The 115,343-nt window shown below is 67.1% G+C and carries 93 protein-coding genes and 1 tRNA gene (3 of these 94 cut by a window edge); 44 read left to right on the top strand and 50 right to left on the bottom strand.

What is annotated here, in order from left to right:
- The 3 genes in view from BM009_RS02055 to BM009_RS02045 are tightly spaced (each overlapping or abutting the next) and all read right to left on the bottom strand, a layout consistent with a single transcriptional unit that may run on beyond the window.
- Positions 1-501, bottom strand: the 5' portion of a protein-coding gene (locus tag BM009_RS02055) for a response regulator (RefSeq protein ID WP_093293254.1). 150 nt of this gene lie to the left of the window's left edge; the window shows 501 of its 651 coding nt (coding positions 1-501); the start codon lies at positions 499-501; its stop codon lies beyond the left edge, outside the window.
- Positions 498-2,129 carry a sensor histidine kinase gene (locus BM009_RS02050; protein ID WP_093293252.1) on the bottom strand — a complete coding sequence of 544 codons (1,632 nt, stop codon included), beginning with the start codon at positions 2,127-2,129 and terminating at the stop codon, positions 498-500. The genes BM009_RS02055 and BM009_RS02050 overlap by 4 nt, the downstream gene beginning before the upstream one ends.
- Positions 2,120-3,223: a glycosyltransferase family 4 protein gene (locus BM009_RS02045; protein ID WP_254772109.1), complete on the bottom strand. Its 1,104-nt coding sequence runs from the start codon at positions 3,221-3,223 to the stop codon at positions 2,120-2,122. The genes BM009_RS02050 and BM009_RS02045 overlap by 10 nt, the downstream gene beginning before the upstream one ends.
- Before the next feature lie 339 nt (positions 3,224-3,562).
- On the opposite strand from BM009_RS02045, the gene rfbF reads away from it, so the two are divergent.
- The 6 genes from rfbF to BM009_RS02015 are packed head-to-tail and all read left to right on the top strand — an operon-like array spanning position 3,563 to position 9,975.
- The gene (gene rfbF / locus BM009_RS02040) at positions 3,563-4,381 is read left to right on the top strand and encodes a glucose-1-phosphate cytidylyltransferase (RefSeq protein WP_093293248.1); all 819 of its coding nucleotides are present in this window, start codon (positions 3,563-3,565) and stop codon (positions 4,379-4,381) included.
- Positions 4,374-5,534, top strand: a complete 1,161-nt coding sequence (gene rfbG, locus BM009_RS02035; RefSeq protein ID WP_093293246.1) for a CDP-glucose 4,6-dehydratase — start codon at positions 4,374-4,376, stop codon at positions 5,532-5,534. The genes rfbF and rfbG overlap by 8 nt, the downstream gene beginning before the upstream one ends.
- Complete coding sequence (locus tag BM009_RS02030) at positions 5,525-6,748, top strand: DegT/DnrJ/EryC1/StrS family aminotransferase (protein WP_093293244.1); 1,224 nt, start codon at positions 5,525-5,527, stop codon at positions 6,746-6,748. The genes rfbG and BM009_RS02030 overlap by 10 nt, the downstream gene beginning before the upstream one ends.
- A 26-nt stretch (positions 6,749-6,774) precedes the next feature.
- On the top strand, positions 6,775-7,995 hold the full coding sequence (locus tag BM009_RS02025) for a class I SAM-dependent methyltransferase (RefSeq protein ID WP_093293242.1): 1,221 nt from the start codon (positions 6,775-6,777) through the stop codon (positions 7,993-7,995).
- A 19-nt stretch (positions 7,996-8,014) separates the two neighbouring features.
- Positions 8,015-8,956 carry an NAD-dependent epimerase/dehydratase family protein gene (locus BM009_RS02020; protein ID WP_093293240.1) on the top strand — a complete coding sequence of 314 codons (942 nt, stop codon included), beginning with the start codon at positions 8,015-8,017 and terminating at the stop codon, positions 8,954-8,956.
- A complete protein-coding gene (locus BM009_RS02015) occupies positions 8,953-9,975 on the top strand; it encodes a glycosyltransferase family 2 protein (RefSeq protein WP_093293238.1) in 1,023 nt (340 codons plus the stop codon). The genes BM009_RS02020 and BM009_RS02015 overlap by 4 nt, the downstream gene beginning before the upstream one ends.
- On the opposite strand, the gene BM009_RS02010 is transcribed toward BM009_RS02015, so the two are convergent.
- Positions 9,869-11,578 (bottom strand): hypothetical protein, encoded by a 1,710-nt coding sequence (locus BM009_RS02010; RefSeq protein WP_175487861.1) that lies wholly within the window; start codon positions 11,576-11,578, stop codon positions 9,869-9,871. The genes BM009_RS02015 and BM009_RS02010 overlap by 107 nt on opposite strands.
- Before the next feature lie 162 nt (positions 11,579-11,740).
- Between BM009_RS02010 and BM009_RS02005 the strand changes: the two genes are divergently transcribed.
- Positions 11,741-12,610 carry a hypothetical protein gene (locus BM009_RS02005; RefSeq protein ID WP_093293234.1) on the top strand — a complete coding sequence of 290 codons (870 nt, stop codon included), beginning with the start codon at positions 11,741-11,743 and terminating at the stop codon, positions 12,608-12,610.
- Here BM009_RS02005 and BM009_RS02000 read toward each other — a convergent pair.
- The 7 genes from BM009_RS02000 to BM009_RS01970 all read right to left on the bottom strand — a co-directional run bounded on the left by BM009_RS02000 (position 12,587) and on the right by BM009_RS01970 (position 21,399).
- Positions 12,587-13,927 (bottom strand): pectate lyase family protein, encoded by a 1,341-nt coding sequence (locus tag BM009_RS02000; protein WP_093293232.1) that lies wholly within the window; start codon positions 13,925-13,927, stop codon positions 12,587-12,589. The two genes, BM009_RS02005 and BM009_RS02000, sit on opposite strands and share 24 nt — an antisense overlap.
- Positions 13,928-13,957: 30 nt before the next feature.
- Complete coding sequence (locus BM009_RS01995; protein WP_093293230.1) at positions 13,958-15,235, bottom strand: outer membrane beta-barrel protein; 1,278 nt, start codon at positions 15,233-15,235, stop codon at positions 13,958-13,960.
- A complete protein-coding gene (locus BM009_RS01990) occupies positions 15,232-15,765 on the bottom strand; it encodes a polysaccharide biosynthesis/export family protein (protein WP_175487860.1) in 534 nt (177 codons plus the stop codon). Before BM009_RS01990 ends, BM009_RS01995 begins: the two co-directional genes overlap by 4 nt.
- 125 nt (positions 15,766-15,890) lie before the next feature.
- Entirely contained in the window at positions 15,891-17,114 is a 1,224-nt protein-coding gene (locus BM009_RS01985) for an O-antigen ligase family protein (RefSeq protein ID WP_139216509.1), read from the bottom strand.
- A 50-nt stretch (positions 17,115-17,164) separates the two neighbouring features.
- Positions 17,165-18,007 carry a sulfotransferase gene (locus tag BM009_RS01980; protein WP_093293224.1) on the bottom strand — a complete coding sequence of 281 codons (843 nt, stop codon included), beginning with the start codon at positions 18,005-18,007 and terminating at the stop codon, positions 17,165-17,167.
- A 12-nt stretch (positions 18,008-18,019) separates the two neighbouring features.
- Positions 18,020-19,279 carry a DegT/DnrJ/EryC1/StrS family aminotransferase gene (locus BM009_RS01975; protein ID WP_093293222.1) on the bottom strand — a complete coding sequence of 420 codons (1,260 nt, stop codon included), beginning with the start codon at positions 19,277-19,279 and terminating at the stop codon, positions 18,020-18,022.
- Positions 19,280-19,293: 14 nt separating this feature from the next.
- Positions 19,294-21,399, bottom strand: a complete 2,106-nt coding sequence (locus tag BM009_RS01970; protein WP_139216508.1) for a polysaccharide biosynthesis protein — start codon at positions 21,397-21,399, stop codon at positions 19,294-19,296.
- A gap of 570 nt (positions 21,400-21,969) precedes the next feature.
- Here BM009_RS01970 and BM009_RS01965 point away from each other — a divergent pair.
- The 8 genes from BM009_RS01965 to BM009_RS01930 all read left to right on the top strand — a co-directional run bounded on the left by BM009_RS01965 (position 21,970) and on the right by BM009_RS01930 (position 30,109).
- Entirely contained in the window at positions 21,970-23,115 is a 1,146-nt protein-coding gene (locus tag BM009_RS01965; RefSeq protein ID WP_175487859.1) for a glycosyltransferase, read from the top strand.
- Complete coding sequence (locus BM009_RS01960) at positions 23,112-24,854, top strand: sugar transferase (protein ID WP_093293216.1); 1,743 nt, start codon at positions 23,112-23,114, stop codon at positions 24,852-24,854. Before BM009_RS01965 ends, BM009_RS01960 begins: the two co-directional genes overlap by 4 nt.
- Positions 24,826-25,737 carry a methionyl-tRNA formyltransferase gene (locus tag BM009_RS01955; RefSeq protein WP_093293214.1) on the top strand — a complete coding sequence of 304 codons (912 nt, stop codon included), beginning with the start codon at positions 24,826-24,828 and terminating at the stop codon, positions 25,735-25,737. The genes BM009_RS01960 and BM009_RS01955 overlap by 29 nt, the downstream gene beginning before the upstream one ends.
- Entirely contained in the window at positions 25,734-26,423 is a 690-nt protein-coding gene (locus BM009_RS01950; protein WP_093293212.1) for a PIG-L deacetylase family protein, read from the top strand. The genes BM009_RS01955 and BM009_RS01950 overlap by 4 nt, the downstream gene beginning before the upstream one ends.
- A 2-nt stretch (positions 26,424-26,425) precedes the next feature.
- On the top strand, positions 26,426-27,448 hold the full coding sequence (locus tag BM009_RS01945; RefSeq protein ID WP_254772108.1) for an ATP-grasp domain-containing protein: 1,023 nt from the start codon (positions 26,426-26,428) through the stop codon (positions 27,446-27,448).
- Positions 27,445-28,149, top strand: a complete 705-nt coding sequence (locus BM009_RS01940) for an HAD family hydrolase (RefSeq protein WP_093293210.1) — start codon at positions 27,445-27,447, stop codon at positions 28,147-28,149. Before BM009_RS01945 ends, BM009_RS01940 begins: the two co-directional genes overlap by 4 nt.
- Entirely contained in the window at positions 28,146-29,255 is a 1,110-nt protein-coding gene (locus BM009_RS01935) for a glycosyltransferase family 4 protein (protein ID WP_175487858.1), read from the top strand. Before BM009_RS01940 ends, BM009_RS01935 begins: the two co-directional genes overlap by 4 nt.
- 140 nt (positions 29,256-29,395) lie before the next feature.
- Positions 29,396-30,109, top strand: coding sequence for a LuxR C-terminal-related transcriptional regulator (locus BM009_RS01930; RefSeq protein WP_093293206.1), 714 nt, complete (start codon positions 29,396-29,398; stop codon positions 30,107-30,109).
- On the opposite strand, the gene BM009_RS01925 is transcribed toward BM009_RS01930, so the two are convergent.
- Entirely contained in the window at positions 30,027-31,403 is a 1,377-nt protein-coding gene (locus tag BM009_RS01925) for a lipopolysaccharide biosynthesis protein (RefSeq protein WP_302847344.1), read from the bottom strand. The genes BM009_RS01930 and BM009_RS01925 overlap by 83 nt on opposite strands.
- 370 nt (positions 31,404-31,773) lie before the next feature.
- Between BM009_RS01925 and BM009_RS01920 the strand changes: the two genes are divergently transcribed.
- From BM009_RS01920 to BM009_RS01910, 3 genes are all read left to right on the top strand, one after another.
- Complete coding sequence (locus BM009_RS01920) at positions 31,774-33,939, top strand: GumC family protein (RefSeq protein ID WP_175487856.1); 2,166 nt, start codon at positions 31,774-31,776, stop codon at positions 33,937-33,939.
- Positions 33,881-34,678: a response regulator transcription factor gene (locus BM009_RS01915; RefSeq protein WP_175487855.1), complete on the top strand. Its 798-nt coding sequence runs from the start codon at positions 33,881-33,883 to the stop codon at positions 34,676-34,678. Before BM009_RS01920 ends, BM009_RS01915 begins: the two co-directional genes overlap by 59 nt.
- 114 nt (positions 34,679-34,792) lie before the next feature.
- Positions 34,793-35,092: a hypothetical protein gene (locus BM009_RS01910; protein WP_093293199.1), complete on the top strand. Its 300-nt coding sequence runs from the start codon at positions 34,793-34,795 to the stop codon at positions 35,090-35,092.
- Positions 35,093-35,163: 71 nt separating this feature from the next.
- Here the strand turns inward: BM009_RS01910 and BM009_RS01905 are convergent, their stop codons facing one another.
- Both BM009_RS01905 and BM009_RS01900 read right to left on the bottom strand, forming a co-directional pair.
- Positions 35,164-36,234, bottom strand: a complete 1,071-nt coding sequence (locus BM009_RS01905) for an NAD-dependent epimerase/dehydratase family protein (protein WP_093293197.1) — start codon at positions 36,232-36,234, stop codon at positions 35,164-35,166.
- A 209-nt stretch (positions 36,235-36,443) separates the two neighbouring features.
- Positions 36,444-40,232 carry a calcium-binding protein gene (locus BM009_RS01900; protein ID WP_093293195.1) on the bottom strand — a complete coding sequence of 1,263 codons (3,789 nt, stop codon included), beginning with the start codon at positions 40,230-40,232 and terminating at the stop codon, positions 36,444-36,446.
- 285 nt (positions 40,233-40,517) lie between these two features.
- Here BM009_RS01900 and BM009_RS01895 point away from each other — a divergent pair, with 285 nt between their 5' ends.
- Together BM009_RS01895 and BM009_RS01890 are read left to right on the top strand one after the other, a co-directional pair.
- A complete protein-coding gene (locus BM009_RS01895) occupies positions 40,518-42,239 on the top strand; it encodes a type I secretion system permease/ATPase (protein ID WP_093293194.1) in 1,722 nt (573 codons plus the stop codon).
- Positions 42,236-43,591 carry an HlyD family type I secretion periplasmic adaptor subunit gene (locus tag BM009_RS01890; protein ID WP_093293192.1) on the top strand — a complete coding sequence of 452 codons (1,356 nt, stop codon included), beginning with the start codon at positions 42,236-42,238 and terminating at the stop codon, positions 43,589-43,591. The genes BM009_RS01895 and BM009_RS01890 overlap by 4 nt, the downstream gene beginning before the upstream one ends.
- A gap of 304 nt (positions 43,592-43,895) precedes the next feature.
- Here BM009_RS01890 and BM009_RS01880 read toward each other — a convergent pair.
- From BM009_RS01880 to BM009_RS01835, 10 genes are all read right to left on the bottom strand, one after another.
- Positions 43,896-43,971, bottom strand: a tRNA-Thr gene (locus tag BM009_RS01880).
- Positions 43,972-44,144: 173 nt separating this feature from the next.
- Complete coding sequence (locus BM009_RS01875) at positions 44,145-46,880, bottom strand: TonB-dependent receptor (RefSeq protein ID WP_217644151.1); 2,736 nt, start codon at positions 46,878-46,880, stop codon at positions 44,145-44,147.
- Positions 46,881-46,956: 76 nt separating this feature from the next.
- Positions 46,957-47,946 carry a glycosylasparaginase gene (locus tag BM009_RS01870; protein ID WP_093293190.1) on the bottom strand — a complete coding sequence of 330 codons (990 nt, stop codon included), beginning with the start codon at positions 47,944-47,946 and terminating at the stop codon, positions 46,957-46,959.
- Positions 47,947-48,190: 244 nt separating this feature from the next.
- Positions 48,191-50,113 (bottom strand): alpha-L-fucosidase, encoded by a 1,923-nt coding sequence (locus BM009_RS01865; protein ID WP_093293188.1) that lies wholly within the window; start codon positions 50,111-50,113, stop codon positions 48,191-48,193.
- Positions 50,110-52,317 (bottom strand): hypothetical protein, encoded by a 2,208-nt coding sequence (locus BM009_RS01860; protein ID WP_093293186.1) that lies wholly within the window; start codon positions 52,315-52,317, stop codon positions 50,110-50,112. Before BM009_RS01860 ends, BM009_RS01865 begins: the two co-directional genes overlap by 4 nt.
- Positions 52,317-54,638, bottom strand: coding sequence for a GH92 family glycosyl hydrolase (locus tag BM009_RS01855; RefSeq protein WP_093294570.1), 2,322 nt, complete (start codon positions 54,636-54,638; stop codon positions 52,317-52,319). The genes BM009_RS01860 and BM009_RS01855 overlap by 1 nt, the downstream gene beginning before the upstream one ends.
- A complete protein-coding gene (locus tag BM009_RS01850; protein WP_093293184.1) occupies positions 54,638-56,065 on the bottom strand; it encodes a glycoside hydrolase family 125 protein in 1,428 nt (475 codons plus the stop codon). The genes BM009_RS01855 and BM009_RS01850 overlap by 1 nt, the downstream gene beginning before the upstream one ends.
- Positions 56,062-58,623, bottom strand: coding sequence for a glycoside hydrolase family 3 C-terminal domain-containing protein (locus BM009_RS01845; protein ID WP_093293182.1), 2,562 nt, complete (start codon positions 58,621-58,623; stop codon positions 56,062-56,064). Before BM009_RS01845 ends, BM009_RS01850 begins: the two co-directional genes overlap by 4 nt.
- On the bottom strand, positions 58,623-61,217 hold the full coding sequence (locus BM009_RS01840; RefSeq protein WP_093293180.1) for a beta-mannosidase: 2,595 nt from the start codon (positions 61,215-61,217) through the stop codon (positions 58,623-58,625). Before BM009_RS01840 ends, BM009_RS01845 begins: the two co-directional genes overlap by 1 nt.
- 113 nt (positions 61,218-61,330) lie before the next feature.
- Positions 61,331-63,652 carry a beta-N-acetylhexosaminidase gene (locus BM009_RS01835; protein ID WP_093293178.1) on the bottom strand — a complete coding sequence of 774 codons (2,322 nt, stop codon included), beginning with the start codon at positions 63,650-63,652 and terminating at the stop codon, positions 61,331-61,333.
- Between the two features lie 254 nt (positions 63,653-63,906).
- Here BM009_RS01835 and BM009_RS01830 point away from each other — a divergent pair, with 254 nt between their 5' ends.
- The 4 genes from BM009_RS01830 (at position 63,907) to BM009_RS01815 (ending at position 69,275) form a co-directional block, all read left to right on the top strand.
- Complete coding sequence (locus BM009_RS01830) at positions 63,907-64,644, top strand: GntR family transcriptional regulator (RefSeq protein WP_093294569.1); 738 nt, start codon at positions 63,907-63,909, stop codon at positions 64,642-64,644.
- A gap of 38 nt (positions 64,645-64,682) precedes the next feature.
- Positions 64,683-67,568: a beta-galactosidase GalA gene (gene galA / locus BM009_RS01825; RefSeq protein WP_093293176.1), complete on the top strand. Its 2,886-nt coding sequence runs from the start codon at positions 64,683-64,685 to the stop codon at positions 67,566-67,568.
- 119 nt (positions 67,569-67,687) lie between these two features.
- Positions 67,688-68,458, top strand: coding sequence for a J domain-containing protein (locus tag BM009_RS01820; RefSeq protein WP_093293174.1), 771 nt, complete (start codon positions 67,688-67,690; stop codon positions 68,456-68,458).
- Between the two features lie 424 nt (positions 68,459-68,882).
- Positions 68,883-69,275 carry a hypothetical protein gene (locus BM009_RS01815; RefSeq protein ID WP_093293172.1) on the top strand — a complete coding sequence of 131 codons (393 nt, stop codon included), beginning with the start codon at positions 68,883-68,885 and terminating at the stop codon, positions 69,273-69,275.
- A gap of 16 nt (positions 69,276-69,291) precedes the next feature.
- Here BM009_RS01815 and nagE read toward each other — a convergent pair whose 3' ends face one another.
- From nagE to BM009_RS01775, 8 genes are all read right to left on the bottom strand, one after another.
- Entirely contained in the window at positions 69,292-71,058 is a 1,767-nt protein-coding gene (nagE, locus tag BM009_RS01810; RefSeq protein WP_093293170.1) for an N-acetylglucosamine-specific PTS transporter subunit IIBC, read from the bottom strand.
- Positions 71,055-73,535, bottom strand: coding sequence for a phosphoenolpyruvate--protein phosphotransferase (gene ptsP / locus BM009_RS01805; protein ID WP_093294567.1), 2,481 nt, complete (start codon positions 73,533-73,535; stop codon positions 71,055-71,057). The genes nagE and ptsP overlap by 4 nt, the downstream gene beginning before the upstream one ends.
- Positions 73,536-73,621: 86 nt before the next feature.
- Complete coding sequence (gene nagA, locus BM009_RS01800) at positions 73,622-74,755, bottom strand: N-acetylglucosamine-6-phosphate deacetylase (protein WP_093293168.1); 1,134 nt, start codon at positions 74,753-74,755, stop codon at positions 73,622-73,624.
- Positions 74,752-75,801 (bottom strand): SIS domain-containing protein, encoded by a 1,050-nt coding sequence (locus BM009_RS01795; protein WP_093293166.1) that lies wholly within the window; start codon positions 75,799-75,801, stop codon positions 74,752-74,754. The genes nagA and BM009_RS01795 overlap by 4 nt, the downstream gene beginning before the upstream one ends.
- 68 nt (positions 75,802-75,869) lie before the next feature.
- Positions 75,870-76,604 carry a copper homeostasis protein CutC gene (locus BM009_RS01790; RefSeq protein WP_093293164.1) on the bottom strand — a complete coding sequence of 245 codons (735 nt, stop codon included), beginning with the start codon at positions 76,602-76,604 and terminating at the stop codon, positions 75,870-75,872.
- A gap of 45 nt (positions 76,605-76,649) precedes the next feature.
- Positions 76,650-77,564 (bottom strand): hypothetical protein, encoded by a 915-nt coding sequence (locus BM009_RS01785; RefSeq protein ID WP_254772107.1) that lies wholly within the window; start codon positions 77,562-77,564, stop codon positions 76,650-76,652.
- Positions 77,507-77,854: an MmcQ/YjbR family DNA-binding protein gene (locus BM009_RS01780; protein ID WP_093293162.1), complete on the bottom strand. Its 348-nt coding sequence runs from the start codon at positions 77,852-77,854 to the stop codon at positions 77,507-77,509. The genes BM009_RS01785 and BM009_RS01780 overlap by 58 nt, the downstream gene beginning before the upstream one ends.
- Positions 77,847-79,166 carry a replication-associated recombination protein A gene (locus tag BM009_RS01775; protein ID WP_093293160.1) on the bottom strand — a complete coding sequence of 440 codons (1,320 nt, stop codon included), beginning with the start codon at positions 79,164-79,166 and terminating at the stop codon, positions 77,847-77,849. The genes BM009_RS01780 and BM009_RS01775 overlap by 8 nt, the downstream gene beginning before the upstream one ends.
- Positions 79,167-79,422: 256 nt before the next feature.
- On the opposite strand from BM009_RS01775, the gene ubiM reads away from it, so the two are divergent.
- The 3 genes from ubiM (at position 79,423) to BM009_RS01760 (ending at position 81,797) form a co-directional block, all read left to right on the top strand.
- Positions 79,423-80,595: a 5-demethoxyubiquinol-8 5-hydroxylase UbiM gene (ubiM, locus tag BM009_RS01770; protein WP_093293158.1), complete on the top strand. Its 1,173-nt coding sequence runs from the start codon at positions 79,423-79,425 to the stop codon at positions 80,593-80,595.
- 200 nt (positions 80,596-80,795) lie between these two features.
- Complete coding sequence (locus BM009_RS01765) at positions 80,796-81,401, top strand: PadR family transcriptional regulator (protein ID WP_093294564.1); 606 nt, start codon at positions 80,796-80,798, stop codon at positions 81,399-81,401.
- A gap of 72 nt (positions 81,402-81,473) precedes the next feature.
- The gene (locus BM009_RS01760) at positions 81,474-81,797 is read left to right on the top strand and encodes a DUF2218 domain-containing protein (RefSeq protein ID WP_093293156.1); all 324 of its coding nucleotides are present in this window, start codon (positions 81,474-81,476) and stop codon (positions 81,795-81,797) included.
- 61 nt (positions 81,798-81,858) lie between these two features.
- Here the strand turns inward: BM009_RS01760 and BM009_RS01755 are convergent, their stop codons facing one another.
- Together BM009_RS01755 and BM009_RS01750 are read right to left on the bottom strand one after the other, a co-directional pair.
- A complete protein-coding gene (locus BM009_RS01755) occupies positions 81,859-84,375 on the bottom strand; it encodes a TonB-dependent receptor domain-containing protein (RefSeq protein ID WP_093293154.1) in 2,517 nt (838 codons plus the stop codon).
- Between the two features lie 201 nt (positions 84,376-84,576).
- Positions 84,577-85,728 (bottom strand): glycosyltransferase family 4 protein, encoded by a 1,152-nt coding sequence (locus BM009_RS01750; protein WP_093293153.1) that lies wholly within the window; start codon positions 85,726-85,728, stop codon positions 84,577-84,579.
- Between the two features lie 95 nt (positions 85,729-85,823).
- Here BM009_RS01750 and BM009_RS01745 point away from each other — a divergent pair, with 95 nt between their 5' ends.
- Positions 85,824-86,042 carry a hypervirulence associated TUDOR domain-containing protein gene (locus BM009_RS01745; RefSeq protein ID WP_093293151.1) on the top strand — a complete coding sequence of 73 codons (219 nt, stop codon included), beginning with the start codon at positions 85,824-85,826 and terminating at the stop codon, positions 86,040-86,042.
- A 299-nt stretch (positions 86,043-86,341) separates the two neighbouring features.
- Here BM009_RS01745 and BM009_RS01740 read toward each other — a convergent pair whose 3' ends face one another.
- Together BM009_RS01740 and BM009_RS01735 are read right to left on the bottom strand one after the other, a co-directional pair.
- Positions 86,342-87,847 carry a S10 family peptidase gene (locus BM009_RS01740; RefSeq protein ID WP_093293149.1) on the bottom strand — a complete coding sequence of 502 codons (1,506 nt, stop codon included), beginning with the start codon at positions 87,845-87,847 and terminating at the stop codon, positions 86,342-86,344.
- A gap of 73 nt (positions 87,848-87,920) precedes the next feature.
- On the bottom strand, positions 87,921-88,421 hold the full coding sequence (locus BM009_RS01735; protein ID WP_093293148.1) for a GNAT family N-acetyltransferase: 501 nt from the start codon (positions 88,419-88,421) through the stop codon (positions 87,921-87,923).
- Between the two features lie 281 nt (positions 88,422-88,702).
- On the opposite strand from BM009_RS01735, the gene BM009_RS01730 reads away from it, so the two are divergent.
- Both BM009_RS01730 and BM009_RS01725 read left to right on the top strand, forming a co-directional pair.
- Complete coding sequence (locus BM009_RS01730; RefSeq protein WP_254772106.1) at positions 88,703-89,326, top strand: CAP domain-containing protein; 624 nt, start codon at positions 88,703-88,705, stop codon at positions 89,324-89,326.
- Positions 89,327-89,557: 231 nt separating this feature from the next.
- Positions 89,558-90,385 carry a hypothetical protein gene (locus tag BM009_RS01725; RefSeq protein WP_093293146.1) on the top strand — a complete coding sequence of 276 codons (828 nt, stop codon included), beginning with the start codon at positions 89,558-89,560 and terminating at the stop codon, positions 90,383-90,385.
- A gap of 66 nt (positions 90,386-90,451) precedes the next feature.
- Here BM009_RS01725 and BM009_RS01720 read toward each other — a convergent pair whose 3' ends face one another.
- From BM009_RS01720 to radA, 4 genes are all read right to left on the bottom strand, one after another.
- A complete protein-coding gene (locus BM009_RS01720) occupies positions 90,452-90,787 on the bottom strand; it encodes a hypothetical protein (protein ID WP_093293144.1) in 336 nt (111 codons plus the stop codon).
- Positions 90,788-91,049: 262 nt separating this feature from the next.
- The gene (locus BM009_RS01715; protein WP_093293142.1) at positions 91,050-91,673 is read right to left on the bottom strand and encodes a L,D-transpeptidase family protein; all 624 of its coding nucleotides are present in this window, start codon (positions 91,671-91,673) and stop codon (positions 91,050-91,052) included.
- A complete protein-coding gene (locus tag BM009_RS22465) occupies positions 91,673-92,215 on the bottom strand; it encodes a hypothetical protein (protein ID WP_175487837.1) in 543 nt (180 codons plus the stop codon). Before BM009_RS22465 ends, BM009_RS01715 begins: the two co-directional genes overlap by 1 nt.
- Positions 92,216-92,636: 421 nt before the next feature.
- Positions 92,637-94,016, bottom strand: coding sequence for a DNA repair protein RadA (gene radA / locus BM009_RS01705; protein WP_093293138.1), 1,380 nt, complete (start codon positions 94,014-94,016; stop codon positions 92,637-92,639).
- Between the two features lie 104 nt (positions 94,017-94,120).
- Here radA and BM009_RS01700 point away from each other — a divergent pair, with 104 nt between their 5' ends.
- The 6 genes from BM009_RS01700 to BM009_RS01675 all read left to right on the top strand — a co-directional run bounded on the left by BM009_RS01700 (position 94,121) and on the right by BM009_RS01675 (position 99,074).
- Positions 94,121-94,699 carry a CvpA family protein gene (locus BM009_RS01700; protein WP_093293136.1) on the top strand — a complete coding sequence of 193 codons (579 nt, stop codon included), beginning with the start codon at positions 94,121-94,123 and terminating at the stop codon, positions 94,697-94,699.
- A 233-nt stretch (positions 94,700-94,932) separates the two neighbouring features.
- Positions 94,933-95,367, top strand: coding sequence for an iron-sulfur cluster assembly scaffold protein (locus tag BM009_RS01695; RefSeq protein WP_093293134.1), 435 nt, complete (start codon positions 94,933-94,935; stop codon positions 95,365-95,367).
- The gene (locus BM009_RS01690) at positions 95,367-97,148 is read left to right on the top strand and encodes a cation:proton antiporter domain-containing protein (protein ID WP_093293132.1); all 1,782 of its coding nucleotides are present in this window, start codon (positions 95,367-95,369) and stop codon (positions 97,146-97,148) included. The genes BM009_RS01695 and BM009_RS01690 overlap by 1 nt, the downstream gene beginning before the upstream one ends.
- A 15-nt stretch (positions 97,149-97,163) precedes the next feature.
- Positions 97,164-97,505: a DUF423 domain-containing protein gene (locus tag BM009_RS01685; RefSeq protein ID WP_093293130.1), complete on the top strand. Its 342-nt coding sequence runs from the start codon at positions 97,164-97,166 to the stop codon at positions 97,503-97,505.
- Complete coding sequence (locus tag BM009_RS01680) at positions 97,502-97,861, top strand: hypothetical protein (protein WP_093293128.1); 360 nt, start codon at positions 97,502-97,504, stop codon at positions 97,859-97,861. Before BM009_RS01685 ends, BM009_RS01680 begins: the two co-directional genes overlap by 4 nt.
- A gap of 238 nt (positions 97,862-98,099) precedes the next feature.
- Positions 98,100-99,074 (top strand): TylF/MycF/NovP-related O-methyltransferase, encoded by a 975-nt coding sequence (locus tag BM009_RS01675; protein WP_175487854.1) that lies wholly within the window; start codon positions 98,100-98,102, stop codon positions 99,072-99,074.
- A gap of 47 nt (positions 99,075-99,121) precedes the next feature.
- On the opposite strand, the gene BM009_RS01670 is transcribed toward BM009_RS01675, so the two are convergent.
- Together BM009_RS01670 and BM009_RS01665 are read right to left on the bottom strand one after the other, a co-directional pair.
- The gene (locus tag BM009_RS01670; protein WP_093293124.1) at positions 99,122-99,280 is read right to left on the bottom strand and encodes a DUF2256 domain-containing protein; all 159 of its coding nucleotides are present in this window, start codon (positions 99,278-99,280) and stop codon (positions 99,122-99,124) included.
- A gap of 4 nt (positions 99,281-99,284) precedes the next feature.
- Positions 99,285-101,162: a M1 family metallopeptidase gene (locus tag BM009_RS01665; protein ID WP_093293122.1), complete on the bottom strand. Its 1,878-nt coding sequence runs from the start codon at positions 101,160-101,162 to the stop codon at positions 99,285-99,287.
- Between the two features lie 118 nt (positions 101,163-101,280).
- Between BM009_RS01665 and BM009_RS01660 the strand changes: the two genes are divergently transcribed.
- Positions 101,281-102,252, top strand: a complete 972-nt coding sequence (locus tag BM009_RS01660) for a methyltransferase (RefSeq protein WP_093293120.1) — start codon at positions 101,281-101,283, stop codon at positions 102,250-102,252.
- A 169-nt stretch (positions 102,253-102,421) separates the two neighbouring features.
- Here BM009_RS01660 and aroB read toward each other — a convergent pair whose 3' ends face one another.
- Together aroB and BM009_RS01650 are read right to left on the bottom strand one after the other, a co-directional pair.
- Positions 102,422-103,522, bottom strand: a complete 1,101-nt coding sequence (aroB, locus tag BM009_RS01655) for a 3-dehydroquinate synthase (protein ID WP_093293118.1) — start codon at positions 103,520-103,522, stop codon at positions 102,422-102,424.
- A complete protein-coding gene (locus BM009_RS01650) occupies positions 103,519-104,058 on the bottom strand; it encodes a shikimate kinase (RefSeq protein WP_093293116.1) in 540 nt (179 codons plus the stop codon). The genes aroB and BM009_RS01650 overlap by 4 nt, the downstream gene beginning before the upstream one ends.
- 74 nt (positions 104,059-104,132) lie before the next feature.
- Here BM009_RS01650 and BM009_RS22460 point away from each other — a divergent pair, with 74 nt between their 5' ends.
- From BM009_RS22460 to BM009_RS01635, 4 genes are all read left to right on the top strand, one after another.
- Positions 104,133-104,270: a hypothetical protein gene (locus BM009_RS22460; RefSeq protein ID WP_164521922.1), complete on the top strand. Its 138-nt coding sequence runs from the start codon at positions 104,133-104,135 to the stop codon at positions 104,268-104,270.
- Positions 104,251-106,062, top strand: a complete 1,812-nt coding sequence (locus tag BM009_RS01645) for a hypothetical protein (RefSeq protein ID WP_254772105.1) — start codon at positions 104,251-104,253, stop codon at positions 106,060-106,062. The genes BM009_RS22460 and BM009_RS01645 overlap by 20 nt, the downstream gene beginning before the upstream one ends.
- Positions 106,059-106,970 (top strand): tyrosine-type recombinase/integrase, encoded by a 912-nt coding sequence (locus BM009_RS01640; protein ID WP_093293114.1) that lies wholly within the window; start codon positions 106,059-106,061, stop codon positions 106,968-106,970. Before BM009_RS01645 ends, BM009_RS01640 begins: the two co-directional genes overlap by 4 nt.
- A gap of 75 nt (positions 106,971-107,045) precedes the next feature.
- Positions 107,046-107,993 (top strand): acetyl-CoA carboxylase carboxyltransferase subunit alpha, encoded by a 948-nt coding sequence (locus tag BM009_RS01635; RefSeq protein WP_093293112.1) that lies wholly within the window; start codon positions 107,046-107,048, stop codon positions 107,991-107,993.
- A 60-nt stretch (positions 107,994-108,053) separates the two neighbouring features.
- Here BM009_RS01635 and BM009_RS01630 read toward each other — a convergent pair whose 3' ends face one another.
- From BM009_RS01630 to BM009_RS01620, 3 genes are all read right to left on the bottom strand, one after another.
- Positions 108,054-108,221: a Flp family type IVb pilin gene (locus BM009_RS01630; protein ID WP_093293110.1), complete on the bottom strand. Its 168-nt coding sequence runs from the start codon at positions 108,219-108,221 to the stop codon at positions 108,054-108,056.
- A 79-nt stretch (positions 108,222-108,300) separates the two neighbouring features.
- Complete coding sequence (locus tag BM009_RS01625) at positions 108,301-108,465, bottom strand: Flp family type IVb pilin (RefSeq protein ID WP_093293108.1); 165 nt, start codon at positions 108,463-108,465, stop codon at positions 108,301-108,303.
- 126 nt (positions 108,466-108,591) lie between these two features.
- Positions 108,592-108,777 carry a Flp family type IVb pilin gene (locus tag BM009_RS01620; protein WP_093293106.1) on the bottom strand — a complete coding sequence of 62 codons (186 nt, stop codon included), beginning with the start codon at positions 108,775-108,777 and terminating at the stop codon, positions 108,592-108,594.
- Between the two features lie 94 nt (positions 108,778-108,871).
- On the opposite strand from BM009_RS01620, the gene BM009_RS01615 reads away from it, so the two are divergent.
- Positions 108,872-109,267: a (deoxy)nucleoside triphosphate pyrophosphohydrolase gene (locus BM009_RS01615; RefSeq protein ID WP_175487904.1), complete on the top strand. Its 396-nt coding sequence runs from the start codon at positions 108,872-108,874 to the stop codon at positions 109,265-109,267.
- A gap of 281 nt (positions 109,268-109,548) precedes the next feature.
- Here BM009_RS01615 and BM009_RS22075 read toward each other — a convergent pair whose 3' ends face one another.
- The 3 genes from BM009_RS22075 to BM009_RS01605 all read right to left on the bottom strand — a co-directional run bounded on the left by BM009_RS22075 (position 109,549) and on the right by BM009_RS01605 (position 114,524).
- Positions 109,549-110,226: a PEPxxWA-CTERM sorting domain-containing protein gene (locus BM009_RS22075; RefSeq protein WP_139216505.1), complete on the bottom strand. Its 678-nt coding sequence runs from the start codon at positions 110,224-110,226 to the stop codon at positions 109,549-109,551.
- A gap of 302 nt (positions 110,227-110,528) precedes the next feature.
- Positions 110,529-112,052: a CehA/McbA family metallohydrolase gene (locus tag BM009_RS01610; protein ID WP_093293104.1), complete on the bottom strand. Its 1,524-nt coding sequence runs from the start codon at positions 112,050-112,052 to the stop codon at positions 110,529-110,531.
- A gap of 3 nt (positions 112,053-112,055) precedes the next feature.
- Positions 112,056-114,524, bottom strand: a complete 2,469-nt coding sequence (locus tag BM009_RS01605) for a TonB-dependent receptor (protein ID WP_175487853.1) — start codon at positions 114,522-114,524, stop codon at positions 112,056-112,058.
- A gap of 268 nt (positions 114,525-114,792) precedes the next feature.
- On the opposite strand from BM009_RS01605, the gene BM009_RS01600 reads away from it, so the two are divergent.
- Positions 114,793-115,343, top strand: the 5' portion of a protein-coding gene (locus tag BM009_RS01600; protein ID WP_093293100.1) for a sigma-70 family RNA polymerase sigma factor. The gene runs 25 nt beyond the window's last position; 551 of the gene's 576 nt are visible here — the first part of the coding sequence; its start codon is at positions 114,793-114,795; the stop codon falls past the right edge of the window.
- On the top strand, positions 115,335-115,343 hold the start of the coding sequence (locus tag BM009_RS01595; RefSeq protein ID WP_093293098.1) for a FecR family protein. 951 nt of this gene lie beyond the right edge of the window; only the first 9 of its 960 coding nucleotides appear in the window; its start codon is at positions 115,335-115,337; its stop codon lies off the right edge, out of view. The genes BM009_RS01600 and BM009_RS01595 overlap by 34 nt, the downstream gene beginning before the upstream one ends.

Here is a 115,343-nt window from a genome sequence, read left to right as displayed (position 1 = left end):
GTTGGACAGTCCGGCGGCTACCCGTTCTGCCACCGAACGCTCCCGTGCGGTGAGCATGTCGAACCCGCCGCTGACTTTCGTGGCCTCCGCGGTTTCTCGGATTGCGGGCTGGACGATGGCATGCGGGAGCCAGCGGCCGCCCTTGGCAACGCGCGCCAAGCACGAGAGCAGATCCGCGGACGGTGAATCCTTGAGCACGATGCCGTGCACGCCCGCCGCGATGGCCCGGACAACCTGCTCTGCATGGATGCATCCGGACAAGAGGATCACGCGGATCGGCCAGCGGTTGCGCGCGATCCGGCTCATTACTTCGAGGCCGTCCAGATCTGGCATCGCCACGTCCAGCAATGCCAGATCGGGCTGATGCCGTGCCAAGGCATCGAGCGTATCCCGCCCGTCATAGCAGCTCGCCAGAACGCCGATATCCGTGCTTCCGGCAATGAGATCGCGGAGGCCGCGGCGGATCAGCGGGTGATCGTCTGCGATAACGATCGTCGTCATCCCACGCACTCCGCGGTGGGAATCTGAAGATGGACGCGCAGCGCACCATCGGTCGCGGTGACATCCATTCTGCCGCCCAGGTCCGTCACGCGGCTTTCCAGCGATCGCGGCCTTGGCAGCGTGTCTCGCCGGCCGCCATTGCCATTGTCCCGGATCATTACGTCGACGAGATGACCGCGTCCGGTGACCGCGATATCCACCGCAGTGGCGGCGCCGTGCCGTGCCGCGTTCGCCGTGGCTTCCGAGATCATCAGGCAGAGCTCGGCGAGAACGGGCTCCCGCACGGTCAGATCGGGAGGATCTACCTTGAGCGACAGATTGCAGTCCCACTGCGCCCTGAGCGGATGGGCGAACAGGTTCAGCTGATCCGCGAGATGGTGGTGGCAATCAGGCATCGAGGGCGTGCCGGCGACGTGACGTCGGATGCTCCGCTGGCGCTGGCGGAGCACATCCGATGTCCGGGCCAGGGTTTCACGCGGCGCCCCGTGCAGCGCACGCTCCGCGGCGTCGATCTGCAGGATTGCGGCAGTGAGGTCCTGGAGGACGCTGTCGTGGAGGTCGCGGGCGACCCGCATGCGCTCCTTGATCGCGGCGGTCGACACATGTTCTTGGATCAACGCGAATTGCTCGAGCTCCATCGCAATGCGCGACGCGACGATCCGCATCAGCAGCATTGCGTCCTGATCGGTGACGGCGGGGTCGATGACGACGATGGCGCCGCGAAAGCGGATCGATGCAAAGCCCGTGACGAAGGCGGCGGTCCATTCGGAGCCGATAAGGGCGTCGATCAGGCGCCGTCTCCTGCCCTGAACGATCTTGAGCGTTCGGCCCAGCGCATCGTTGAACAACGAATCGTCCACGATGGCGGGGGCATCCTCAAAGCGCATGCAGCCATCGGACGACATGGCCATGTGCGTTTCTGCCTGATCCTGGTCCCGCCAGATGACGACGATCTGCCGCGCGCTCAGCACGCTGGCTGCGTGCCGCAGCGATGAGGCGAACCAGGGGCGGTTTTCCTCGACAAGGATGTCGTGCGGCCAGGAAGCCAGTTCCCGCAGGCGGGCGTTGCTGCGGTCGCGGTGGGTAGCGAAATAGCCGAGCATGATCACGGTCAGCCAAACCGAGACCGAGCGCAGGATCAGGAAGTTGGTTTCGGGGTCGCCGTCGGGGGCAGTGGTCAGCGCGGCGATAATCAGGATACCCTGCAGCGCTGTCGCGACGGCAAGAATTCCGCGCCATCGCCAGCGTAGCGCCGTCGAGATCAGGGCGTATGAATAAAGCGCAAAGACAGGGCTTTCCAGTTCGCCGGTGACTTCCACCAGCAGCCCGATCATCAGCGTGTCGACCAGCGTGCACGCCAGATCGCCCATGCCCTGCAGCAGGCGGGTGCAGAGCTTCAGCAGCGCGAACAGCACGTACGCGATCAGGATCGCATAGGCCTGCTGGACGAAATTGGAGGGCTGGGTCGGGTCCAGATAGATGGCGAACAGCACGAACAACGCGGTGACAACCCTGCCAGCCTTGACCAGCATCTCCGCATCGTCGCCGTACAGCGCCAGCCATCGCGCGGCAGGATTGAGATTTCGCCGCCGCCTGGCGAAAGGAGAGCTGGGCGCGGTCACCGCCATCGGCGCTCCCCGGACCGGGTGCCGAGCACATCCTCGTACAGATCCATGATCGCAGTCGCATGGTGCTGTTCGCCGAACCGACGATGGGCGGCGATCGCCGCCGCATGCACGGCGGCGTTGCGGCGCTCGCTGTCCGCCCGAAGCGAGAGCGCGGCACGCGCCATGGCCTCCGCATCATCGGGTTCGACGAGGGTGCCGAACCGCCCTTCTTCGAGCGCCTCCGCATTGCCACCCGACCGCGTCGCGACGATCGACGTGCCCACCAGCATCGCCTCGGCCAGCGTGCGCCCGAGCGGCTCGTCCACGGCGGGCACCATGAGCAGGTCGCAACCAGCGATCCAGTCGATGCCGGGATAGCGGAAGCCCATCAGCCGGATCGCGGATTCCGCGCCGCGGGCCCTGGCATGTTCCGCCAGCGCGGACTCGTCAATTTCCAGCGGCTCGCCGAAAAGGGCGCCGACCACGGGCGTTCCCGGCTCGATCCGCTGCATCGCGGCGACCGCATCGATGAAGGCGAAGGGGCGCTTGCGTGGAATCAGGACGCCGAAGAACCCGATGATGAAAGTCTCGGGAGGGCATCCGAGCTCCGTGACCAATCGCGCCCGGGCCTCGGTACGGTTCAGGCTGAGCTGGGCACTGATCGGGCTGTAGACCACGCGCGCCCGACGAAGCTTCCTTTCGGCCGGACCGAGCGCGAAGCGGGACACGGACACCACCGCATCGGCAAGGTGCGGAGCGACGAGGCGGAGTCCGCGTGAATTTGGCGAGCCGCGGTGGTGCCAGACGAGCTTCGCGCCCGACATCTTGGTAGCGAGGCTCCATGTGGCGCAGCTCCGCCCATCGTTCAGATGGACGAGGTCGATCCCTTGCCGAGCCAGCTGCCGCGCCAATGCCCCCGAGCAGCGGCCGATGCGCGCCAGCTCCTGCAAGCCGACGCTCCTGCCATGGCGAAGCGCGGCGCCGGCGGCTGCCACTTCGACGCGGACATCAGCACCGCGCATCAGGTTCGCGATCCTGCCTTCCGCAGATTCCACGAGCACGACAGGGTCGAAGCGGCTCCGGTCCAGCCTCTTGAGAAGTCCGAGGACGGACAAGTGGCTCCCGCCGATCTCGTCCCCGCACAGCGGGAAACAAATCCTTGGTCGCTCGCGGGCAGCTCGGTTGCGCATGGAATGCATGTCGCATGGGTATCAGCACAGTCTCGGCCGAGGCAGCCGGAATAACAGTCCGACGACGCCGGTCCGTTGGAGTACCTCTTCCGGGCTATCCGGCCGGAACCCCATGAAGAGGCGGCGCGCCCGCACCAAATGGGTCTGCGCCATCATGCAAAAGGCTAGGTGCTACTCCGCTTGCGCATGCATCTCCGCGCGCTGCAGCAGCTATACTGGCCGCGTCAGGTGAGAAAAGCTCACCATAGGCCTGGGGGGCTGGCAATGAAAACGGTGTTGTTGGCAGGAGGTTTCGGGTCAAGGCTGTCCGAGGAGACGGTTTCGACTCCAAAGCCGATGGTAGAGGTGAACGGAAAGCCGATCATCTTGCATGTCATGGACATTTATAGCCACTGGGGCCATCAGGATTTCATCGTGGCTTGTGGATACAAGGCCATGATGATGAAAAAGTTCTTTCATGATCTGCCTTTCATGGCCAACGATTTCACCATCAAGGTCGGGGATGGCGCCATCGCCCTGCGACCCTCGCGCACCGTGGACTGGAACGTCTCCGTCGTGGATACCGGGCTGACGACGATGACCGGCGGACGTCTGCGGCGGCTGCGCGAATGGATCGGCGGCGAGACCTTCATGGTCACCTATTCCGACGGCGTCGGCAATATCGACATGGAGGCGCTGCTCGCCTTTCATCGTTCGCATGGCGGGCTCGCCACGGTCACGGCGGTGCAACCGCCCGCGCGCTTCGGCAATCTGGAATTGGCGGGCGACCGTGTCGCCGAGTTCACCGAGAAGGTGCGGAAGCACGAGACCTGGATCAATGGCGGCTTCTTCGTCTTCGAGCCGGAAGTCTTGGACTATCTTTCCGGCGACGAGGATGTGCTCGAGCAGGAGCCGCTGGCCGCGCTTGCGCGCAACGGCGAGCTTTTCGCCTATCGCCACACCGGCTTCTGGCACCCGATGGATACGGTGCGGGATCGGGATCACCTCAGCGCGCTTTGTGCCACCGGCGAGATTCCCTGGCTGGACCTGCGCCCCGCCATGGCGCCGGTCGGCGCGGCCCCCGTCGGCCTGACCAATGGGTAAGCTGCCGTTGGACGAGAGCCGGCTGCGACAGGCCTTCGCCGGCCGCCGCATTCTCTTGACCGGGCATAGCGGGTTCAAGGGCGGCTGGCTGGCATTGTGGCTTCGGCGACTGGGCGCCGATATAACGGCCGTCGCACTCCCCCCCATAGGCGACGGCCGACCCAGCTTTTTCGATGCTGCCGGCATCGAAACTCTCGTCGACCACCGCGTTGCCGATATCCGCGACCAGGCTGGGTTCGACGCGGCTGTGGCGGATTGCGATCCCGAACTCGTCGTCCACATGGCCGCCCAGGCGCTGGTGCGGCAATCCTATGCCGAGCCCGTCGAGACGTTCGCCACCAACGTGACCGGGACGGCGATCGTGCTCGACGCGGCGCGTCGAATGCCGAACCTGCGGGGGGCGCTGATCGTCACCAGCGACAAATGCTATGACAATCGCGAATGGGTGTGGGGCTATCGCGAGCAGGACCGGCTCGGCGGCGCCGATCCCTATAGCGCGTCGAAGGGTTGTGCGGAAATCGTGGTCGACGCCTACCGGCGCTCCTTCTTCCACGGCGCCAACAGTCCGCAGATCGCCAGCGTCCGCGCGGGCAACGTGTTCGGCGGGGGCGACTGGTCCGCCGATCGGCTGATTCCGGACCTGATCCGCGCCGCAACGAGCAACGCCCCCGTGCGTATCCGCAACCCCGCCAGCATACGCCCCTGGCAGCATGTGCTGGAGCCGTTGGCTGGCTATCTGATGCTCGGCGCTCGGATCCTCGGCGGCGATCCCGAAGCTGCGGGGGCTTGGAATTTCGGCCCCGACGCCGACGCCGTTGTGGATGTGGAGACCCTGGTGGCGACCTTCCGGCGCCATTGGGGACCGGACCTCGACATTATCTTCGATCAGAGAAACCAGCACCCGCCGGAAGCGGGCATCCTGCGTCTGGACAGCACCAAGGCCCGGGTTGCGCTTGGCTGGAGGCCCCGTCTCTCGCTGGACCTTGCCCTGGATCTGACGGCGGGTTGGTACCGGGCCTTCTACGCCGGAAGCGCCGACATGCGGGCATTCAGCGAGGCGCAGATCGCGCGCTACCTCTCGGCTGCCGGCGACACTCTCCTCTCCAAGACAGGTCTAAACAAGCAAGTGGAGACAGCTTCATCATGCGGGTGAATTATGGCCAGAGCGTCCACGGCGAAGCCGAGATCGACGCGGTCGTCGCGGTGCTTCGCGGCTCGACCCAGATGGGCGATGCCGTCCGGCGGATGCAGCAGGCGGTGGCTGCGCTCTTCTCCAAACGCCACGGGATCATGGTGAATTCAGGCTCGTCGGCCAATTATCTGGCGTTCGAGCTGCTCGACCTGCCGCTCGGCAGCGAAGTCATCACCCCCGCGCTGACCTTCGCGACCACGGTCGCGCCGATCATCCGCAAGGGGCTCGTGCCCGCCTTCGTCGACGTCCGTCCCGGAACCTATAATATCGACGAGAACGCGATCGAGGCGATGATAACGCCGCGGACGCGCGCGATGATGATCCCGTCGCTGATCGGCAACCTGCCGGACTGGGACCGCATTCGCGCGCTGGCCGATGCCCATGGCCTGATTGTCGTGGAGGACAGCGCCGATACGCTCGGTGCGACGCTGCGGGGCACGAGCACCGGCAAGCGATCGGAGATCAGCACGACAAGCTTCTACGGGTCGCATGTGATCAACGCGGCGGGTAACGGCGGCATGCTGTGCGTGAACGACGAAGCGCTGGCGCAGCGCGGGCTGTTGCTGCGTTCCTGGGGGCGCTCCTCCTCGCTGTTCGCCGACTCCGAAAGCATCGAGCGACGTTTCAACGTTCAATTGCAGGGCATTCCCTACGACGCCAAGTTCGTGTTCGAGGAACTCGGCTTCAATCTGGAGCCATCCGAGATCGGCGCTGCCTTCGGCTTGGTCCAGCTGGAGAAGCTGCGCGCCAACATCGCCGCACGCGAGCGGAATTTCGAGCGGCACTACAGCTTTTTTGCCGATTATGCCGAGTGGTTCATCCTGCCGGACCAGCTTGCCGAGGCGCGAACCGGCTGGCTGGCGTTTCCGCTCACGTTGAAGCCGGATGCGCCGTTCACCCGCCGCGATCTGCAGATCCATCTGGAGCAGTGCGATATCCAGACGCGCGTCGTCTTCACCGGCAATATCCTGCGGCAGCCGGCCATGCGCGATGTGGAGGCCCGGGTCGATCCGGCGGGCTATCCGCACGCGGACGCAGTGATGCGGGGCGGCATTCTGCTCGCCTGCCATCATGGACTGAACGACGCGCAGATCCGCCAAATTCACCAATCGTTCGCCGCATTCGCGCACCGGGTCGCATCTCCGCACGCGGGCCGCGCTCGAACCCGCGCCTGATCCATCACATTCAAAGGGGGCCAATTATGGAACAGCTTGATCATTGCCGCGCTTGTCTGGCGCCGAAGCCCTATCTTTTCCTGCCGCTGGGCGCGCATCCGCCTGCGAACATGTTCGTTCGTCCGTCCGAGCTGGAGGAAGCGCAGCCCAGCTTCGCGCTGAATACCCAGGCCTGTCTGCATTGCGGGCTGATCCAGGTCGCCGACCAGATTCCGGCCGACTTCTTCCGACAGTATCTGTACGTTCCCTCCGGGGCCACGACGATGCACCACCATTTCGACGAGCTCGCCGCGACCCTGTCCCGCGTGGCGGAGGGCGGGCTGATCGTCGATATCGGCTGCAATGACGGGTTGCTGCTGCGTGCCTGCAACGCGCTAGGCTGCCGGACGCTCGGCATCGATCCCGCGGCAAATCTCGCCGAGATCGCCAACGGGCGTGGGGTGGAGGTGCACGTCGCCTATTTCGACCCGGCGGTGGCCAAGGCGCTGCGTACGGAGCGCGGCCCGGCCAAGGTGATCGTCACGACCAACACGTTCAACCATATCGGGGATCTGCACCTGTTCATGGAAGGCATCGAGCGCCTTCTCGCCGACGACGGCGTGTTCGTGATCGAAGTGCCTTGGGCCAAGGATCTGCTCGAGAAGAACGAGTTCGATACGGTCTATCACGAGCATGTATCGGAATTCAGCCTGTTGTCGATCGCCGAACTCGGCCGCTACTTCGGGCTCGACGTCGTCGACGTCACGCGACTGCCGATCCATGGCGGGTCGATGCGCGTGTTTCTTCGTCCGGCAGGCATTGCCGAACCGACGCCGGAAGTAGGCCAGATGCTGGCCGAAGAACGTGACGGCGGCATGCTGGTCGCCGCAACCTATGATGCATTCGCCGATCGGATCGGCCGGGTGCGCACCGATCTGACCATGATGCTGGAGGACCTGAAGCGGCAAGGGCTCAAGGTCGCGGGATATGGCGCGCCCGCCAAGGGCAACACCCTGCTCAACTATTTCGGCATCGGGACCGATGCACTCAACTTTCTGGTGGATCGCAACCCCCTGAAGCAGGGCCTCTATTCGCCCGGGATGAAGATCCCGGTCTTGTCACCGGACGCGATCGCGCGCGAGCAACCGGACGTCCTGCTGGTGCTGGCGTGGAACTTCTTCGACGAGATTCGCGAGCAGCAGTCCGAATTCACCTCCCGTGGCGGCCGCTTCCTCGTGCCTTTGCCGGAGCCGGTCCTGGTGGGTTGAAGGGCGGGGGGAAGCAGGCATGGCAGAACGGGTTCTGATAACCGGCGGGGGCGGCTTCATCGGCTCGCGTCTGGCGATCGCGCATGCGCGGGAGGGCGACGATGTGCACGTGCTCGTTCGCCCGCGCGGTCTTCTGGACGAACGGCGATTGTCGCCCGGCATCGATGTGGCGCGGGTGCATCTCGACGATCTCGACGCGCTTTGCGACTGCCTGCTCAAGATTAGACCCAGCATCATCTACCATCTCGCCAGTGGAACCGGTCGCGATGCGGACCAAAGAAATATCGCACGTCCGAAGCGGCTGACCGAAGACCTGAGCAACTTCCTCAACCTGCTGACGGCTGCGAACGAGGCCCGACCCCGCGTGCTCGTGCGCACGGGGTCGCTGGCTGAATATGGCAGGGGGGCGGCACCCTCTCGCGAGTGGCAGCGGGAACAGCCGCTGGCGGATTATACCACGGCGATGGTGGCGGCCACCCACTATGCCGCCGCCCTGCAGCCCCGACTGCCGTTCCGCATCGCCACTGCCCGCCTGGGATTGACCTATGGCGTTGGCCAGGACGACAGCTTCTTCTTGCCCTGGATCCTGCAGCGCTGCCTGGACGGCAGGGAAAGCCTGGTGCGACACCCGCATTGGCGGCGCGATCTCGTTCATGTCGACGACGTTGTCGCAGGCTTGCGCGCACTCGCCCGGTGCGAGATCGAGGGCGGCGCTGTCGTGAATCTCTGTACGGGCGAGGCGCCGAGCATGCGCGAGGTTGCCGAACTCGCTGTCGAGCTGACCGGCGCGCGCGCCGACCTGATCAGCTTTGGCGATCCCGCCAAGGAAGCCTTTGGCAATCCCATTCTGTGGGGCTCGCCGGAGGTAGCCTTCGCCAAGCTCGGCTGGGCGGCGAAAATCGGCTTGCGAGAAGGGCTGGTGGGGATGATCGCGGCCATGACGCAGCGGGTGCCCGCATGATGGACCGCCGTCCGCTCGTCTCGATCCTCGTCCCGGCCTTCAACGAGGAGGCCAATGTCGACCGTGCCTATGGAGAGATCCGCCAGGTGTTCGCCGGGCTGGAAGCATATGACTATGAGATCCTCTTCACCGACAATCACTCCACGGATTCGACGTTCCAGCGGCTGCAGGCGATCGCGCGGCACGATCCCCGCGTCCGGATCATCCGCTTCTCGCGCAACGTCGGCTATCAGCGCTCGCTGCTGGTCGCCTACCAGCACGCGCGCGGGGCGTGTTCGGTTCAGATCGATTGCGATCTTCAAGACCCGCCCTGCCTGATCCCCCACATGCTGAAGCTCTGGCGTGAAGGGCACCAGGTCGTCTACGGCGTGCGTCGTTCCTTGTCCGACGGCTGGTTCACGGCGGCGCTGAGACGCCTGTTCTATCGCGGGGTCAACGCGCTCAGCGAGGACGAACTGCCGCTGAATGCCGGCGAGTTCCGCCTCGTCGATGCGCGCCTGCTCGCCGAACTTCGACAGGTGCGGGACACCAGCCCCTATCTGCGCGGGCTGATCAGTTCGATGGGCTTTTCGCAGATCGGCTTCGAATATGATCGTGCCGCCCGGCTGGCTGGGGAAAGCAAGTTTCCGCTCAGCAAGATGCTGGCGCTGGCGACCGATGGGGTGCTGAACCATTCGCTGGTGCCGTTGCGGGTCGCCTCCGGCGTTGGCCTGTTGGTCGGGCTCAGTGCAACGGTCTTGCTCGCGGTCTATCTCCTGGGGCGCCTGGTGTTCGGACAGGCTTGGCCCGCCGGCTTCGCGACCACCACGATGCTGCTGTTGTTGGGCATCACCCTCAACGCGCTGTTCCTGGGTATCATCGGCGAATATCTGGGACGCATCTTCCTGCAGGTGAAGCGGCGGCCCGCCCCGATCATCGAGGCCTATGTGGGCCCGGTAACTGCGGACCCTGGAGATCTGCGAAACCCGGCGACGCCGCCGGCGATCGTCCGGGCGATGGCGCCAAGCGAGGTCTCGTAAGCAAGAGCGGCGCTTCGAACCCGGCACCCGGCAGGTCGACGCTGTGCATCTCGAAGCCATGGCGGAGCGCATAGCGCAGCAGCGGGGCGTCGAGCGCGCCCTCCGCGCCCACGAGGACGGCGGCCGGCACCTGGTGATCCAACTGCGCCTCGATCGTGGTGGGCGAGGCGAGGAAGCGATAATGGCGCCTGTCCTCCGCAGGTATCCAGTCGGCTGCGCGGTATACGAACGGCCCCAGCGCGAGCGAGGGATCGATCGTCAGCCCGCCCTCCAGCACATGCACCGGCGACAGGGTGACCACCATGGTGCCGCGCCCGTTCGCTCGGACCAGCTGCGCGATCCGACGGCCATCAGCATGGACCCGAACGCCCGTCCAAGCCGAAATGCTGGCGGCGCGCGGGAGGGTGGAGAGCAGCGCGGGCGCGCCGAGCACCACTGCCACGCCCAGCGCTGCTATCAGCCAGGGCCGCGCCGCATCGCGCGACGGCGCATCGAGACGGCCATGGAGCAGCGCGAGCAGCAGCACCGCGAAGGGAATCGGCGCCGTGTAATATTGCGGAAACGCTGGCGTCGGGAGGAACGACGCCAGCGCAGTGACGACGACGATACCCGCCAGCATCAGCGCCGCGCCGTCCGCGAGAGTCGCGTCGCGGCGTCTGCGCGGCCAGGCGAGGGGGGACACGGCTGCCAGCGCCAGCACCAGCATCAGGTTGGTCCCGCCAAGCCAGAGCCGGGCTGCCAGCGCCAACTTGGCAGGCATGCTGAGGATTTTGGGGTCAAACGGATCCCCATGGGCGTCCCAATAGGCGATCTGCGGGCCACGGTGGAAGTGGAAGACATGGGCAAGGAAGCCCATCGGATCGGCGGCGAGGAACAACAGGGTCGGCGCGGCGCCGATCAGCGCTCCCGCCGCGAGCGGCAACGCGGTGCGGCGCAAGCGGCGGTGGAGCGGGGCGCTCCGCGGCAAGAGCAGGACAGCGGCGATCACCGGCAGGGCCAGCACCACGTAGTTGGCCTTGAACCCCATGGCGATGGCCAGCAGGAACCCGGCCAGCGCGGCCTGCCGGGCCGAGCCGCCCGGTCGCTCCAGCGCCTCCAGTAGTGCAAGCAGGCCGAACAGTGCGAAGGGCGTGGCGATGAAGTTGTTGGTCACCGCCATGCCGGTCGCGTCCGTCAGACCGGGGTTGCAGACCAGCAGTGCGACCATCAGCGCCGTCAGCAACCCGCTATTGGCGTAGCGGCGACCGGCGAGGATCAGTGCGGCAATGGTCGCGAACCAGGCGGCGATGATGACGATCCTGCCAACAAGCAGATAGGGTCCATGCGGTGCCAGCGCGAAAACGCCGTGCAGCAGGATCGGCAGGTTCGGCAAATGGCTGAACCCGATTCCGGGATAAAGATCCTGGAACCGGAACAGGATCGATGCTGGCAGATAGAATTGCTCGTCATGCTGCAGCGGATAGACCAGGATCCGCGCTGTGATGCAGGTCAACGCCGTGGCGAGAGAGATCCTCGGCAGCCACGCCCACAGCCAGCCCCATCGCGTCGATTTCGCCCGCTCCGGGGCCCTGAACTCGACGGGTCGCGTACCAGTCCATTCCATCGTATTTTCTCCCCCCTGATGCTCCGCGCAGGATAGTCGCCGCGAACGCGTCGCCAGCCCTGTGCAGGGGGAGTAGTCCGTTGTTGAACGCGCATCGCGCCGCGCGCGCCGGCTAGATGGCGGCAAGCGACATCGAACGTCGCCCGCCAGCGAGGGGACATCGTGCAGACCGCTTCCAGGTTTCTCTCCACTGATCCGGCACGTGTATCCGCGCGATCGGAAGCCGCATTCTTCGGCGCCCTGAAGACGGCAAACAACACGTTCAAGAGCACGGCGACGGGCCGGCTTGCGACAATCGACCAGGCCATCATCCGGCGGCTCGATGCTGCGGGGGCGCAGCCGCGCAGGGTGCTTGATCTCGGCATCTCGTCGGGCGTCACGACACTCGAACTGGCGCAGGCGCTATGGCGATCGGGTCGACCGGTGGCGGTGACCGGGACCGATCGGTCGATGACCGGCTATCTCGTCGATCTACCCTGGGGGTGCCGTGCCCTGGTCGAACCCGGCGGCCACATCCTGCAATATGACCTGCGTGGCGTACCGCTGCGGCCCTGGAACCGCCGGCTGGACTTTGTCACAGGCATGGCGCTGGTGCGTCGCCTCATCGACCGCCAATTGGCGCCGCGCGCACGTGCGCGGCTTGGCGTCCGCCGCGCCTGTTCGCCCGTACCGCTCGTCAGCCCGCGTCTGGCCCGGGCGGGGGGGGTGGAACTGGTGGAAGACGATATTGCCGTGGCCAATCGGCGCTTCGCCGCACGTTTCGAGCTGATCCGCGCCGCCAACATCCTCAACCGCCATTATTTCAGCGAAGCCGGCTTGGCGGCGGCGGTGTGCAACGTGCGATCCTATCTGGCGGGCGCGGGATCCTGGCTGGCCGTGGTGCGCACGCACGGCGGCGGCGATCACCGCGGCACCTTGTTCCGGATGAACGATGCCGGCGGCCTCGATCCGGTCGAGCGCTGGGGCGGGGGATCGGAGATCGAGGCGGAGTTCCTGTCGGCCCCCGTCTCAGACAGGGGCGCGACCCGCTAGCCGCTCGCGGTGCGCATAGTCGAGAAAACGCTCGAGGCAGGACCAGCCGCTCGCATCCATTTTCCAGGGGTCCGATACGCGCGGGTCGCATCCATGCGCCTGTTCCCACCGATCGGACATGCCGTCGCCGTCTCGGTCGGCATAGGGGGCGCCACCCGCGATTGCCGGCAGCACCCGATTGGGCCGACCGATCGCGCCGCCACGGTCGCGCACCTCCTGCACGATACGCGCATCGACGCCATCGCGCGGGAAGGCGCCAGCGCCGGCTAGCACCGCATCATAGGCGGCGGCCGCCGGAATGGGCTTGGTCGCCAAGCCGCACACCGGGTTGTCGACAAGCGCGTCTTGCGCAGCTGGCGCGATGACAATGCCGCTTCCATCCATGATGTTGTCGTGCTGATAGATGCGGGCCTTCCCGGTGGATCCGACCAGTACCCGGTCGATGCCGAACGCCAGTCGCGGCGTGTTGGGACCCCGGCGATAATAATTGCCGATGACGTTCACCGGGCTGCCGCCGTTGCTCTCCCAGATCTCGGTGAACTGCACCTGGGCGTTGTAGAGCACGTTGTTCACCACCTCGACACAGGAGGCGGGCGGGAAGTTCACATCGGGCGCACGATCGCCATTGTGCGCGCACAGATTGCGCACGAAGCTCAGCTGCTGCGGGCCCGCGGGATCGCTTGCCAGCAGGCCGCATTTGTCGTGGCGCGGCACACCCTCGGCGAAGATCGACCAGGAGACGGTGATTGCGTCATTCTGGGCATAGCCGCCGAAATTCTCGTCGCGCGCCCAGGAGCTGCTGACGTGATCCAGGATCACGTTGCGGCTCCCTTCGATGATGAAGGCGCTGTCAGCTCGGCGGATGGCGCCGAACCGATCCATTCGCACGCGGACATGGCGGGCGACCACGTCATGCGTGTTCTTGATCACGAAGGGCGTGAAGGCGTCTGGGCCGCCGGCGTGCGTGATCAGGATGCCGCCGCCGGGCGCGGTCTCGCCCGCAATCGTGATATACGGATTGCGGATCTCCGGCCGCTTGGTCGTGTAGCGGATGACCCCACCCACCCGGAAAATGCAGATGCGAGGCCCCGACGCATCGATGCAGGCGCGCAGCGATCCCGGCCCGGAATCGGCCAGCGTCGTCACCATCAGGACGCGCCCGCCGCGGCCGCCGGCGGCGAAGCGGCCGAAGCCCTCGGCACCTTGGAACGCGAGGCGTTGCGTCGCCGCGCCGGGCTGGGCGGCGCCATCCGCTACCAGGAGGCTGAGGATCGCGATCGTCGCCGCGCTCCAGGCAAGACTCCGCGTCCTCACCATACCGGTTCCCCTCGGCATCATCTTCTCCCCTCAAAAGCGGAAACGAAGGCCCAGCTCCACCATGGGCCGGGTAAAGCGATCGGTGATCAGGCGCCCGTCGCGGCGCGTGAAGGTGCCGGCGGCGAAAGCGGACATCGTGCCGCTGAAGAGATATTCGCCCTCTATCCGTGCGGCATAGGTGGTCAGCGAACGCTGCGAGGGTCCGCGGTACAGAATGTCGCTGAAGGACAGCTGCGCCTCCAGCAGCAGATTGTGCCGCACCTCTTGCTCTAATCGAAGCGCAACATCGGTATCGATGCGATTGGTAGCGCCGACGCGCACCGTGGCGACATCGCCGCGGAATACCGTGAGCACCACGGCCGTGCGGGGTCGCGGCGACCAGGTCAGCTGGCCGTCGACGGCTAGTCCGGTGAAGGCCGGGAGACCGGGCGCGTCTGGTTGAAACCGGAAGATACCCACCCCGATCTTGCCCTGCACGAGACCCGACCCCCCATGGCTGAGCCCCAGCAATGCCCCGATAGTGGTGGCGTCACGGTCCACCCCGCTGAAATCGACCGCGCGGACGAAATCGCGGCGCGCGACATAGCCCTGAAAGAAGAAAGAAAGCGGGGCGTTCGGACGCAGCTCGAATGTAGCCGATCCGCGGTACAGCCGCATGTTCCGATCGCTTTCGAGCGGATCGAGATAGTTGTAGCTTTGATAGCCGCCAGCCAGCGCGAGCGCGACATTTGCGCCTTTCACCGCATAGCCGACCTCCCCCGCCAGAGCATCGATCTTGCGTGGCGGCTGGTTGAGGTTGCGTCGGCTTTCCGGATCGGTGCGGCTCTCGCGCACCCGATCGAAGCGCAGGCTGCTTGTGATCGTCTGTTGCCGGCTGACGCGGAGCGCGCCGGCCAGCGCGCCGCCGAAGCTCGCCATGTCTTCCTGCGTGACATCGACATGCTTGAACACCGCGGCATAGGCTTCGCCGTGGAGAGTAGCCGCATTGCTGCTCCAGTCCAGATTCGCGCGGGGGCGGGTGACGACGATCACGTCGTTCACCGGTTTGCGAGACGTCGCGAACACGTTGGAATCATCGAGCGCCGAGATGTCGACCTCGACGCGGGCGGTGGCGTTGCCGATCCGCGTCACATGCGGCTCATAGCCCGGCCGCGGCAGGTTCCGCGGCGAGACGCCGCGGCGTTCGACCTGCTGCGCCCCAGAGGGTGCGCCGATCGCCAGCCCCAGCGGCAGCAGTGCCGCTGCAATGCACCGCCGCCGTCGCGCTCCCCGCCGGCGCCCCCTGACAAGGGGAGCGCCATCGATCAAAACGACTTCTCCCCGACGGAGATGATGTCACCGGGAAGGACGGGCGTGTTCGGGTCGGCGCGGCCATGCTGGTGCATGCCGTTATGTGCGCGCCGCAGTTCGGCGGCGTGCGTCTGCGCACGGAACGTATAGCCGCCGGCGATCGACACGGCGGTCAGCAAGGTCATTCCCGGCACATAGGGATATTGGCCGGGCCGCTGCACTTCGCCGAGGATGAAGAAGGGGCGGGTCTTCTGCACCTGGACACTGACGCTCGGATTCGGCGCCAGATCGCGGCTGCGCAGCCGCTCTGCGATCGCCTGCTCCAGAAGCGCGGGCGTCAACCCGCCTACCGTGATCGTCTCGAGCAGCGGAAGCGAGATACTGTCCGTGTCGCTGACGACATATGTGTTGGTGATGCTGTCGAAGCCGTACACGGTGATCCGGATCTCGTCCCCCGCGGCGAGCCGGTATGCCTGATCCGGCGCAGTGGTGATTTGCGGCAGGCGGTTCACGCCGGACGCGCATCCCCCGAGGATCAGCAACGACATGCAAGCCAATGTCTGTCGGGCATTCATATGATCTTCCCCCGCATCTGCCATGCCGATGATTGTACGCGATGCTGCGGTGGCCGGACGGGTACTTCCGGGCATCCAGGCTGTCCCAAAAGGGGTAGTCAGTCGGGATGAGGTGCTTCCCTGCGCTGTGGTAGCTGCCGCGAGGCCATGATGGCGACGGCGGCGAGAACGGGCACGATCCAGCTGCGCGCATACATATGCGGCGCGGCCAAGGTGAAGCCGTAGAAGGGGAGCAGCACCGCCAGGCCCAGCGCCGCCGCCAGGCGATCGGTGCGCAATCGGGCAAGGCCGATGGCCAGCGGGACGAGCAGCATCAGGATCCAGCCCAGTGCGGCCGCCAGCCCCCCTTCCGCCCAGAGCAGAAGATACACATTGTGAACGGGCGCCTGGAAGCGGCTGACCACGCGATATTGATCCGCGCCGAGACCGACTAGCGTCGTACCGTCGACAATGGTCCAGGCTTCCTGCATCAGCGCGACCCGGCCGGTAAACGTGCCCGCCCGCGCCAGATCCTGCTCCTCCAGCGCGCCGAGCACGCGGCGTTCGAACGCCGCCGGAACGCCCAGGTTGGAGGTGACGACAATCCCGCCCAGCAGCAGCAAGGGCAGTGCCAATCGCAGCGATCTGCCGCCGCCTGCCACGATCAGGAACAACAGCCCGGCCGCGGCCGTGGAGAGGACGCCGGTGACCGACCCGGAGAAGAGTGTCCCGGCCGCCAGGATGCTTACTGCCCCCGCCGCCGCGACATGCCCCAGCCGCTGCACGCGGTGCAGGTACAGGACGAAGGGCAGCGTCATCGCGATCATCGAGGCATTCCAGTTGGCGTCCGCCATGAAGGCGCCGAGGCGGTGCTCGCCGGTGATGAACTCGGCGCCCAATATCTTGGCGGCTTCATAGCTGCCCCGCAGCCAGAGATAGGCACAGATGCCAAATGCCTCCATGCCAACCACGCCCAGCACCAGCGCTTGTGCCTGGCGGGTCGCGGCTGCGGGCGGTAGACCCAGCATCACCATCGGCACGAGCGCCAGCGCGAAGTTATATTGCGCGGCCACGATAATCCAGCGGAGCGGATCGCCATGCGCGACGCTGCCGATCAGAAGGCCGGCCAGCAGCAGCGCCAGGCCCAAAAACCACATCGCCGACAAGCGGCCGAAGGGGCGCGGCGCCAAGCGGTTGCCGCCCAGTGCGGCGAGGAGGGCGAAGCAGAAGGCGGCATCGCTGAAGGTGAACAGAAATGCGTTCACCGGCCGCCAGGTCGTGCAGCAGGCGAGTGCCACGGCAAGCAGCGTCGCCGCGATGCCCGCTTGCCGCAGCTTCGGCACACGCGCGCTCCGGCCCGGTGTCGGCGCGTAGAGGAGAGCCGTTGCGGCGCTCACACCGGTAGCCTGGCCGGCATCCAGGCGGTCAGATCGCGACCGACCAAATGGCTCAGCACCTCGACGTCGTCGAGATAGAAATCCGTCAGCTTCTCGCGCAGCGCATCGCTCAGCGGTGGATAGCGAACGGGGCGGGCAATCGTGTTGCGCAGATTCTCGAACAACCTGTTGCCGCGCAACGGCGCTACCAGTGCCTTCACCGGCGACGGCAGGCGGCGCAGTGCCATCGGCACCAGTGGCGCCTCGCTGTCGTTCTTGCGCTCGCGGACCTGCGCCCGGTCCACCGGCACCGAGGGAATCGACAGGAGGGTGCAGACCTCACCGAGTACCTGTTCGGGGGCGCCGCGGATATCGTCGTAGAGGATCACCTTCAGGGCCTCCGCCGGATAGCGGTCCAGCCAGCGTGCGAAGTGGCGCGCATAGAGGCCGTCGTCGAGAAACCGCGGCGTGCGGGTGAGATGTCGATCGAGATAGCGGTCGATGTCCGGCCCTACCTGGCCGCGCCGATACAGCATGCAGTAATCGGAATAGGCCCGTTCCACGGGGTTGCGCAGTTGCGCTACGAGCTTGGCGCGCGGGAGCAGCGCTGCGGCACGAGCAGGCGCCTCCGGGCTGGCCAGATAGTCCGCGGACTTTTCGCCGATCAGCTGCCCTGGCCGTGCCGCCGCAAACAGCGATTCGTACCACGCGGTCCCACGGTCATAGGCACGGCTGAAATAATGGGGCTCCGGGCCGGGCAGGAAAACGTCGTCGCGTGACCGCAGCTGGTGCGCGATCCAGGTCGTGGCCGCCTTGGCCGCGCCGATGATGATGAAGCTGGGAAGAAGCCGGTGGTGCACGATGGTCCCCTGTCAATTGGTCGCCTGCGCGAGGACCTCGGCGACGAGGTCGCCCATGCGATCGATGGCGCGGGTGTCGAGGGTCGGATCGCAGGGGAGCATGAGGCTCGTCTCGCCCAGCATCGCCGCGACGGGCAGGCGGGACGGCGGCACGGATACGCTGCTTAGAAATGCCTGCTCGCGGTAAATCTCCGGACATATCCCGGACCCGGCGGGTACGCCCGCTTTGATGAGGGTCGCGAGGACCCGGTCCCGCGACCATCCGCGCTGCAGTCGCTCCGGCCGGACGAAGGCATAATATTTGTAATAGGCGTGCAGCGTGTCGCGAGGCGGCAGCGTCCGCCGTACGGCGACCAGGTCGGCGAGGCGATCGTTCAACCGCTGCGCGTTCTCCCCCCGGATTTTCACCCAGTGCGGCAGCTTCGCAAGCTGGCGCAGGCCGATGGCGGCCTGGAGTTCCGTCAATCGATAATTGCTCCCCAGCGAGCTGTGCAGCCAGCGGAACGTGCCATCCGGCGCCCCACCTGCCATCGCGGAGGGGTGCTTGCCATGGTCCTTGAAAGCCCAGGCGCGTGCCCAGGTCGCTTCGTCCTTCAGCACCAGCAGACCGCCTTCGCCTCCGGTCGAGATGATCTTGTCGGTGCAGAAGGAGAAGGCCGCGGCGTCGCCGAACCCGCCCGCCGGGCGGCCCCGCAGCATCGCGCCATGCGCCTGCGCGCAATCCTCGACGATCTTGAGTCCGAGCGCCTCCGCCAACGCGACGATTTCGTCCATGGGTGCCGGCCAACCGGCCAGATGCACCACGATCACGGCACGGGTGGCATCCGTCAGCGCGGCAAGGATGGTCTCGGCGCTGAGATTCTGCGTGATCGGGTCGACATCGGCGAAGATCGGGCGCGCACCGACTGCCGCGACGCAGCTCGCGGTGGCGATGAAGCTCCGCGCGGGAACGATCACGTCGTCCCCCGGCCCGATGCCGAGCGCACGCAGCGCCAGCTCCAGCGCGACCGTGCCGTTGGCAACGGCGATCGCGTGGGAACGCCCGCACCGCTGTGCGAACCTTTCCTCGAGGCGCTTGCAACGCTCGCCGTGGTGCAGTGCGTTGACCCGGCCCGAGCGCAGCACCGCCAGGACTTCCTCGATCTCGTCCTCGCCATAGATCGGCCAACGCGAACGGATGGGCGGATCGGTCGGCTCCGGCGGGGCAGGTTCGGTCTGGAGGAATGCCGACGTCGGCTCGCTGGGCGTCAGGGTTGCTGCGGAGTCTCGCATGATTCCTCCTGCTGTCAGAAGCTGTGCGCGAGCAGTTCGCGCTGCGCGACGTGCGCCACCTGCGGCAGCGCGGGCAGAGGCTGCGGCTCCGCTTCCTTCGTGAGCAAGGCAACCGCAATCGCCCGGCACGCCGCGTCATCCCCTTGCTCCGCCGCCTCCGCCAGCTGGCGGAACACGCGCTGCAGCATCGGCTTCGGCATGATGTGGGAGGCTGCCTCGAACACGCCTTTGAGTGGCGAAGGACTGCGCTTCTCGCGCGTGTCGAACAGCTCCTCGTACAGCTTCTCGCCAGGCCGGAGACCGACGATCTCGATATCCACATCGACCCCGGGGCGCAGGCCGGACAGGCGGATCATGCGGCGGGCAATGTCCATCACCCGCACCGGCTCTCCCATGTCGAGGACGAAGATGCGGCCTCGGGTTTCTTGGTCCGTCATCCCGCGCGCCGCGCTGTGCAGCACCAGCTGCACGGCTTCGTGGACCGTCATGAAGAACCGCGTGATCTCCGGATGGGTGACGGTCAGCGGCCCACCTTTCTTCAGCTGGCGCTGGAAGAGAGGGATAAGGGATCCGCTCGACCCCAGCACATTGCCGAACCGCACGGTCATGAACCGCGGCGCCCGCGGCCGATCGCGTCCCTCCAGATCCAGCGCCTGGCAGTAGAGCTCGCCAAGACGCTTCGTCACGCCCATGAAGCCCACCGGATTGACCGCCTTGTCGGTCGACACCTGGACCATGGCGGTCGCGCCATAGCGAAGCGCTGCGTCGGCGACGTTGCGCGTGCCGAGCACGTTGGTCTGCACCGCGGCGGCGGGATGCTCCTCCACGATCGGCACATGCTTGAGCGCGGCGGCGTGGAAAACCAGATCGGGACGGTGCTCGGCAAACACCTGCATCAGCTGGGCGCGCTGGCGGATGGAGCAAAGCACGGCCACGCGCGGCACGCCGGCATGGTTCTCCCGCATTTCGAGATCCGCCTCGTACAGGTTGATCTCGCTGGCATCGAGCAGGATCAGCTTGCGCGGCCCGAAGGCGGCGATCTGGCGTACCAACTCACGGCCGATTGTGCCGCCGGCGCCGGTCACGAGTACGGAGCGGCCGCGCAGCGCCTCGCCGACGAGCTGTGCGTCGAGCTCGACCTGCGGGCGGCCGAGCAGATCAGCAGCATCGACGAAGCGGAGGTCGATCTTCCTCCCGTGCGCCGGATCATATCCCGTGACGCCGGGCAGATAGGCGATCTCGAGGCCGAGCGTATGCGCGGCCGCCACCATGGAGACGAGCGGGCCATCATGCAGCTGTCCCGGGTCGCCGGCGAAGAGCAGGCAATCGGGCCGGCGCTCGGTGGCTTCCAGCGCCTGGACGACCCGGGCGAGTTCGCCGATCGCGCCCAGAATCGGCACGCCGCGAACGCGCAGGCTGGCGCGGGCCTCGACATGGTCGAGAATGCCGACCGGATCCAGCAGCGTTCCACGCTCGCGTTCGATATAGCGCAACACGCGCTCGACCTGATCACCCGAGCCCGCGACGAGCACGCGGCGCGAATGGCCGGCAACGGCACCCAAGGGGCGCGGAGGGCGGACGATTCCGCCGAGATAGTCGGCCGCGGCGCGGCGCACCACGCGTACTCCGCCCATCAGCGTTACCAGCACCAGCCAAAGGAGAACCGGGATCGAGCGGGGCATCCAGCCGAGCTTGCCGATCGTCGCCAGGAGCAATACGAAGCCGGAGACGGCCAGCGTCGCGGCCGCGATGATCGCGACCAGATCGGAAACCGACGAGAACCGCCAGAGGCGCCGGTGCAATCGAAAGATCGCAAACGCGCCAACCGAAACGACCACGAACAGCGGCAGTGCAGCGGGAAAGGCCTGTAGATAGGAGCCTGCCCGCTCCCCATCGGTGCGCAGCGCCAGCGCGATGACCAATGCGAGCGCTGCCGACACGGCGTCGCCCAGGATGATGGCGGCGGCGCGCGCGGAAATCGAGTGCCAATACCGTCGTTGAAGCGGTCGCATACTCTTCCCCCAGATTCTGCTTGCAGCGCGAAGCGATGCGCGCCGATCGGCAAAGGAAATCTTCCGTTTGGCAGCGATGCCGGCACGATCCGGCAGGGATGCCCCCACGTCACCGGATCGTGGACGAGACTGTATCTTTGGCGGGTGCGGGCATGAAGCCGAGCAGAGGGTCCCATACTTCCGAGTATGCGGAATACCCCGGATGGGATCGGCTAACAGAAATGGGAGGGGCAATACCCCGTCCTGGAAGATCGGCTAACGCCTTCGCGCCCGACCTGCCCCATCGTGCATCATCCTAATCCGAAAGGGGATGGCCGAAGTAGCAATGCGCCGAATCCCATGACACCGCTACGTTTCGCCTCAAGCAGGGGGGCGATCGGAGATGCTGGATTCCATCGGATCTGCAACGCAGAAAGCGCGACCATGTACCGCCACCGCGGCCCGATATACAGGGCGGGCGCCGGCGCGGCGACCATGCGGGGACCGGCGTGAACCGGGGGCCCTGAAGCGGTCCGCGGCCGCCGCCCGGTGCGCCCGGAAGGGCAGGGTGGTGGTGGTCGCCGCCGACGCCGATGGAGTAGCCGGGCAATGAGCCGGGCGAGCGAGGCCGCTACGGCTCGACGTTCCATCGCGACACAGCACATCGCGACCAGCCTCGACATGGGTGGCGCGCAGATGATGCTCGCCAAGCTGATCGCCGCCGAAGCGGGCGCGCGCGGCAGCGGAGCGAGTGTTCTGTCGCTCCTGCAGCCCGGCGTGCTGGCGCCGCAGCTGCGCGATGCCGGCTGCCCGATCTATACCTTGGGGATGCGGCGCGGGATCATGAACCCGCTGGCGCTGTTGCGGCTGGTCCGGATCACGGCACGCCTCTCCCCGGATATCCTCCAGGGCTGGATGTACCACGGCAATCTGGCCGCCACCGCCGCAGGCTTTTTCCACGGCGGCAACGTGCCGGTGATCTGGAACGTGCGCCATTCGCTCCACGATCCGGCGAACGAAACCCGCATGACCCGGCGTCTGCTGGCGCTGAGCCGCCATTTCGCGGCGTCGACGGCCGCCATCATCTACAATTCGCATGCGGCCGCCCGCGAGCATGCCGCGTTCGGCTTCCCGGCCGATCGTGCGGTGCATATCCCCAACGGATTTGATTGCGATCGCTTTCGGCCCGACGGCGCAAAGCGGGCGCTTCTGCGCCAGCGCTTCGGGATCGTCTCGGAAGATCCGGTTGTGGGAATGGTCGCACGCCTGCACCCGATGAAGGATCATCGCATGCTCGTGGAAGCTGCGGCGCGGGCGCGTTCGCTGGGCAGCAAGGTCCATCTGCTGCTCGTCGGCACGGGCCTCGACAGTCCATCGGAACCGCTGGCTTCGGCCCTGCGCGATCTCCCGCCGAGCTCCTATACGCTCGCCGGAGAGCGAACCGACGTCGCCGATTGGTTGCCCGGCGTGGACCTGCTCGCGCTCTCCTCGGCTTGGGGAGAGGCCTTTCCCAACATCCTCGGCGAAGGCATGGCGTGTGGCGTGCCGTGCATCGCTACGGACGTCGGAGACTGCGCCGCGATCCTCGGCGAGGCTGGGGTGATCGTCCCGCCAGGCGATCGCGAGGCCATGGCGCAGGCGTTGGTGCAGCTGGTGCGGCTTGGCCGCTCGGGATGGGATCGGCTGGGCGCACTGGGCCGCGAGCGGGTGGTTGCGGAATATGATATGGCTCGGGTCGCCGGCCAATATCGGCGGCTCTATGCGTCCGTGCTGGACCGAAGCTCGTCGCCGTCTTCCGGACTTCCGGCTGCCGTCGCCACCCTGTTGCCGGTGCAATCGGCATGAAGGTCCTCGTCGTCGCCAGCCTTGCATATTCCCTGGTGAACTTTCGCGGGGCGCTGCTCGCGAGCATGGTCGCACACGGTCACGACGTCGTTGCCTGCGCGCCGGATGAGGATGCCGAAACGCAGGCGGCGCTCGCGGCAATGGGGGTCGCCTACCATCGCGTGCCAATGGATCGGACCGGCACCAACCCGCTCCGGGATGTCGCCACGTTTGGCGCGTTGGTGCGGCTGATCCGCCGCGAGCGGCCGGACGTGGTGCTCGCCTATACGCAAAAGCCGATCCTCTATGCCGGCCTGGCATGCCGCCTGACGCGCCGAAAGACCGCGTTCTTCGCGATGGTGAGCGGCCTGGGTCACGTTTATGGCAGTGATTTCGATCGCCCGGCGCTACGCAAGCTGATCTCGGCGCTCTACCGCGCCGCAGTGGCGCGCGCTGCGGGCATCTTCGTCTTCAATGCGGACGACCGGGCGGAGATGGTCCGGCATGGCATCGTCCGGTCGGACCAGCGGGTCGAGCAAGTGCCGGGATCGGGCGTCGACATTCATCGCTTCCGGCCTGCTTCGCTTCCGGTGGACGGTCCCGTCTTCCTGATGATCGCTCGGCTGATGCGGGACAAGGGGCTGCTCGAGTTCGTGGCAGCAGCGCGTACGCTGCGCGCGGAATACCCGAATGCCCGGTTCCGCATCCTCGGCCCGCGAGACAGCAATCCTACCGCCGTGACCGAGGCGGAAATCGCGGCTTGGTCCGAAGAGGGCGTGGTCGAGTATCTTGGGGAATGCCGCGACGTCGCGCCGCATCTCCAGAATGCCAGTGTCTTCGTGCTGCCCAGCTATTATCGCGAAGGGCTGCCGCGCACGATCCTCGAGGCGCTGGCGTCCGGACGCCCGGTCGTCACCACTTCCATGCCGGGCTGCCGGGATGCAGTGACCGACGGGTGGAACGGTTTCCTGGTGCCGCCGCGCGACGGCGATGCGCTTGCGGCTGCGCTACGCAGGTTCATCGAGAATCCTGGCCGCGTTGCGCAGATGGGCGCGCGGGCGCGCGAAGCCGCTGTCCAGACCTACGATGTCGAAAAGGTCAATGCGCAGCTGTTGAGCGCCATGGGGCTGGCGGGTCAGCGGCCGGTCCAGGGCGGAAGCGGGCTGGGTGACTGGCCGCTTCTGGAGCGAGCCGTGGCGCTGACGGCGCTGCTGGCGCTCGCTCCCCTCTTTGCCTGCGTGGGTATTGCCGTTCTCCTCTCGCTGTCGACTCCCGTTCTGTTTCGGCAACGCCGCACCGGCCGGTTCGGCAGGACGTTCGTCCTCGTGAAGTTCCGCTCGATGCGACCCGTTCGCGCGGGGGACATCCGGGACGATGCGGCGCGGCTGACGCCCTTCGGGCGGGCGCTCCGCCGCAGCCGCCTCGATGAACTGCCCCAGCTTTGGAACGTGCTGCGCGGCGATCTCAGCCTGGTCGGTCCACGACCGCTGCTCCCCGAAACGATCGCGGCAATGGGGCAGGGGGGCATCGACCGCAGCTCGGTCCGGCCCGGCCTGACCGGCTGGTCGCAAATCCATGGCAACAGCCTGCTGGACGATGCCGACAAGTTGGCGCTGGACCTTTGGTACGTCCGCAACCGCAGCTGGCGGATCGATATCGCCATCCTGTTCCGCACCCTCGTCACGCTGGTGCGTGGCGAACGAGTAGATTCACGCCAAATCGAGCATTGTCATGCAAGCCATTCTCATCGGCGCGGTTGAGGGCTCCCGCGTGGCGCTGGATGCCTTCCTGCGCGCGCCGGACTGGCGCCTTGCGGCCGTCGCCACGCTCCCACCGGATCTGTCGCACCGGCATTCGGACTTTGTCGATCTGGCCGCCCCGGCGGCCGCGGCCGGCGTCGATACGATCTTCGTCCGCAACGTCAACAGTCCCGAATTCATCGATACGCTGGATACGCTGGCGGCGGACATGGTGTTCGTCATCGGCTGGTCCCAGCTTTGCGGGCCGGCGTTCCGCGCTGCCGCCGGCGGGCGCGTCGTCGGCTACCACCCCGCGCCGCTGCCACGCCTGCGGGGGCGCGCGGTGATCCCGTGGACGATCCTGCTCGACGAGAAAATCACAGCCTCGACGCTGTTCTACATCGACGAAGACGTCGACAGCGGCGATATCCTGGGCCAGCGCTTCTTCCACGTCGCGCCGGACGAGACGGCGGGCAGCCTGTACCGCAAGCACATGGCCGCCCTGGCCGATCTGCTCGACGAGACGCTGCCCAGATTGGCGCGCGGCAACATGTCGGGAACGGTCCAGGATCCACGGTTCGCCACATGGGCGACGCGGCGGCGGCCGGAGGATGGCCGGATCGACTGGAACAGGCCGGCGCACGAAGTGCAACGCCTCATTCGCGCGGCCGGCCGGCCGTATCCCGGCGCCTTCTCGACGTGCGGCGGCACACGCATCATCCTGTGGTCGGCCGAGCCGGCCCCCGCCGCGGACCGGCATCATGCAGTGCCGGGGCAGGTCCTCGCGCGGTCCGGGGAAGGCTTCACGGTGCGGTGCGGGGACGGCGGCGCTCTGGTCATCACCGAGTGGGAAACGCCGGACGGGTCGCCGCCCCGTCCGCACAGCATCCTGGGTGCAGCATGAAGCGGACCGCCTTCCCCGCAGGCGCACGTGCGCTCGTCGTTGCGCCGCATCCGGACGACGAGGTGCTTGGCTGTGGCGGCACGATCGCGCGGCTGCACGACGAGGGCGTGCTGGTGGAAGTCGTTGTGGTCACTCGCGGAACGGCGCCGCGCTATTCAGACGAGCGGGTGCAACAGGTGCGTGCCGAAGCGCGCGCTGCCCACGCAATGCTGAACGTGACGGCAACCTATTTCCTCGACTTGCCCGCGGCCGAGCTCGACCAGGTGCCGCAGGCGGCGATCAACGCGCATATCGGCGCAGCGATCGACGCGGTCCGTCCCACCATCGTCTTCCTGCCGTTCCCCGGCGACATCCATGTAGATCACCAGCGGGTGTTCCAGTCGGCGATGGTCGCGCTTCGCCCAAGGCGGGCCGACTATCCAACCCAAGTGTTCGCCTATGAAACGCTGTCGGAGACGAACTGGTCCACACCGGTGCTGCATCCGCCGTTCGTTCCCAACGTCTATATCGATATCGGCGCTACCCTGGAGCGCAAGCTCGCCGCGTTCGCATGCTTCCATTCGCAGGCCTGCGCTTTTCCCAACGAGCGGTCTCTGGAAGCCATCCGCGCACTTGCCACGCTGCGCGGCGCCACGGTGCACCGCGACGCCGCCGAAGCCTTCGTCGCCATTCGGGAGGTTCTTTAGCCATGCTCCATCTCAACGCGTCCACGCTCGACCGGCACGGATCGCGGCGCAGGATGCAGCACCATCTGACCATCCTGATCACCTCGGCCGGCCGACGCGCGGGGTTGATCGAGGCATTCCGCCGCGGCGGTGCGGAGCTCGGCATCGATCTGGAGGTGCTGGCGTGCGACAAGCAGCCGCTTCTCAGCGCCGCCTGCCATCTCGCCGATGGGGCCTATCCGGTGCCCGAAGCGACCGCGCCCGGCTATGTCGACGCCCTGTTGGCGATCGTCCGCGATCGGAAGGTGGCGCTCGTGGTGCCGACGATCGATCCCGAATTGCTGCCCCTGGCGCGAGCCAGGGAGCGCTTCGAGCAGGCCGGCGCCCGCGTCGCGATCAGCGCGCCCGACGTGGTGGGCATGGCGCGGGACAAGCTGGCCACCGCGCAGTTCCTCGATCGTTGTGGCGTCGCCAACCCCCGCACGGTCACGCTCGACGAGGTGCGGGAGAAACCCGGTGACTGGACCTGGCCGGCCATCGTCAAACCGCGGCACGGGAGCGCCAGCCGCGCGATCCTGATCGCTCGTGGGCCGGACGAACTGCCGCGCGACGAAGCCGAACCGATGATCGTGCAGGCGCTGCTGACCGGCGACGAGTGGACGGTGAACATGTATTTCGACGATGCGGGCCGGCTTCGGGCCGTCGTGCCGCATCGCCGGATCAGCGTGCGCGCGGGGGAGGTGGAGAAGGGCGTCACGCGGCGCGCCCCCCGGCTCATCGAGGCTGCCGAGGCGATGGCCGCCCAGCTGCCGGACGCGTCGGGGGTGCTCTGCTACCAGGCGATGATCAACCCGGACGCGACAGCGAGCGTCTTCGAGATCAATGCCAGGTTCGGCGGCGGCTTCCCGCTGGCGGACCACGCCGGCGCGCATTTCGCCCGCTGGCTGCTCGAAAGCCGGCTGGGGATGCCAAGCACCGCGGGCAACGACTGGGCGGAGGGGGTCATGATGCTGCGCTACGATGCAGCGGTGTTCGTCCAGTCATGACGACCACCATCGTTCTCGATCTGGACGACACGCTCTACCTGGAGGAGGGCTATATCCGGAGCGGGCTCGCCGCCGTCGGGGAATGGGCGGACGCCACCCTGGGCACGCACGGTTTCCGCGAAACCGCATGCAGCCTGCGACGCCAGGGCGTCACCACCAGGCTGTTCGACGCCACGCTGGCTGCGCTGGGGGTTACGCCGGAACCCGGACTGATCGATCAATGCGTCATCCGCTATCGCGCGCACCTGCCGGACATCGCGCTGGAGCCCGACGCGCTCGCATTCCTGCAATTGCCCTGCGATTGGTCGATGGCGCTCATCACCGACGGCGCTGCGGAAAGCCAGCGGCGAAAGATCGACGCGCTCGGCCTGCGCCGTTTCAACATTGATCCGATCATCTGCACCGATGATTGGGGGCGCTGCTTCTGGAAGCCGCATCGGCGCGCCTTCGAGGTGGTTCACGCCAGCCGCAAGGGGACAGCGACCGGATTTCTTTACGTCGCCGACAACCCGGCCAAGGATTTCATAACACCGGCCCGGCTCGGGTGGAGCACCGTCCAGATCAATCGGCCCGGCGCGATCCACCCCCGGGTGCCGCCGAGCCCGCATCACGCGGCCGACGCAGAGATCGCCTCGCTGGAAGCGCTGACGCCGGGCCTGGTCGAGGACCTGCTTGCGGTCAGGCGGAGGAGGTGGGCGTGACGGTTCACGTCGCCTTTGTCCTGGCAGGCCTTCATGCCGGGGGCGCCGAACGCGTGATCGAGATCGTCTCGCGTGCCGCGATCGAGCGGGGCTGGCAGGTAACGGTCGTGGCGTTCGACAGCCCCGCGTCACCGCCCTTCAACAGCTTTCATCCCGACGTGCGGCTTGAGAGGCTGGACCTGCCGCCGCACAGCGGCGGCGTGGCAAAGTGGTGGGCCGTGGCCCGCCGCCTGGCCGCGCTGCGGCGGCTCCTGCGCGCGCGGCAGTTCACGGTGCTCGTATCCTTTCTCACCAAGATCAACGTCCTTTCGCTGATCTCCGCTTCCGGCACGGGCATTCCGACCATCGTGGCCGAGCGCAACAACCCGCAGCGTCAAGCTATGAGCCCAGCGTGGAATTTCGCGCTTCGGGTGCTGTATGCGCGGGCGGCACAGATCGTATTGCAGACCGAGCGCAGCCGCGCCTGCCTGCCAGCAGGGCAGCGCGCACGCGCGGTGGTTCTCCCCAACCCCATGGATCGATCGCGGGGTCCGCAGCCCGTAGCGCCCGATCTCCCCGTACTGGTGGCCGTCGGCAGGCTGACGGCCCAGAAGGGGTTTGACCTGCTGCTCGATGCGTTCTCCGCCATCGCCGGCGCAGTGCCCGCCTGGCAGCTGGTCATTTGGGGCGAAGGGCCCGATCGGCAGCAACTGGAGCGCCAGGTGGAGCGATTGGGTCTCGCCGGACGCGTTCGCCTGCCAGGGCTCAGCGAGGTACCAGGATCCTGGGTCTCGACCGGCTCCTGCTTCGTCCTCCCCTCGCGCTATGAGGGCTTTCCGAACGTGTTGCTCGAAGCGATGAGGGCACGCATGGCCGTGGTGGCCTTTGATTGCGACTACGGACCGAGCGAGTTGATCGAGCACGGACGAAACGGCCTGCTTGTGGCGAATGGCGACGTTCACGCGCTGGGTCAGGCGCTGCTGCAGGTGATGCAGGATCCATCATTTCGCGCCCATTTGGCGGCGCAGGCATCCGGTCAAACATGGGTCAAACGAGCTACTCCAGAGTCGTGGATCGACCTGATTGATGGTCACGTGGCGCCCAGATGTACCAATCTGTGGCAATGAATACCTCAAATTAATGTATACTTAATCATCCAAAAGACTGTATCCGGGTAGAAACGTTTCGAATTTGCGGAACGATATCAAAAAAGGCGACTTTACAGATGCTTATCTGCTAACTGAAACCTAAATGGGGGAGGGGCGCGATGAACCGTCAGTTGCATGTGTCCATTATCGGAAAGAGCGAGATAATTCGAGAAGGGCTCCGTAGAATATTGATAGATCAGAACTTTGTTGTGGACGCCGCCGGCGCGCAGAGTGGGTCTATCGATCTCGTCCGTTCCGATCTTGTGATCGTCGACGCGCATGATGTGGACGAGGGAATAGAGACCTGTCGGCATATTCGAGAAGCGTCAAGTACGACACGTATCGTACTGATGATCGATCAATATCGTCTTGAAGACGTCGGCAAGGCTTTTGCCAGCGGCTCCGTCGATGGATACCTCGTCAAGGCGATCTCCTGCGAACCGCTGGCCGGGGCCCTGCGGCTTGTCGCGATGGGCGAGCGGGTGCTGCCCTCCGAAGTAGCCGACTCGCTGATCCACTCGGTGCCGCAGATCATCTGGAACGAGGGGCAGGTCGGCACCTCCGGGGTGCCGCTGTCGAGCCGTGAGATCGAGATTCTGCGCTGCCTCATGGATGGCGACCCCAACAAGATCATCTCGCGCCGGTTGAATATCGCGGATGCGACCGTGAAGGTGCATATCAAGGCGATCCTTCGTAAGCTGCGCGTGCAAAACCGCACACAGGCAGCGATCTGGGCTGCGAGCCGGGGCTTCAACCTGTCCCGGCCGAAGGAGCTTGCTCGGCCGCTCGCAAGCCCCGACTGCAGATCAGAAGAGATGCAGGCAGCAGAATAAGGTTGAAGGCGATATGGGCCAGGCTGGCGCCGACGACGCCGATCTGCGGGACCGCTAGAAATAGCACCAGGTAGAAAATGCACGCAGCGAGGATCGTGGGGGGCATCATCGCCATCTGCAGTCCCATCGAGGCGAGACCCGGCTTCAGCGCACTGCCGGAGAGGAACAACAGGCCGGCGAAGGTTTGTGCGATAAGCGGATGCACGGCGTCCTCGAATTGCCCGCCACCGAGGATCGCCACGATGCGATCGCTGGCCAGGCAGGCGGATGCGAAGAGCAGCAGACCGAACGTCAGTGTCACCGCTTCCATCTGCCGGATCGTCGAGACAAAGGCGGGGAGGTCCCGGCGAGCCCAGGTTCGCGCCAGATCGGGGTATACCACCTGTTGTACCATCGCTCCCGCCTTGGTGGCGGCGAGCGTGAATTTGCGGACGAGCTGATAGATGCCGGCACCGGTGGGGCCGGCATATGCGGCGACCACCAGCAGATCCAGTTCCTGCGTGCTCTTGCGGATCAGCAGGGTGGCGTTGGCGGCGAACAGATAGCGCCGAAAGCCCGGGAACATCTGCTTCGCGCCCTTCAGGGGTGCCTGGAGTACGCCCGCATGGCCCTGGCGCATCAGTTCTCGCCAGCCGCACCAGCCAAGCACCAGCCGCTGGCAACATTGCAGGGCGATGCCGAGGATGAGCAACGGCCAGATCGAGCCGTTCAACGCCCAGATGACGATGACTCCGCCCAGACGGGCCAGCGCCAGCACCGGCTCGATCCAGGCGACCACGGCAAACCGATCGAACAGACGCAGCACCGCGATGGGTGTGGACGAGATCCCGAACAGAACGGTGATGCAGTAGATCCGCGCCATCGTTGCTTCTGCGGCGCCCCAGCCGAGCCACGGCCCTACCAGCGACACGCCTGCGAGCGCGATCAGCGCGGCCAGTGCGGCGCCGCCGAAATCCAGCACCAGGCCCAGCCGGATCAGGCTGCGAAAGCGGCTGCCGGTGCCTGTCTCGAGCGTCTCTGCGCCGTAGCGGATCAGCGCCTGCCACGTTTCCAGACGAACGACTTGGTCCACCATCCGGCAATAGCCTTCAATCGTTGCCAGGATGCCGAACAAGGCTGGTCCGAGAATCTGCGCGGTGAAGGCGAGGGTGATCATGCCCAGACCGACCGAAGCCGCATTGCCGGTGAGCAAGTGGAGCGCGTTCCGCGCAAAGCGAAGGATCGAGGCGGGTGCGGGGGATGCATCCGCCGCCCGAACGCATGGAGCAGTGCAGTCGGAAGGATTCTCGCTCACCGGCTGCCCCAGTGCGCTGCTGTGGGTTTGCGCTGCAAGCGTTTCTCTCCCGTCGAAGATGCCAGCGCTCCACGCCCGCCGGCTCGAGTTGCCGCGGCCGCTGGCGTTGCGTCGCGCAGCGTCATCGCAGCATTGTGCGGGGATTGGCTATGTCGCTTATGGGATAGCCCGGCGCGTCATGCAGCGTTCGTGTGGAACTGCACCTCATCCCTTTGGGCGAGTGCCCATCGGCGCAAAAAGACGGTCCTATCATCCGTCATGGACCATGCGTGCCTCACCGTCCCGTCGTACGCTCTCGCGGTTCTGAAGCTAGGGGGCGAGACGACCAGTGACCATGCACGAGGCATTGCGGCCGGCAGCGGCGGAAACCATGACCACGGGTTCGACGGAGCTGATCCGCATCCTGCGCCGACGCATGCGAGGCCTGATCGTGACGATCACGCTGACGCTGCTGGGAACGGCGCTGGTGCTCTCGATGATCGCGCCGCGCTACAATGCAACAGCAGTCATGCGGGTCGATACCGCAGATATTGGCATGCCGGACTCGATCGCCGCGTCTACCGCGCCGCCCTCCATCCGCGACATCGAGATGCGCCAGGCGCACCAGATCGACACCCAGATCCAGCTGCTCCAGTCCCGCGCCGTCGCGCGGCAGGTCGTGCGGGATCTGGCGCTGACCGGAGACCCGGAGTTCAACCCGGCGTTGCCGATCCCCAGCACGGGGCTCCTGCGCTGGTTTTCAGACACCTTCTTCCCCGCGGGCCCGCCGGCCAAGCTGATCGTCACGCCGCAGATGAGCGAGAAAGTGACGGACAGGCTTCTTTCCGCCCTGAAGGTCGCGCAGGATTCGACGTCCAACTACATCAATGTCACGGTCAGTTCGACATCGCCTGAAAAGGCGGCGCGGATCGCGAACAAGGTGGCGACGACCTATATGGACACCCAGATCCGGGAGCGCCGCGCGTCGCAGATCCGCGATGCGGAGGCACTGCGGCGGCGCGCGGGCGAGCTTCGGCAGCAATTGGTGTCTACCGAGCTCAAGATCGCGAACTACCGCCGGGCGCACGGGATAGACGCGGAGGTCGGCGGCGCTGGGGATGCGGCGCAGGTCTCGCGCGCTGGCTCCGAACTCGCCGCATCCAAGGCCGCCGTTTCTGAGGCAGCGGCGCGGGTTGCCAGCGGGGATGCGACGGTCTCGCCCCTGCTCACCGAGCTGAAAGCGCGCGAGGGGGTGCTGACGGCACAGATTGCCCAGCTTCGCACATCCTATGGCGGCGGCCATCCCGACGTGCGCAAGGCGGAGGCCGAGCTTGCGCAGGTTCGCCAGACGATATCCGAGGAGGGGGAGCGGGTGCAGCGGCAGCTGCGCGCGGAAGTCAATGCGCAGGCGGCCCGGCGGACGACTCTGGCAGGGGATGTGGCCGGCCTGCGTGCCCAGTCGCTGGACCGCGGGGTCACGGGCGTGCCGCTGGCCGATTATGGTCGCGACGTCACCGCCCTGCAGAGCGTGTATGTGTCGATCTTGTCCCGCCTCAAGCAAACGCTCAGCGACGTCGTCAAGGCCGATGCGGCACTGGCCTCACCCGCGTTGCGCCCCACCCAGGCCAGCTTCCCGCGATCCATGCCGATCATGGGGGCGGCCTCGGCGGCGGCGCTGATTTTCGGCTTTCTCTATGTGATCGTCGCCGAGGCGACCGACAATCACGTCCGCACCGCGGGGCAGGTCTATGAACTGAGCCGTCTCGCCACCTTCGGCATGATCCCGGCGCTGAACCGGCGGGACGATCTCCCCGCGCATCTGATGGTCACCGAACGGCCCTATGCGACCTTTGCCGAGGCTGCCCGATCGGTCGAGCGCAAGCTGGCACGGACGCTGCCACGCGAGAGCGGCAATGTCGTCGTCGTCACCTCCCCGCTGCCCGGCGACGGCAAGACGACCGTGGCCGTCGCGATCGCCGCGGCCGCGACCGCCACAGGGCGATCCGCGATCGTGGTGGAGCTCGACCTGCGGCGGCCGGACCTGAGCACGCTGGCGCAACCCGGCTCGGAGTCGCGGGATTTGCTCGACTATCTGCAGGGCGAGGCGTCGCTGGAGGACATCATCCAGCAGAATGCGGCGCTGCCGGCGCTGAAGTTCATCCATGCCCGCAGGAGCGCGGCCGATCCGCAGGCGTTGCTCGCCTCGCGCAAGGTGGCCGACATGCTGGCGACGCTGCGGCGAACGTTCGACTATGTGATCGTTAACACGCCGCCGATCCTCGCCGCCGGCGATGCCCGACTGGCCGGTCAGCTCGCCGATGCGGTGCTGCTGGTCCTGCCATGGGAGCACACGACGCCGGATCTGGTGCGATCCACCCTCGAACAATTCGACGGCGACATCACCGGCGTTGTGTTCAATCGGGTCAGCTATATCCGGCACGCGCGGCTCGCACTGGGGGACGGGCTGCAATATTACCAGCGGGTACGGGGCTATTACCGTGACCCGCACGATCAACGCCGCCGCCCCCGCCTCCCGATCTTCGACCGCGCCGCGTGACCTCTGCGCTGAGCGTGGTCCGATGAGTGCAGAGGAGGGCGGAGCGTTCGGCGCCGGGGGGCGGGGCGAGGAGCGCCGGAAGGACCCCACTCGGCTGTTGATCATCGATCCGCGGCAACTGCCCCGCGCTTGTCTGGAAGCCGCGCTGGCGGAGACGCAGGACATCGTAACCGTGGGCGCGGTGGCGAATATCGATGAGGCGGTCGCGGTTGTGTGCGAGCGGGGAACGGATGCGGTGCTGGTCAACCTCGCGGCCGACCGGTTCGACGAAGCCGCGCTCTCCCTGATTGTCCGGCGACTGCGGGAGGCCGGGGGCAGCCTTGTGGTGCTGGTGCTGAAGGAAACGATAGAGCCAGAGCAGGCCTTGGCCGCTGCGTGCCAGGGTGTGCGTGTGCTACTCGACGACGCGATTTCGCTGGACCGGGTCGTTCAATCCATCGGCTTCGCGTGTGCGGGTTGGGTGATTTATCCGGCATTCGATTATGGGCGATTGCTTGCCGGGATAGCAGCGACGCGGCAGAGCTACGGCGAGCCGCCCGAGCCCATATTCACGCGTCGGCAGGAACAGGTGCTGGCCTTGCTGGAGCGGGGCGCGACCAACAAGGCGATCGCGATCGAGCTTGGCCTGCGGGAGCGCACGGTGAAAGCCCACGTCAAGGCACTAATGCGGCGGTTGAACGCGAGCAATCGAACACAAGTCGTCGCGATCGTGTCCCGAGACAAGGTCGATCAAGTTTAACGTCTCGTATAAAGATGGCCTATTTCATCTATGGTCGCTGACGGCTGAGGCGCGTTTCGTCCTTCTGGACAATATCCCCGGAAAGCCGTCCATGCTGGTCAAGCGCCGCGCGATATGCTCAGCCTTGCGGGCGCGGACATGTGTCTGGGGATGCCCTGCCGCGACAATGTCGATGCCGTGTACATCGAAGACGTGCGGACGTGCGATCGCGCGGTTTCTCTTCCAGAACGCCTGGCCGTCCATTGTCGCCGAAGCGGGGGCTGGGCGATCCTTCGGCCCACCGCAGCAACGCTGGATTCGGACAAGGTCGGCATGCCCGACGAGTGGGAGCGGCGCTTCCGGCACCCCAACCCCCTGGCTTGGGATGCCAATGAGCATAAGGACGATGACGGCTATCCAAGCATTGAAGAATAGCTGAGCGCGGTGGCGAAGGACGATGTACGATATTGGGGGCAGATCAATGGCGGTATCGGGCCAGTACCGGCCTATAATTGCGGTCGCCCGATGACCTGACCCTGAAGTTCGGCCTGATATATCGGCGCGGACATTCCGTGCCAACTTTTGTACCAGTCGACGAACACAGCCACCCCGACATCGATGGGCGTGGCGGGCACATATTGCGTCAATGCCTTCAGCAGCGAGGGGTCTGCATAGGTTAGGGGGACATCGCCCGGCTGGTTCTCCAGCATGCGGATCGTCGCTCGCCTCCCCAGACAATTCTCGATCGTCCGGACGAACTCGATCAGCGGCACGGGTTTGCCGCCGGCGATGTTCACGGTGCGGAAGGGCGCGTGTTGCGAAAGCGTGTCGGTCGCCGCGCTCGTGCGCACGCGGCTCGCTTCGGTGGGAAGGACCGGGATCAGCCTCACGATCGCCTCCACCAGATCGTCGACATAGGTGAAGTCCCGCGACATCCGGCCGTGGCCGTACACGTCGATCGGGCGATCGTGCAGGATCGCATCGACGAACTTGAACAGCGCCATGTCGGGCCGGCCCCAGGCGCCATAGACGGTGAAGAAGCGGAACGCCGTCGTGGGGATGGAGAAGAGATGCGCATAGCTATGTGCCATCACCTCCATGCTCTTCTTCGTCGCGGCGTACAGGCTCAACGGTTCATCGGTCCCATGCGATTCCGCAAAGGGCGCTATCGGGTTGGCGCCGTATACCGACGAGGTGGAGGCAAGCAGCAGATGGCGGGGTGGTGCTGCACGGGCGGCTTCGAGCACCTGCCAGGATCCGGCCAGATTGCTGTCGATATAGGTACCGGGATGGTCGATCGAGTAGCGGACGCCGGCCTGTGCAGCGAGATGCACGATCACATCGGGTGCGCAGCGTTGGATGGCGCCGGCTATCACCCCCGGCTGCTCGACCATCCCGCGGATCAAGTGGAACGAGGGCCATCTCTCCAGCCGTTCCAGCCGGGCTTGCTTGAGCGCGGGATCGTAATAGCGTGTCATGCCATCGACTCCGCAGACACCGTGCCCATCGGCCAACAAGCGGCTTGCGAGATGATAGCCGATGAACCCGGCAGCACCGGTGATCAAGAACTGGGTCATGCGCCGGCTTCCTCCCGGTGAACCGTCGCACCTTGTGGACCAGGCACGTGGATGCAGTTGACGAGAAGCATGCCGGTTTCCTGCAATGGCGGATTTCGAAAGCAGGGTAGCGACACCCGCGTCCGGCAGTAATTACCGAGATGGGTGGTCTGCATTTCCATCTGCGCTCCAGCATGGCAACGCCTGGAAAATTGGAGGTAGGGGGCCACCTAGAACAGGTGGTGCGCATCGAATGCCGCGAGCGCGTTGGCACCCTGCAGCGTCACCGCCTGATCGAGTGCGCCATCCCCATTTCCATCCCAGAAGACCCAGCCATCCGTAGTCCCGGCGATGAACACCGCCGCTATGCCAGGCGTCGCGGCCGCTTTCGCCGCGGCCAGTGCGGTGCTGTAGTCGTTCGATGCGATCGCCTGTTCGGCATAGGCTGCGTGCGATAGCGCCGATGTGAAGACGTCGATGTCGATAGAGTCCTGCGTCCCGTCGAAATCGGTAATGGTATCGATGAAGCCGCTGTTCGCCGACGTGTCGCCGAACGCGAAGGTAAACGTATCCGCGCCGGCACCGCCGGTCATCACGTCCTTCCCCTTGCCGCCGATCAGGATGTCGTCCCCGGCCTGGCCGAGCAGCGTGTCGTTGCTGGCCCCGCCGTCGAGCAGATCGTTACCGTTTCCTCCGTCCAGCTTGTCGACGCCGTTGCCGCCGAACAGCCGGTCGTCGCCGCCGCTGCCGCTCAGCACGTCATTGCCTTCGCCGCCCTGCAAAATGTCGTTGCCGTCGCCGCCGTCAATCGTGTCGTTGCCGAGATCGCCTGACAACAGGTTGGCGGCACTGTTCCCGGTCATCACATTGTCCAGCGCGTTGCCATAGCCATCAATGGCGGCCGAGCCGGTCAGGGTGAGCCGCTCGACCTGATCGGCGAGGCGGTAGGTGACGGAGGCGTTGACCAGATCGCCGGTGCCGCCGCCGGCGAGCTCGATCGCGACATCGTCGTTCGCCGCGTTGCCGTCATCGGACCAGCTGTCGACATAATAGGTATCGTTCTCGGTGCCGCCTTCCATGTGGTCCGCGCCCGTGCCGCCGTCCAAGACGTCCGATCCCGCGCCGCCGAACAGGCTGTCGTTGCCGGCGTCGCCGTTCAGGACATCGGTTCCGTCGGCGCCGAACAGCGTGTCCGCGCCGTCGCCGCCCAGCAGCCGGTCATTGCCGGCGCCGCCGTCCAGGATATTGTCCAGCGCGTTGCCGGTGATGGTGTTGGCGAGGATGTTTCCCGTCCCCGCAAGCGCGCCGCCGACCAGCGTGAGGTTCTCCACCTCGGCCGTGAGCTGATAACTGACGCTGCTGATGACGAGGTCCGTACCCGCGTTCGGGGTTTCGACGACCAGGTCATCATTGCCCGCAAAGCCGTCGTCGGACCAAGTGTCGACATAATAGGTGTCGTTGCCGGTACCGCCTTCCATGCGATCGGCACCCAGGCCGCCATCGATGACATCGTTTCCTGCCAGCGCGTAGATCGTGTCGTTGAGGTCTGTGGTCTGCAGTGCCCCCGGCGCGGTAGGAGAGAAAATGTTCGCGGCGCTGGTGCCCGTCAGCGTGCGGCCTATTTCGTTCACGTCGAGGATCTGTACGCCCAGCGCCTGCGTGTCGGTGAAGGCACCGTCGCTGGCCGAGACGATCACGTCATAGACGTTGTCGCCATTTGCGTCGCGGACGAACTCGAAGTCGGGCGCCTTCACGAAGCGCAAGGCGCCGGTGGCACCGTCGATGGCGAAGAACGCCGCGTCGGCGCCGCCAACGATGGCGTATGTCGGGATGGTGCCGTCGCCGTCAGTCGCAGTAACGGTCGTCACAAAGCTGCTGTTCTCCAGCATCGCGACCTGCGCCGTCGCGCCAGCGCCGTTGGACTGAATAACCGGCGCGAGGTCATTCACATTCCCGATGCTGATCGAGAGCGCCTGGGTGACCGTCGTGACGCCATCGCTGGCGCCGACGACGACCGAATAGATATTGTCGCCATTTGCATCGAGGGGCTGCTCGAAATCGGGGGCGTTCTTGAAGGACAGCGCCCCGGTGACCGGGTCGATGGCAAAGAGCGCCGCATCGTCGCCGGACAGGATCTGGTAGGTTGCGGCGGTGCCGTCGGCGTCGCTGGCGCTGATCACCGCGACCCCGGTCGTGTTTTCCGCGAGGGACAGCGTGGCTACGGGGGCGCCCCCGAAGGAGGTGAGCACCGGCGGATTGTCGTTCACGTCTGTGACGGTGACAGCCAGCCGCTGATGATCTCCATTGGTCCCATCGCTGACACCGATCACGACGTCGTAGACATTGTCGTGATTGGCGTCGCCTGGCGCCTCCCTGTCGGGCGCGACGGCGAAGGACAGCGCGCCGGTATTTGCGTCGATCACGAATTGCTGAGCATCGGCTCCGCCGACGATCCGGTAGGAGAGGGGAAGTCCGTCGGGCTGAATAGCCTGAACCGTTGTCACCGAGGTGCTGTTCTCCAGTATCGAAATCGATCCGGCTGCCATCCCGCCGTCCGAGGTGATGGTGGGGGCGCTGCCGTCGCTGGCGTCCGCCACCTTGATCGTGAGCGCCTGCCGCGCGACTCCACCAAATCCGTCGTCGGCGATTACCGTGACCTCATAGCTGTTGTCGCCATTCGCGTCGTAGGGGTCCTCGAAATCGGGAGCGGTGACGAAGGACAGCTCGCCGGTAGCGGCGTCTATGCGGAACAGAGCGGCGTCGACGCCGCCGCCGATGGCGTAGCGCAGCGATTGGCCGACATCGACATCGCTGGCGAGTACCGTTGCGAGTACGCCCGTTGCCCCTTCAACGATATCTATGGCAGCGGTCGGGCCGCCCCCGTTGGAGACGATGACGGGCGGCGTACTGAGGTGGTCGGTGGAGACCGTGCCATCGGCAAAGGCGAAATATTCCACGTTCCGGATCGTGTCCGTTCCGTCCGGGCTGCCACTCCGCAGATCGCCGAGGGTCAAGCTGCCGTCGCCGTTGACGGTGAAGCGATAGTCGGTGCGATTTCCGGTGAAGACCACCGTGTCGCTATCGTCGCCGCCGTCGATGGTGTCGTCGCCGGCACCAGCGAGGATCGTATCCGCCCCGGCGTCGCCGCCCAGATAATCCCGGCCGGTACCCCCATCGATCAGATCGTCCCCCGCGTCGCCATGGAGTTCGTCATTGCCGGCGCGGCCGTACAGTTGATCATTGCCCGCGCCGCCGCTCAGCTTGTCGTTGCCGGAGTTGTTCAGGTCGTCGCCATAGAGAATGTCGTCTCCGCTTCCCCCGACCAGCGAATCGTCGTCCGCGCCGCCGTAGAGGATGTCGTTGCCGTCTCCCCCGTCGAGCTTGTCGTTGCGGCCGCCACCGTAGAGAACGTCGTTGCCGCGTTGGCCGTACAGCGTGTCATAGCTGGAGCTGTTGTCGTAGCCGAGGTCCTCGCCATAGAGGATATCGTTCCCGTCGCCGCCATAGATCACATCTGCCCCGGCGAAGCCGAGGATCAGATCGTCGCCCGCTTCACCGTACAGGATGTCCGCGCCCGCACCGCCGACGATGGTGTCGTTGCCGTCGCCGGCATAGATCTTCATGTCCTTGGCATACGCGACGCCGCCAACGCCGTGCGCGGTCAGGTCGACAAAGTCGTCCCCGCCGCCCAGGTACATCAGCTGAATATCTCGGAACCCCCCAAATCCGTCGCCGAAGCCACCATTGTTGTAGACGATGGCGTCGTTAAAGTTGGACCCGTAGAGAGCATCGGTCTTGTCGCCGATGATCAGATCCATCGAAATGTTGACGTTGATGCCGATCAGTTGGAACACGGATCCGTCCGCCCAGTGCAGCGACGTGTTCCAGACGAAATTCGCGACAGTTCCGTCCGCGCGGAGGCGATCCAGGTTCGTATCCTTGTTGAACAGGAAGAACCTGTCGGGTCCGGTTCCACCGGTAACGGTGGAACTGCCCAGGACGTTGAAATAGTCGGCCATTATGCCCTCCCGCGCGGCACGCGAGCCGCTGGGACATCGTACGCCGACACATCGCAGCGCGACACACGCGCAGTTGGGTACTATCGTAACCCCCAAGACCTTCAGCGACGGTGCTTCGGCCGCCTCGGGCAGCAAGTGAGCTAACCCGGAAGAGTGATCACGCGCCGCCGCTGTCGCATGCGATGCATGCGCAAAGGGGCGCGGGCGCCTTCGACAAGGTGTGTTTCCTCACTTCGCGGGTGAAGATGGCGATAATCATTCAGCTAGTGTCGCAGGAACTGCACGATGCCCGCGGATGAGGCGCGTCACTCGACGCCGCTGAACGCAGCCTTCGCGCTATGCAAGTCGCACTTCATCGGCGCAGCCTGCTTCAGCGCGCTGGTCAATTTGCTGTACATCGCGCCTACCGTCTACATGCTGCAGGTATATGATCGTGTGGTGCCCACGCACGGTCTGGCGACATTGGCCGTGCTGACCGTCGCGCTGCTCTTTGCGCTGGTTACGCTGGCCGTGCTCGACCGCATTCGCGTGCGTCTGCTCGTTCGTGCCGGGCTGCGGATCGACGCAGCGCTTGCACCGGCCATTCTCGATGCCACGCTCGCGCGTTCGCAGCCGATCATGGCGCGACAGGCGATGCGAGATTTTGACGCCGCACGGCAAACCTTCACGGGCGCAGGCGCACTGGCGCTCTTCGACGCGCCGTGGATGCCGGTATATCTCCTGATCTGTACGCTGCTGCACCCCTGGATCGGGGCGCTCGCTCTGGTGGGCGTGATGGCGCTTTCGCTGACCGCCTGGTGCTCCGAACGCGCCACGAGAGCCTCGGTTGGCCGCGCGCAGTTGCTTTCCGCGACCGTCTATGCGGGCCAAGATGCCATTCTGGCGCGATCCGACATCGTTCGCGCGCTGGGCATGCGGAAGGCGATGGTGCGGCGCCAGATGCGGCAGCGCGAGGCGTTGCTCCACCAACAGGTCGCGGCAGGCTTCGCGTCCGGAAACTATACATCGTTCGGGCGCTTCCTGAGACTCGCGCTACAATCCTGCGCGCTCGGGCTCGGCGCCTGGCTGGCGGCGGAGGACCAGATATCGGCGGGCGCGATCTTTGCCTCGTCTTTTCTCATCGCGCGGGCGCTCGCCCCTGCCGAACAGTTGATCGCATCGTGGCGGAGCCTACAGCAGGCCCGTAACAGCATGCGCCAGTTGAACGCGCTGCTGGGCGCGACATCGCCGGAACTGCGCCTCACGCCGCTTCCGACCCCGCGCGGCGCCCTGCGGCTGGAAAATGTCACTGTCGTACATGAACGGCGTGAGCTGCCCCTCCTCACTGCCATCCACTGCGACATCGCCGCAGGAGAGGCCATCGGTATCATCGGGCCCAGCGGCGCGGGAAAGTCGACGCTGCTGCGGTTGCTGGCCGGGATCGTCCCGCCGAACCGCGGCACCCTGCGCATCGATGGCGCAGAGTCCAGCCAATGGGACGCGGATCGCCTCGCGCATCACGTCGGCTATCTGCCGCAAGACCCGCAGCTCTTCGGCGGAACGATCAAGGAGAATATCTGCCGTTTCGCCACCGAGCGTCTCAAGGAATCGGGGGGCGCCGATCAGGGCTCGATTGCCGCGGCGCAGGCGGCGGGCATTCACGAGATGATCCTGGGGCTGCCGGGTGGCTATGAGTATGTACTCGATGCGCAGGGCGGGGGGCTGTCGCTGGGCCAGGCGCACCGCATCGCGCTCGCCCGCGCACTCTACGGCGATCCCGTGCTGCTCCTCCTCGACGAACCGAACGCGCATCTCGATGGGGCGGGCGAAGCGCGTCTGCTGGAGGTATTGCAGCAAGCGAAGGCGCGGGGGTGCACGATCGTTCTCGCTTCGCACAAGCGTACGATTCTGCCGGTCCTCGATCGCTTGATCGTGCTCAACAACGGCCGCGTCCAGCACATTGGCCCGCGCGACGCGGTTCTTGCTGCACTTGACGGCAGCACTGCCCGAACGGTGGCGCACGCATGAAACATGCTGGACCAGCCGCGTTCGAGCAGGCCCCTTCGTTGGGCGCCGACCCGGGCGGTTCCGCGCGCGACATACGGTGGGGAGCAATCACGGCGCTCTTGTTCTTCGGGTTGTTTCTTGGCTGGGCGGCGCTGACCCGGCTGGATGCTGCAGCCTACGCGCCCGGCGAAATTGTGGTCGCCGGGGAACGACAGGCCGTGCAGCAACGCGAAGGCGGCGTGATTGAGCAGCTGCTGGTCGCCGAGGGGCAGCATGTCGAGCAAGGGCAGCTTCTGATCCGCCTATCTGCGGAATCGCTACGCGCGCAGGAACGCGGGCTCGTCGGTCAACAGGTCCAGCTGTTGGCCCAGCGCGCGCGGCAGCAGGCCCAGCTGCTCGGACAGAGCAGCTTCGCGCCGCCGGGCGAATTTGCAGGGCTGACCGGCAATGCCCTGCGCGAGGCACAGCAGGCGATGGCGCAACAACACGCCATGCTGGCTGCGCTGACGAGCGAGTTGGCGGCGCGCAAGGCAGAGCTGGCACAAAGATCCAGTCAGTCGCGGCACCAGGCACAGGGGCTGCGCTACCAACGCGCCTCCACCGAAAAGCAGATTGGCCTGCTGACGGCCGAGCTTTCAGCGCTTGCACCGGTGGCGCGCAAGGGCTGGGTCTCGCAGACCCGGCTTCGCGAGCTGGAACGGTCGCATGCCCAACTGGCAGGCCAGCACGACCAGCTGGACCAGGGTGCCTTGCAGGCGGACAGCGCGGTACGAGAAAGCGAGTTGGCGAGCGCCGAAGCGACAAGTGCCTATCGCTCACGCGCGCAAGCCGATTTGTACCAGACTCAGATGGCGCTGAACGATCTCGCACCGCGCCTGTCTGCCGTACGCGAACAGCTGGCCCATGCGGAGATCCGTGCGCCGGTCACGGGTACGGTCATCGGTCTGGCCGTGTTCACCGAGGGCGGAGTCATCGCGCCGGGGCAGACGCTAATGGAGATCGTTCCCGATCATCGATCATTGCTCCTGCGCGTCCGCGTTTCTCCGGACGACGCGGCCGATGTGAAGGTTGGTCAGCGAACGATCATCCGGCTTGGCGCGCTGCGCGACCGAAGCTCTCCAGACCTCACCGGCACCCTGACGCGCATCTCGGCAGATCGGCTGGTGGAACCGCGCACGGGCATCCCCTTTTTCTCGGCGGATGTCATCATCGATCCGTCCGCGCTGGGTCGCGGCGGCTCAGGCAGTACCACCTCCATGGCGAAACCCGGCACTCCCGCGCAGGCATTGATCCAGTTGCGGCAGCGGACGCCGTTGCAATATGCGTTGGCTCCGCTGCTCAGCCCCTTCTGGCGATCGTTGCGGGAGCGTTGAGAATTGTTGGTTTAACGCTGTCCGCGCGGTGAGCTTGTTGCCGTCCGGATTCCCGAGATAGGCAACGAAGGCACCGTTCGGGCGCTCGCACGGTGGCGTTTCGATGGAGGTGCCACCATGCGCGGTGCCGGCGTCGCGCCATGGGCAGCGGCGTCTGCCGCTCGTTCCGTACCCCGCAGCCGATCCGTCGCCTGCGCATATGCCGATAGGGCAAGAGCCCTCGCAGACAGGCTCACTTCGCAGCCCCCGGTTCAACTGAACCAAGGAGCAATAGTCACAAACCCTAAGAAACGGCGGATTTCCGTGGTGCCGGTTGCAGGAATCGAACCCGCGACCTTCGGTTTACAAAACCGCTGCTCTACCAGCTGAGCTAAACCGGCCCTGGCTCGCGCGAAGCTAGGCTGGGCCCGCATCTGCGCGGTTTGCCGCGGCGGGTCAAGCGGGAAGGGGGCGCGCGCATCCCTCAAAAGAAACGCCCGCCCGGCGGACCGGGCAGGCGCAGGTGCTTGGGAACCGGGTTCGGCGCCGGCTCTCACCGGCGCCGAGGATGCGATTACATCCGGAAGCTCGCGCTGAGCGAGAAGGTCCGGCCGTTCTTGTACAGGGCGGTCGGCGCCGACGGCGTCGCGCTGTACTGGTAGTAGGTTTCGTCCAGCAGGTTCGACGCGTTCGCCGTGATCGTGAAGTTCTCCAGCACCTTGTACGATGCCGAGAAGTCCAGCTGGCGATACGAGTCGGTATAGTCCGCCGAAGACAGGCGACCGAAGACGTAGAAGTACTTCGAGCGATAGTTGTAGCTCACGCGCGCCTGGAACGGGCCGCTCTCGAAATACGGCACGATGTTGTAGGTGTTGCGCGAGAGATAGGGCAGGCCCTGGCCGCTGATGCCGGTATCCGCATCGGCGAAGGTGTAGTTCGCCTGGATGCCGAAGCCGTAGGCGATCGGCGTCTGCGCGGTCAGCGAGAAGCCGGTCACCGATGCCTTGCCGCCGTTGACCGGCTGCGAGATCGCATAGGTGCGGCTCTGCTGGGTCAGCGGGTTGGTCAGCTGGACGTTGACGTTGATGTTCGAGATGTAGTTCGAAATGTCGCGGTAGAAGATTTCGCTCGAGACATAGCCCGTCTTACTGAAATACCATTCCGCCGACAGGCCGAAATTGGTCGCGGCATAGGGCTTCAGGTCCGGATTGCCGGCGCTGCCGGTGCTCTGCGTGTCGTCGAGCGACAGGGCGCCTGCCAGCTGCGAATAGCGCGGGCGGGCGATCACCTTCGCCGCGGCTGCACGCAGCACCACGCCGGGGCCGGCATCATAGGCGATGTTGAACGCCGGCAGGAAGCGGTTGTCGGTGCTCTCCGAGTGCTGCAGCGACGCCTGGCCGTTCGAGTTGGCGTAATAATAGCTGTCGTCCTTGGTGCTGACGAAGCGACCGCCGATGTTGCCACGGAACTTGCCGGCCTCGAAATTGGCCTGGACATAGCCGGTGTAGATCTTCTCCTTCACCCGGAAATAGCCGCTGGTGTCGAGCGGGCGGGTGACGTTGAGCACGTTCGAGCCGGTCAACGCCGCGATCATCGCTTCCTTGGTCAGCGTGGCGAAGGGCGTGCCGTTGCCGCTCGTCGACAGGCCGTCATACAGGTCGCTGGCGAGGGTGTAGGGGCCCAGATCGGCCAGGGTGAACGCCGCATTGGTGAAGGTGGCGCCGCCATAGCTGGACTGCTGGTTGCCATGGTCGTTGTAGCGGCCGCCGAACATGATCTTCGTCAGCGGGCCGAAGGCGACGTCGCGCTGGAAATCGATCTGGCCGTACTTCTCGTCGTCGACCGTCTGGTCGGCGTTGGTGATGCCGCCGATCTGTGCGCCGAAATAGCCGGCACCGTTGGTCGCGGCGAGCACCGCCGCTTCGTCCTGCAGCTTCGATTCACCCGGCGAGGTGCTGACCCAGTTCGTGCCGTCGCTGGCCGGATTCTGCCAGTCGAGCGAGGTGTTGCGGCCGTTGGCGCCGACGGTGAAGCCCTGCAGCGTGCGGAAGTTCAGCAGATATTCCGGCTGCTTGCCGCCCGATGCACGGCTGTAGCCGCCGTTACCCGACACGTTCCAGCCGCTCACGTCCCAGTTGAAGGCGAGCGTGCCGCTGTCGTTCTTGATGCGCGTGCGGCGGAAGTTGGTGTCGAGTTCGCCGGTCCAGTTGGTGCCGGTGCCCGGGCCATAGGTGGCCGAGGTGATCAGGCCGTTGCTGACGGTCGCCTGCTGCGCCAGCCCGCCCCGCGTGTTGTAGCTGTACTCGGAGGTGCTGAAATTGTCGTAGTTGCCGCTGATGACAAGACCGGTGGCGGTCAGCGTCAGATTGTCCGCCGGCTTCCACTGCATCGCGCCCGAGAAGCTGAGGCGCTGGCGGGTCTGCTCGAAATATTCGTGCGCGAGGTAGGCCGGGAGACGGGCGTTCAGCAGATCGGTGTAGCTGCCGCCATTGACCTTTAGCGCCGGGTTGATCGGCACCGGGTTGCCGCTGGCATCCTTGATGACGTTATCGTTCTTGTCCTTCTGGAAGAAGGTGTCGCCGGTCATGTAGCCATAGACCGCCACGCCTGCGCGCGCGAGATACTGGCGGTCGAAGCCGACCGAGCCGAGCACGCCGAAGGTGCCGGCGTCATTGTGCCAGCTGTACAGGATCGAAGCGCGCGGGCTGCCGCGGTTCGAGCGATCATTATAGGCATAGCCGCCCGATGCCGTGATCGTGTTCGGCTTGAGGTCCAGCGGCTTGCGGGTGACGACGTCGACGGTGCCGCCGATCGCGCCTTCCTGGAGGCGCGCTTCCGGCGTCTTGTAGACGATCGCCTGGCTGATGATTTCGGGCGAGAGCAGCGAATAGTTGAAGCTGCGGCTCGAACGGTCCGAGGGGTTGCCGCCCCAGTCGGCCGAGGCGATCGAGTGGCCGTCGATCAGGATGCGGTTCAGCGCGGGCTCGACGCCGGCGATCGAGACCTGCTCGCCTTCGCCGAACTGGTGGTCGACGGTCACGCCGGGCAGGTGCGACAGCGATTCCGCGATGTTGCGGTCCGGGAACTTGCCGACGTCTTCGGCGCTGATCACGTCGACGATCGCGTTGGCCTTGCGCTTGGTCGCGGCCGAATCGGCGAGCGAGCGGGCATAGCCGGTGACCACGATCTGATCGCCATCATCGGCCTGCGCAGGCGCCTGCGCGGGTGCCGAAGCGGTTTGCGCCAAGGCAGGTGCCGCCACGGTGACCATGGCGATGCCGAACGCGGCGCGCGTGCTGCTGGAGCACATCAAAGATTTGCGAAAACCCCTCATATTCTTTTCCTTCCTTCGCCCCCAGGCTGATGATTGCTGCGTCAGGTTCTATTTATTTCCCGCGCAGGCTTTCGGCGGCGAGCACGCTCGTCGCCCCCCCAAGATCGGTAACCGCATAGGTAAAGCCGGGCTGGAGCGCATAGGCGCCGACCCGGCCGTGGCGGTCGATCGCGAGGAACGCGACCTGCGCGTCCTTCACGGCATCGCCGCGCAACTTGGCGATGTGCAGCACGGCCTCGCGGCAGGCGGCCATCGGATCCATCCCTGCGCGCATCGACGAGACGACGCGCGCCGAGCCGGCGATGCGGGTCACCTCTTCGCCTACGCCGGTGGACGTCGCGGCGCCGACGTCGGGCTCGACCATCAGGCCGCATCCGGCCTGGGGGGAGTCGCCGACGCGGCCGCGCAGCTTGAACGCCATGCCCGAGGTGGTGCAGGCGCCGGCGAGCCGACCATTGGCATCACAGGCGACAATACCAATCGTGTCATGATCGAGCGCCGAGCCGCGCTGATTTTCTATATTGGCTACAGGCTTGTACTTGGCAGTCTTAAGCCATTCGCGCCACGCCGCCTCGGCCTCGGGCGTCAGCAGGCGCGTCTTCGGGAAGCCCTGTTCGAGCGCGAACTGGCGCGCGCCTTCGCCCACCAGGAAGGTGTGCGGGGTCTTCTCCATGACGCGGCGCGCCACCGAGACCGGGTGGAGGATGTCTTCGAGCGCAGCGACCGCGCCGACATTGCCGCGATCGTCCATGATGATCGCATCGAGCGTCACATGGCCGTCGCGGTCGGGATAGCCGCCCAGACCCACCGAATGGTTCTTGGCGTCTGCCTCAGGCACCCAGCCGCCGGCCTCGACCGCGTCGATCAGCGATCCGGTCTTCTTCCACTGGGCATAGGCGGCGGCATTCGCTGCTGCGCCGAAGTCCCAGGTTGAGACAATCAGCGCGCGCTTGGCAGAGCTTTGCGCCATCGCCGATGCGGAAGGCAGCACGGCTGCGCCCGCCAACCCCAATTTCAAAGCTTCGCGTCGACCCAGTCCCATCGTCGCATCCCCACGCGGCGCCGCTGCGCCGCTCTCCTCGTTGCCCGCGGCGTCACATTGCTGTCACCGCTTGGCAGGGATGCTGTCATAGGTCCCATCGGTATACAATACCAAATAAAGAAACTGGTTTTATATATGGCAGTGGATGGTCTCATCCGTTACGTTTTCATGTGCATTGTTGCCGAAACGCAACGGGCCGGAGCGCGGCGCCCGCGCCCCGGCCCGCTTGGAGCCCGCGATTGCCTCAGCGCGGCGCGGTGAAGCCGCCGATCTCGGCGATGGCGAGCTTGGGCTCGGGCAGCGCGGTCTCGGCGAAGCGGAGGCGCAGATAGCGGGCGTTGCGCGCCTGCGCAAAGGCGATGCGCTGGGTGGAGAGCGCATAGGCGATGTTGCTGAACTCGCCGCTGGCAGCCGGCTGCCAGGTCTTGCCGTCGCTGCTCACCTCGGCCGCATAGCCCTTGGGCGGGGCGGCATCCGTCATCACGTGGCGCGACGGCGTGAGGCTGAAGCCCGCCAGCGCGGTGTCGCCGCCGAGATCGATGGTCAGCTCCACCGGCGCGCCGGGCTTCGGCGCGGGCACGGTCCAGATCGTGCCGGGATCGCGATCGAGCAGCTTCTCGGCGCCGGTGCCGGGCGCGCTCACGATCTTCCAGTTGCGGGTGTCGATCACCGTCGGGTCCGACGAGACGATCGGCGCGACCGGCACCGGCGCCACCGAGCGGAACAGCGCGAACTCGCTGATCGCGGGGCAGGCCGGCGCCTCGAGGATGCGCAGCCGCACGCGGCGCGGCGCGATCGGCTGGGGCAGGCGCAGAATGCGCTGGGCCGAGATGCATTCCTTCTGGGCGAGCTGCTGCCATGTGCCGTCGATCTCCGCATCCACCGCGAACCGCGTCACGCGGACGCCGAGCGGCAGATATTCGCGCAGGCGGATCACGTCGAAGCGCGCGCCGGGCTTGAGGTCCAGCGTCAGCGTCGGCGTGGTGGTGCCGTCGGGCGTGGTCCAATAGGTCTCGCGATTGCCGTCGAGGACGCGCGCGGCCGCGAAGGCGGGGCCGCGGGTGGCGCTGGCATGGGCGACCGCGCCCTTGGCCAGATCCGTCGCGAAGGTGGCGCGGATCGCGTCGCCGAAGCTCTTGAGGATCTTCACGTCCTGATCGGCGATGCGGCCGCGGCGATCGGGCGGGAGGTTGAGGTTGAGATTGGTGCCGCGACCGACCGACTCGTCATAGAGCTGCACCAGCCGCTCGGGGCTCTTCACCCGCGAATCCTCGTCGGCATGGTAGAACCAACCCGGCCGGATCGAGACATCGGTTTCCGCCGGCCACCAGAGCGCGCCGCCGCGCACGCCCGCATTGCCCTCGCTCTGGACGTACGGGTGGTTGGGCATGGTCGGCCAGCAGGGATCGCCCGCCACGCCGTCCTCATTGCCCACCCAGCGAATGTCCGCGCCGAGCGGATCGAAGGTGCAGGCGTCGGGCTGGAGCTGGTGGACAAGTGCCACGATCGACGGCCAGTTGTAATAGGCCGGGGCGTCGATCTTCCGCGTCTCGCGCGCGCCGCCATAATAGCCGTCGCCGCCATTGGCGCCGTCGAACCAGACTTCGAACAGCGTGCCGTACTGGGTGCAGAGCTCGGTCAGCTGGGCGCGGTAATAGGCGATATAGCCGGGGCGGCCGTACTCGGGATGGTTGCGGTCCCAGGGCGAGAGATAGACGCCGAAGGGCAGCCCGGCGCGCTTGCACGCGGCCGACATCTCGCGGACGATGTCGCCCTGGCCGTTCTTGTAGGGGCTGTTGCGGATGCAATGCTCGGTCAGCTTGGTCGGCCACAGGCAGAAGCCGTCATGGTGCTTGCAGACCAGGATCAGGCCCTTGAGCCCGCCCGCCTTGGCCGCGCCTACGATCTGGTCGGCGTTGAAGTCGCTGGGGTTGAAGGTCTTGGGATCCTCGTCGCCATAGCCCCATTCCTTGTCGGTGAAGGTGTTCATCGAGAAGTGGATGAAGGCATATTGCTCGCGCTGATGCCATTTCCACTGGCGGGCGCTTGGCGTGGCGCCATAGGGCTTGGGCGCGGGCGTCCTGGCGGCGGCGCCGGTCGCGGCATGGGCGAGCGCCGGGGTGGCGATGCCGGCGGCGACGAGCGCTCGGCGGGAAAGGGTCGTCATTTGCGTTCTCCGGAGAGGGGTTCGGGAAGGAGCCAGGTCTCGGCGACCTGATGGCCACGGCCGCTGCCGCCCATGCCGGCGGGCCGCGTCCAGGCGAGATCGAGCGTGCCGCCGCGCGTCGCGGCAGCGGGGATGGGGATGTCCACCGTCATCGGGTTGCTGGTGCGATCGCGCGGCGGGTGGAGTTCGATGCTGCCATTGGCGACGAGGCGCATCGGCAGCCAATAGTCCTCGCCGGCATAGGTGGCGACGAGCCGGTAGCGGCGCTTCGGGTCTAGCCCAGCATAATGGAGCCGCAGCGGCGCGTCGTAGAGGCTTTCGGCGTAGCTGATCCACGACATCCGCCAGCCATCGTTCGGGGTGCGATCGGCGATGCCCTCCACCGCGCCGTGAAAGCGCAGCGGATCGGCGACCGGGCTGCTGCCGCGGACGAGGTGCGGCGCGTTCCAGGGATCGCCGAGGTCGTCGTAAAGCGCGCCTTCCTTCTTGCGGGCATAATCGGCGAGCTGCGCCGGTGTGCGTGTGGCGAGCTGCTTCTCGATCCAGACGCGGTCGTTGAGGTCGACATCGACGCGGTCGAGATTGGCGCCGCGCTCGACATTGGAGGCCCCGTAGAGCTTGACGCTGAGCTGGAGCCGCGCGCCCTGCCACAGCTGCTCGGCGAGGGCGAACAGGCGGGTGCGGAGCGCGGGGACGGGCGCAGGATCGGCTTTCGCCAGCTGTGCGCGCGCCGCTACGGCATCCGGGGCGGCGAGCGCGGCGGTTTCGCGGGCGCGCGCGGCGATCAGGCGGTGGCGGACGATCGCGTCGTACACGGCTCGGTAGCGGAGCGCGTCGATCCGCCAATCGGCCCAGGCGGCGGGCTTGAGACCGTCAACCAGTGCGAGGGTGGCGTCGATGCGGGCGTTCGCGGCGGGATCGCCGGTCCAATTGTCTTCGAGCGCGAACAGCGCGTTGGCGGCTGCGGGATCGCCGATGAAGGTCGTCGCATATTCCCGCGCGAACGCTTCGGGCGTGGTCTGCGGATCCCAGCCGAGGCGGAACCAGAGGAACTGGTTCGCATCGTCGTTCACGCCCTCGGAGTAGGTCACGAAGCCGCTGCTGCCGGGATCGAGGTTGCGAAACAGCGACGTCATCGCGCGCGGGCGCGGGTTGATCGGCTCGCGACCCTCGGTGAGGGCGAAGGCGGGGCTCCAGCGGTCGACGGGCACCTGCGCGTGCATGGTGTGGGCGATGTCGGGATAGAGCAGCAGCTGGTACCCGGCGGGCAGATGGCGTCGTTGGGTGGCGACCGGGTCGCGCGTCTGGGGCCCGGCGAAGATGCCGGTCAGCCAGCGGGGGCGGCGGGCAAGCTGCGCGTAGAAGGCGTCGAGCGCCGCCGCGTCGAAGCCCTGGGTGGAGATCCAGACGCTGGCCGCCGGGTTGCGCGCGCGCAATGCCGCGGCTTCGTCGGCGACCAGCGGGAACAGCCGGTCGGGCGCCGCATGGCCGGGATCGCCGCCGGGGACGTAGAGCGCGTCGACCTGCGGCAATGCGCCGAGCAGGAGGCGAAAGCGGCCGAGTTCGTGGTCGCGTTCGGCCTGGGTGTCATAATCGTGCAGGTTGGGGTAATAGAGCGCGAAGTCGATGCCTAGGCTGTGGGCGATCTCGCCGATCCCGCGCAGCGTCTCCAGCGGCGGGGCGGGGAAGAGCGGGCTGGTGGCGTCGTCGTCGGAGACCGGCGCGATGACCTGCACGCCGCTGGCGCCCCATAGCGCGAAATCCTCGATCCGGCGGCGGAACATCGCCAGCGTCCAGGCATCATAGCTGTTGTTCTTGGCGCGGTAGCCGATCTGGGTGAGCCGCACGGGCCGTGCCGGCGCGCTCTCATAGCGCAGCGGCCGCGCGCCGGTGCGGAGATACCAGCCGGCGCCATAGACCAGCCCGCGCGTGCCCTGCGCGGTGATCACCAGCGTGTCGCCGATCCGGCGGACGGCGAAGCCTTCTCGCTGCAGGCGTTTCGGTGCGACCTTGCGCCACGCCGCCCGGCGCGGGGCAGGTAGAGCGGCTTGCACGGCTCCTTGCGGCGCGAGCAATACGCGCGCGCATGGCGCATGCCGTTCCTCCAGCCGCGCACGTAGCAGGTCGGCCGCCACTGCGCCACCGGCACCGGCCGCGACGCAGGGTGCCGTCGTCGTCGTCAGGAGCACGGCGGCGAGGAGCATCAGGCGGGCGTGCGGCCGTTGGAGGGCGGCCGATCGGCGAGCGCGCGTCCGAAGACCGGGTTCGGCTTAGCCGACATGGTGAAACGCAGCGTGCCGCCCTTCACCAGATCGGCGTGCGCGATCCAGCTCCGGGTCCATGGCTTGCCGTTCCAGGTCACCGCCGCAATGTACGGTGTATCGGCGCGGTTGCCCGGCGCTTCGATCACCAGCTTCCGGCCCTTGCCGACCGTTACCTCGGCGCGTTCGAACAGCGGAGAGCCGAACACATAGGCCGCCTCGACCGGATCGACCGGATAGAAGCCCAGCGCCGAAAAGACGAACCACGCGCTCATCTGCCCGCAATCGTCGTTGCCGATGATCCCGTCGGGATCGTTCTTGTACATCTCGGTGCACAGCCGCCGCACCATCGCCTGCGTCTTCCAGGGCGTACCGACATAGGCATAGAGATAGGCGGCGTGCTGGTCGGGCTCGTTGCCGTGGGCGTACTGGCCGACCAGCCCCGAAATGTCCGGCGGCGCATTGTCGGGGAGAGTGGAGGGGGCGTTGAACAGCGCGTCGAGTTTCGCCTCGAACTTGGCGTCGCCGCCCATTTGCCCGATCAGCCCATAGACGTCGTGCTGGTTGAGGAAGGTCGCCTGCCAGCCATTCGCCTCGGTGTAGTCGCGCCACCAGGGCTTGGGCATATGGCCGAGCTGGACCGGGTCATAGGGCGTCCACCAGCTGCCGTCGGCGAAGCGCGGGCGCGCGAAGCCGATGCTGCCGTCGATCACGTTGCGCCAGTTGCCCGAGCGCTTTCGCAACCGCTCGGCATCGCCCTTCTCGCCGATCGCGGCGGCGAGGTGGGACGATGCCCAGTCGTCATAGGCATATTCCTGCGTCCGGCTGACGCTCTCGAACCATTTGTCCGCAGGCACATAGCCCATGCGATCGTAGAGGTCGCGGCCCTTGCTGTTGTCCTTGTCCGGCGCGGTGAAATCGAAGCTGCGGCGCCGGATCGCCGGCCAGGCAGCGGCATAATCCGCCTCGATCCCCTTGGCCTGCGCCTCGGCGAGCGGCACGACGCCGTGCCAGCCGATCATCGTGCCGGTTTCCTTGCCCTGGAGCGGCCAGACCAGCGGGCCATAAGGCGACTGGGCCGTCTGGCGGATCAGATCGTCGACCAGCGACTTGGTGCGATCCGGCGCGATCAGGGTGAGGAGCGGGTGGAGCGCACGATAGGTGTCCCACAGCGAATAGGTGCTGTAGGCCGCGCCGCCCTTGGGAACGCTGTGGATTTGGCCGTCCATGCCGAGATAGCGGCCGTCTGCGTCGGAAAACAGCGTCGGCGCGAGCTGGGCGTGGTAGAGCGCGCTGCTGAGGATCGTGCGCTGGTCGGCCGTGCCGCCCTCGACCGTGACCGCATCGAGTGCCGGATGCCACCGGGCGGTGGCATCGCGGCGGGTGCGATCGAAGTCCCAATGTCCCCCCTCGGTGACCAGATTGGCGCGGGCACCGGCGACATCGACGCCCGAAATCCCGCAACGCACGAGAATCGGGGCCTTTCCTGCGTCCGCATAGTGCAGGACCGCCTTCAGTCGCCGTCCGGTGACCTTGCGGCTGCCGGCGGGCTGTTCGGCATCGTCATCAGCGTAGAAGGTAATGCGATCGGGCTGGCGCGAGAGCTGGAGCGCGAAGAAGATCTTGCGGCCCTTAGCCCAGCGGAAGACTTGTCGCCGGCCGGTGATCGTGCCGTCGGCCTCGATCTCCATCAGCGCGTCGGCGATCAGCGGCGGGCTGTCCGAACTGTCGAGCACCAGATGCGACAGATCGAGCAGGATATGCCCGGCGCCGGCCGGGAAAGTATAGCGATGCCAACCGGTTCGTTCGGTAACGGTCAGCTCCGCCCGCACGCCGTTGTCGAGCGCGACATGGTAATAGCCGGGCTCGGCATGCTCGTCGTGATAGCGCTGGCGATACCCGGTCTTGGGCTTCTCGCGCGTGCCCGGCTGCAGTACCACCGGTCCCCGAGCGGGGACAACGAGCAGATCGAGCATGTCGCCGATGCCGGTGCCCGAGAGATGGGTGTGCGAGAAGCCGAGGATCGAGCCATCGCTGTGATAATAGCCCGAGCAGGTCTCCCAGCGCTCGACGCCCGTATCGGGGCTCAGCTGCACCATGCCGAACGGCAGCGTGGCGCCCGGATAGGTGTGGCCGGTACCGCCGGTGCCGATGAACAGATTTGGTGCAGTGCGGCGCGGCGTTGTCGCCGATAGGGGACGAGGAACAGCGGCGGCGGCTAGGCCGATCGCGCTGGAGCCGAGCAGGTAGCGACGGGAGAGGATCACAGCATTTCCTGCAGCAGCTTGGGTTGCACCTCGGCGAGGTGGACCAGCAGTTCGCCGAACAGGCCATTGGCCCAGGCGAACCAGTCGCGAGTGAATTTGGACGGGTCGTCCTGGTTAACGGCCTCATGGATGAAGCCGGTGCCTGCATCGCTAGTGCTAAGCATTCGCAGGATATTGCGAAGCGTTCGCACGTCGTTGTCGTAGCTGAAACCGCGCATGATCAACGACATCGGCCAGACCTGACCCAGCCCGACATGCGGGCCGCCGATGCCCTCGACGACCTTGCCGCGCGACCAATATGGATTGGCCTCGCTCCACGCGGCGTCGGCAGTGCGTCGCCACAGCGGTTCGTCGCGATCGAAGCAGCGGAGATAGGCGAGGCTCGACAGCGAGGGCACATTGGCGTCGTCCATGAAGATCGCATTGCCGAAGCCGTCGACTTCATAGGCGATCACCTCGCGCCCGTCGCGCAGCCGCATCGTGCCATATTCGCGCAGCGCGGCCTCTACTTCACCGGCGAGGGACGTGGCGTCGTTCGCAAGTGCGGAATCCTGGCGCGTCGCCATTGCGAGTGCGGCAAGTTCGCGCAGGACGGTCACCGCAAAGTAATTGGAGGGGATCAGGAACGGATAGACGCAGGAATCGTCCGAAGGCCGGAATCCGCAATGAATCAGCCCCACGGGACGGCTGGGCGGGCCATAGCCGTCGAGCATCAGCGTTTCGGTCGGCCGGTCGCTGCTGCGGAGGAAGCGGTACGGCCCGGGACCGTCCTTGCGCTGCTGCTCGCGGAAGGTGCGGATCGTCGTGCGCGCGGCTTCCGCCCAGGTTGCGTCGAACGGCGTCGTGTCGCCCGTGGCCTTCCAATAATCATGTGCCAAGCGAATGGGATAGCAGAGGCTGTCGATCTCCCATTTCCGCTCGGCAACGCCCGGCTTCATCTCGGTCTTGTCGTGCAGCGCCCAGCTCAGCTTGGTGTGGGCGTGCGGATCCGCGAGGAACGCGTTGGCGTAAGGATCGAGCAGGATGCAGCGCGCCTGCCGGGCGATAAGCCCTTGATACAGGCGGCGGAGATCGGCGTCTTCCCTGGCGAGGTGCAGATAGGGCCGCACCTGCGCCGAACTGTCGCGCAGCCACAGCGCGTCGATATCGCCGGTGATGACGAAGGCGTCGGGCTTGCCGTCGACCACGCCCATCTTCACCGTGGTGTCGAGCGTGTTGGGATAGCAGTTGCCGAACATCCAGCGCAGCTTGGGATCGGCGATCTTGCTGGAAACACGTGCGATTTCGCGCTCGACCGCCTTGCTGACGAAGCGGCGGTCGGCCGGTGCGGGGCGCTTGCTGACGAACGCGGACGTATCCGTGGCGAAAGCGGGGGTGGCGGCGAGCGCCAGGCCCGAGCCAAGCAGGGTGCGGCGATCGATCATTTCGGCAGCACCTGCGCGTCGCCGTTCAGCGTGAACTCCGCCCATTGGCCCGGACCGTCGCCGGGCTGGCCGCCGCCGACCCAGACGCGATAGGTACCCGGCAGCACCCGGCGGGTGCCGTCGCGCGCCACGCTGCTGATGCTGCGCGGGTCGAGGCTGAACGCCAGGCTGGCCGATTTGCCGGGTGCGAGCGCGGCGCGCTGGAAGCCGGCGAGCTGGCGCTGGAGCACCGGCGTGGTGAACCCGCCTGGTTTGCCCGCACCCGGCGTGACGACATAGACCTGCGCCACTTCCTCACCGCTGCGGTTGCCCGCATTGGTCAGCCTGGCGCTGACCTGCACCGGCTGGCCGATGCCCGTGGCCTTTACCGCAACGTCGCCATAGGCGAACTTGGTGTAGCTCAGCCCATGGCCGAAGCCCCAGAGCGGCTTGCCGGTGAAGTAGCGATAGGTCCGCTCCTTCATGCCGTAATCCACAAAGGCGGGCAGGTCGTCGACCGAGGCATAGAAGGTCAGCGGCAGGCGGCCGGAGGGATTGTTCTTGCCGGCCAGCGTCTCGGCGATGGCGGTGCCGCCTTCCTCGCCCGGATACCATGCCTCGAGGATGGCGTCCGCCAGCGACGGGTCGACCGCCACCGCGCTGCCGCTGGTGAGGACCAGGACGAGCGGCTTGCCGGTCTTGCGCAGCGCCTTGAGCAATTCGAGCTGCGGGCGGGGCAGGGCGATGTCGGTCCGGTCGCCGCCGACGAAACCGGGGATCGAGACGCTGAGCGCCTCGCCTTCCAGATCGGGCGACAGGCCGAGCACCGCGACGATCGTATCGGCGTTCTTCGCAGCGTCGAGCGCCTGGGCGAGCATCGGCTCGGCCGGCGGCTGCCACATCAGTCGGACGCCGAAATCCTCGCTGCGATGGTCGATCTCCATCCGGAAGGGCACCGGCTTGCCGTCGCTGGCGACCTTCACCGCCACCCGCGCCTTGCCGAGCGGGCCGTCGTGGAGGAGCTTGCCGTCCACCCACAGCCGGACCGCGTCGTGCGTATTGCAGTCCTTCCAGCAAGCGGGGATGTCGATTGCGAGCTCATACTCGCCGGCGCCCGGCGCCACGAACTCGCCGCTCCATCGCACGGCGAAGCCGGTGGGGTTCAGCCCCGGCACCGGCGCGGCGCGGGTATAGTTGAAGTCGATCCGGCGGTCCTGCCGGGTGGCGACGGGCGTGCCGGTTACCGTCGGCGAGGCGAAATATTCGGCCTTCAGCCCCGGCTTGCCGTCGGCACGGAAGGCGGTTTCGGGCATGATCACCGCGCCGGCCTCGGCCAGCTGCGAGCCCTGCGCGTACACGACACGATCGGCACCGAACTGGCGGCGGATGCCGTCGAGCGGGGTCACCGGATCCTTGGCGGTGCCATGGTAATTGCCCTCCAGCACGCCGAGATCGTCGGCATTGGCGCCGATCACGGCGATGCGACCGCCGGTCGCGAGCGGCAGGCGGTCGCCGTCATTCTTGAGCAGCACGATCGCCTTGCGTGCGGCCTCGAGCGCCAGCGCGCGGCGGGCAGGGGTGCCGAGCTCGCTGGGCTTGATCTTGCCCCACGGATTGGCGCCGCCGAACGCGATGCCGAGCGCGCGGCGGGCGTCCAGTGCGCGCTTCAGCGCCACGTCGACCCCGGCCTCGCTGACCAGCCCGCGCTTCACCGCCTCGGGCAGTGCCGCATAGGTGGTGCCGCAGTTCAGGTCGTTGCCGCCCTTGATCGCGACGGCGGCAGCCTCGGCGGCGTCGAGGCCGTAATGGTGGAACATGTGGATGTTCGCCACCGCGTCGCAGTCCGAGACGGTGAGGCCGGTAAAGCCCCAGTCCTTGCGCAGCCGATCGTTGAGCAGCCCGCCCGAGGCGCAGGCGGGCGTGCCGTGGATCGAGTTGTAGGCGCACATCAGCGACTGCGCCTTGCCCTCGGTGATCGCGAGGCGGAAGGCGGGCGTGTAGGTCGATTCCAGATCCTGCGGGCTGGGATCGACATCGAAGCCGTCGCGTCCGGCCTCGGGGCCGCTATGCACCGCGAAATGCTTGGGCGTGGCGAGCACCTTGGGATGCGCCGGGTCCGGGCCTTGCAGCCCCTGGATGAAGCCGATCGCGAGATGGCCGGTGAGGAAGGGATCCTCGCCATAGGTCTCCTGGCCGCGGCCCCAGCGCGGATCGCGGAAGATGTTGATGTTGGGCGACCAGATTGTCAGCCCCTCATAGATCTTGCGGTCGGCGGTCACCGGCTTGGCGTTGAACTTGGCGCGCGCCTCGGTAGCGATGGTGTCGCCGACCTTGTGGAGCAGCGGCACGTCCCAGGTCGCGGCGAGGCCGATCGCCTGGGGGAACACGGTGGCATAACCGTCGCGGGCGAGGCCGTGCAGGCCCTCGTTCCACCAGTCATAGGCGGGCAGGCCGATGGTCGGATCGGCGGGCGCGGTGCTCTGGAGCTGCGCGGCCTTCTGCTCGATCGTCATCTTGGCGATCGCGGCGGCGACCGGATCGGGATCGCCGGCGAGGAGGAGCAGCGGAAGGAGGGGCATCAACGGGGTCCCAGCGTACGAAGGGTGAGGGCGCGGGCGAGCGCGGCGGCGCTGGCCTCGGACGTGACGGTGAGGGTGCGGCTCTCGCCGGGCAGCAGGTCGAAGCCATTGTCGCTGGCATGCGCGGCGGTGGCGCCGAAATCGAGCATCACCGCGCGGGCGAGCGCGCCGGCGGTGACCGTCACCTGCTTGCCCTGCCAGCGCACCGACAGGCGCGGGGCGGGATAGGCCATGTCCTTGGGCAGCAACCGCTCGAGGATGGCGCGCGAGACGGGCTTGCCGTCGATCCACAGCTCGGCGACGGCATAGCTTTGTGCAGGCGCCGCATCGCCGAACAGCTCCGCATCGGCAATCGTGGCGAGTTCGAGCGCGCCCGGCGACAAATCGAATTTCTCCGCCTTGGTGCCCAGCGGCTTGCCGTCCATGGTGTAGCCGCGAACGCGCCACTCGGCGGCGATCAGCTGAGTCGCATCGGACACGGCGGCGAGGCGGGTCGCGCCGTCCTTGTGCTCGGCGACGATCGCCTGGGGCGCGAACATCCGGCGCGCTTCGTACTGGAGCAGCTTCCACTGGCCGTCATAGTCGATGCTCGCCCAGCTGATCGCCGGCCAGGCATCGTTGAGCTGCCAGTAGAGCGAGCCCATGGTGATCGGCGCGCAGGCACGGTGGTGGCGCGCGGCCATGCCGATCGCCTGCATCTGGTTCACCTGGGTGAGGTAGACGAGATCGGCGAAGTCGGCGGGCTTGCGCAGCCGCTGGTCGAGATAGAGCTGGAGGCGGCTATTGCCTTCGCCGGCCAGGAACTTCTGGTGCGCCTTGAGCACCGGGCTGTCGATCGCGAGCGGGCCGCTCCCCGCGAAGCCGCGGATCGTCGACAGGTTCGGCATCGCCTGGAAGCCGTACTCCGACATGAAGCGCGCGCAGCCGCTGAGATAGTTCTCGACCGGCTTGGAGCCCGACCAGACGTCCCAGAAATGGCGGTCGCCGGTGGCGTCGGTGTCGACCGGGCCGGTATAGTCGTTGGAGGGCGAGCCCGGCCAATAGGTGGTGCCGGGGGCTTCCTTGAGCACGGCGTCGCGCAGGGTGCGATCGAACAGCACGGCCATGCCGGCGCCGATCCGCTCCTGCTCGTCCGCGCCAACCGCCTTCTTGAACGCCTTGCGATCGGACCAGTTTTCCCAGCCGGACAGGATCTCGTTGCCGCCGTTCCATCCGACGATCGACGGATGCGGCTGGAGCCGCGCGACCTGCTCCTCGGCCTCGATGCGGACATTCTCGCGGAAGGCCGCATCGGGCGGGGTGATCGAGCCGCCGAACATGAAGTCCTGCCACACCATCAGCCCGAGCTCGTCGGCGGCGGCGTAGAAGGCGTCGTCGAGATAATAGCCGCCGCCCCAGACGCGGATCATGTTCATGTTGGTGTCGCGCGCGTCGGTGAGCATGCGGCGCATGCGGGCCTCGGTCACGTTGTTCGGGAACATGTCGAACGGGATCAGGTTCGCGCCCTTGGCGAAGATGCGCAGGCCGTTGACACGGAAGCCGAAGCCGCCGCCCTGGGTGAGCAGCTCGACGGTGCGCAGGCCGATGCGCTGCGAAACGCGGTCGCTGACCTCGCCGTCCTCTTCGAGCGTGGCTTCGACCTTGTAGAGCGGCTGCGCGCCATAGCCGGCCGGCCACCAGAGCTGCGGCTTGGCCAGGGTGAGCGGCACGCTGACCGCGTTCTCGCCGGCGCCGAGGGTGAGCGTGCGGGCCGCTTCGACGGTCTGGCCGTCGGGACCGGTGATGCGGGCGCGGACGGTGACGGCGCGCGCGCGGTCGCCAAGCAGCTTCCAGCGCGCCACGAGGCGTGCCTCGGCGGGGTTGAGCGCTTCCTGGTCGACGCGGAAGCCGTCGATGCGGGCATCGTCCCAGGCTTCCAGCCGCACCGGCCGCCACAGGCCGATCTTGACGATGCGCGGCGCCCAGTCCCAGCTGTAATCGTACTTGGGCTTGCGGATATAGGGCGAGGTCTGCTTGCCCTTGGGCTCGTCGCCGAAGGCGGAATCATATTCGCCGGGCAGCGGGAATTTCTCCGCCAGCACCATAGGCTGCAGCGTCCTGATCGGCGAGGCGATGGTGACGACCAGCTCGTTCGCGCCGGCCTTGAGCGCCTGCTTGGCGTCCACCCGCCAGCGGCGATGGGCGTTGTCGGTCTCGATCAGCTTGCGCCCGTTGAGCGTCACCGTGGCAAAGGTGTCGAGCCCGTCGAACACCAGGTCGAGGTGATCGCGCGCCAGCATCGCCGGGGTGACATTGAGGCTGCGGCGGAACTGCCAGCGGGTGAGGCCGGCCCATTGGATCGGCGCCTCGTTGATGCCCTTATAGGGATCGGGCACGCGCTTGGCCGCGATCAGGTCCTGCTGGACGCTGCCGGGTACCTTGGCGGGGAACCAGGTGGCTTCCTTCGGGTGGGCCTTGGCGGCGTCGGCGTCGCTGGGGGCTATGCGGACCTGCCAGGCGCCGTCGAGGGACAGCGACTGGCGCGGGTCGGCCCAGGCGGGGGTGGCGAGGGCGAGTAGCGAGACGAACGCCAAACCCGCCCCCTTGGCCGTCATCCCCGCGAAGGCGGGGATCCATTGGTGGGAACGCCGCGGCTCCTGCTGCGCGCGCACAGGCTGATGGATTCCCGCCTTCGCGGGAATGACGTCGGGAGAGGTGGAGCCGCCGGTCACTTGCCACCCTCCGTCAGCACGACGCGCTCGACCGTGTAGAACGGGTCACTGAGCGGGGACGTGAACTGGAAGCACAAATCCTCGTCGCCGTTCAGCTTGGGGAGCGTGCCCGAGAAGCGGAACTGCTGCGGTGCCTTGGCCGGATCGGGCAACGGGTAGGTGGCGACGACGATCGGCTTGATCGACGCGTCCTTGGCGGCGGCGATGCAGCGCGCGCGGACGATCAGCTCGCCGTAGGTGCTGACATTGTAATGCGCCCGCACCTTGTTGAAATCGTGCGCCAGACCGTAGTTGCGCGGCGTGCGGGCGACGTCGACGGTGAAGCCCGTCGCCACGTCGAGCGGCGCTGCCGGATAGGCGGTGCAGGTGTCGAACAGGTTGACGTTGAACACCGGCGCATTCTCCTGCGCCTCGGAATTGAGCGGCACGCGCAGGCCCAGCGCGCCCTTGGGGCACGCCACCATGTCCGAGCTGGTGCGGGTGAGCAGCGCGGTGCGGCTGGTGTCGAAGGCGCGGGGCGTCGCAGTGGCCACGCCTGCGGCATCGAAGGCAGCGGCGGTGATCGTCGTGCCGGGCTTCAGCGTCAGCGGCGCCTTGTAGACTGGCGACTTGGCGGTGGGCTGCTTGCCGTCGAGCGTGTAGCGGATCGTGCCGAAGCCGGTCTGGGTGGTCAGCGCCACGCTTGCCTGGTTCGCGCGCAGCGCCTCGCCGCGGGTGCCCTGGAGCTTGTAGTCGACCGCGAAAGCGCTGTCGGCGACTTCCATGCCCGAACGGCGCCAGCGCGCCATCTGCGGCTGGAGGCGCGTGACGAAGCCGGTGAAGTCGCGCTTGTCCTTGCCCGACCAGGTGATCTCGGCGATCGCCGCCGCGCGCGGGAACAGCATGTGCTGCACCTGGTAGGGCGTGATCAGATACTCGCTCCACGCATTGCCCTGCGCGCCGAGCACATGGCTCGCCTTGGCGGCGTCGATGCCGGCGGGCATCGGCTCGTACTTGTACACATCAGCCAGCGTCTGGATCGACAGGCGGCCCGGCGGCTCGTCGCGGCGATCGCTCTGCAGGCTGTCGAGATAGAGGGTGGGGGCGGGGGTCAGCACCACGTCATGCCCCTGATTGGCCGCGTCGACCGCGCCCTTCTCGCCGCGCCACGACATCACCGAGGCCGATTGCGGCAGCCCGCCTTCGAGGATCTCGTCCCAGCCGATCAGCCGACGGCCATGCTGCTCGAGATAGGCGCCGAACTGCTCGATCATCCAGCTCTGCAGGGCGTTCTCGTCCTTCAGGCCCAGCGCCTTGATCTGCGCCTGTACCTCCGGCGAGCGCTCCCACTGGTCCTTCACCGCCTCGTCACCGCCGAGATGGACATAGGTGCCGGGGAACACCGCCATCAGCTCGTCGAGGACTTGCCTAACGAAGGCGATGCCCTTGGGGCCGGGGTTGAACAGGTACGGGTTCACGCCCCAGTCGTGCGACACCTCGGTATGGTCGCCGAAGATGCCGAGTTCCGGGTAGGCGGCGACCAGCGCCTGCGCATGGCCCGGCAGGTCGATCTCGGGGACGATCGTCACGCCGCGCTCGGCGGCATAGGCGACCAGCGCCTTAAGCTGCTCTTGCGTGTAGAAGCCGCCGACCTTGCGGCCGGGCGCGCCGCCGGTGCTCGGCGGGGTGCGCCAGCCGCCGATTTCGGTGAGCTTCGGATAGCGCTTCACCTCGAAGCGCCATCCCTGGTCGTCGGTGAGGTGGAGGTGGAGCGTGTTGAGCTTCACCGAGGCCATCTGATCGACCACGCCGTAGACGAACTCGATCGGCTGGAAGTGGCGGGCGACGTCGAGCATCAGCCCGCGCCAGCCGAAGCGCGGCGCGTCCTCGACGCTGAGCGCCGGCAGCTTCACCGGCTTGCCGAAGCCGTGATCGGGGCTGAGCAGCTGGGCGAGCGTCATCGCGCCGTAGAGCAGCCCGCGATCGCCCGAGGCGGCGATGCGGACCCCCTTGGCGTCGACGGTCATGCGATAGGCCTCGGCGCCCTGGATGCTGGCGTCACGCTCGAAGCGGATCGCGCCGCTGGTGCCGGCAGCGCCCAGCGTCAGGCCGCGTTCCACCTTCACATGCGCGCCGAGCAGCCTGGCGGCCGCTGCGGCGGCGTTGTCGCCGGCCGGCACGGCAATCGCGGTGCCGTTCGCCACGGTGAAGCTGCCCTTGCCCAGCGTCATGCTGGCGGGGAGGGGGGTGAGCGGCGGCACGGTCTGGGCGAACGCGGTCGAGGACAGCAGCAGTGCCGCCCAGCCGGAATGCCTTGCCGTTTTCAGGAACGCGCGCATCGGAAACTCCCCTCTTGTCGCGGCCACCGAGCGGGGCCGGAGCAAGGGTGTAACCAATTTAGATCCTATCGGGCAACAGCCTTGCGCAGACGGACATAGTTCTTTGCATTTAGCCTCTTGACCTCGGCCGTTGAGGCTGTTGGTATCATCGTACCAATGTAAGTCCGTAGAGAAGCGGGTTCGCGCTGCGGGAAACCTGCCGTAGATGCGGTTGCCGGGGCTTTGGCAACGGTGTCGGGCAAGGGGGAGAGATGATGACGTTTTCGGACCAGATCGGCCGGTTTCGCGAGGGGAACCCGTCGCCGCTCTATCTGCAGCTGCAGCAACTGATCCGCGAGGCGATCAGCGGCAAGATCCTCGCGCAAGGCGACGCGATCCCGCCGGAGCGCGACCTCGCCGTCGAATATGACGTGTCGCGCATCACCGTGCGCAAGGCGATCGGCGGGCTGGTCGAGGAAGGGCTGCTCACGCGCCGCCGCGGCGCGGGCACCTTCGTCGCCGAGCGCGTCGAGAAGAGCTTCTCCAAGCTCTCGTCGTTCACCGAGGACATGGCCGCGCGCGGCCGCGCCGCCAGCAGCAGCTGGATCGCGCGCTCCACCGGCCAGGTCACGCCCGAGGAGGCGATGGCACTGGGCCTGTCGCCGGGCGCGGCGGTGCTCCGCTTTTCGCGCATCCGCTTTGCCGATGGCGAGCCGATGGCGCTCGAATTCTCGACCATCGCCGGCTACTGCCTGCCCTCGGTCGACGCGGTGGGGGACTCGCTCTACACCGCGCTCGAAGCCGCCGGGAACCGCCCGGTGCGCGCGCTCCAGCGGCTGCGCGCGGTGCCGTTCCTGGGTGAACATGCCAAGATGCTCGGCGTCGATCCCGGCCATGCCGGCTTGCTGATCGAGCGCCGCGCCTTCTTGCGCGACGGTCGCCCGGCCGAAGTGACCCGCTCCTATTATCGGGGCGACGCCTATGATTTCGTGGCGGAACTCAGCGACGTCTGAACCGCCCGACTGACTGCCTGAATTTTGGAGATTGCTGCATGGATCGTCGCCAGTTGCTGCTCGGCAGCGCGGGGTTGGGGGCGCTTGCCTCGCTGGGGCTGCCCGAGGCCGAGGCGGCGGCGCGCGCGGTGGAGGGCGACGCCTTCCCGATGCCCGCGCCCAGGACCGCGCTGATGCCGCGGCTGCCCGACGGCGATCCCACCCGCACCCGCATCGAGCGCGGCTGGCGCTTCCACGAGGGCGAGGTGCTGCCCGCGCCGCTCAAGGACCATGACGATACCTATGGCAGCGTCAAAGCGGGCAACGCCCGCGGCGCCGCCGCCCGCGATTTCGACGACAGCGAGTGGGCCGAGGTCCGCCTGCCGCACGACTGGGCCTCGTTCCAGCCGTTCGAGCAGACCGCCAATGTCTCGCAGGGCTATCGCAAGCGCGGCATCGGCTGGTACCGCCGCCGGCTGACGCTCGATCCTGCCGACCATGGCAAGACGATCGAGCTGCATCTCGACGGCGTCGCCACCAACGCCACCGTGTGGGTCAACGGCAGCGTCGTCGCGCACAGCTGGTCGGGCTATGCCAGCATTATCATCGACATGACGCCGTTCGCGCGCTTCGGCGACGAGGACAATGTCATCGCCATCCGCGTCGATGCCGAGGCGATGGAAGGCTGGTGGTATGAAGGCGCCGGCCTCTACCGCCATGCCTGGCTGGTCCGCCGCGACCCCGTGTCGATCGTCACCGACGGGGTACATTGCGACCCGCGCAAAACCGAGACCGGCTGGAACGTGCCGGTGACGGTGACCGCGGGCAACATCGAACGCGCGCCGGTTGCCGTCACCGTCGAGGCGGAACTGCTCGATCCCAGCGGCAAGCGGGTGGCGTTCGCCACCACCGCCGGCAGCGTGCCCGTCCTCGATTCCGCCGAGCTGTCGATGACGCTGAGCCTGGCTAGTCCCAAGCTCTGGTCGGTCGAGACTCCGACGCTCTACTCCGTCCACACCCGGCTGCTGCGCGACGGCAAGCTGGTCGACGAGCGGCGCACCCCGATCGGCTTCCGCACCGTCCGCTTCGATGCCGACAAGGGGCTGTTCGTCAACGATCACCCCGTGAAGCTCAAGGGCGTGTGCATCCACCAGGACCATGCCGGTACCGGCGTCGCGCAATATGATGCGCTGCTCGGCTGGCGGCTGGAGCGGCTCAAGGCGATGGGCTGCAACGCGATCCGCATGTCGCACAATGCGCCGACCGCCGAGCTGCTCGACTGGTGCGATCGAATGGGCTTCCTCGTCATGGACGAGAACCGCCACTTCAACCCGGCGCCCGATTATCTCGCGCAGCTCAGCTGGATGGTCCGGCGCGACCGCAACCATCCGAGCGTGATCCTCTGGTCGGTGTTCAACGAAGAGCCGATGCAGGGCACCGAATCCGGCATCGAGATGGTCCGCCGCATGGAAGCCGCGGTGCGCAAGCTCGACGACAGCCGCCCGGTCACCTCGGCGATGAACGGGTCCTTCTACAATCCGCAGAACGTCTCCTCGGTCGTCGACGTGATGGGGTTCAACTATTACCAGGGCGAGTACGACAAGTGGCACGCGCTGAACCCGACGCGGCCGAGCACCAGCTCCGAGGATACCAGCGCGTACGAGACGCGCGGCGCCTTCGCCAGCGATCCGGCCAAGCACGTGATCACCTCGTACGACGACGAGGCGGCGCCCTGGGGCAATACCCACCGCAAGGCGTGGCAGCTGATCGCCGCGCGCGAGTTCATCGCCGGCGGGTTCGTCTGGACCGGCTTCGACTATCATGGCGAGCCGACGCCCTATGAATGGCCGACGATCGCCAGCTTCTTCGGCATCATGGACCTGTGCGGCTTCCCCAAGACTGCCTTCGGCATCCACAGCGCCGCCTGGATCGATGACGCGCCGGTGGTGTGGCTGGCGCCGCACTGGACCTGGCCGGGCAAGGAGGGGCAAAACATCAAGGTGTTTGTCGCCTCCAATGCCGAGAGCGTGACGCTGCTGCTCAACGGCAAGGCAATCGGCACGCAGAAGGTCGATCGGCTGCGGGGCAATGAATGGCAGGTGCCCTATGCGCCGGGCCGGCTGGAGGCGCAGGCGCTGCGCGGCGGCAAGGTCGTCGCACGCATGGTGCACGAAACCGTCGGCAAGCCGGTGGCGCTGCGGCTCACCCCGGCGCGGACGGTGATGGCGGGCGACGACGAGGACGTGCAGCCGATCACCATCGATGCGGTCGATGCGCAGGGCCGGCACGTGCCGACCGCCAATCTGATGACCAACTTCACGGTCGACGGCGCCGCCATCCTCGGCGTCGGCAACGGCGATCCCAACAGCCATGAGCCCGAGAAGGGCAATGCCCGCTCGCTGTTCAACGGCCTTGCGCAGATCCTGGTGCAGGCGGGCACCGGCCGCGGCAAGATCACGGTCAAGGCGAGCGCCGAGGGGCTGAAGCTCGCGCTGCTGACCATCGACCGCGCCGACATCGCGCCCCGTCCGCAGGTGGGTGTCACCCCGCCGCTGATGGTGCTGGGCGACTGGCGCCGCTCGGGGTCGACCGCGGACAAGCCCAAGCCGGGCCTGGTGCCGGACAACAACAGCTGGGCGTTCCTGCGCAGCGCGATGCCGACCCCGGCCGAGCCGCAGCCGGGCTGGCGGGTCTACAACAACCGCCTGACGCCGTGGAAGCGCATCGCCGCGGGCGGCGGCACGCTGCGCTTCGCCAGCGTCGGCGGGCGTGCGGAACTGTGGGTCGACGGCAAGAAGATCGCCGAGAAGACCGATGCCGCGCCGGCACCGCTCGAGGCCGCCTTCCCGGCGGGCAGCGGGCAGCGCACCGTCGAACTGATTGTCCAGGCGCCGGCGGGGCAGGCATCGGGGCTGCTCGGTAAGGTTACCCTCACGCCGCGCTGATCGGATCGGGGTGGGGCGTTCGGGGTGGAGCCGCGAACGTCCCCCCCCGCGCCGTTAACCATGGCTGTTCACGCCTGGTTTGGGAACGCCCGATAGGGCTTGCCCTCCAGGGGGACGGCATGAATCTTCTCATCAGGTGGCTGGCCGGCGAGCGCGTCGGGCGTGCCTTTGGTGCGCATGACTTTGCGCGCGGCAATGCGCTTTGGGGCCTGTTCCTGTGGTGGGCGATCGGCTGGATAGGCGCGACCGCGGCCTTCTACAATCTCGGCAAGGCCTGGGTGCTGCCCGGCTGCATCGGCGCGATGGGCGGCGCGCTGCTGCTGTGCCTGCGCCGGCCGCTTGCCTCAGGGGTCAAGCAGGCGATGCTCAACGCGATCGGCTATAGCGCGCGCTGGGTGATGGCGATCAGCGCCGGCTATGTCGCGCTGCGCATCGTCTGTTCCGCGATTTATGGCGAGCTGCAGGCGCATGGGCTCGCCGGGCTGCCCTGGCAGAGCCTGCAATCCGCCTCGCTGCTGTTCGTCGCCAGCGGAAGCGCGACGATCGCGGTGCGCGGGATCTTCGCCGCCGATCGGCTGCGGCTGGAGCGCGAGGGCAAGGCGCGGCTGAGCTGGCGCGAGGCGGAGCGGCAGGCGTCCGGGCGGGCGGAAGCCGCCGCACCGCCGCCTGTCGTGGCGGAGGACAGCTGGTGGGTCGTCCTCGAAGTCGCGCGGGATGCAAGCCGGGCGGAAGTCGAGGCCAAGGGGCGGGCGCTGCTCAAGCAATATCACCCCGATCTCTGGGTCTCCGCCCCGCGCCACCTCAAGGCCCAGGCCGAGCTCCAGACGATCCGCATCCTCCAGGCGCTCGCCGCGGCACGGGCGGCGCGGAAGGCCGATTGCCCGGCTTGATCGGAGCGTCACGTATCTTGGTGTTCAGTTAGTTTCGCCCCAGTTTTCATCGCGAACCAGGCGAACTTTCCCTCTCCCGCCTGCGGGAGAGGGAGGGAGCCGCCGTCAGGCGGCGGAAGGGTGAGGGTGTGTGGGGCGATTGCGGCCCGCTCGTTTGCCCCGAGTCACCCTCACCCCGGCCTCTCCCGCAGGCGGGAGAGGGGGATGGAGACACCGATGCCGCCGTACCTCGACGACAAACCGGCAATGCTCCGCGGCACCGTCCGGGAGTTCGTCGCCGACCGAGCCCCCGTCCGCCACCCGAGGCCGTCTGATCTCAGTTATTCTGACGGGAGCGTGTGTCCTCTTACCGCCATTTCCAGCCGCCCCGCACCCCGCCGCCGGTTAAGCCTTTGCAAAACCATCTGCTGCATAGTCGGCGGCCATGTACACGATCCGCTTCCAGCCCGAGCACAGCCTGCTCGACATCGCCTGGCACCGCATCTTCCTGCCCGATCAGGTGCCGGACTATGCCCGCCAGTGCCTGCAGCAGTTTGTCGCCCAGGGGCTGAAGCCGGGCTACCTGCTGCGCATGGACATGCGGGAGAGTGCCGTCCAGCCGCGCGACACCCTCGATTCCTTCGCAAGCAGCTTTCGCGACTTTCCCAAAGCCTCGCGCATCGCAGTCATCACCGCGAGCGCCCTGCAGCGGATGCAGGTGCTTCGTGTGATGACGCAGCCCTATCTGCGCGTGTTCGACGATGCCGATGCGGGGCTCGACTGGCTGCTCGACGCGCCAGGGAGCGCGACGCAGGCGGATCAGCGCCGCAGCGCCTGAATGACGGGCTGCGGGGTCAGCCCCGCAGCGTCGTCAGGACCGCCGTGTCGCCCAACAGGTGGACCACGTTCTCCGAGGGTCGCGCGAGGCCGCGCAGGCCGAGCGCCAGCAGCGCGTCGCCATCCACTTCGGCCGAGTTGCCGAGTTCGACGCGCAGGCGATTGTCGTGGGCGCTCACCGCACGGACGTTCGCCGCGCCGCCCAGCGCCGCCAGCGCCGCCGGCTGGAGCGCCACTACCGACGCGCCGCCCAGTGCCGCCAGCGCCGCCGGCTGGAGCGCCACCTTCGCTGCGCTGGCCGGAGCCGCGGCCGGTGCCGCGGGCGCCGTCACGCCGCCGCGCGCGGTCGCGTCGCGGATCTCCACTGCCACCACATCGGCGATCGGGCCGAGCACCACCTGCAGCGCGCGCTCCGAGGGGCGCAGGATGCCGTGGGCGCCGAGCGCCTTGAGCGCGGCATCGTCGACCACGCCCTGGTCGGCGACGATCAGACGCAGGCGGGTGGTGCAGGCGCCGATCTCGACCAGATTGGCCGAGCCGCCCAGCGCGCGGGCGAAGGCCTCGCCGCGGCTCGACGGGGGCGTACCGCCAGCGGCCTCCAAGGCCACCGGCGCCTCGGCTTCACGGCCCAGCGTCTTCAGGTCGAAGCGACGGATCGCCCAAGCGAAGATGCCGTAATAGAGCGCGAAATAGACCAGCCCGACCGGGATCAGCAGCAGCGGCCTGGTCGCCTTGCCGAAGTTCAGGACGTAATCGAACAGGCCGGCGGAGAAGCCGAAGCCGAGCTTCACGCCCAGCAGGTCCATCACCACCATCGCCACGCCGGTCAGCACCGCATGGACGACGTAGAGCGCCGGCGCGAGGAACATGAAGCTGTATTCGATCGGCTCGGTCACGCCGGTGAGCAGCGAGGTGAGCGCCAGGCTGAACAACAGGCCGCCCACCGCCTTGCGGCGCTCGGGCAGGGCTGCGCGGTACATGGCGAGGCAGGCGGCGGGCAGGCCGAACATCATCACCGGGAAGAAGCCCGCCATGAACGCGCCCGCATTGGGGTCGCCCGCGAAGAAACGGCGCAGGTCGCCCGTCGCGCCGTTATAGTCGCCCTGGACGAACCAGAACACGTTGTTGAGGATGTGGTGCAGGCCGGTCACCAGCAGCACGCGGTTGAGCACGCCGAAGGCGAACAGGCCGAATGCGCCCGCGCCGGCAATGCCGTGGCTGAGGCCGTCCACACCCGCGCTGATGTGCGGGAAGCCGACGCCGACGATCACCGCGAAGACCAGGCCCGCCAGGCCCGAGGCAATCGGCACGAACCGGCGGCCGCCGAAAAAGGCGAGGTAGGACGGCAATTTGATCGCCGAGAAGCGGTTGTAGAAGGTGCCGCCGATCAGGCCCGAAGCGATGCCGATCGGCACGTCGAGCCGCGCGACCGCCTTGGCCTTCCACGCCGCCACCGCGAGCGCCGCCTGGTCCTTGTCCAGGCCCGCGCCGATGGTGTCGGGCACTGCCAGCAGGCTCTTGCCCGCCTCGGTCGTGACCAGGAAGCAGACGATGCCGGCAAGCGCGGCGGCGCCGTTGCCGTCCTTGGCATAGCCGGTCGCCACGCCGATCGCGAACAGCAGGCCGAGATGCGAGAACAGCGCATCGCCGGCGGCGCTGACAAAGGCGATATTGAGCAGGTCGGGTTGGCCGAGCCGCAGCAACAGGCCCGCCACCGGCAGCACCGCGATCGGCAGCATCAGCGCGCGGCCGAGCGGCTGGAGCGTTTCGAGGATCTGCTTCATGCGGTGAATTCCCGGGCAAGGCGACGGACATCGGCGGCGGTGGCGCAGGCCAGCGCGGCAGCAGCGTGGGCGCGGGCGCGCTCGAGCGTGAGGGTGGCGAGCAGCGCCTTCACTTCCGGCACCACCGACACGGTGGCGGAAAGCTCGGTCACGCCCAGGCCGACCAGGATCGGCACCGCCAGCGGATCGGAGGCGAGGCCCCCGCACACGCCGACCCAGCGGCCCTTGGTGGCGGCGCCCCGGCAGGTATCGGCGATCAGGCGCAGCACGGCCGGATGGAGCCCGTCGATGCCGCTCGCAACCGCCGGATTCCCGCGGTCCATCGCCAGCGTATACTGGGTGAGGTCGTTGGTGCCGATCGACAGGAAGTCGGCTTCGGCCGCGAGCAGGTCGGCGGTGGCGGCGGCGGCCGGCGTCTCGACCATGATGCCGAGTTCCACCTTCTCGCCGATGCCCAGCTCGCCGCGCAGCCGATCGAGCACCGCACGCACCGCGCGCAGCTCGCCGACGCTGGCGATCATCGGCAGCATGATCTTCGCAATGCCGATCGGGCGGACGCCGAGGATCGCGCGGAGCTGGTCCTCCAGCACCTGGGGATGGGCCAGCCCGACGCGGATGCCGCGCAGGCCCAGCGCCGGGTTCTCCTCCGCCGCGATCGGCAGATAGGGCGCGGGCTTGTCGCCGCCGATGTCGAGCAGGCGGATGATCAGCGGGCGGCCCTGGAGCGCGTCGGCGATCGCCTGATACTCGGCGGTCTGTTCGGCGATGCTGGGCGGCGTTTCGCGATCGAGAAACAGGAATTCGGTGCGCAGCAAGCCGCTGCCCTCGGCACCCGCTGCGACGGCGCGCTCGGCATCGCCGACCGAGCCGAGATTGGCGAATACTTCGATGCGCGTGCCGTCGGCGAGCCTGGCTTCCGCCCCGGCCGCCGCGCGGGCAGCCGCGAGCGCGGCCTTGCGAGCATCGACACGGCCCTGCGCCTCGCTGCGCTGCGCCTCGCTTGGGGCGACGCGGAGCGTGCCCGCGCCGGCGTCGAGGATCAGCGTCTCGCCTTCCTGCACCGTGCGCAGCGCCGAACCCACGGCAACGAGTGCCGGAATGCCGAGGCTCGCGGCGAGAATGGCGACGTGCGAGGTCGGGCCGCCGCGCACGGTGGCGAAGCCGCAGACCTGTGCCGGATCGATTGCGGTGACCTGCGAGGGCAGCAGGTCGTCGGCGAGCAGGATCGTCCCCTCGGGGAAGACCAATGGCGCATCCTGCACGCCCTCGATCGCCGAGACGACGCGGCGCTCCAGATCGACCATGTCGTCGGCGCGCTCGGAAAGATGCGCGTCGCCGCTCTGGCGGAGCAGCTCGGCCTGCGGGCGGATCGCCTGGCGCCAGGCCTGGCCGGCGCTGGCGCCGTCGAGCACCGCGGCGCGGGCGGCCTCCAGCAGCTCGGGATCGTCGAGCATCGATCGGTGCGCGGAAAGGATCGAGCGCATCGGCCCGGCGGCGTGGCCGAGATCGCTCTCGATCGCGCGCATCACCTTGGCGATGCCGTCCTCCAGCCGCGCACGCTCCAGGCTCGCGCCCTTGCCGATCGGGTCGATCGTCAGTTCGGGCAGGCGGAAGAAGCGGGCGGTGCCGATCGCAAGGCCCGGCGCGGCGGTTACGCCGGCGAGCACGCCGGGCTCGTCCGAAACCGGCGTGGCGACGGGGGCAGGGGCGGGCGCGGGCGCGGGCGCCGACGCGGGATCGGCCTTCTCGCCCATGCCGCTCTCGATCAGCGCGGCGAGCGTCGCGGCGGCTTCGTCGGCCCGGCCACCCTCGGCGGTGATGCGGATCGTGTCGCCCAGCTTGATGCCCAGCGTCATCAGCCGCACCGGGCTGCGCGCATCGGCGCTCTGCTCGCCCTTGGCGATGGTCACCTTGGCGGCGAAGGGCACCAGCACTTCGCGGAGCTTGGCGGCAGGGCGGGCATGGATGCCATGCGCGAGCGGCACGACCACGGTGCGCGTCGCCGTCTCGCCCACGATGTCGGTAGCAGCCTCGGTAACCGCTCCGGCGCGCTCGATGGTGAAGATCGGCTCGCCCGGCGCGACCAGCCCACTGCCGCGCTTGCCCGTCAGCGCAAGGCCCTCCTGGCTGATCAGCAGCACCGGTGTCACCACCGACGGCGCACCGCATACCACGGCATCCAGGTCGAAGCGGATCAGCACGTCGCCCGCGCGGACGTGATCGCCCACCTTCACCTGCGGATCGAATCCCGCGCCGGCCAGCTGCACCGTGTCGATGCCGATATGCATCAGCAGCTCGACGCCGTCGCCGGCGCGCAGCGTGATCGCATGGCCGGTCGGCTGGAGCACCGTCACTTCGCCGTCGCAGGGGGCGTAGAGGCAGCCCTCGGTCGGGTCGATCGCCACGCCGTCGCCCAGCATCCGCTGCGCGAAGACGGGATCGGGAACCTCCTCCAGCGGCAGCAGCCAGCCCGCCATCGGCGCGCCGATGGCAAGGGCCCCGGCCGAGGCGTCGTCATGGGAAGAGGGCGGCGCGATCGTGCTCAGGGCGGGTCTCCGTGCGATCAGGGGAAGCGGGTTGCGCCGATCCAGCACCCGGCGGGCTGGAAGTCGCGGGTCATTTGTACCCAGTCGGCGCGCAGCCCGGGGGCAAGCGCACCGCGTTCGTGCGACAGGCCGAGGAACGCTGCGGGGCTGGCGGCGGCCATCATCGCGGCGTCCTCGGGCGAGGTGCCGACGTGGGTGACCATGTGGCGGAACGCGCCGGTCATATCGAGCGCCGAGCCCGCCAGCGTGCCGTCGACGCCGAGCAGCCGCCCGCCCTCTACGCGGATATGCTGGCCGTGCAGATCGAACGAGGTCATGTCCGATCCTACGTTGGGCATGGCATCGGTGACCAGCAGGAAGCGGTCGTGCGGCCGGGCCGCCAGCGCGATGCGCAGTGCCGCGTCATGCACGTGGAAGCCGTCCGGAATGATCCCGCAATAGGCGGTCTGGTTCTCCAGCGATGCGCCGACGACGCCGGGTGCACGGTGGAGCAGCGGCGACATCGCGTTGAAGAGGTGGGTCACGCCCGTCATGCCGGCCTCGAAGGCGGCGACCGCGGTCTCGTACGTCGCGTCGCTATGACCGATCGCCAGCAGCACGCCGGTATCGGCGAGGCAACGGACATCGGCGAGGTCGACCATCTCGGGCGCCAGCGTCACCAGCACCTTGCCGCGGCGCGGGCGGCCGAGCAGCTCGACCATGGCAGCGTCCAGCCCGCGGAACTTGTCCGCGTCGTGGATGCCCTTGCGCGCCTTGTTGAGGATCGGGCCTTCGATGTGCACGCCCACCACGCCGGGCACACCCGCCTCGATCGCGGCATCGGTGGCGTCGAGCGCCCTGGCGATCACCTCGGGTACGTCGCTGATCAGCGTCGGCAGGAAGCCGGTGGTGCCGAACTTGGCATGCGCCGCGCCGATCGCGGCGATGCCCTCCACCGTCGGCGCGTCGTTGAACAGCACGCCGCCGCCGCCATTGACCTGGACGTCGATGAAGCCGGGGACGATCCAGCCGCCGTCGAGGTCGATCGTGTCGGTGCCGCTGCCCTCGGCGGCAATCGAGACGATGCGGCCCTGGTCGACCTGGATCACCGCTTCGGGCAGCGTGCCGGCGGCGGTGACGATCTGGCCGTTGACGAAGCGAAAACTGCTCATCGAGTCTCGGTCACCTTGCGGAGATACAGCGGGGCGTCGGGGTTGTTGCCGCGCGCCAGCGAGAGCGCGTTGACCATCGGATAGAAGCTCTGGACCATCAGCAGCGGCTCCAGCGCAGGGTGGCCGGCAAGCACCGGCAGCGGTGAGGCGTCGCCGGCCTTGGCATCGGCCAGGCAGACGCGCGCACCGCGATCGGCGAATTCGGCGCATGCTTCGCGGACGCTGTCGCCGGCGGTGTCGGACGTGCCGAAGGCGAGCACCGGGAAGCCGTCGCCGACGATCGCCATCGGGCCGTGGCGCACTTCCGCGGCGCTGAATGCCTCGGCGTGCAGGCTGCAGGTTTCCTTGAACTTGAGCGCGGCTTCCTGCGCGACGGCGAAGCTGTAGCCGCGGCCGATCACGAACAGGTTGGTCGCGTTGCGCAGCGTGTCCACGACTGGTGACCAGTCGAAATCGCGTGCCTTTTCCAGCTGTTCGGGCAGGGCGGTGAGCGCGGTGGCGAGCGCCTCGTCCTGCGCCCATTCGGCGACCAGCGCGGCGAAGGCGGCGAGCGCGGTGATGTAGGACTTGGTCGCGGCAACCGAGCGTTCCGGGCCTGCCTTGAGGCCGATCGTGGTGTCGGCCATCTCCGCGAGCGGCGATTCCTCGTCGTTGACGAAGGCGACGACGCGGGCGCCGGCCTGCTGGTACGCCTTGACGGTGGCGAGCAGATCCGGGCTGCGGCCGCTCTGCGACACCGCGATGCACAGCGCGCGGGCGGTGGAGACGGGCGCCTCGAACACCGACGCGACCGAGGGTGCCGCGGAGGCGACCGGCACGCCGAGCATCGTCTCGATCAGATATTTGCCATAGGTGGCGGAGTGATCCGACGAACCGCGCGCGCAGGTAACGACCAGAGCCGGCGGATCGGCGCGCAGCTCGCGGGCCAGCGCGGCGAGCGCCGGGCCATTGGCGTCGAGCAGGCGGCGGACCGCGGCACCGGCCTCGGCAGCTTCGGACGCCATCAGCGTCTGACCACCTGCGGGCTTTTCGATTTCAGCGATCATCGTCCCCCATTGCCTCCACTGGCTATGACGAAACCAGGGATAAGTTACATATTGGTATTGTTCAAGCGCTAGCTTCGTGCGTCGAGCAAATTACGCAGGGCGGAAACTTTCGCGGGGTCCGTGGCGAGGCGCGGGCCGGCCTGGAAACCGAAGGCGATTTCGCGGGTATCGGCGCTGCTTTGCGGGCTGCGGCAGGAGGCGTGCACCTCGCGCACACCCGTTTCCAGGATTGGCGGCAGCGTCGTGGCGTCTATCCCGCTACCGGCCAATATGGTGATTCGGTCGCCCGCAGCCTGTACCAGCGCGGCGATTGTCTCGCGTCCGTCAATTGCCTTGGGGGTGCAGCCCGAGGTGAGGATGCGATCGAAGCCGAGCGTGATCGCCGTTTCCAGCGCCGCGAGCGGATCGGGGCAGAGATCGAAGGCGCGGTGCAGCGTCAGCGACAGGCTGGTAGCGGCTTTTCGCGCAACCGCTACCCAGGCCGCGAGCATTTCCGCATCGAGCTGCCGATCGGCACGGCTGGCGCCGATCACCACGCCGGCTAACCCTGCGTCGGCGGCGGTACGAATGTCGGCGGCGACTAGCGCGCCTTCGGCAGCGGTGTAGACGAAGTTGCCGTCGCGGGGACGGGCGAGCAGGTGCACCGGGATCGGCGTCGCCGCCGCCGCCGCGATCAGCGACTCAGGCGGGGTGAGGCCGCCGACAGCCAGCGCGGCGCACAGCTCGATTCGGTCCGCGCCGCCGGCAACCGCAGCGTCGATTCCGGCGACATCTTCCACGCAGACTTCGAGCAAGCGACGCATAAGGTATTCGGCCTCGGGTCTAAGGTTCTAGAAAAGTCCTATTCCTCAGAGCACGCCGAACGTCCAGCCCTCGGTGCGGGCAAGTTCGGGCGTCAGGCCCGCGGGATTCCACAGGCCCGGCTGCCCGGCGGCCACCCGTAGCCACGCGGCGCTGAGGATTGCGTCGGTGGCGTGGTCGTCATAGCGGGGCAGCGGCACATGCGGCGCCGATCCGAAGGCGGCGAGCATCGTATCGAGCGTCTCCGCGTCACGGATCTTCGAGATGCCCTTGCGCATCCCCGCGAGTCTCGCGGCGAGCGAGGTGTAGATTTCCACCAGCACCGGGCCGGTCTCGGGCAGCGGATCGAACGGCCAGAGCCCAACGCGGCCGCGCAGGCGGTGGAGGACGCGCATGCCGGTCAGGCTCGATTTGCCGACCTGGCTCGCTCCGACCAGGTTGAAGCAGCTGTAGGGTGACAGCGCCATCGCCTCTTGCCCGACCTCGCAAACCCGGAACCGGCCGCGCCCGCCTGGGAAGAGGTCGCCGCAATCGCCCATCTGGCGGAAGTGCCGCCGTGCCTCTTCATGCTGGACGAAGCTGGTGGCGGCGAGGTGCGGGTCGGGTGCGGACAGGCGATCGACCAGCGCCCAGAGCGCCGGCCCATCTGCGGGACTCTCTGCCCAGCCCGGGAAATAGGCGCCCGTGTCGGCAAAGGGGAAGGCGGGGGAGAGATCGAGCCCTACAAGCGCGCGGGTGCCGGCGTTCGCAAGCTCCTCCAGAAATGCCAGAATATCCGCACGCGACCAGGGGCGGTCGATCAGCACCGGCGCGGCGTCGCCTAGGCGGGCATGCGCGACGGCAAGCCCCTTGGGCCGCTCGACGGCCTGGCCGGACCAGTCGATCGCGATGAAATCGGTGAAGGTCAGGGGCGCGTTTCCATGCCGGCGGCGAGGCGCTGGGCTTTCTTGGCGCGATCCCACCAGGCGCGCTGGATGTAGAGTTCGATCCGCTCGCGCGCCGGGGTGCCGTAGCGGACCAGCAGCATCGGGAAGTTGCGATAATGGTCGGTCTGCCAGAAGGTCTCCGGATCGGTCTCGAGCAGCAGCGGCTTCTCGTCCTGGCGGATCATCATTCCGAAGCTGCCGGGCTCGCGACCGGGCGACATCAGCCCCTTGCCGTTGATCTTGGGGCAGGGCGTGTTCCACCAGCTGCCGATCTCGACGTCGGGCAGCGTCAGGGCGAAAGCACAGGCGTCGTCCCAATCATCCATCGCGACGTTTTTCCCGCATCTCCGCCCACCAGGCCAGGCGCTCCGAAACCCGCTTCTCGTGCCCGCGATCGGTGGGGGTGTAGAAGGTCTGCGGCTCCATTTCGGCCGGCCAGTAATTGTCGCCCGAGAAGCCGCCCTCGGCGTCATGGTCGTAGGTATAGCCGGTGCCATAGCCGATCTGCTTCATCAGCTTGGTCGGCGCGTTGAGAATGTTCTGCGGCGGCATCAGCGAGCCGGTTTCCTTCGCCACCTTCCATGCTGCCTTCTGCGCCTTGTACGCGGCGTTCGATTTGGGCGCTGTCGCCAGGTAGAGACATGCCTGGACGATAGCCAGTTCGCCCTCGGGCGAGCCGAGAAAGTCGTAGGTGTCCTTGGCCGCCATGCACTGCACCAGCGCGTTGGGATCGGCCATGCCGATATCCTCCACCGCCATGCGGACCAGCCGGCGGAGCAGGTAGAGCGGCTCCTCGCCGGCGGTGAGCATGCGCGCCAGATAATAGAGCGCCGCCTGCGGATCGGAGCCGCGCACCGACTTATGCAGCGCCGAGATCAGGTTGTAATGGCCCTCGCGGTCCTTGTCGTAGACCGCGACCCGGCGCTGCAGGAAACCGGAGAGCGCGGCAGGATCGAGCGGTTCCTCGAACTGGACGGAGAACAGCGTCTCGGCCTGGTTGAGCAGGAAGCGGCCGTCGCCATCCGCGCTGGCGACCAAGGCGTCGCGCGCCTCGGGCGTGAGGGGGAGGGGGCGTTCCTCCAGCGCCTCGGCACGGTCGAGCAGCTGGGTGAGGGCCGCGTGGTCGAGACGGTGCAGGATCAGCACCTGCGCGCGGCTGAGCAATGCGGCGTTGAGCTCGAAAGACGGATTCTCGGTGGTCGCCCCCACCAGCGTGACGGTGCCGTCCTCCACGTAGGGAAGGAAGCCGTCCTGCTGGGCGCGGTTGAAGCGGTGGATCTCGTCCACGAACAGCAAGGTGCGCTTGCCGATCCGGGCATGGTCGCGCGCCTCGGCGAACACCTTCTTGAGGTCCGCGACGCCCGAGAACACCGCCGAGATCGCGACGAAGCGCAGACCTACCGCATCGGCGAGCAGCCGCGACATGGTGGTCTTGCCGGTGCCGGGCGGCCCCCAGAAGATGATCGAGCTGAGCTTGCCCGCCGCGACCATCCGCCCGATCGCGCCCTGCGGGCCGGTGAGATGCTCCTGCCCGACCACTTCGTCGAGCTTCTGCGGGCGCAGGCGGTCGGCGAGCGGGCCGCCGGCGGGGGTGGAGTCGGCGGCGGGTTGTTCGTGGGTCGCAAAAAGGTCGGCCATTGCGGCCAAGATAGGCGGCTGTGGTGCATTTTGCATCCCGGAGGTTGATCGGGCGCAAGGTCCGGGCGGCAGCCTGCGGCCAAACACCCTTTGTCCCGGCGCATGGGGCGCACTGCGCGTGCCACCTGCGCTCCCCTTCCGCTTGCGGGAGGGGGCGGGGGAGGGGATGACGTCATGGCATCGCCGGGCACGTTCAGCCCCTCCCCTAGCCCCTCCCGCAAGCGGAAGGGGGACATGAGCAAGAGGAGGATCGGGCATGGACTGCGACGTCGTCATCGTCGGGGGAGGGCCGGCGGGCCTCGCCTTCGCGCGTTCGCTGGAAGACAGCGGGCTCAGCATCGTATTGCTCGAACGCGCGCCGCTGGAGGCGCTGGCGAGCCCGCGCTTCGACGGGCGCGAAATCGCGCTCACCCATGGCTCGAAGCGGATCCTCGAAGCGCTCGGCGCCTGGGGGCGGCTGCCGGCCGACGAGATCGCGCCGATGCACGCGGCCAAGGTGCTGAACGGCGACTCGCCCTTCGCGCTCAACTTCACCGCGGGGGGCGGGGCGGACGACCAGCTCGGCTATCTGGTGCCCAACCACCGCATCCGCGCCGCGCTGTACGATGCGGTGAAGCACCAGCCTGGGCTGAAGCTGGTCACCGGCGCCGAGGTGGTCCATGCTCGTTCTGGCGCCACCGGCCCGCGTGCGGAAGTGCTGCTCTCCTCGGGCGAGGTGGTGCGGGCGCGGCTGTTGGTGGTGGCCGACTCGCGGCTTTCCAAGACGCGCGCGGCGCTGGGGATCGATACCGACATCAACCCGCTCGGCCGCTCGATGTTGGTGGTGCGGGTGCGCCACGAGCTGCCACACGGCGCGACCGCGCTCGAATGGTTCGACCATCGCCAGACGCTGGCGCTGCTGCCGCTGGGCGGCAACAGGGCCGGCGCGGTGTTGACTCTGCCCGAGGAGGCGGCGCGGCGGGTGGCGGCGTTCGACGATGCCGCGCTCGGCCGCGACCTTACCCGCCGCTTCCGCCAGCGGCTGGGGCGGATGGAGGTGGTGAGCGATCGCAACGTCTATCCGCTGGTCACCACCTGGGCACATCAGTTCGTGACCGGCCGCGCGGCGCTGATCGGCGACGCGGCGGTGGGGATGCACCCGGTGACGGCGCATGGCTTCAACCTGGGGCTGAGCGGGCAGGCGCTGCTCGCGGCCGAGGTGCGGGACGCGGTGCGGCGGGGCATGGACCCAGCGCTGCCCGCCGTGCTGCGCCGCTTCGAGAACGGCCACCGCGCCGCATGCAAGCCGCTCTATACGGGCACCAACCTGCTGGTGCGGCTGTTCACCGACGAGCGGCTGCCCGCGCGTGCGATGCGCCATGCGGTGCTGCGGCTGGGGGCGGGGCTGCCCTTCGTGCGCCCGACGGTGCGGGCTATGCTGACGCATTGACGAAATTCCTTAGCCCCTCCCCTTCAGGGGAGGGGTTGGGGTGGGGCAGTGTCTCGCAGAGACCAACCAAGGTTCTGGAATCCCTCCACCCCAACCCCTCCTCCGAGGAGGAGGGGCTAAAGTTGCCCCAAAGCCTCTTGCACAATCTCTTTCAAGATATATCTTGTGCGCATCAAGACTCGCACAGGATGCAAAACACCATGTTTTTCCACTTCGGCCGTCACGGCCATCATCACCATCATCCTCGCCATGGCGGACCGCGTGGACGCGGCGGCTGGGGCGCGGGCTTTCCCTTCGGCGTGGAGGTTGAATTCGCCATGGGCGAGCGCGGCAGGGGCGGGCGTGGCCGGCGCATGTTCGGCGGCGACGAGCTCCGCCTCATCCTGCTCAAGCTGATCGAGGAGGCGCCGCGCCACGGCTATGACCTGATCCGCGAGATCGAGGCGCGCTCCAACGGCGCCTATGCGCCGAGCCCGGGCGTCGTATACCCGACGCTGACCATGCTCGACGACATGGACCTGATCGCCGAGCACAAGAGCGAGGGCGCCAAGAAGCAGTTCGCCATCACCGAGGCCGGCACCGCGCATCTCGCGGAGAATGCCGACGAGGTCGCCGCGCTGTTCCAGCGGCTCGCGGATCTGGGCGAGCGTCATGCCCGCACCAGCGGCGGCCCGGTGCGCCGGGCGATGCACAACCTCAAGACCGTGCTCGCCGCCAGCGTGTTCGACGAGGAGGTCGATCCCGAGCGCCTGCACGCGATCGCCGAGATCCTCGACGAAGCCGCGCGCAAGATCGAGCGGCTGTAGGCAACGATGCCCCGGATCGAGGTGTTACGCCGTCGTCTGGGGCTCGTCCCCGCCGCGGCCAAGGAGAGCAGAATGACGATTGCCCCGTTCACCAGCCACGCCCTGGTGCCTACCGAACATGCCAGCCGCTATCTCCAGCAGCTGTGCAAGCACTGGCAGCACAACCTGCAGGTGACCTTCACGCCCGAGAACGGCACCGTGATCTTCCCCAAGGACGCGCGCGGCGCCAATCATCCGGGCGATGCGGCGGTGACGTTCGACGTAGCGGAGACCGGGCTGGAGGTGCGCATCGACGCGACGTCCACCGAGCAGCTGGAAGGGCTTAAGGGCGCCGTCGCCCGGCATCTCGACCGCTTCGCGTTCCGCGAGGGCGAGCTGACGTTCGACTGGCAGTGAGCCACGAAAAAGGGGGCGGGAACCGCGTGGTTCCCGCCCCCTTTTGTCTTGGCCGTACGGATCAGAAGCTGAAGCGAACCGATGCGGTGACGGTGCGGCCGGTCAGCGTCTGCGCGGTGGCGACACCCGAGGCGGGGACCGCCGCCGAGTTGACCGAGACGAAGGCGAGCTTGTCGAACACGTTGTAGACGTTGAGGCCGATCTGCACGCCGTTCACCGGGCGGACCTGCACGAACGGGCTGACGATGGCATAGCCCGGCTGCTTGAGCAGGTTGCCGTCCTGCGCGAAGCTGCTGGTGGTGCCGATCACGTTGGTGCCGATGGTGAAGCGCTTCACCTCGAACTGCGGGGTCGCCTGGAAGATCAGGTCCGGCTGGTGGCGCGGCGTGTTGCCGACCAGCGTCTTGTCCGCCTTGTCCGCATCGATCTTGGCCTTGGTGTAGGTGGCGCCGAGGCGCAGGCTGAGCGGTCCATGCTCGAACAGGCCTTCGAGCTCGACACCCTTGGCGCTGTAGTCGCGATCGATCTGCAGCACCACGGTCTGGCCGGTCGCGTCGGCGCCGATCTGCAGGTTCTTGTCGGTGGTCGAAGCCCAGAAGCCGGTGGCGAACAACGTCACGCCGTCCTTGCGAAACTTGACGCCCGCTTCGGCCTGCTTGACCGGGCCAAAGGCCATTGCCGGATCGGTCAGCTCGCCCGAATTCGGATTTACCGCGGGCGAGAAGAACAGGCGCTCGGCGCTGGCGCGGGCACCGCGGCTGTAGCGGGCGAACACCGACAGCGGCTCGGCGATGCGATAGTTCACGCCGACCGAGTAGGAAGCGTATTTGTAGCTATAGTCCGCCAGGCCCGGCTGCGACAGCGGCAGCACCGCCACGCTGCGTTCGGGCAGCGAGATCGCGCCGTCGCGGTTCATGTCGACCGGCGCCACGCCGACGCGGCCGCCGCCGAGATCGGCGCCGTACAGCGTGCCGCTGACCTTGCCGAAATCATAGCGCAGGCTGCCGCCGACCGAGAGCGCGCCAATCTGGTAGTTCACCGAGCCATAAGGCGCGAAGACGCGATATTGCAGGTCGTATCGCCGGCGATAGCCCGCGCCGCCGCGGATGCCGTAGTTCAGCACGCCGCCCTGGGTCACCGGCACGCCGCCGGCGGTCAGCACATCGACATAGGCCGAATTGCCGCCCGAGGCGATGTCGAACACGTCGTTCAGCAGGTCCAGATTCTGCGCCATCGCCTGCGACGACGCATAGAAACCGGCGGTGGTGGTCAGCTTGCCGTCACCGACGCCCCACACGCGGCTGCCGCGGAAATCATTGGTGAAGTTGTCGAGCTTCTCCAGGTCCGAATGGATCTCCAGCCCGTACATCAGCAAACCGTTGCCGTTCAGCGTCGCGGGATTGGCGATCGTCTTGCCGGCGTTCGGGCCGGTGGCATAGCGCAGCGTCGCGCCAGGGCCGGCAAAGGCCGGTGCGAGCGCGGCGGCGGGCAGCAGCGCCATCGAGCTGCTCTCGTTATAGGTGCCCGAGATCGCGGCGTAGCGCATGCGATCGCTGAACGTCCAACCCGCGACATCGAACTGCGCCTCCAGCCCGATCGAGGCGACCTTGCTGCGATCGCCCTCGCGGAGATCCAGATTCTGGACGTTGTTGTTGCCGTCTAGCGCGAGGATCGAGGTCTTGTAGCGCGAATAGAGCGTGTCCTTGCGCGGATCGAAGCCCGGGATCGTGCTGTAGCTGGGATCGGCATTGGTGCCGCGCACCGCCACCGGCACCATCGCGTAATTGGGCTCGCGGTCGTCGAGATACTTGCCGTACAGGCGGATATAGCCGTTGCCGAACGTCTTGGTGACGTTCATCTTGATCTGGCCGCCCTTGAACGCGTCATAGCCGGTCGCGCGCGGGCCTTCGCCCTGGCGGTAGAACCCGCCGACGTTGAAGCGCACCGTCTTGCTCAGATGGCCGCCATAATCGAAGTCGACGCGGCCGAGTTCATGGTCGATGCCCGACGAAAGCTGCAGCGTGCCGCCGTCTTCCTCGCCGGTCTTGGAGATGAAGTTGACCAGGCCGCCCGGCGAGTTCGACGCGAAGGTCGATGCCGATCCGCCGCGGATCGCCTGGACCTGCGACAGGCTCAGGTCGGTGCGCAGGAACGCGGTCGTCGAGGCGAAGTGGATGTCGCCGAATTCCAGGACGGGCAGGCCGTCTTCCTGGATCTGCAGGAACTTGGAGCCATCCGCCGCCATCGGCAGACCGCGGATCGTCACGGCGGTCAAGCCGTCGGTGCCGGCGGTTTCCGCGCGGATGCCCGGCATGTTGCCCAGCACTTCGGCGATCGAGCGGGTGCCGATCTTCTGGATCTGCTCCTCGTCGATCGAGCTCGCCGAAATGGCCGAATCGAGCAGGTCGCGACCCTTGGCGACGCCGGTGGTGAAGGCCTGCTTCTGCGGCTTGGCCTCGACCGAGTCGCTCTTGTGTGCAGCGGCCGCGTCGGCGCCGGCAGCAGCCTGCTGGGCATGCGCGGGAAGAGCGATCGCCGCGGCGGACAGCGCCAGCGCCAAACGGAAACGAGTATTCATTGCAACCCCATTTGTCTCAATTGTTTCTAGGGTTGAACTGTGCCAGGGCGCGTTAAAGCATTGAAACTCGTGTCATAAGGACATGTACGTGTGCGGAGCCAAAATTATGGCAACGTTTGCGCTAACATGTGCTCGTATGCATCGGAGATGTTACGGAAACATGGCTGCGGCAGGTCGCGCAATGAGCCGTGTGCTTGCTGCTCACCGTCCGCGGCGCGCGAGAATCTCGAAATAGCTGTCAAGCACCGCGTGATTCACGCGGTCCCACACATAGGCCTGCGCCTTTTCGTGCCCGGCCGCACCGGCGGCGGCGGCGAGCGCCGGATCCTCGATCAGTCCGGCGATGGCGCCGGCATAGGCATCGACGTCGCGCGGCGGCACCAGGAAGCCGTTGACGCCTTCCTCTACCAGGTCGATCGCACCCGTCGCGCGTGCGGCGACGATCGGCACGCCGCAGGCCATCGCTTCCGAGGTGACGTTGCCGAAGGTCTCGGTGACCGAGGGATTGAACAGCACGTCCATCGAGGCGACCGCACGGGCGAGATCGTCGCCGCGCTGGAAGCCGGTGAACACCGCCTCCGGCACCTGATCGGCGAACCATTGCCGCGCCGGGCCCTCGCCGATCACCAGCACCTTGTGCGGCACGCCGCGCTCGGTCAGCCGGTTGCAGACCTGCGCGAAGATATCGAGGCCCTTCTCCAGCACCAGCCGGCCCAGAAAGCCGACGGCGAACTCCTCGTCGCCGATACCGAGTGCGCGGCGCCAGGCGAGGTCGCGGCGCGCCGGGTTGAACCGATCGTGATCCACCCCGCGCGACCAGATGCGGATCGGCGTGGTCACGCCCCAGCCGCGGATGAGGTCGGCGGTGGAGTTTCCGGGTGTCACCACCTGGTCGACACGGTTGTAGAACCGGGTCAGCAGCTTGATGATCACGGGCGCCATGAAGCCCAGATGGTAATAGGCCGGGTAGGTCTCGAAGCGCGTGTGGAGCGAGGCGAGCGTCGCGATGTCGTGCTTGCGCGCCCAGCGCACCGCGCCGTGGCAGAGGAATTCGGGCGCCGAGACATGCACCATGTTGGGCGCGAAGGCTTCCAGATCGGCGCGGATGCTCTTGGGCAGGCCGGTGGCGAACTTGTACTCCGCGCGACCGCCCGGCACCGGCCAGGCGGGTACGCTCACCAGCTCGCCGGTCGGCTTGAACGCAGGGGTGTCGGTGGTCGGCGAATAGATTCGGACCCTCACGCCCTGGTCCAGCAGATAGCCGACGAGCTTGTTGAGCGCCTGGTTCGCGCCGTCGCGAACGTAATTGTAATTGCCGCTGAACAGCGCGACGCGAAGATCGGAGGGTTGCATTTGGCTTCGGGCCTTATCCGCCTGTTGCGGGACGGGCAAGCGGACGACTTGTCCCATGCGAGGAACGTGAGGCCCGCTCGCGCGATTAGCCTCGCATGAGCAAGCATTTCGCGAAGGGCGCCGCGGTGCGCTGGAACTGGGGTGGTCACCAGGCGCACGGCAAGGTGGCCGAGCGCTTCGAGCGGCGCGTGCAGCGCACGATCAAGGGCGAGAAGATCGTGCGCAACGGGACCAAGGACAATCCGGCCTATCTGGTCGAGCAGGAAGATGGAGGCCGGGCGCTCAAGCTGGAGAGCGAGCTGGACGCGGGGTGAGGCGCTGAAGCCGGTCTTCTTCATGGGCTGGGCAATCGCACATGCCCAGAATAGGACGTCATCCCCGCGAAGGCGGGGATCCATAGGCGCTGATGCTGAGGTTCTTTCCCCAGGCGCTCAGGGCAATGGATTCCCGCTTTCGCGGGAATGACGACGGTTTTTTGAAGCCGTAGACCTTGGCTATCCTATGCGATAGCCGTCCCTGCAGGGTGGGACTGTGTCTCACCGAGACCAACTTATGGTCTTGAATCCCTCCACCCCAACCCCTCCTCCAAGGAGGAGGGGCTTAAATGTCGGCGTCACCGCGTATACAGCACCCGCGCATCGGCCTTGAACGCCTCCGCGCTCGCCTTGCGCGAATAGAACATGTGCCCGCCGGGATAGACCCCCAGCTTCACCCGCTGCTCCACGCCGAAGCGCGGCATCTGGTCGATGATCAGCCGCGATCCGAAATAGGGGCAGGACAGGTCGTTATAGCCATGGACGATCAGCACCCCCATCTTCGGGTCGTTCGCCACCGCCTTGCGCAGATCGCTCACCGGCGCGTCGTCGGGCGTGCCGCGGTCCCAGGCCGAATTCACCGAGAAGGACAGCGCATTGTAGCGTGCGCTGGTCTTCCAACCCACTTCGCGGGTGATGAAGTCGACCATCGCGCTGGTGGTCGGCGCGATGATGCCTTCCAGGATCGGGTCGCCCGACTTGCGCTCGGCGGCATTGGGGAAGGGGTCGAAGGCATCGACATTCGAATCGTACACGCTGCCGATCTTGCCGTCGTCGCGGTGGACTTCGCGCAGATAGGTGCCCTCGTCGATGCGCCCATCGAGTCGACGGACCAGCTTCGGGTCGAGGCCGGTCAGCTCGGTCACCTTGTCGCTCAGCCGTGCGGTCGCCTGCGGGTCGGAGCGGCCGGCGAGCAGGTCGGTGGCGAAGCCGCCGCGGGTATAGGCTTCCACGCCCGCCATCGCCTGCGGCGTGAGCTTGCCCGCGCGCTCGAGATGCCCTGCCGCCATCGAGGGCAGGGTGATCATCCACGGCAACGGCGACAGCGCATCCGATCCCGCGGTCGCGGCCGGATCGAGATAGGGCGAGACCATCACGATGCCGTTGATGCCGACGCCCAGCTGGGTCTGCAGTTCATAGGCGATGCGCGGCGCGCGATAGCCGCCATAGCTTTCGCCCATCACGAACTTGGGCGAGCGCAGCCGTTCGTTCTTGACCAGCCAGTCATAGACGATGCGCGACAGGTACTTGATGTCCGGCTCGTTGGCGTAGAACGCCTTCTTGGTCGCGTCTTCGTCGACCAGGCTGCGGCTGAAGCCGGTGCCGATGGGGTCGATGAACACCAGGTCGGTCATGTCGAGCCAGCTGGCCGGATTGTCGACGAGCAGCGGGGCATCGGACGGCGCATCGCCCTTGTCGCCGAACTGGACACGCTTGGGACCCACCGCGCCGAGGTTGAGATAGACTGACGACGCGCCGGGGCCGCCATTGAACGCGAAGGTCACCGGCCGCTGCGCGCCGCCGCCGGGCACGACATAGGCGGTGTAGACCACCTCGCCGATCTTCTTCCCCTTGGCGTCATAGACCGGCAGCTTGCCCACGGTCGCCTGATAGCGGATCGGCTTGCCGCCGATCACCGCGGTCTGCGCGATCGTCTTGTCGTCGGGCAGCGGCGGCAGGTCGGTCTTGCCGGCCTTGTCGTCGCTCTTTTCGGCGGCGGCGTCGGCCTTCTTGTCCTGCGCTTGTGCCTGCGGGGCGAGGAGCAGGGCGGCGACAGATGCGGCGATCAGGGTACTGTGGCGCAAGAAAAGGGTCCCCCCGGAGATGGTTGATAGTCCAGCCTAGCGGCGCCCTCGCGCCGAATCCATGGGTCTGGCCCTACAAAGCGCGCCACATCCACTGCGCCGCCGGGCCGTACTGCGCCACCTTGGCGGCGAGGGCGGCGGAGGGGCTGCCGGACTCGAAACCCAGCCGACGCCAATAGTCCGCGGCGCCGTCGATCGCGATCAGTTCGGCACGGGTGAGGCCCACGGCAACCGCGTCCCTGAAGGCCGCCTCGACCAGCAGGCGACCGATGCCGGTCCCGCGGGCTGCCGCCGACACGGCGAGGTCGTGCAGGTACAGCGTGTCGCCGTGCGTCGTGGGATCGAGCACCGCGCCCACCGACGGCGGCGATTCGCGCGTCCAGCCATGCGCCAGCAGATAGGCGAGCAGGATGCCCCCGTGCTCGGCCGCCAGGTTGAACGGCGTGGCAACATGGAGTCGGCTGGCAAAGGCGGGCTCAGGTTCGACGAGGAAGGCGGGATAAGCCTGTGCCTGCAGGGCAAGCGCCTGGGGAAGGTGGCGGGGCTGCAGCGGGGTGAGGATCGGAGCCGGCATGTGACAGGCTGTGCCATCGTGGATCCGGCTGGGCCAGTGCGGCGGCGATTTACGCGACTTTTCGGGGATCGGTGAAATACCGTAACGATCTTCCTACTTACCCGTAAACGGGCGAGAATCTATAGTTAACGAGCGCTTATCCTTACCCGATAACTATAGTGCTGAACCAGATATTTCCACCATCTGCGACAGAAGAACTGCACTTGTTCGGCTGACAACAGCCGGTTGGTGCGGAGCCTGTTGTGTCTTCTGTGCGTTTGCTTTGTTGCGGTATCTTGTCTGTGGCTGGATTGCTGCTGTGCGCGGCAAATGATTCGCCGAGCCTTGAAGACCAGGTGCTCGATCGGATCAACCATCTCCGCGAGAATCCTGCCGCCTATGCCGACCGCCTTCGTCAGCTGCGACCGCATTTTCGCGGCAACACCCTGTACCTGCCGGATCGGCCGCGCGGGCTGGTCACGCGCGAAGGCGTCGACGCCGTCGAAGAGGCGATCGCCTTCCTCGAACTCCAGGCGCCGCTGCCACCGCTGAGCCGGGCGGAGTTGCTGGGCCTCGCGGCGCGGGACCATGCCGTGATGCAGGGCGCGCTCGGCACCCGCGGCCATTTTTCGCCCGACGGCGCTTCGCCCGGCGACCGGGTGCAGCGCCGCGGCGGCGGCCGGCTGGTGGGGGAGGACATCTCCTATGGCTATGCCGATGCCGACGAAGTGGTGCGGCAGCTCGTGATCGACGATGGCGTGCCGGATCGCGGCCACCGCGAGCTGCTGTTCAACCGCGAGCTGCGCTATGCCGGGGTCGGCTGCGGCAGCCACAGCGCCTATGGGCATATGTGCGTGATCGACGTGAGCCGCACCCGCAACGGCATGTCGGTCTACGCCACGCTGGCGCAGAACGAGGGGCGGTAAGCGCGGCGCTGGAGCGACAGCGGTGGCGCGCGGCCCGCAGCGTCCGGTCAGGCGCGCGCAGGGTGCGCCGGGTCGCAGGGGCCCAAGGCGCCGTTCAGCGTTGCAGGTTGCCGACGCAGGACGCGGCATGCGGTCGGTTCGCAAGCAGCGGCGCGATCATGTGCCAAGCGAATTTCGTCCGGACAGCTGCGAGATGGGCGTCGGATTTGTCGCAGCACCGGAAGACACGGCGTGATCGGGCTGATTTTTGGCTGCGCTGCGATGGGAAGGGGAGGTGATGTGGACGTTCGGTTTATCGGTCGCGATGACGACAATCTCACGCAAGGCCTCTGTAGCGAATATGAAATTCGCGACGTGCAGAACTTTGTCGAATTGATCGAGGCTCGGCGGAAGTTCATCCGGGAGAATCCCGATGCCTGGCCTCTGCTTTCGCTCGATGAACCGTGGCAGGCTAGCTACACCTCCATGCACACGGAGATGAGCCTGGATCTGGAAGACAAGAACTCCGTAATTCGAAGCGGGGAGTATGAAGAGGGGTTCGACATCGAGGAATATTGGACGAGGTTCACGGCGAAAGAGCGGCTGTCTTTTCGCATGCGGAGCCTCGATCGGCTTGCTGATGGCACAGGCTTTGAGGATGCCTGCGGTTTTGGCCTTGGGATCGACGATAGCGCTCTGGACAAATGGTGTGGGTTCCAGCGCGATCCGCTGACCCTGCTCGAAAAGGTTGTCTTCGCTGTCCTCGTACCCGCGAGCAGCGGCGAAGCGGCTTTTGCTGCGTTCCCCAACGGCTATTTTTCGTGCGACCTCAGCCCGCCGCTCAATCTGGCAGTCATCCGGCATTTCCATACGGCGCACGGCTATGATCTGATTGGCATGGGCGCGTTGTATCTGGGCTTTTGGCGAGAAACGCTGCCCGACGAAACGGCAGCGGCCATAATCGCCGACGATTTCAGATTGCTATACAATGTTGGTGACGCGGCGTGGGGTGCGATGCGGCCGCGCGTTATCGAAGCGATCGCCGGGCGCTCGCATCTTTGGCTGCGATACTCGGAATAGACGTTCGGGCTTCCTTGCGTTGACGATTGCCGTCGGTCTTTGTCGGACGCAGGCGGGCGCCGGGCATCAGCGCAATATCGGCTTCGCGCTCGGCATCTTCCTGACAGCGCGGGGAGCGTCCGGAAGCCCGTTCGGCTGCACGAAGGTGTCGCTGTAGAACAGATAGTCGGACCAGGCCGGCTGGGTGCTAAAGAAGGCGATGCCACCGGTGATCGGCTGCTCTTCTTCTTTGATCCGGGAGGCGGCGAGAAGGCGCTCGAGCAACGCGATCAGCTTGGTCCTTGCCGCCAATTGCCTCCGCCGGTCGCAGTGCCTGTAGCGCAAGGTGACGCTGTCCTTCAGCGTCGGTCGAGAGATGCAGCGCCATTTGTTTTTGGCGCCCCGGCAGGTCGAGAATTGCATGTCGACAAATTCATGGTGACCGACGTCATGGACGGAGCACGCCGTGATCTCGTTGCTACGACTGCGACAGGCGAAGCGAGCGCGGCCATGGACGTGATGGAAGGCGCTTTGTCGATGCACGGACGTTGCGTGATCCTTCCACGGCCGGAAGCGCTTTTCTAATCGGGCAGTCGATTTGATCTGGGGTACCCCACCGCTGCACGTCGGGCACGAGCCCGACGCGCGTCGCGATTGCGTTCCTCCTCGACCGTACAGGCCGCGATCAGCGCACCACGGTTACCAGGTCGCCGCGCTTGACCACGCCGAACAGTCGCTGTGCGAAATCCTGCGGCACGCCGATGCAGCCATGCGTCGCCAGCCCCTGGCGGACGTTGCTGCCGTGGATCGCGACGCCGTCGCTGGTCAGCCACAGCGTGTAGGGCATCATCGCGTCATAGGTATTCGAGCGATGGTTCTTCTCCATCCCCCGGATCGGGAAGTTGCCGATCGGCGTCGGCGTCTCGTCCTGGCCGTAGAGGATCACGCTGGTGGCAATCTCGTCCTCACCGCGAAACACCGAGAGGATCTGGCGTGTCAGGTCGATGCGCAGCCAGATCCTCCCCGGGGGAACGCCATGATCGTTCCAGGCAAACTCGCCGAACTGCATGTGATCCGGCACCCGCAGCAGGCTGCGGATCACCCGCGTGCTGCCGTCCCCAATCCGCAACTGCTGCTGGTCCCCATCGGAGAACCGAATGCGCTCGGTATTCAAGGCCGGGATCATGCGGCCCGCTGGGCTATCCTGCTTGACGTACCGCGGGACGAACGCCTTGGCGGCCAGCGTGACGAGCAACAGCGAAGCCGCGCCCAGCGAGATCCAGATACCGAGCTTCGATCGACCGCGCATCAGGCCTTGGCTTCGATCCGGTTTCGCCGCCGCATCTCGGCACCGATCAGTCCGAACGCGGTAACCAGCATCAGCCACTCCGCCGGTTCCGGAACCGGGGAAGAGGGGGTCGGCGTGGGCGTCGGCGGCGGTGGCGGCGGCGGCGTGGGAGTTGGCGTCGGCGTGGGGGCCGGCGTCGGCGTCGGCGTCGGGGCCGGCGTCGGAGTCGGAGTGGGCGACGGCGTCGGCGTTTGGATGCCGAGCGGCGGCGCGCCACCGGGACCGCCAAAGCCGCTGGGCGGAAGCGAATTGCCCGTGAAGCTTGCCGGGCCCGGTGCGGTCCCGACATCGGCGAACGGCGACAGCGAGTCGAAGCTCGAGGGCAGGCCCGCCAGATCAATCGGCGCGTCTGACGGTAGCGGCAGCGATGCCGGGATTGGCGCCTGATCGGCAGAGAGGTCGAACGCCTTGGGAGTCGCTACGCCGTTCTTGGCCAGCGAGTCGGGCGTCATCCCTTCACGCGGGCCCTTCGCGACTCGACTATACTTCCGCTTGCCCTTCACACTGTGGGCGCCCGCTTCGCGTACGCCAGGCGAGCGTGCCGACAGGACCGAAAGCGCTTTCGAGGCATCTTGCACTGCGGCAGCAACCACGGGCACCGCGATCCCGGCGGAGGTCGCCGAAAGAAGCGAAATGGTGGCTGCGGAAGCGCTTAGCCTGCGAAGCGCACGTGATCCGAAGGTTTCCTTCCCTGTCTTCAAGTTACTGCTCCCACCCCCTGTTGCTCGCATTTGCGAAGAGCCCCCTTAACTCTTTTGCAAACGCGGCAAATATTAACGACAATGAACCAAGTAGCAGCTAAATAGTTCCTTCGAGCCATGACGGCAACACCATAACGAGCTGCCGCATCCCCGATCTGTTCCCAGCTGTATCAAAACGGCCATGCCTGCACCAGCATAATTACGCATTTATGCAGATATGGAGCTATTTACCCAAGAGCTGATCGACCAAGCTATTGAGATTCCTGTAATCCGATACACGCAATGGCAAGGGTTCACCAGCTTTTGTGTGCGGTGCCGCAGGGGCCAGCGCGCGCTCGAACCCCAATTTGGCGGATTCGCGCATCCGAAGCGCCGCATGGGCAACCGGACGGATCTCGCCCGACAGCGCGATCTCGCCGAACACCACGGCGTCGGCGGGAATCGGGCGCTCGGACAGTGCCGACACCAATGCCGCCGCTACTGCCAGATCGGCCGCAGGATCCTGAACGCGGTAGCCGCCGGCGATGTTGAGATAGACTTCGCACGCCGAGAAGCTGAGCCCGCAGCGCGCCTCCAGCACCGCCAGCACCATCGAGAGGCGCGGCGAGTCCCAGCCCACCACCGATCGCCGCGGCGTGGCGCCCGAGGCCAGCCGCACGGTGAGCGCCTGTACCTCGACCAGCACCGGCCGCGTTCCCTCCAGCGCGGGGAAGACGACGGTGCCGGTGACGTTCTCGTCGCGCTGGGTAAGGAACAGCGAAGAGGGGTTGGCGACTTCGGCCAGCCCCTCGGTCTGCATCGAGAAGACCCCGATCTCGTCGGTGCCGCCGAAACGGTTCTTCACCGCACGCAGGATGCGGTAGAGGTGGCTGCGCTCGCCCTCGAAGGCCAGCACGGTGTCGACCATGTGCTCCAGCACGCGCGGGCCGGCGATCGAGCCGTCCTTGGTGACATGGCCCACCATCACCAGCGCGGTGCCGCGCTCCTTGGCGAAGCGGATCAGTTCCTGCGCGCTGGCACGGACCTGGCTGACGGTGCCGGGCGCGCCTTCGATCAGGTCCGAATGCATCGTCTGGATCGAATCGATGATCAGCAGGTCGGGCGGGGTGGCCATGCTCAGCGTCGTCAGGATGTCGCGCACCGACGTCGCGGCGGCGAGCTGCACCGGGGACTGGCCGAGCCCCAGTCGCCGCGCGCGCAGCCGCACCTGGTCGGCCGCTTCCTCGCCCGAGACATAGGCGACCGAGAGCCCACGGCTGGCGATCTTGGCGGCCGCCTGGAGCAGCAGCGTCGACTTGCCGATGCCCGGATCGCCGCCGATCAGCGTGGCGGAGCCCTCGACGAAGCCGCCGCCCAGCGCGCGATCGAATTCGGCGATGCCGCTCGGCATCCGCTCCGGCAGCGTCACTTCGGCGTCGAGCCCCGAGAGCAGGATCATTCGCCCGCCCGATTGCAGGTGATGCTTGGCCTGGAACGGCGTGGCGGGGCCGGAGGCTTCCTCGACCAGCGTGTTCCATTCCGCGCAATCGGCACATTGCCCCGCCCATTTCGAGGTCACCGAGCCGCAGGCCTGGCACACATAGCGCTTCTGGAGTTTTGCCATGGCGGTGCTGTAGCGCGACGGAAACGAAAAGGGAACGGGGCGCGCGGCGCCCGCACCCGCACGCAGCCTCTTTTCCCGGTGCGGGAGGCTGCTATGGAGCGGGCATGACCGGGCTCGACATCGTCACGCTTCTCATCATTGCAGGCGCGGCCATTCTCGGCTTCCTGCGCGGCTTCACCACGGAGGTGCTTGCCTTCCTCGCCTGGATCCTCGTCGTGGTGGCAGTGAAGTTCTTCCATGCCGGTTTTACCGCATTGCTCGCGCCGATGATCGGCACCGCGGGCGGGGCGGCGGTGCTGGCGTTCGCGCTGCTCGCCGGGATCAGCTATTTCGGCGGGCGACTGATCGCCAACACGCTGGGCGGTCAGATGCGCAACTCGGTGCTCGGGCCGATCGACCGCGCACTGGGCGTCGGCTTCGGTGTCGCCAAGGGGCTGATCCTGGTCAGCATGGGCTTTTTGGTGCTGATGCTGGTGCTCGACACGTTCGAAGGCGGGCGGGCGCATCGGCCGAAATGGATCACCAGGTCCGTTACCTATCCGCTGCTCGACACCACCAGCGCGGCGATCGGCGATTTCGTCGACCGTCGCCGCAAGGGCGAGCCGGTGTTCGGCGGGGACAATGCGAGCACGGGGGCAGAGGGTAGCGACGAGGTCCGGCCGCGCAAGCGCAAGGTGGATTGACCTACTATCCTCCCCTGCAAGGGGAGGTGGCAGGCCGAAGGCCTGACGGAGGGGTGTCCCCGTTGCAGCGGCAGGGCTCTATCGAAGCGGTGACACCCCTCCGGCGCTGCGCGCCACCTCCCCTGCAAGGGAGGATCGAGTCTGGCGACATGCGTGCGCCGCCCGTGCAACCCATACGATAGGCGGGCAATTGGCGCTCGCAACTGCGGGACGGCTATCCTAGATCAAAGGGCATGAACGCCCCGCTCTACAATATGGAAATCCTGCGCCTCGCGGCCGCGATCCCGCACCATGAACGGCTGGAACGGCCCGGCGGCACGTCCGAGAAACGTTCGCCGGTGTGCGGCAGCCGGGTCACCGTCGACATCGCCGTCGATGAAGCCGGCAAGGTGGCGGAGGTCGGCATGCTGGTCCGCGCTTGTGCGCTGGGCCAGGCCTCGGCGGCGCTGATGGGGGAGGCGGTGCTCGGCCGCACGCCCGCCGAACTCTCTACTGCGCGCGACCAACTCACTGCCTGGCTCGCCGGGGAACGCGATGCGCTCCCCGACTGGCCCGGCATGGAACTGTTCGTCCCCGCGCTGCCGCACCGCGGCCGCCACGCCTCGATCCGGCTCGCCTTCGAGGCCGCGGCCGAGGCGGCGGCACAGGCGGCGGAGGCCCGGGTCTGATGGAGCATGCTTCGGACGGCTCGGTGCTCGCGGATGCGGTGCCGATGCTGGGCTTCGCGCTGTTCTTCGTGCTGCTGTTCCGGCGGCTCGGACTCGGTGCGACGCTTGGCTTCCTCGTTGCCGGCGCGCTGGTGGGGCCGCATGTGCTGCGGCTGGTCGGTGACGCCGAGGGCAAGATGGGCATCGCCGAGCTCGGCATCGCGCTCCTGCTGTTTCTCGTCGGGCTCGAACTGAGCCCGACGCGTCTGTGGCGCATGCGGCGCGACATCTTCGGTCTCGGCTTCCTGCAGGTTGCCCTGTGCGGCATCGCGATCGCGGCGATCGTGTGGGCGGTGACGGGCTCCACGCTGGCGGCGGCGCTGTCGCTGGGCCTGCCGATGGGGCTGTCGTCGACCGCGCAGGTGCTGCCGCTGCTGCAATCCGCCGGTCGCCTTCGCACCCCCTTCGGCGAGCGCGCCTTCGCGATCCTGCTGTTCCAGGACCTGTCGATCGTGCCGCTGATCACGATCGTCGCGGCATTGTCGCGCAACCCGGCCGACCAGGGCGGGCCGCCGGGGTGGCTGCTCGGGCTCTACACCGTCGGCGCGATCGTCGGGCTGGTGGTGGCGGGACGCTTCCTGCTGCGCCCGCTGTTCCGGCTGATCGGCAATCTCGACGAGCGCGAGATGTTCGTCTTCGCCGGGCTGCTGACCGTGATCGCCAGCGCCGCAGTAATGGAGGCGCTGGGCCTCTCCGCCGCGCTCGGCGCATTCATCGCGGGCGTGATGCTCGCGGACTCGCCCTTCCGCCACGAGATCGAGGCCGATGTCGAGCCGTTTCGCGCGATCCTGCTCGGGCTGTTCTTCGTCGCGGTGGGCATGACGCTCGACCTCCACGCCATCGCCGAGCGGCCCTTCTTCGTCGCGGGCATGGCGCTGGCGCTGATCGCCGCCAAGGCCGCGCTGATCATGGGACTCGCGCTCCTGTTCGGGATGAAGCCGCGCGGCGCGTTCGCGCTGGGCGTGCTGCTGTCCCAGGGTGGTGAGTTCGGCTTCGTGCTGTTCGCCCAGGCGCAGAAGGCGCTCCTGATCGAACCGCAGGCTGCCAGCGTGTTCAGCGCGATCGTCACGCTCTCGATGGCGACCACGCCGTTCCTGATGATGGCCACCAGGCGGCTGCGTGCGGAGCCGGTCAAGGCTGGTGCGACGCCCGATGGGCCGCGCCAGGAAGGCGCCAATGCCGTGGTCGTCGGCTATGGCCGCTTCGGCCAGACGGTAGCGCAGATGCTGATCGCGCAAGGAATTCCCGTGACGATCATCGACCGCGACGTGGAGATGATCGAGACCGCCGGCAGCTTCGGCATGAAGGTCTATTATGGCGACGGCACCCGCATCGATCTGCTTCGTCAGGCCGGCGCAGCGGAGGCCGAGCTGATCCTGTTCTGCCAGGACGGCGACGCGATGGACACCGAGGTGGTGGAGGGCGTGCATGCCGCCTTCCCGAATGCGAGCATCTTCGTGCGCGCCTATGATCGCCGCAGCGTGATAAAGCTCAAGGGTGCGCCGTTGGCCGGGATCGTGCGCGAGGTGCTGGAGAGCGCGATCGTGATGGCGCGGCGCGCGATGGACGCCGTCGGCGTCGACGGTGCCGAGATCGACCGGACCGAGGCCGAATATCGCCGGACCGATATCGCTCGGCTGAAGGCGCAGAAGGAAACCGGCGACCTCTATGCCGGGCGTGACGGCCTGTTCAGCCAGGGGGCGGCCGCAGCCGCGGCGGGGCAGGATCGCGGCGATGGTTGATCGGGGAGCGGGCGCATGAACTGGATCGCGGTGCTGGCGGCGCTCTCGGGCGCGATGGCGGTGGCGGCGGGTGCCTTCGGTGCGCACGGCGCGCAGGGGCAGGCGGTCGAGTGGCTCAAGACCGGCGGGCACTATCAACTGGTGCACGCGGTCGCGGCGCTCGTCGCGCTGCAGCTCGGCGCGCGTGGGCCTGCGGCGCTGTTCGTCGGCGGCGGGTTCGTCTTCGCCGGCACGCTCTACCTGATGGCGCTGGGCTTGCCGCGCTGGCTTGGCGCGGTGACGCCGATCGGCGGGGCGGCGTTGATCGCGGGTTGGCTGTGGCTGGCCTGGGTGCTCGCCTCGAAGGTGACGAAATGAGCGCCCCGCAGGCGCCGTGGGATCCGGCGCAGGTCCGCCTCTGGCTCGAGCGCCGCATCAAGGCCGCCCGCTCGGACCAGGACGTCGCGGATCGCTACGGCCGCGACCGCGAGGACGACTATGACAAGGCCGCCGCCGAGGAATGGGTGTGCGAGCAATTGCGGCACAGCGACGCGATCGAGGACCAGGCGCGGCTCGGCGAGGCACTCAAGGCGCTGCTGGCGAAGGACGACTTCTACCGTGCCGGGGTGCGTAGCGAGCAGCGGTTCGAGCGCGAGGTGAAAACCTATCTGCGCAAGCTGATCAAGATGGCCGCAAGCAACACAGGCTTCGGCAAAATGCTGCGCTACCAGTGAGCGAAATGCAGCAGTTTCTCGGCGTCGCGTGAGGGGGATTCTGAAAACAAGGCTATCCCCGCCACAGTGCCTCTATGATCAAGGCGGTAATTAGCAGGCTATCAAAGGTTAATGGGATTTTAGCCGATCTATTTCGTGCTGCAGGTGTAACGAACTAACCATTGATATTTCAACATATTTCATCAAGTGTCGGTCTGCGTCGATCGCGATGTATGCGATGGAGAGGGGCTGCACGATTATGAAAATTGCTGTTTTTGGTATCGGAAGTGCCGCCAAAGATTTTTTAAGCATCGTTCCCAGTGATGTTGAAATCGTCGGGCTTTTCGACAACGATTCGGCCAAGCATGGTCGCCAGGTTGATGGGCGTATGGTCCTGCCTCCGGAGGAAATCGCTGATTGCGGTGCGGATTACATAGTCATCGCGGCGCGGGATGTGGATGGAATACGCCAGCAGTTAATTGACCGGGAAATTTCCTTCGATCGAATCGTTGCATTTTATCCAAGCTATAGTGCTACCTTGGCTTCGGAGGCCAATCGCGACATTGCGCTGCTGAACAAGATCGGCGTACCCATTGCACCGATTGGCCTGGCGACCATGTATCTGGACCGAACCGCAGCGGTCGAGCGGGTGGATTCAGGGGAGGGGGAAGCAGCGGATTTCGTGCGCAACAAGGCATTTGCGCTTGCTGCACGCCAAATTCGGGATCGTGATGTACAGGGCGCAGTTGCAGAGCTTGGCGTATACCGCGGCTACCAGGCCCAACTGATCAATCGCCTGTTCCCCGACCGGACGCTGTATCTGTTCGATACCTTTACCGGATTCGCAGCGCAGGACCTCGGGGCCGAACGTGACAACGGCTTGTCGGGGGCGGTGACCGGCGATTTCGAAAATACCAGCGTCGACCTCGTCCTGGGCAAGCTGCCGCACCGGGAGCAGGCCCGCGTGATGCAGGGCTTCTTCCCGGACACCGCGGCCGGCCTCGAAGAAACCTTCGCATTCGTCAGCCTCGACGTCGACCTCTACGACCCCATCCGGGCGGGTCTGCACTGGTTCTACGAGCGGTTGAGCGCGGGCGGTTTCATCTTCGTCCACGATTACAACAACGTTCGCTACCTGGGCGTGCGCAAGGCCGTCGACGAATTCGTCGAGGAGAGGGGCGCCAGCTTCGTGCCGCTGCCGGACTTCGCCGGGTCGGTCGTCATCGCCAAATAAGACGCGTGGCGAGCCAGGATCGTTCGACGCTGTCGAGCGATCCTGGCTCAGCTGTCGGTGCCGGCCGGGCGCGTGCGCCTGCACCTGTCGGAGCAGTAGACGACATTCGCCCAGTCCCGCTCCCACTTCTTCCGCCAGGCGAAGGGGCGCTGGCAGACCGGGCAGGTCTTGGTGGGCAGATCCCGCTTGGCGACGCCGCGCGGCATGGGATCACTCCGCCCCGACGATCTTGGCCACGCCCGCCGCGACGGTGGGGTGGTAGCTCGCCTTCGAGGCCTCGTAGAAGCGCCGCGCGATCGGCTTGCCCCAGTCGCCCTGCGCCATCAGGTCCTTGTAGATCGGGTAGATGAGCAGCCCGCGGCCGACGCTGCCGACCAGCTTTTCGATGCTCGGCACGGCCGGATCATAGCGGTTGGCGATCGCCAGCTCGCCCCAGGCCGAGCGGACATAGGCGTTGTTCGACGCCGACAGCCCCAGCGTCTCGTCCAGCTCCTTGAGCCGCGCCGGCGTCTGCTGGCGGTTCAGGCCGTTGAGGAAGCGCAGCCATTGCTGGGTCGCCCAGCCCTGCGGATGCACCGCCGAGATCGGCCCACCGGCGTTCACCGCGGCGAGCGCGGCATCGACCGCCTTCAGCGTCGCCGACTGGACGTGCACCGCGTTGTTCGGCAGCCCGGCGGCATAGGCCCATTTGTCGAGCTGGAGATTGGCCTCGAGCCCGGCATCGCCCTTCACCAGGTTGGCGCGCAGGTCCGCCAGGAAGCCCGCGGTGGTCTGCGGCTGGAAGGCGTGGCGGTCGAAATAGCCGCGCAGATACACGTCCCAGCGTGTACGGCCCACCGTTCGCTCGATCGTGCGCAGGAAGGTGGAGCCCTTGAAATAGTCGAGCTGGCCGAAGGTCGCGCCGGGATCGCCGTGCAGCCGCGTCGTCGGCGCCTCCATGCCGCCGGCATCGGCGATGTCCTTCTGGAGGCCGTCCCATTCCAGATCGGCGTCGGTCGCGGCGCGCTCCTTGCCGTACACCGCCTCCATGATGCGGTTCTCGAAATAGGTCGTGAACCCCTCGTTGAGCCACGAATCCGACCAGGTCGCGTTGGTGACGAGATTGCCCGACCAGCTATGCGCAAGCTCGTGCGCCACCACGTCGACGTTCGAGCGGTCGCCGGTGAGGATCGTCGGCGTCAGGAAGGTGAGGGTGGGGTTCTCCATGCCACCATAGGGGAAGCTCGGCGGTAGGACGAGCATGTCGTAGCGGCCCCAGCGATAGGGGCCGTAGAGCGCCTGCGCCGCGTCGATCATCTTCTCGACATCGGCGACCTCCTTCGCGGCGGCGGCGAGCATGCTCGGCTCGGTCCACACGCCGGCGCGCGGGCCGACGGGCTGGAAGGCGAGGTCGCCGACCGCGAAGGCGATCAGGTACGGCGGCACCGGCTTGTCCATGCGGAAGCGGAAGCTGTGCCAGCCCTTGGCCGCCGGTACGCCCTTGGCGCCGTCGAGCCGCGTACCGCTCGCCACCGCGACGAGATCGGCGGGGACGGTGAGCGTGGTGGACCAGGTCTGGCGGATGCCGGGGCTGTCCTGGGTGGGGATCCAGCTGCGGTTGTTGATCGGCTGGCCCTGGCTGAACAGGTAGGGTTTCTTCTTGCCCGCGGTGAGCGCGGGCGCGAGCCATTGCAGCGCCGAGGCACCGGGCGCAGTCGCATAGTGAAGCACGATCCTGCGCGCGCCCTGCAGCTGCACCGTCAGCGGCGCCCCGAGATCGGGCTTGGCCGCGCCGATCGCGAAGGGCAGCGGTTTGCCGGTGGCGTCGGTCACCTTGGCGATGACGAGCCCGTCGTCGTCGAGCACGATCTCGGTCGCGTTCGCCGCGGCGAGGATGTCGAGCGTCGCGGTACCGCTGAGCGTCTTGCGCGCGAAATCCGCTTTCAGGTCGAGCGCGACATGGGTGACGCGGGCGACTTCGGGCTTCGCATAGGTCCACACGTCCTTCGCCTCGGGCGTGGTGAGGATCGGCGCGGGGGCGGTCTGCTGGGCGAAGGCGGGGGAGACGAGCATGGTCGAAGCGGCGAGGGCGAGAGCTAGAATGCGCATGGCACGGAGCTAGGCCTTGGGGCGGCGGGGGGCAAGCGCTTGCCATGGATCAATCACATGGCGCCGGACCCTCTGCGAACCCGTAACGTTGATGCGCAACGATATTCAGGGGGTACGCATGGTAACGATGGTGGCGGAGCGGCCGGTGGCGGCGGAGGACGAGGCGACCGTGTTGGGCGACCTGATCGCTTACCTCAAGCAGCAGGACTACCACTTCATCACCCCGACGCCCGCCACCCATGCGCGGGTGCTCGCCCGGGCAGACCGGCAGCGCGCCACCGACCTGCGCGACGTCTTCGGCTGGAGCCTGCCCTTTGCGCGTGATCTGCTCGACGCATCGCTGCTGGAGGCGCTGGAGGCGGCTGGGCTGATCGAGGGGGCGGGCGCGCTTCTGCGCAGCAAGGTCCGCGTCTCGACGCTGGGTCCCGACCTGCTGGTACATTCCGCCTATCCGACCGACGACACCGATGCGGTGTTCTTCGGGCCGGACAGCTACCGCTTCACCCGCTTCATCGCCAACGAGCTAAGGCGGTGTCCCGAGCGCGAAGGTTCGACGCTGGTCGATATCGGCACGGGCGCTGGGGCGGGAGCAATCGCCGCCGCACATCGCTGCCCGAAGGTCGACATCGTGATGACCGACATCAACCCGGCGGCGCTGCGGCTGGCGCGGGTGAATGCACGGGCGGCGGGCATCGAGGCGCGGTTCGTGGAGGGCGAAGATCTGTCCGGTATCACGGGCGAACTCGATCTGGTGCTGGCCAACCCGCCCTACATCATCGATCCCGCCGGCCGTGCCTATCGCGACGGCGGGGATCTGCACGGCGCCGGCGTGGCGCTGGCGATGGCGTGCGAGGCGGTGCCGCGGTTGGCCGCGGGCGGGCGGTTCCTGCTCTACACCGGCAGCGCGATCGTGCGCGGGGCGGACGGGTTGCACGATCGGCTCATGCAGCTCGCCGCAGCGGAAGGCTGCCGGCTACGCTACGAAGAGATCGACCCCGATGTGTTCGGCGAGGAGCTGGAGACGGCAGCCTATGCGGATGTGGAGCGCATCGCGCTGGTGACGGCGGTGATCGAGCGAGGGCGCCGCTAAAATCCTTCCCGGTACGGGGAGGGGGACCGCGCGGCGTAGCCGCGGGGTGGAGGGGCCGCGCCGTCAGGCGCGGGGCGCGCTCCACCCGCGGGAACCCCGCCGCTGGCGCGGCGGCCCCTCCACCAAGCCGCTGCGCGTCTTGGTCCCCCTCCCCGTACCGGGGAGGAATTCAGGGGCGCTGCGTGTCCAGGAAGGCCGCGACCTTGGTCAGGTCCACGGTCTTGTCGAGATAGGTCCGCCCGAGGCCGCGGGCGAGCAGGAAGGGCAGGGTGCTGCCCTCCATCTTCTTGTCGTGGAGCATGTGCCCGACCAGCGTCGCGCCGTCCGCTGTTACGCCCGCCGCGGCAAGCCCGTCCGGCAGCCCCACCGACTGCAGATGTGCCGCCACGCGCTCGGCGTCCTCCGCCGGGCACAGGCCCATCTCCGCCGAGAAGGCGAAGGCGAGCGCCATACCCGCCGCTACCGCCTCGCCGTGGAGCAGCTTGTCGGAGAAGCCGGTCTCGGCCTCCAGCGCATGCCCGAAGGTATGGCCCAGGTTGAGCAGTGCCCGCGTGCCGGTCGTCTCGCGCTCGTCAGCGGCGACGATCCGCGCCTTGGCGGCTACCGAATGGCCGATCGCATGCGCTCGCGCCGCCGGATCGCCCGCGAACAGCGCGGCGGCATTGGCCTCGCACCAGGCGAAGAACCCGGCATCGTCGATCAGCCCGTATTTCGCCACTTCGGCATAGCCCGCGCGCAGCTCGCGCTGGGGCAGGCTGTCGAGCACCTGCGGGTCGATCAGCACCACCGAGGGCTGGTGGAATGCGCCGATCAGGTTCTTGCCCGCCCTGGAATTGATCGCTGTCTTGCCGCCCACGGAGCTGTCGACCTGCGCCAGCAGCGTGGTGGGGATCTGGACGAAGTTGCAGCCGCGCTTGAGGATGCTCGTCGCGAAGCCGACCAGATCGCCGATCACGCCGCCGCCCAGCGCGATCACGTGATCGCTGCGGACCACGCCCTGTTCGAGCAGCCAGTCGGTCACCGATTCGAGTTGTGCCCAGCTCTTGGTGCTTTCGCCCGCCGGGAGCGTCAGCACCGGCGCGCTCACACCCGCCGCGGCGAGGCTCGCGACCAGCGTCTCGCAATGCGCCGACAGGTTGGTGTCGGTGATGATCGGCATCGCACGACCGCGCGACAGCGGGGCGAGGACTTCGCCGGCACGCGCGAGCAAGCCGGGTTCGATGCGCACGTCATAGCTGCGTGCGCCCAGGGCTACGGGGATGGTGGTCACTTGCGCAGGGCCTTCAGGATCGCTTCGACGGTGGTTTCGTGCGGTGCGGCTACGCTGGAGACGCGGATCTGCGCAAGCGCGTAAAACGGGTTTCGTGCCCTGGCGAGCTCGGTCAGCGTCGCCAGCGGGTCCTTGCCGCGGAGTAGCGGGCGCGTATCCCGCCGCCGCACCCGGTCCGCCAGCACCGAAGGCTCGGCATCGAGCCAGATCGAAATCGCCTGGTCGAGGATCAGCGCCCGCGTCTCGTCGTTGATGAACGCGCCGCCGCCGGTGGCGATCACCTTGGGCGTGCCGTCGACCAGCCGGGCGATCACCCGCCGTTCGCCGTCGCGGAAATGCGGTTCGCCGAATTTGGCGAAGATGTCCGAGACCGACATGCCCGCCGCCGATTCGATTTCCGCATCGGCATCGACGAAGGGCAGCCGCAGGCGCTGGGCGAGGCGGCGCCCCACCGTGGTTTTGCCGGCACCCATCAGCCCCACCAATACGATCGGCTTGCCGGTCCAGCTGTTCAATTGCGCATGCGTTTGTAACATCGTGCGAAGGGCTATACAGCGAGGACCCGTCTCGGGCAAAAGGCCCGTACCGCTCAAGGAATGGACTGTTTTTCATGCCGCGTATGCTTGTCGTGTTGCTCGTGATTCTGGTGGTTCTGGTGGGCGGCATGTTCGCGCTGGCCGGCCGCAACACCGTCAAGGAGCCGGTGCGCATGGAGAAGGCGGTCGCGCTTGAAAACCTCGCCAACTAGGGCGTCCCGGCTCGCGATCGCCGCGGCGCTGCTCGCCGCGATCGGCGTGCCGGCGTTCAGCCAGCAGCAGAAAGCGCCCGAATCGCTGTTGCCGCCCGGCTTCGACCAGCCGACGCCGCGGCCGCAGCCTTCTGCGCGTCCGAGCCCGAGTCCCACGTCCAGCGCAGCACCGGCCGCGGCGCCGTCGCCGAGCGGTGACGTGGCGCCGGTCGGCGTCGACATGGGGCCCGACGCGTTCGACGTGGAGGAAAGCAACGCCACCGCCGTGGCGGCGCCCGCGGTCGACCTCTCGCAATATGACCTGCCCAAGGGCGTGCGTCGGCCGCTGAACCGCATCGGTATCCTGGCGGCGGGCAATGCGCCGTTCCCGGCCGATGCGTTCGGGGACGTGGCGGGCGCCACCCAGGTGACGCTGATGCGCCGGCTCGACGCGCCGGTCGCTTCGCGCTGGGTGTCGATCGCGCTGCGCCGCGCGCTGATGTCGCCGCTCGATACCCCGCGCGGGGTCGACGGCGCCGACTATGCCGCCGAGCGTGCCTGGCTGCTGCTCCGCATGGGCGAGGCAACCGCCGCGCGCGGGCTCGTCAGCTATGTCGACATCGACGATTACACCAATGCGCTCGATCGCGTCGCGATGCAGGTCGCGCTGGCGACCGGCGATCCGGCGTCGGTCTGCCCGATTGTCGACGATGCGGCGTCCAACATTCCCGATCGTGGCTGGGCGCTGGCGCAGGCGATCTGCGCAGGGCTGGCCGGCAAGCCAAGCGAGGCGGACCAGCGGCTCGATGCGGCAAGCAAGGGCAAGCCTCGCAACGACCTTGATACGCTGCTCGCCACCAAGGTGGTGGGCATGGGCGCCGATTCGCGGCGCGCGGTGACGATCGACTGGGTGGGCGTGCCCGCGCTCTCCGCCTGGCGCTTCGGCATGGCGACCGCGGCGGGGGTGGACATCCCTGACAATCTCTTTGCCACGGTGGGTCCGGAATTCCGCTACTGGCAGGCGCTGTCGCCCGCGGTGTCGCCGGTGAACCGCGCCGGCGCGGCCGAACTGGCGGCGGCGGCGGGCGTGCTGTCCAACGCCGCGCTGGTCGATCTCTATGCCGAGCTCGACCAGGCGAGCGATGTGCCCGATCCGCTGCAGAAGACCGTGCGCGCCCTGCGTGCCGCCTATACCGGCTCGGCGGCCGAGCGGGTGCAGGCGATGAAGAGCCTGTGGGACGCTCCCGATAGCCCGCGTCTGCGCTACGCCCGGCTGGTGCTGACCGCCAAGGCAGCTGCCTGGATCCCGGCGAACAAGAACGCCGCCGAGCCCGACCGGCTGATCGCGTCGATGCTCTCTGCCGGCTATGATTCGGCCGCGCTCCAGTGGCGCGGCGTGGTCGCGCCGGGCAGCGAGGGCTGGGCGCTGCTCGCGCTCGCCGAGGGCGGTGGCCCGATCGGCTACAGCGATTTCGAGCGCTACGCAGGCGCTGCCAGCCCACGCAAGGCGGCGATGCTGCTCGCCGGGCTGGCGGGGCTCGGTCGGTTGTCCTCTTCCGATGCGCAGCGCGGGGCGGAGGCGACCAAGGTCGGCATCGGCGGCGTCAACGCCTGGACCCAGGCGATCGATCGCGCGGGCGCGGCCAACCAGCCCGGCATGGTCGCGCTGCTCGCCGGGGTCGGCATGCAGTCGCCGCGCTGGGATCAGGTAACGCCCGAGGCCCTCTACCACATCGTCGCGGCGATGCGGGCGGCGGGGATGGCCAATTACGCCCGGATGATCGCCGTGGAGGCGGTCACGCGCGCCGAGTGAGCGCCGATCGCGATCTGATCGAGCGTTTCCTCGAAATGCTGCGCGCCGAGACCGGGGCGGCGGCGAACACGATCGCCGCGTACGGCACGGACCTGCGCCTCGCCTCGGAGACACTGGGCGGTGACTTGGCCGGTGCAGGCCGCGCGGAGATCGAGCGGCTCGCCGGCGGCTGGGCCGAGCTCGCGCGCGCGACGGTGGCGCGCAAGTCCTCGGCGTTGCGGCGTTTCTTTGCCTTCCTCGCGGAGGAGGGGCACCGCGCCGACGATCCTGGCGCCGCGCTTCCGCGCCCCGGGGCCGCGCGGCGGCTGCCCAAGATCCTCAGCACCGGCGATGTCGAGGCGATGTTCGCCGCGATCGCCGAGCGTCAGGCGCGGGTGCCGCCCGATCCGCTCGACCTGCGGCTCGCCGCGCTGATCGAGCTGCTCTACGGCTCCGGGCTTCGCGCCACCGAGCTGGTGTCGCTGCCGCGCAACGCGATCCATCCCGATCGACCGTTCCTGATCCTCAAGGGCAAGGGCGGGCGCGAGCGGCTGGTGCCGATCTCCGATCGCGCGCGTGCCGCCGTCGCGTTGTGGCGGGGGCAGGTGCCGCCGGACAGCCCCTGGCTGTTCCCCTCGGGCAAGAAGCACCTCACGCGCGTCCGCCTCTACCAGATCGTCCGCGCACTGGCGGCGATGGCGGGAATTCCGCCCGAGCGCGCGAGCCCGCACGTCCTCCGCCACGCTTTCGCCACGCATCTGCTGGAAGGGGGCGCCGACCTGCGCGCGCTCCAGGCGATGCTCGGCCATGCCGATATCGCGACGACCGAAATCTATACCCATGTCGACAGCCGCCGCCTGGTCGAACTGGTCAATGCGCGGCACCCGCTGGGCGAGGCGCTGGCGAAAGGGACTCACCGAAACAGGTAGGTTTTGCGATCGGGGGCGGCCGTGCGTCTGCGCCCCGCGTTGACGCGAAGCGCGGCGGCCGTTAGCGCCTGCGGCATGACGACATTCCTCGACTTCGAGAAGCCGATCGCCGAGCTCCAGGGCAAGATCGACGAGCTGCGCAGCGCCGCCCAGGGCGGCGACGTGGACATCGCCGCCGAGATCGCCCCGCTCCAGGCCAAGTCGGACAAGCTGCTGCTCGACACCTATGCCCGGCTGACGCCGTGGCAGAAGACGCAGGTCGCCCGCCATCCCGAGCGCCCGCACTTCAAGCATTATGTCGCCGGGCTGATCGAAGACTTCATGCCGCTGGGCGGCGACCGCGCCTTTGCCGACGACGCTGCGATCATCGGCGGGCTCGGCCGGTTCCGCGGCCGCCGCGTGATGGTGATCGGGCATGAGAAGGGCGACGATACCGCCAGCCGGCTCAAGCATAATTTCGGCATGGGCAAGCCCGAGGGCTATCGCAAGGCGATCCGCCTGATGAAGCTCGCCGACCGTTTCGGCATCCCGGTGATCACTTTGGTCGACACCTCGGGCGCGTTCCCCGGCGTCCAGGCCGAAGAGCGCGGCCAGGCCGAGGCGATCGCGCGCTCGACCGAGACCTGCCTGTCGCTGGGCGTGCCGCTGGTCGCCTCGATCCTCGGCGAGGGCGGCTCGGGCGGCGCGGTGGCGCTCGCCGCGGGCAACCAGGTGCTGATGATGGAGCATGCGGTCTATTCGGTGATCTCGCCGGAGGGCTGCGCCTCGATCCTGTGGCGCACCGCCGACAAGGCGGCCGACGCCGCCGAGGCGATGAAGGTCACCGCGCAGCACCTGAAGGAGCTGAAGGTGATCGACGGCATCGTCCCCGAGCCGCTGGGCGGGGCGCATCGCGCGCCGGGCCAGGCGGTGCAGGGGCTGGGCGACGCGATCGAGAAGGCGCTGGCCGACCTCGCGGCGATGTCGCCCGAGTCGCTGCGCCAGGCCCGCCGCGCCAAGTTCCTGGCGATGGGCCGCCTCTGAAAACAGAAAAGGGGCTGACGCGCTGCTCAGCCCCTTTTTCCGTCGAAGCGAAGGCGTCGCTTAGGACGGCTTCATTTCGTTGCTGACCGTCGTGAAGGTGTTGTTGAGGCTGCCGCCCAAACCCTGCATCGCGGCAATCGCCGCAACGGCGATCAGGGCGGCGATCAGGCCATATTCGATCGCCGTCGCGCCCTTGCGTTGGGCGACCAGCTTGCGAAGCGTCTTCATCCGAAAAACCTTTCTCGTGATCGCGGTGAGGAGATGCCCGGCAGCGCCTCCATCACCGGATCGATCGAAATGACGGCGATCAGCCCTTCATGCTGTTGCTGACGGTCGTGAAGGTGTTGTTGAGGCTGCTGCCCAGACCCTTCATCGCGGCGATCGCGGCGACGGCGATCAGCGCGGCGATCAGGCCGTACTCGATGGCCGTGGCGGCCTTGGAATTCTTGATGAACTTGCGAATCTTAAGCATAGCCGTCTCCATCGTCCCAGAAACTTCAAACACCGGCCCGTCGGGACACCGACAGGGCCATGCGACCTTAGAGAAGAGGGGTTAAGAACCAGCTAAATCGCGTGCTTACCGAATGGTTTACGCGGTTTAGTGCCCGGCGTCCTGAACCTGTTGCGAAACATTGTTCCACATCGAGGTCGCGGTGTTGCCGAACAGGCTGAGCGCGCCGACCATCGCCAGCACGATCATCGCGATGATCAGTCCGTATTCGACGGCGGTGGCGCCGCGATCGGCGTGGAAAAGCGCGCGCAGGGCGTGGATCAAGGCTCGCATCGACAACCAATCTCAGTCAATAACCGCTGGAGATTCTGTCAGGATTTGGTTGCGAAGTGATTAGCGAGAGGCGGTGGTGAGCGCGGCAGGGCCGATGCTGCTGGTGGTGGCAGCGGCGATGATCGAGGACGGACGCGTGCTGGTGCAGCAGCGCCCGGAGGGCACGGCGCTGGCGGGACTGTGGGAGTTCCCCGGCGGCAAGATCGAGCCGGGCGAAAGCCCCGAGGCCGCGCTCGCCCGCGAGCTGGACGAGGAACTGGGCGTCACCGTCGATCCCGCCGCGCTGGTGCCGCTCACTTTCGCCAGCGTACCGCTCGCCGACCGGCACCTGGTGCTGCTGCTCTACCGGCTGGATCGCTGGGAGGGGGTGCCGGAGCCCCGCCATGCCAGCGCGCTGGCGTGGGCGGACATGGCGACGCTGCAGCGCCTGCCGATGCCGCCGGCGGATTTGCCGTTCCTGGAGGTATTGGCGCCGGTGCTCATTCGCTAAGGCCCGCCTGAAAGCGCAGGATGTTCGACGGAGTGACTGGTCTATCTCAGGCGCGGCAGAGTTGCTCTTCGCTCAGCATGATACGGCGTATGGCTTCCTGTTCGCGGCCGTACCCGCGCTCGTGTCTGCTCTTTCGGTGATCCCAGCTGCTCGATGGGCGAGCGGCAGTAGCGCGCAACTGCGGGGAGGGGAGACGGCTCGGGATCAGCATGCTGTCACCAACCGCAACTTCGGCGCCCAGGGTGTCGTCGATTGCGACTATTAGACGACGCCCTCCTCTCTTAATTGGCGACGGCAGTTCGCGGCCCTGCCCGTCGCCGGCGCATTGCGCCGCCAGCAAGTGCGATGCCGCCAATGAGCGTGGCCCAAGACTGGGGTTCCGGGACTGCATTGGAATTGACAAAGGTAATCGTGACATCCGTCATCGCGAGTTCAACAGACCTGATTTGCGCCGCGCCGCCAAGCCACCCATTGAGGTGCCCAGTCAAGGCGGTAGCCTGGTAGCCTTGTGATCCAGTGCTATTTACGACGCCAGCGAGTGAAAAGTTGAAATTATAGCCGGCGTCGGAAAAACTGAACTGCTTGCCAACAACAGTCGGCTGCGACCCTGAATAGAAATCATACGTCAATAACTGCGAATAGCTATCGCCGCAGTTGCAGTCATAGGGCTCAGAACCCGGCAAAAATGGCGTGGTCACCGTCACAGCGGGCGGATCCATCTTGAAATTGAATATGATCATCGGATCCACAGGATCGTTCTGAATATCATACGCAAAAGAGAACGAGAGACCAGCCAGGTCTGCGTTGTAGTAGTTGTACTCGCAGCACTCGTCCGTCAGATATCCTGAAACAATTTTCCCACTGCCATGGATGCTTTGCAACACAGGCGCAGCGCCAGCCTGGCTGGCACATCCGAGGGAGATGATACACGCGATGGCGATATAAAATTTCTTTTTCATCAGGCCCCCTGTTGCCTTACGAGATATCGTCTTTCGACGAGCAACCATATACCCAGGACATCGCAAATCAATGTGATCGAAGGAGCTTTTCGCGCCCAGGCAAATGACCTGCCCCCCCGGTGGTCGACGGTTTATTCAGAGCAACGGATTCCAGGGAGGGCCATTGCTCCCATCAACAACGGTGAAGGACCTTTTTTGCCGCTGTCTCCGACATGCAGATCGCCGGCGCCAAGCGGCGATGCTGGGCGGCAACGATGACAGGCGCAGGTCCCACGCATCGACCGGAAGGTATGGGACCATCCCTAGTCCGTGAAGTAGATCGGGTTGCCGATGAGGAGAAGGCGCCCGTCACCGTCTCGCACCTCAGCGCGGATCCAGTGGGTGCGGCCATCGGTGCGCCAAAGCCAGGGAGATGCTGGACGGTCCCTGGCAAAGGTGGTGCGGAAGGGCGCGTCGGCCTTGCCGTCGATGACCAGCTGCACGACCCCCTCCGTCATGCCCTGGAGCGACGCGGTGAAGAGGATCGTCTCGCCTGCACGGGCTTGTAGCGTCTGCCCCATGGTCGCGCGGCGGCCGTCTATGGTTGCCACCAGGTCCAGGACGCGATCGCGTGTACCCTCGACGTCGATGAATACGCGGCCGGCGCGAACGCCGTCGAGGAATCCCCGCACCGACAGGTCCCGCATGTAGACCACGGTGGTGGGGCTGCCGATCGAACCCGCCTCGGCGGCAGGGCGGTCGGCCTCGTGGCTGTCGCTTCCGCCGATGCCGGTGACGTGATGGCCCGCGTTCAACAAGCTGTTCCAGGCGGCGAAGCCTTGCAGCGCACCGTCGGCGGATCGCGTCTCGCGCATCGTACCGCCATTGACCACCTCGATCGAATCCACTGCACCGTCCGGCAGGTCGCCGAAACGCCACCCGCAGCCCATGCAGATTTCGCCGGAGGGCGCGCCGGGGTGATTGACCGAGACGATCCCGCCTTCGCGGTGGACGGGATCGATCCACTTGCGCGCCTCGCTCCAGGTCGGCCCTACCATGCGGAAATCGAGGAAATCGGTGGGCCCGAACACGTTGGCATGGCCCCAGAAGGTGGTGATCTCGCGGCCGGGGATCAGCAGCATCTTGTCGAACGCGCCCTGCAGCTCGCGGAGCGCGTTGTAATGGGCGGTGGTGTTGTGATCGCTGAGCGCGATGAAATCGAGCCCGCGTGCCGCCGCAGCCTCTACCGTGCGGTAGACGGGGCAGGCAATGCTCGCCCCCGACTGGGCCTTGCACCGCCCATCGCTGTCGCCGCTATGGAGGTGCAGGTCACCGCGGTACCAGCCGGCGGTGGCCGAGATCGGCGCATCGGCGAATTCGATGGCGGTCGGCTGCCGCTCGATGAAGATCGCCGCTTCATAGGGCGCCTCGGCACCTTCGCGGATATTGGGCGCGCCGAGGATCAGGTTCCAGCACCCGGCGGGCAGCGGGCCGGGAAGATAGCCTGGCGTCGCATCCTCGGTGCTGAGCGTCATGCTGCTGCGCGTGCCGCCGCTCCAGCCGCGAAAGCGGTGCGGATCGCGCAGGCCCAGATCGATCACCGAGCGCTGTTCCTTGCCGCCATAGCGAAACCGGATCGTCAGGCGCGCGACGCCTTCCGGCAGGTCGAACGGCAGCTCCGTGTAGCGTTCATACGCCGCACGGGTGAGTCTGCCCTTGATCACGCGCCAGGGCACACGCGCCTCCTCGCGCGATGGCGGCGTCTCCATCCGGCCGCCCTGCGCATGTGCAGGAACGGCGAGGGCGAAAAGCAGGGCAAGCGCGGCGGAGGCGGTACGCACCGTCATCGCTCAGAACTTGTACATCAGCGCGGCCCGGAAATTCCGGCCGATCAACGGACGCGCGATGAAGGTGTTGGCACCCGCATCGCCGTTCTGGAGCTCGCCCGCGCGCGGATTGCCTTCGGTGAGACCCAGCGAATTGTTGAGGTTGTCGACATAGCCGTACAGCGACAATGCCTGCGACACGTTGAACCGCGCGCTCAGATTGACGGTGGCATAGGCCGGCAGCCGCACCGAATTGGCGGTGTCGACATAGCGCTTGCCTTCATATTCCCACGACGCCTGCAGGCGCAGACGGTCGCCCAGCAGGTTGAGGCCGGGGACGAGACGCAGGCTGACGGTCGGAATGCGGATCAGGCGATTGCCGTCGAAATCGAAATTCTTGCCGGTCGCATCGACATAGGTGAGCCCCTTGTACTTGGGATCCTGCAGCGTGGCGGTGCCGGACAGGTCGAACCAGCGCATCGGGCGCAGCGTCCCTTCCAGTTCCAGGCCGAAGGTCTGGGTGTCGGCGTAGCGCGCCTCGCTCACCGCCGGTCCGTTCAGGTCGAAGCGATAGTTGGTGAACGAGACGTTGTTATACTTGGTCCAGAAGCCGGTCGCATAGAGCGAGACCAGCGCGCTCGCATATTTCACGCCCACTTCGCCCAGGTCCATCGTCTGGATGATCGGCTTGGCGGTGGGGCTGGTGATATAGTTGCCGAGGCTCGGCAGGCGATTGGCCGAGGTGTAGCGGGCGAACAGGCCGGCGTTGCGCCCGAACTGATAGTCGACGCCCAGCGTCCAGGTCGCGTGGCTGAAATTGTCGTCATGATTGGCGTAAACGCCGCTTTCCGTCTGGATCGACGAGGTCGCGAAGGTGCCGAGGTTGACGGTCTTCTTGAGTGCGACCGTGCCGCGGGTGCGCATCGTCTCCCAGCGCACGCCGCCGTCGATGCGGAGCCGCGGCGTCACCTGCCATTCGTCGGCGAGATACAGCGCATGCGAGGTCTGCTCGCCATGTGCGTCTTCCCACTCATAGCCATATTTGTAGATGCCGTGATCGGTGAACGTCCGCACGACATTTCCCGCCCCGTCGACCGCGACCAGATCGAGCAGCCGCGCATTGTCCTGCACATCCAGCAGCGCGGTCGACGAATAGCGGCCGAACGTCTCGTCGATATGGGCGAAATAATAGCCGAAGGTCACGTCGTGCGTGGTCGAACCCAGGTCGAAGCGGTGCGACACGCGGGTGTCGCTCATGAATTCCTTTACCGGAAGCGTGAGCCCGCGCAGGCCGCCGACGATCGCCAGTCCGTTGCCGTTCTGGTTGGCGGTGTCGAAGCGCTGGGTCGGCGTCGTCGCATAGCGCAGCTGCAGCGCAGTCGCGCCGGGCGCCTGGCCCAGCAGCGATGCCGATTGGGCCAGCAGGCTGGACGCGCTCTGCAGCGTGTTGGGATAGACGCCGTTCCGCTGGGTGGTCGTGTCGTTGTAGCGCGAGGTGTTGGTGATCTTCCAGTCGTCCCACGGCTCGAACGCGAACTTGCCGGTCACCTGGGTACGCTTGACCTGCGTGCCGACGCTGTTGTCGAAATCATAGGTGCTGCCGTCGCCCATGATCATCTTCACGCGCTCGGTCTCGGGCCCTGCAACCGTGCCATAATGGCCATCGAACCCCGGTACCGCGCGGATCTTGCCGTCCGGATAGGTCCGCATCGGGATGCCGGTGTAGAAGCCGACAATGTCGTCCATATGCTTGACGTCGAGGCTGAACTTGGCGCGCTCCCAATCGCGGGACACCGTCGCGCGCAGCTGGCCGCCATGGTTTGCCGTGAAGCCCGGATCGCGCACTCCACCTTCGGAGCGGTAGAAGCCACCCAGCGCGAGCTTCCACTCGCCGACCGGCGCGCCCACCCAGAAATCCATGCGGTACATGCTGTCCGCACCGACCGTCGCCTTGACGATGCCGGATGCGGTGTCGCCCACCTGGCGCGGGATGAAATTGACCGCGCCGGCGGGTGCGTTCGAGTAGAAGAGCGAGGCGGGGCCGCCGCGAACCACCTCGATCCGCTCGATCGTCTCGTCGAGGCGGAACACCTGGTCGCCGTTGAGATAGCCGAGCGCGGGATCGTGCTGGACGGGAACGCCGTCCTCGAGCAGCTGGATCGAGCCATAGCCGTCGACCGGCACGCCGCGTGCGCGGACGTTGCCGCTCGCCTCGCCGCCGGATGCCTCGACCCAGAAGCCCGGGACGGACTTCAGCGCCTCGGTGACGCTGGTCGGGGCCTGGAGGCGCAGCGCTTCTTCGTCGATGCGGGTGACCGAATAGCTCATCTCGGCCTTGGTCCGCTCACCGGTACCGGCGCGCCCGGTGACGATGATCGCCTCGCCGGGCGCGGCCTCGTCTGCCGCCTCCGGGCGCTGATCCTGCGCCCAGGTGGGCGCGGCGGTTGCGCAGAGGATGGCGAGCAGTGACGCGCTGAGCAGCGAAGGCTTCATGATGTTCCCTTTTGGATTGCGGACGCGCGACATCCTCCGGCCGCGCCGGATGCGCGATCGGTTGGCCCACCGCGCGACCGCGCGTCGGGGGATGCGTTGCAAGGTGCTTTCGCGACGAAGACGGCTTGGGCGGACGGTTCCGCTACTCGGCGGCGAAATTTTTTGTGCGTCCGCGAAAACGCAGTGGCGACGGCACCCCTGTCAATTCCCTGTCATACGCGGGTCCTAGTCGCAGCCCGGCGGCTGAAGCGACGGAGGGCGACACGGGATGGCATGGCTACGCGACATCGACGTCTGGTTTGCCGATCACGTCTTTGCGTATCACGCGCAGACGCTCCGCTACGCGACGCGCCTGGTTCGCCGGGCCGACGAGGCCGAGGAACTGGTGCAGGAAGCCTATGCGCGGCTGTTCGCGCTTGATGGCTGGGCGGCCATCGCCAACCCGCACGCCTTCACGATCCGGATCGTGCGGAACCTCGCGATCGAGCGGTTCCGTCGCGCGGAAGTGGTGCAGCTCGCCCAGGGCGCGCTGCTCCAGGCTCTGGAGACCACGGACCAGGATCCGACGCCCGACGTGGTGGCGATGGACCGATCGGAGCTCCAGCATGTCGCCCGTGTGCTGCAGGAAATGCCGCCGCGGATGCGCGAGGCGATGATTCTGCGGAGAATCGACGGCTTGCCCCCGGCGCAAGTAGCGGAGAGAATGAACATCTCCGTCTCCACGGTGGAGACACATCTGGTAAAGGCCCTTCGCCTGTTGATGCAGCGGCTGAACCGAACGGAAGCACGGGCGAAGACGGAGCACGCATCTTGGGAGAC

The sequence above is a fragment of the Sphingomonas sp. NFR04 genome (assembly GCF_900114095.1).
Lineage (GTDB): Bacteria > Pseudomonadota > Alphaproteobacteria > Sphingomonadales > Sphingomonadaceae > Sphingomonas.
The sequence above is the reverse complement of the archived record's forward strand: the minus strand, read 5'-3'. Positions and strand labels throughout refer to the sequence as shown.

Excerpts from the sequence above, each read along its gene's own strand:
- BM009_RS02050 (WP_093293252.1), bottom strand. The coding sequence starts at position 2,129 with ATGGCGGTGACCGCGCCCAGCTCTCCTTTCGCCAGGCGGCGGCGAAAT.
- rfbF (WP_093293248.1), top strand. The coding sequence starts at position 3,563 with ATGAAAACGGTGTTGTTGGCAGGAGGTTTCGGGTCAAGGCTGTCCGAG.
- rfbG (WP_093293246.1), top strand. The coding sequence starts at position 4,374 with ATGGGTAAGCTGCCGTTGGACGAGAGCCGGCTGCGACAGGCCTTCGCC.
- BM009_RS02030 (WP_093293244.1), top strand. The coding sequence starts at position 5,525 with ATGCGGGTGAATTATGGCCAGAGCGTCCACGGCGAAGCCGAGATCGAC.
- BM009_RS02025 (WP_093293242.1), top strand. The coding sequence starts at position 6,775 with ATGGAACAGCTTGATCATTGCCGCGCTTGTCTGGCGCCGAAGCCCTAT.
- BM009_RS02020 (WP_093293240.1), top strand. The coding sequence starts at position 8,015 with ATGGCAGAACGGGTTCTGATAACCGGCGGGGGCGGCTTCATCGGCTCG.
- BM009_RS02015 (WP_093293238.1), top strand. The coding sequence starts at position 8,953 with ATGATGGACCGCCGTCCGCTCGTCTCGATCCTCGTCCCGGCCTTCAAC.
- BM009_RS02010 (WP_175487861.1), bottom strand. The coding sequence starts at position 11,578 with ATGGAATGGACTGGTACGCGACCCGTCGAGTTCAGGGCCCCGGAGCGG.
- BM009_RS02000 (WP_093293232.1), bottom strand. The coding sequence starts at position 13,927 with ATGGTGAGGACGCGGAGTCTTGCCTGGAGCGCGGCGACGATCGCGATC.
- BM009_RS01990 (WP_175487860.1), bottom strand. The coding sequence starts at position 15,765 with ATGTCGTTGCTGATCCTCGGGGGATGCGCGTCCGGCGTGAACCGCCTG.
- BM009_RS01975 (WP_093293222.1), bottom strand. The coding sequence starts at position 19,279 with ATGCGAGACTCCGCAGCAACCCTGACGCCCAGCGAGCCGACGTCGGCA.
- BM009_RS01965 (WP_175487859.1), top strand. The coding sequence starts at position 21,970 with ATGCTCGCCAAGCTGATCGCCGCCGAAGCGGGCGCGCGCGGCAGCGGA.
- BM009_RS01960 (WP_093293216.1), top strand. The coding sequence starts at position 23,112 with ATGAAGGTCCTCGTCGTCGCCAGCCTTGCATATTCCCTGGTGAACTTT.
- BM009_RS01955 (WP_093293214.1), top strand. The coding sequence starts at position 24,826 with ATGCAAGCCATTCTCATCGGCGCGGTTGAGGGCTCCCGCGTGGCGCTG.
- BM009_RS01950 (WP_093293212.1), top strand. The coding sequence starts at position 25,734 with ATGAAGCGGACCGCCTTCCCCGCAGGCGCACGTGCGCTCGTCGTTGCG.
- BM009_RS01945 (WP_254772108.1), top strand. The coding sequence starts at position 26,426 with ATGCTCCATCTCAACGCGTCCACGCTCGACCGGCACGGATCGCGGCGC.
- BM009_RS01940 (WP_093293210.1), top strand. The coding sequence starts at position 27,445 with ATGACGACCACCATCGTTCTCGATCTGGACGACACGCTCTACCTGGAG.
- BM009_RS01930 (WP_093293206.1), top strand. The coding sequence starts at position 29,396 with ATGAACCGTCAGTTGCATGTGTCCATTATCGGAAAGAGCGAGATAATT.
- BM009_RS01920 (WP_175487856.1), top strand. The coding sequence starts at position 31,774 with ATGACCACGGGTTCGACGGAGCTGATCCGCATCCTGCGCCGACGCATG.
- BM009_RS01910 (WP_093293199.1), top strand. The coding sequence starts at position 34,793 with ATGCTCAGCCTTGCGGGCGCGGACATGTGTCTGGGGATGCCCTGCCGC.
- BM009_RS01905 (WP_093293197.1), bottom strand. The coding sequence starts at position 36,234 with ATGACCCAGTTCTTGATCACCGGTGCTGCCGGGTTCATCGGCTATCAT.
- BM009_RS01900 (WP_093293195.1), bottom strand. The coding sequence starts at position 40,232 with ATGGCCGACTATTTCAACGTCCTGGGCAGTTCCACCGTTACCGGTGGA.
- BM009_RS01895 (WP_093293194.1), top strand. The coding sequence starts at position 40,518 with ATGCCCGCGGATGAGGCGCGTCACTCGACGCCGCTGAACGCAGCCTTC.
- BM009_RS01890 (WP_093293192.1), top strand. The coding sequence starts at position 42,236 with ATGAAACATGCTGGACCAGCCGCGTTCGAGCAGGCCCCTTCGTTGGGC.
- BM009_RS01875 (WP_217644151.1), bottom strand. The coding sequence starts at position 46,880 with ATGTGCTCCAGCAGCACGCGCGCCGCGTTCGGCATCGCCATGGTCACC.
- BM009_RS01870 (WP_093293190.1), bottom strand. The coding sequence starts at position 47,946 with ATGGGACTGGGTCGACGCGAAGCTTTGAAATTGGGGTTGGCGGGCGCA.
- BM009_RS01865 (WP_093293188.1), bottom strand. The coding sequence starts at position 50,113 with ATGACGACCCTTTCCCGCCGAGCGCTCGTCGCCGCCGGCATCGCCACC.
- BM009_RS01860 (WP_093293186.1), bottom strand. The coding sequence starts at position 52,317 with ATGCTCCTCGCCGCCGTGCTCCTGACGACGACGACGGCACCCTGCGTC.
- BM009_RS01850 (WP_093293184.1), bottom strand. The coding sequence starts at position 56,065 with ATGATCGATCGCCGCACCCTGCTTGGCTCGGGCCTGGCGCTCGCCGCC.
- BM009_RS01845 (WP_093293182.1), bottom strand. The coding sequence starts at position 58,623 with ATGCCCCTCCTTCCGCTGCTCCTCCTCGCCGGCGATCCCGATCCGGTC.
- BM009_RS01840 (WP_093293180.1), bottom strand. The coding sequence starts at position 61,217 with ATGACGGCCAAGGGGGCGGGTTTGGCGTTCGTCTCGCTACTCGCCCTC.
- BM009_RS01835 (WP_093293178.1), bottom strand. The coding sequence starts at position 63,652 with ATGCGCGCGTTCCTGAAAACGGCAAGGCATTCCGGCTGGGCGGCACTG.
- BM009_RS01830 (WP_093294569.1), top strand. The coding sequence starts at position 63,907 with ATGACGTTTTCGGACCAGATCGGCCGGTTTCGCGAGGGGAACCCGTCG.
- galA (WP_093293176.1), top strand. The coding sequence starts at position 64,683 with ATGGATCGTCGCCAGTTGCTGCTCGGCAGCGCGGGGTTGGGGGCGCTT.
- BM009_RS01820 (WP_093293174.1), top strand. The coding sequence starts at position 67,688 with ATGAATCTTCTCATCAGGTGGCTGGCCGGCGAGCGCGTCGGGCGTGCC.
- BM009_RS01815 (WP_093293172.1), top strand. The coding sequence starts at position 68,883 with ATGTACACGATCCGCTTCCAGCCCGAGCACAGCCTGCTCGACATCGCC.
- nagE (WP_093293170.1), bottom strand. The coding sequence starts at position 71,058 with ATGAAGCAGATCCTCGAAACGCTCCAGCCGCTCGGCCGCGCGCTGATG.
- ptsP (WP_093294567.1), bottom strand. The coding sequence starts at position 73,535 with ATGGCGGGCTGGCTGCTGCCGCTGGAGGAGGTTCCCGATCCCGTCTTC.
- nagA (WP_093293168.1), bottom strand. The coding sequence starts at position 74,755 with ATGAGCAGTTTTCGCTTCGTCAACGGCCAGATCGTCACCGCCGCCGGC.
- BM009_RS01795 (WP_093293166.1), bottom strand. The coding sequence starts at position 75,801 with ATGATCGCTGAAATCGAAAAGCCCGCAGGTGGTCAGACGCTGATGGCG.
- BM009_RS01790 (WP_093293164.1), bottom strand. The coding sequence starts at position 76,604 with ATGCGTCGCTTGCTCGAAGTCTGCGTGGAAGATGTCGCCGGAATCGAC.
- BM009_RS01780 (WP_093293162.1), bottom strand. The coding sequence starts at position 77,854 with ATGGATGATTGGGACGACGCCTGTGCTTTCGCCCTGACGCTGCCCGAC.
- BM009_RS01775 (WP_093293160.1), bottom strand. The coding sequence starts at position 79,166 with ATGGCCGACCTTTTTGCGACCCACGAACAACCCGCCGCCGACTCCACC.
- ubiM (WP_093293158.1), top strand. The coding sequence starts at position 79,423 with ATGGACTGCGACGTCGTCATCGTCGGGGGAGGGCCGGCGGGCCTCGCC.
- BM009_RS01765 (WP_093294564.1), top strand. The coding sequence starts at position 80,796 with ATGTTTTTCCACTTCGGCCGTCACGGCCATCATCACCATCATCCTCGC.
- BM009_RS01760 (WP_093293156.1), top strand. The coding sequence starts at position 81,474 with ATGACGATTGCCCCGTTCACCAGCCACGCCCTGGTGCCTACCGAACAT.
- BM009_RS01755 (WP_093293154.1), bottom strand. The coding sequence starts at position 84,375 with ATGAATACTCGTTTCCGTTTGGCGCTGGCGCTGTCCGCCGCGGCGATC.
- BM009_RS01750 (WP_093293153.1), bottom strand. The coding sequence starts at position 85,728 with ATGCAACCCTCCGATCTTCGCGTCGCGCTGTTCAGCGGCAATTACAAT.
- BM009_RS01745 (WP_093293151.1), top strand. The coding sequence starts at position 85,824 with ATGAGCAAGCATTTCGCGAAGGGCGCCGCGGTGCGCTGGAACTGGGGT.
- BM009_RS01735 (WP_093293148.1), bottom strand. The coding sequence starts at position 88,421 with ATGCCGGCTCCGATCCTCACCCCGCTGCAGCCCCGCCACCTTCCCCAG.
- BM009_RS01720 (WP_093293144.1), bottom strand. The coding sequence starts at position 90,787 with ATGCAATTCTCGACCTGCCGGGGCGCCAAAAACAAATGGCGCTGCATC.
- BM009_RS01715 (WP_093293142.1), bottom strand. The coding sequence starts at position 91,673 with ATGCGCGGTCGATCGAAGCTCGGTATCTGGATCTCGCTGGGCGCGGCT.
- radA (WP_093293138.1), bottom strand. The coding sequence starts at position 94,016 with ATGGCAAAACTCCAGAAGCGCTATGTGTGCCAGGCCTGCGGCTCGGTG.
- BM009_RS01700 (WP_093293136.1), top strand. The coding sequence starts at position 94,121 with ATGACCGGGCTCGACATCGTCACGCTTCTCATCATTGCAGGCGCGGCC.
- BM009_RS01695 (WP_093293134.1), top strand. The coding sequence starts at position 94,933 with ATGAACGCCCCGCTCTACAATATGGAAATCCTGCGCCTCGCGGCCGCG.
- BM009_RS01690 (WP_093293132.1), top strand. The coding sequence starts at position 95,367 with ATGGAGCATGCTTCGGACGGCTCGGTGCTCGCGGATGCGGTGCCGATG.
- BM009_RS01685 (WP_093293130.1), top strand. The coding sequence starts at position 97,164 with ATGAACTGGATCGCGGTGCTGGCGGCGCTCTCGGGCGCGATGGCGGTG.
- BM009_RS01680 (WP_093293128.1), top strand. The coding sequence starts at position 97,502 with ATGAGCGCCCCGCAGGCGCCGTGGGATCCGGCGCAGGTCCGCCTCTGG.
- BM009_RS01675 (WP_175487854.1), top strand. The coding sequence starts at position 98,100 with ATGAAAATTGCTGTTTTTGGTATCGGAAGTGCCGCCAAAGATTTTTTA.
- BM009_RS01670 (WP_093293124.1), bottom strand. The coding sequence starts at position 99,280 with ATGCCGCGCGGCGTCGCCAAGCGGGATCTGCCCACCAAGACCTGCCCG.
- BM009_RS01665 (WP_093293122.1), bottom strand. The coding sequence starts at position 101,162 with ATGCGCATTCTAGCTCTCGCCCTCGCCGCTTCGACCATGCTCGTCTCC.
- BM009_RS01660 (WP_093293120.1), top strand. The coding sequence starts at position 101,281 with ATGGTAACGATGGTGGCGGAGCGGCCGGTGGCGGCGGAGGACGAGGCG.
- BM009_RS01650 (WP_093293116.1), bottom strand. The coding sequence starts at position 104,058 with ATGTTACAAACGCATGCGCAATTGAACAGCTGGACCGGCAAGCCGATC.
- BM009_RS22460 (WP_164521922.1), top strand. The coding sequence starts at position 104,133 with ATGCCGCGTATGCTTGTCGTGTTGCTCGTGATTCTGGTGGTTCTGGTG.
- BM009_RS01635 (WP_093293112.1), top strand. The coding sequence starts at position 107,046 with ATGACGACATTCCTCGACTTCGAGAAGCCGATCGCCGAGCTCCAGGGC.
- BM009_RS01630 (WP_093293110.1), bottom strand. The coding sequence starts at position 108,221 with ATGAAGACGCTTCGCAAGCTGGTCGCCCAACGCAAGGGCGCGACGGCG.
- BM009_RS01625 (WP_093293108.1), bottom strand. The coding sequence starts at position 108,465 with ATGCTTAAGATTCGCAAGTTCATCAAGAATTCCAAGGCCGCCACGGCC.
- BM009_RS01620 (WP_093293106.1), bottom strand. The coding sequence starts at position 108,777 with ATGCGAGCCTTGATCCACGCCCTGCGCGCGCTTTTCCACGCCGATCGC.
- BM009_RS01615 (WP_175487904.1), top strand. The coding sequence starts at position 108,872 with ATGCTGCTGGTGGTGGCAGCGGCGATGATCGAGGACGGACGCGTGCTG.
- BM009_RS22075 (WP_139216505.1), bottom strand. The coding sequence starts at position 110,226 with ATGAAAAAGAAATTTTATATCGCCATCGCGTGTATCATCTCCCTCGGA.
- BM009_RS01610 (WP_093293104.1), bottom strand. The coding sequence starts at position 112,052 with ATGACGGTGCGTACCGCCTCCGCCGCGCTTGCCCTGCTTTTCGCCCTC.
- BM009_RS01605 (WP_175487853.1), bottom strand. The coding sequence starts at position 114,524 with ATGAAGCCTTCGCTGCTCAGCGCGTCACTGCTCGCCATCCTCTGCGCA.